135 protein-coding genes, 1 pseudogene and 2 riboswitches (1 of these 138 running past the window's edge) are annotated in these 111,502 nt (G+C 35.9%); of the genes and pseudogenes, 102 read left to right on the top strand and 34 right to left on the bottom strand.

Features of this window, described 5'->3' with window-relative positions; translation table 11 throughout:
• Positions 1-162: 162 nt before the first annotated feature.
• A complete protein-coding gene (locus ACVWY7_RS01000) occupies positions 163-792 on the top strand; it encodes an MBL fold metallo-hydrolase (protein ID WP_000871222.1) in 630 nt (209 codons plus the stop codon).
• Positions 793-801: 9 nt separating this feature from the next.
• Entirely contained in the window at positions 802-1,914 is a 1,113-nt protein-coding gene (locus tag ACVWY7_RS00995) for a class I SAM-dependent methyltransferase (protein WP_033681995.1), read from the top strand.
• Positions 1,915-2,058: 144 nt separating this feature from the next.
• On the opposite strand, the gene ACVWY7_RS00990 is transcribed toward ACVWY7_RS00995, so the two are convergent.
• From ACVWY7_RS00990 to metI, 4 genes are all read right to left on the bottom strand, one after another.
• Positions 2,059-2,349 (bottom strand): ArsR/SmtB family transcription factor, encoded by a 291-nt coding sequence (locus ACVWY7_RS00990; RefSeq protein WP_000894375.1) that lies wholly within the window; start codon positions 2,347-2,349, stop codon positions 2,059-2,061.
• A gap of 434 nt (positions 2,350-2,783) precedes the next feature.
• Positions 2,784-3,293 (bottom strand): cysteine hydrolase family protein, encoded by a 510-nt coding sequence (locus ACVWY7_RS00985; RefSeq protein ID WP_001090571.1) that lies wholly within the window; start codon positions 3,291-3,293, stop codon positions 2,784-2,786.
• 128 nt (positions 3,294-3,421) lie between these two features.
• A complete protein-coding gene (gene metC / locus ACVWY7_RS00980) occupies positions 3,422-4,585 on the bottom strand; it encodes a cystathionine beta-lyase (protein WP_000122283.1) in 1,164 nt (387 codons plus the stop codon).
• Positions 4,582-5,694: a cystathionine gamma-synthase/O-acetylhomoserine thiolyase gene (metI, locus tag ACVWY7_RS00975; RefSeq protein ID WP_000103891.1), complete on the bottom strand. Its 1,113-nt coding sequence runs from the start codon at positions 5,692-5,694 to the stop codon at positions 4,582-4,584. The genes metC and metI overlap by 4 nt, the downstream gene beginning before the upstream one ends.
• A 94-nt stretch (positions 5,695-5,788) precedes the next feature.
• A riboswitch (SAM riboswitch) is annotated at positions 5,789-5,898 on the bottom strand.
• A 202-nt stretch (positions 5,899-6,100) separates the two neighbouring features.
• Positions 6,101-6,210: riboswitch (SAM riboswitch) on the top strand.
• Between the two features lie 70 nt (positions 6,211-6,280).
• Between metI and ACVWY7_RS00970 the strand changes: the two genes are divergently transcribed.
• From ACVWY7_RS00970 to ACVWY7_RS00945, 6 genes are all read left to right on the top strand, one after another.
• Positions 6,281-8,113: a bifunctional homocysteine S-methyltransferase/methylenetetrahydrofolate reductase gene (locus ACVWY7_RS00970; protein ID WP_000770331.1), complete on the top strand. Its 1,833-nt coding sequence runs from the start codon at positions 6,281-6,283 to the stop codon at positions 8,111-8,113.
• Positions 8,113-11,511, top strand: a complete 3,399-nt coding sequence (gene metH / locus ACVWY7_RS00965) for a methionine synthase (protein ID WP_073525042.1) — start codon at positions 8,113-8,115, stop codon at positions 11,509-11,511. Before ACVWY7_RS00970 ends, metH begins: the two co-directional genes overlap by 1 nt.
• An 18-nt stretch (positions 11,512-11,529) precedes the next feature.
• Entirely contained in the window at positions 11,530-12,588 is a 1,059-nt protein-coding gene (gene murG, locus ACVWY7_RS00960) for an undecaprenyldiphospho-muramoylpentapeptide beta-N-acetylglucosaminyltransferase (protein ID WP_073525041.1), read from the top strand.
• A gap of 95 nt (positions 12,589-12,683) precedes the next feature.
• Positions 12,684-12,944, top strand: coding sequence for a DUF3966 domain-containing protein (locus tag ACVWY7_RS00955; protein ID WP_000817964.1), 261 nt, complete (start codon positions 12,684-12,686; stop codon positions 12,942-12,944).
• 95 nt (positions 12,945-13,039) lie between these two features.
• Positions 13,040-13,414, top strand: coding sequence for a nucleoside 2-deoxyribosyltransferase (locus ACVWY7_RS00950; protein ID WP_001012352.1), 375 nt, complete (start codon positions 13,040-13,042; stop codon positions 13,412-13,414).
• Positions 13,415-13,493: 79 nt separating this feature from the next.
• On the top strand, positions 13,494-13,982 hold the full coding sequence (locus tag ACVWY7_RS00945) for a hypothetical protein (protein ID WP_000764248.1): 489 nt from the start codon (positions 13,494-13,496) through the stop codon (positions 13,980-13,982).
• 36 nt (positions 13,983-14,018) lie between these two features.
• On the opposite strand, the gene ACVWY7_RS00940 is transcribed toward ACVWY7_RS00945, so the two are convergent.
• Positions 14,019-14,330 (bottom strand): hypothetical protein, encoded by a 312-nt coding sequence (locus ACVWY7_RS00940; RefSeq protein ID WP_001093243.1) that lies wholly within the window; start codon positions 14,328-14,330, stop codon positions 14,019-14,021.
• Positions 14,331-14,584: 254 nt separating this feature from the next.
• Between ACVWY7_RS00940 and ACVWY7_RS00935 the strand changes: the two genes are divergently transcribed.
• A complete protein-coding gene (locus tag ACVWY7_RS00935) occupies positions 14,585-14,800 on the top strand; it encodes a DUF3912 family protein (protein WP_001008320.1) in 216 nt (71 codons plus the stop codon).
• Between the two features lie 87 nt (positions 14,801-14,887).
• Positions 14,888-15,295: a hypothetical protein gene (locus ACVWY7_RS00930; protein WP_073525039.1), complete on the top strand. Its 408-nt coding sequence runs from the start codon at positions 14,888-14,890 to the stop codon at positions 15,293-15,295.
• Positions 15,296-15,470: 175 nt separating this feature from the next.
• On the opposite strand, the gene ACVWY7_RS00925 is transcribed toward ACVWY7_RS00930, so the two are convergent.
• From ACVWY7_RS00925 to ACVWY7_RS00915, 3 genes are all read right to left on the bottom strand, one after another.
• Positions 15,471-16,865, bottom strand: coding sequence for an L-cystine transporter (locus tag ACVWY7_RS00925; RefSeq protein WP_001094329.1), 1,395 nt, complete (start codon positions 16,863-16,865; stop codon positions 15,471-15,473).
• 107 nt (positions 16,866-16,972) lie between these two features.
• Entirely contained in the window at positions 16,973-17,215 is a 243-nt protein-coding gene (locus ACVWY7_RS00920) for a DUF2626 domain-containing protein (protein WP_000440711.1), read from the bottom strand.
• 125 nt (positions 17,216-17,340) lie between these two features.
• Complete coding sequence (locus ACVWY7_RS00915) at positions 17,341-18,036, bottom strand: helix-turn-helix transcriptional regulator (RefSeq protein WP_000434117.1); 696 nt, start codon at positions 18,034-18,036, stop codon at positions 17,341-17,343.
• A gap of 205 nt (positions 18,037-18,241) precedes the next feature.
• Between ACVWY7_RS00915 and comGA the strand changes: the two genes are divergently transcribed.
• The 10 genes from comGA (at position 18,242) to ACVWY7_RS00865 (ending at position 23,858) form a co-directional block, all read left to right on the top strand.
• On the top strand, positions 18,242-19,285 hold the full coding sequence (gene comGA / locus ACVWY7_RS00910) for a competence protein ComGA (protein ID WP_001013191.1): 1,044 nt from the start codon (positions 18,242-18,244) through the stop codon (positions 19,283-19,285).
• Positions 19,278-20,309, top strand: coding sequence for a comG operon protein ComGB (comGB, locus tag ACVWY7_RS00905; RefSeq protein ID WP_000471908.1), 1,032 nt, complete (start codon positions 19,278-19,280; stop codon positions 20,307-20,309). Before comGA ends, comGB begins: the two co-directional genes overlap by 8 nt.
• Positions 20,310-20,320: 11 nt before the next feature.
• On the top strand, positions 20,321-20,620 hold the full coding sequence (comGC, locus tag ACVWY7_RS00900) for a comG operon protein ComGC (RefSeq protein ID WP_001178696.1): 300 nt from the start codon (positions 20,321-20,323) through the stop codon (positions 20,618-20,620).
• Complete coding sequence (comGD, locus tag ACVWY7_RS00895; RefSeq protein WP_000810395.1) at positions 20,617-21,072, top strand: comG operon protein ComGD; 456 nt, start codon at positions 20,617-20,619, stop codon at positions 21,070-21,072. The genes comGC and comGD overlap by 4 nt, the downstream gene beginning before the upstream one ends.
• A complete protein-coding gene (gene comGE / locus ACVWY7_RS00890) occupies positions 21,065-21,367 on the top strand; it encodes a competence type IV pilus minor pilin ComGE (protein WP_139242328.1) in 303 nt (100 codons plus the stop codon). Before comGD ends, comGE begins: the two co-directional genes overlap by 8 nt.
• On the top strand, positions 21,337-21,807 hold the full coding sequence (gene comGF / locus ACVWY7_RS00885) for a competence type IV pilus minor pilin ComGF (RefSeq protein WP_000923094.1): 471 nt from the start codon (positions 21,337-21,339) through the stop codon (positions 21,805-21,807). Before comGE ends, comGF begins: the two co-directional genes overlap by 31 nt.
• Positions 21,804-22,175 (top strand): competence type IV pilus minor pilin ComGG, encoded by a 372-nt coding sequence (gene comGG / locus ACVWY7_RS00880; RefSeq protein WP_001231191.1) that lies wholly within the window; start codon positions 21,804-21,806, stop codon positions 22,173-22,175. Before comGF ends, comGG begins: the two co-directional genes overlap by 4 nt.
• 175 nt (positions 22,176-22,350) lie before the next feature.
• Positions 22,351-23,001 carry a 2OG-Fe(II) oxygenase gene (locus ACVWY7_RS00875; RefSeq protein WP_000183880.1) on the top strand — a complete coding sequence of 217 codons (651 nt, stop codon included), beginning with the start codon at positions 22,351-22,353 and terminating at the stop codon, positions 22,999-23,001.
• A 120-nt stretch (positions 23,002-23,121) separates the two neighbouring features.
• Positions 23,122-23,619: a shikimate kinase AroK gene (aroK, locus tag ACVWY7_RS00870; RefSeq protein WP_000836631.1), complete on the top strand. Its 498-nt coding sequence runs from the start codon at positions 23,122-23,124 to the stop codon at positions 23,617-23,619.
• Between the two features lie 38 nt (positions 23,620-23,657).
• Positions 23,658-23,858: a YqzE family protein gene (locus ACVWY7_RS00865; RefSeq protein ID WP_000106081.1), complete on the top strand. Its 201-nt coding sequence runs from the start codon at positions 23,658-23,660 to the stop codon at positions 23,856-23,858.
• Positions 23,859-23,925: 67 nt separating this feature from the next.
• On the opposite strand, the gene ACVWY7_RS00860 is transcribed toward ACVWY7_RS00865, so the two are convergent.
• Positions 23,926-24,558: a VC0807 family protein gene (locus tag ACVWY7_RS00860; RefSeq protein ID WP_001073109.1), complete on the bottom strand. Its 633-nt coding sequence runs from the start codon at positions 24,556-24,558 to the stop codon at positions 23,926-23,928.
• Between the two features lie 129 nt (positions 24,559-24,687).
• Positions 24,688-24,804 carry a hypothetical protein gene (locus ACVWY7_RS00855; protein WP_001987222.1) on the bottom strand — a complete coding sequence of 39 codons (117 nt, stop codon included), beginning with the start codon at positions 24,802-24,804 and terminating at the stop codon, positions 24,688-24,690.
• A 73-nt stretch (positions 24,805-24,877) separates the two neighbouring features.
• Here ACVWY7_RS00855 and ACVWY7_RS00850 point away from each other — a divergent pair, with 73 nt between their 5' ends.
• Entirely contained in the window at positions 24,878-25,105 is a 228-nt protein-coding gene (locus ACVWY7_RS00850; protein ID WP_000032702.1) for a hypothetical protein, read from the top strand.
• Positions 25,106-25,201: 96 nt separating this feature from the next.
• On the top strand, positions 25,202-25,333 hold the full coding sequence (locus tag ACVWY7_RS00845; RefSeq protein WP_000064669.1) for a hypothetical protein: 132 nt from the start codon (positions 25,202-25,204) through the stop codon (positions 25,331-25,333).
• Positions 25,334-25,368: 35 nt separating this feature from the next.
• Here ACVWY7_RS00845 and ACVWY7_RS00840 read toward each other — a convergent pair whose 3' ends face one another.
• Positions 25,369-26,163: a YqhG family protein gene (locus ACVWY7_RS00840; protein ID WP_001183960.1), complete on the bottom strand. Its 795-nt coding sequence runs from the start codon at positions 26,161-26,163 to the stop codon at positions 25,369-25,371.
• Positions 26,150-27,832, bottom strand: a complete 1,683-nt coding sequence (locus ACVWY7_RS00835) for a DEAD/DEAH box helicase (RefSeq protein WP_073525030.1) — start codon at positions 27,830-27,832, stop codon at positions 26,150-26,152. Before ACVWY7_RS00835 ends, ACVWY7_RS00840 begins: the two co-directional genes overlap by 14 nt.
• A 392-nt stretch (positions 27,833-28,224) precedes the next feature.
• Here ACVWY7_RS00835 and gcvT point away from each other — a divergent pair, with 392 nt between their 5' ends.
• From gcvT to ACVWY7_RS00775, 12 genes are all read left to right on the top strand, one after another.
• On the top strand, positions 28,225-29,325 hold the full coding sequence (gene gcvT / locus ACVWY7_RS00830; protein ID WP_000631771.1) for a glycine cleavage system aminomethyltransferase GcvT: 1,101 nt from the start codon (positions 28,225-28,227) through the stop codon (positions 29,323-29,325).
• A 20-nt stretch (positions 29,326-29,345) separates the two neighbouring features.
• Positions 29,346-30,689, top strand: coding sequence for an aminomethyl-transferring glycine dehydrogenase subunit 1 (gcvPA, locus tag ACVWY7_RS00825; RefSeq protein WP_000903233.1), 1,344 nt, complete (start codon positions 29,346-29,348; stop codon positions 30,687-30,689).
• Positions 30,686-32,161 (top strand): aminomethyl-transferring glycine dehydrogenase subunit 2, encoded by a 1,476-nt coding sequence (gcvPB, locus tag ACVWY7_RS00820; protein WP_000795700.1) that lies wholly within the window; start codon positions 30,686-30,688, stop codon positions 32,159-32,161. The genes gcvPA and gcvPB overlap by 4 nt, the downstream gene beginning before the upstream one ends.
• Positions 32,162-32,442: 281 nt before the next feature.
• Positions 32,443-32,646 (top strand): DUF3929 family protein, encoded by a 204-nt coding sequence (locus ACVWY7_RS00815; RefSeq protein ID WP_000262495.1) that lies wholly within the window; start codon positions 32,443-32,445, stop codon positions 32,644-32,646.
• 70 nt (positions 32,647-32,716) lie between these two features.
• Positions 32,717-32,908, top strand: coding sequence for a hypothetical protein (locus ACVWY7_RS00810; RefSeq protein ID WP_000535935.1), 192 nt, complete (start codon positions 32,717-32,719; stop codon positions 32,906-32,908).
• 118 nt (positions 32,909-33,026) lie between these two features.
• The gene (locus ACVWY7_RS00805) at positions 33,027-33,401 is read left to right on the top strand and encodes a GntR family transcriptional regulator (protein ID WP_048531120.1); all 375 of its coding nucleotides are present in this window, start codon (positions 33,027-33,029) and stop codon (positions 33,399-33,401) included.
• Between the two features lie 3 nt (positions 33,402-33,404).
• Complete coding sequence (locus ACVWY7_RS00800; protein ID WP_456523624.1) at positions 33,405-34,277, top strand: ABC transporter ATP-binding protein; 873 nt, start codon at positions 33,405-33,407, stop codon at positions 34,275-34,277.
• Entirely contained in the window at positions 34,258-34,926 is a 669-nt protein-coding gene (locus ACVWY7_RS00795; RefSeq protein WP_073525028.1) for an ABC-2 transporter permease, read from the top strand. Before ACVWY7_RS00800 ends, ACVWY7_RS00795 begins: the two co-directional genes overlap by 20 nt.
• A 14-nt stretch (positions 34,927-34,940) precedes the next feature.
• Positions 34,941-35,573, top strand: a complete 633-nt coding sequence (locus ACVWY7_RS00790; RefSeq protein WP_001186580.1) for an ABC-2 transporter permease — start codon at positions 34,941-34,943, stop codon at positions 35,571-35,573.
• A 69-nt stretch (positions 35,574-35,642) separates the two neighbouring features.
• Complete coding sequence (locus ACVWY7_RS00785; RefSeq protein WP_073525026.1) at positions 35,643-36,266, top strand: ABC-2 transporter permease; 624 nt, start codon at positions 35,643-35,645, stop codon at positions 36,264-36,266.
• Entirely contained in the window at positions 36,250-36,876 is a 627-nt protein-coding gene (locus tag ACVWY7_RS00780) for an ABC-2 transporter permease (protein ID WP_139242326.1), read from the top strand. Before ACVWY7_RS00785 ends, ACVWY7_RS00780 begins: the two co-directional genes overlap by 17 nt.
• A 248-nt stretch (positions 36,877-37,124) precedes the next feature.
• Positions 37,125-37,313 (top strand): hypothetical protein, encoded by a 189-nt coding sequence (locus ACVWY7_RS00775; RefSeq protein WP_073525023.1) that lies wholly within the window; start codon positions 37,125-37,127, stop codon positions 37,311-37,313.
• Positions 37,314-37,329: 16 nt separating this feature from the next.
• On the opposite strand, the gene ACVWY7_RS00770 is transcribed toward ACVWY7_RS00775, so the two are convergent.
• The 5 genes from ACVWY7_RS00770 to ACVWY7_RS00750 form a co-directional block, all read right to left on the bottom strand.
• The gene (locus ACVWY7_RS00770) at positions 37,330-37,587 is read right to left on the bottom strand and encodes a DUF3975 family protein (protein WP_144507664.1); all 258 of its coding nucleotides are present in this window, start codon (positions 37,585-37,587) and stop codon (positions 37,330-37,332) included.
• 15 nt (positions 37,588-37,602) lie between these two features.
• On the bottom strand, positions 37,603-37,917 hold the full coding sequence (locus ACVWY7_RS00765; RefSeq protein WP_000312621.1) for a DMT family transporter: 315 nt from the start codon (positions 37,915-37,917) through the stop codon (positions 37,603-37,605).
• 1 nt (position 37,918) lies between these two features.
• A complete protein-coding gene (locus ACVWY7_RS00760; RefSeq protein WP_000312339.1) occupies positions 37,919-38,251 on the bottom strand; it encodes a DMT family transporter in 333 nt (110 codons plus the stop codon).
• Between the two features lie 71 nt (positions 38,252-38,322).
• Complete coding sequence (locus ACVWY7_RS00755; RefSeq protein WP_003305469.1) at positions 38,323-38,904, bottom strand: TetR/AcrR family transcriptional regulator; 582 nt, start codon at positions 38,902-38,904, stop codon at positions 38,323-38,325.
• A gap of 96 nt (positions 38,905-39,000) precedes the next feature.
• A complete protein-coding gene (locus tag ACVWY7_RS00750; protein WP_144507662.1) occupies positions 39,001-39,978 on the bottom strand; it encodes a LacI family DNA-binding transcriptional regulator in 978 nt (325 codons plus the stop codon).
• Between the two features lie 316 nt (positions 39,979-40,294).
• Between ACVWY7_RS00750 and ACVWY7_RS00745 the strand changes: the two genes are divergently transcribed.
• Positions 40,295-40,831, top strand: coding sequence for a DNA polymerase III subunit delta (locus ACVWY7_RS00745; RefSeq protein WP_431174653.1), 537 nt, complete (start codon positions 40,295-40,297; stop codon positions 40,829-40,831).
• A gap of 40 nt (positions 40,832-40,871) precedes the next feature.
• Here the strand turns inward: ACVWY7_RS00745 and ACVWY7_RS00740 are convergent, their stop codons facing one another.
• Positions 40,872-41,255: a rhodanese-like domain-containing protein gene (locus ACVWY7_RS00740; protein WP_000108655.1), complete on the bottom strand. Its 384-nt coding sequence runs from the start codon at positions 41,253-41,255 to the stop codon at positions 40,872-40,874.
• Positions 41,256-41,425: 170 nt separating this feature from the next.
• Between ACVWY7_RS00740 and ACVWY7_RS00735 the strand changes: the two genes are divergently transcribed.
• Positions 41,426-42,262, top strand: coding sequence for a lipoate--protein ligase family protein (locus ACVWY7_RS00735; RefSeq protein WP_000514079.1), 837 nt, complete (start codon positions 41,426-41,428; stop codon positions 42,260-42,262).
• A gap of 28 nt (positions 42,263-42,290) precedes the next feature.
• Here ACVWY7_RS00735 and ACVWY7_RS00730 read toward each other — a convergent pair whose 3' ends face one another.
• From ACVWY7_RS00730 to ACVWY7_RS00720, 3 genes are all read right to left on the bottom strand, one after another.
• A complete protein-coding gene (locus ACVWY7_RS00730) occupies positions 42,291-43,139 on the bottom strand; it encodes a hypothetical protein (RefSeq protein ID WP_000111912.1) in 849 nt (282 codons plus the stop codon).
• Positions 43,140-43,340: 201 nt separating this feature from the next.
• A complete protein-coding gene (locus ACVWY7_RS00725) occupies positions 43,341-44,012 on the bottom strand; it encodes a DUF1129 domain-containing protein (RefSeq protein WP_033681876.1) in 672 nt (223 codons plus the stop codon).
• Between the two features lie 5 nt (positions 44,013-44,017).
• A complete protein-coding gene (locus ACVWY7_RS00720) occupies positions 44,018-44,335 on the bottom strand; it encodes a PadR family transcriptional regulator (protein WP_061884568.1) in 318 nt (105 codons plus the stop codon).
• Positions 44,336-44,491: 156 nt separating this feature from the next.
• Here ACVWY7_RS00720 and splB point away from each other — a divergent pair, with 156 nt between their 5' ends.
• The 3 genes from splB to ACVWY7_RS00705 all read left to right on the top strand — a co-directional run bounded on the left by splB (position 44,492) and on the right by ACVWY7_RS00705 (position 46,806).
• A complete protein-coding gene (gene splB / locus ACVWY7_RS00715) occupies positions 44,492-45,517 on the top strand; it encodes a spore photoproduct lyase (protein ID WP_000802122.1) in 1,026 nt (341 codons plus the stop codon).
• 144 nt (positions 45,518-45,661) lie between these two features.
• On the top strand, positions 45,662-46,090 hold the full coding sequence (gene mntR / locus ACVWY7_RS00710; protein WP_001143076.1) for a transcriptional regulator MntR: 429 nt from the start codon (positions 45,662-45,664) through the stop codon (positions 46,088-46,090).
• 53 nt (positions 46,091-46,143) lie between these two features.
• Positions 46,144-46,806 carry an HAD family hydrolase gene (locus tag ACVWY7_RS00705; protein WP_431174645.1) on the top strand — a complete coding sequence of 221 codons (663 nt, stop codon included), beginning with the start codon at positions 46,144-46,146 and terminating at the stop codon, positions 46,804-46,806.
• Here ACVWY7_RS00705 and ACVWY7_RS00700 read toward each other — a convergent pair.
• Both ACVWY7_RS00700 and ACVWY7_RS00695 read right to left on the bottom strand, forming a co-directional pair.
• Entirely contained in the window at positions 46,803-47,204 is a 402-nt protein-coding gene (locus ACVWY7_RS00700) for an SA1362 family protein (protein ID WP_431174646.1), read from the bottom strand. The genes ACVWY7_RS00705 and ACVWY7_RS00700 overlap by 4 nt on opposite strands.
• 79 nt (positions 47,205-47,283) lie before the next feature.
• Positions 47,284-48,204 (bottom strand): DUF1385 domain-containing protein, encoded by a 921-nt coding sequence (locus ACVWY7_RS00695; RefSeq protein WP_000807112.1) that lies wholly within the window; start codon positions 48,202-48,204, stop codon positions 47,284-47,286.
• Between the two features lie 244 nt (positions 48,205-48,448).
• Here ACVWY7_RS00695 and ACVWY7_RS00690 point away from each other — a divergent pair, with 244 nt between their 5' ends.
• The 4 genes from ACVWY7_RS00690 to efp are packed head-to-tail and all read left to right on the top strand — an operon-like array spanning position 48,449 to position 51,075.
• Positions 48,449-48,937, top strand: coding sequence for a YqhR family membrane protein (locus ACVWY7_RS00690; RefSeq protein WP_000076894.1), 489 nt, complete (start codon positions 48,449-48,451; stop codon positions 48,935-48,937).
• 52 nt (positions 48,938-48,989) lie between these two features.
• Positions 48,990-49,430, top strand: coding sequence for a type II 3-dehydroquinate dehydratase (gene aroQ / locus ACVWY7_RS00685; protein WP_000757082.1), 441 nt, complete (start codon positions 48,990-48,992; stop codon positions 49,428-49,430).
• Between the two features lie 4 nt (positions 49,431-49,434).
• Complete coding sequence (gene pepQ, locus ACVWY7_RS00680) at positions 49,435-50,496, top strand: Xaa-Pro dipeptidase (protein ID WP_000411046.1); 1,062 nt, start codon at positions 49,435-49,437, stop codon at positions 50,494-50,496.
• Positions 50,497-50,517: 21 nt separating this feature from the next.
• Positions 50,518-51,075, top strand: a complete 558-nt coding sequence (efp, locus tag ACVWY7_RS00675) for an elongation factor P (protein ID WP_000626507.1) — start codon at positions 50,518-50,520, stop codon at positions 51,073-51,075.
• A gap of 35 nt (positions 51,076-51,110) precedes the next feature.
• Here efp and ACVWY7_RS00670 read toward each other — a convergent pair whose 3' ends face one another.
• Positions 51,111-51,398, bottom strand: coding sequence for a hypothetical protein (locus tag ACVWY7_RS00670; protein WP_144507681.1), 288 nt, complete (start codon positions 51,396-51,398; stop codon positions 51,111-51,113).
• Entirely contained in the window at positions 51,389-51,973 is a 585-nt protein-coding gene (locus ACVWY7_RS00665; protein WP_144507660.1) for a GNAT family N-acetyltransferase, read from the bottom strand. The genes ACVWY7_RS00670 and ACVWY7_RS00665 overlap by 10 nt, the downstream gene beginning before the upstream one ends.
• 177 nt (positions 51,974-52,150) lie before the next feature.
• Here ACVWY7_RS00665 and ACVWY7_RS00660 point away from each other — a divergent pair, with 177 nt between their 5' ends.
• From ACVWY7_RS00660 to ACVWY7_RS00620, 9 genes are read left to right on the top strand one after another with little or no spacing between them, the layout of a single operon-like run.
• Positions 52,151-52,432, top strand: a complete 282-nt coding sequence (locus ACVWY7_RS00660; RefSeq protein WP_000816054.1) for a YqhV family protein — start codon at positions 52,151-52,153, stop codon at positions 52,430-52,432.
• 28 nt (positions 52,433-52,460) lie between these two features.
• Positions 52,461-53,387 (top strand): stage III sporulation protein AA, encoded by a 927-nt coding sequence (spoIIIAA, locus tag ACVWY7_RS00655; protein WP_000665899.1) that lies wholly within the window; start codon positions 52,461-52,463, stop codon positions 53,385-53,387.
• A complete protein-coding gene (gene spoIIIAB, locus ACVWY7_RS00650) occupies positions 53,381-53,896 on the top strand; it encodes a stage III sporulation protein SpoIIIAB (RefSeq protein ID WP_000238692.1) in 516 nt (171 codons plus the stop codon). The genes spoIIIAA and spoIIIAB overlap by 7 nt, the downstream gene beginning before the upstream one ends.
• 14 nt (positions 53,897-53,910) lie before the next feature.
• Positions 53,911-54,114: a stage III sporulation protein AC gene (spoIIIAC, locus tag ACVWY7_RS00645; protein WP_000020914.1), complete on the top strand. Its 204-nt coding sequence runs from the start codon at positions 53,911-53,913 to the stop codon at positions 54,112-54,114.
• 23 nt (positions 54,115-54,137) lie between these two features.
• Positions 54,138-54,521: a stage III sporulation protein AD gene (gene spoIIIAD, locus ACVWY7_RS00640; protein ID WP_077317075.1), complete on the top strand. Its 384-nt coding sequence runs from the start codon at positions 54,138-54,140 to the stop codon at positions 54,519-54,521.
• Between the two features lie 10 nt (positions 54,522-54,531).
• Complete coding sequence (gene spoIIIAE / locus ACVWY7_RS00635) at positions 54,532-55,704, top strand: stage III sporulation protein AE (protein ID WP_000943694.1); 1,173 nt, start codon at positions 54,532-54,534, stop codon at positions 55,702-55,704.
• Between the two features lie 12 nt (positions 55,705-55,716).
• The gene (gene spoIIIAF, locus ACVWY7_RS00630) at positions 55,717-56,349 is read left to right on the top strand and encodes a stage III sporulation protein AF (protein WP_001161052.1); all 633 of its coding nucleotides are present in this window, start codon (positions 55,717-55,719) and stop codon (positions 56,347-56,349) included.
• On the top strand, positions 56,339-57,001 hold the full coding sequence (gene spoIIIAG, locus ACVWY7_RS00625) for a stage III sporulation protein AG (protein ID WP_000368877.1): 663 nt from the start codon (positions 56,339-56,341) through the stop codon (positions 56,999-57,001). Before spoIIIAF ends, spoIIIAG begins: the two co-directional genes overlap by 11 nt.
• A gap of 15 nt (positions 57,002-57,016) precedes the next feature.
• Positions 57,017-57,688 carry a SpoIIIAH-like family protein gene (locus tag ACVWY7_RS00620; protein ID WP_000914722.1) on the top strand — a complete coding sequence of 224 codons (672 nt, stop codon included), beginning with the start codon at positions 57,017-57,019 and terminating at the stop codon, positions 57,686-57,688.
• 98 nt (positions 57,689-57,786) lie between these two features.
• Here the strand turns inward: ACVWY7_RS00620 and ACVWY7_RS00615 are convergent, their stop codons facing one another.
• A complete protein-coding gene (locus ACVWY7_RS00615; protein WP_002081027.1) occupies positions 57,787-57,975 on the bottom strand; it encodes a hypothetical protein in 189 nt (62 codons plus the stop codon).
• Positions 57,976-58,444: 469 nt separating this feature from the next.
• Between ACVWY7_RS00615 and accB the strand changes: the two genes are divergently transcribed.
• The 15 genes from accB to ACVWY7_RS00540 all read left to right on the top strand — a co-directional run bounded on the left by accB (position 58,445) and on the right by ACVWY7_RS00540 (position 74,796).
• On the top strand, positions 58,445-58,933 hold the full coding sequence (gene accB / locus ACVWY7_RS00610) for an acetyl-CoA carboxylase biotin carboxyl carrier protein (protein ID WP_000472870.1): 489 nt from the start codon (positions 58,445-58,447) through the stop codon (positions 58,931-58,933).
• Between the two features lie 16 nt (positions 58,934-58,949).
• Positions 58,950-60,302: an acetyl-CoA carboxylase biotin carboxylase subunit gene (accC, locus tag ACVWY7_RS00605; RefSeq protein WP_456523623.1), complete on the top strand. Its 1,353-nt coding sequence runs from the start codon at positions 58,950-58,952 to the stop codon at positions 60,300-60,302.
• A gap of 23 nt (positions 60,303-60,325) precedes the next feature.
• Positions 60,326-60,718, top strand: coding sequence for an Asp23/Gls24 family envelope stress response protein (locus tag ACVWY7_RS00600; protein ID WP_000807630.1), 393 nt, complete (start codon positions 60,326-60,328; stop codon positions 60,716-60,718).
• A 347-nt stretch (positions 60,719-61,065) separates the two neighbouring features.
• Positions 61,066-61,458, top strand: coding sequence for a N utilization substance protein NusB (gene nusB, locus ACVWY7_RS00595; protein WP_000830249.1), 393 nt, complete (start codon positions 61,066-61,068; stop codon positions 61,456-61,458).
• A 23-nt stretch (positions 61,459-61,481) separates the two neighbouring features.
• The gene (gene folD, locus ACVWY7_RS00590) at positions 61,482-62,342 is read left to right on the top strand and encodes a bifunctional methylenetetrahydrofolate dehydrogenase/methenyltetrahydrofolate cyclohydrolase FolD (protein WP_047956575.1); all 861 of its coding nucleotides are present in this window, start codon (positions 61,482-61,484) and stop codon (positions 62,340-62,342) included.
• Between the two features lie 26 nt (positions 62,343-62,368).
• The gene (gene xseA, locus ACVWY7_RS00585; protein ID WP_073525009.1) at positions 62,369-63,727 is read left to right on the top strand and encodes an exodeoxyribonuclease VII large subunit; all 1,359 of its coding nucleotides are present in this window, start codon (positions 62,369-62,371) and stop codon (positions 63,725-63,727) included.
• Positions 63,717-63,947, top strand: a complete 231-nt coding sequence (gene xseB, locus ACVWY7_RS00580; protein ID WP_000428423.1) for an exodeoxyribonuclease VII small subunit — start codon at positions 63,717-63,719, stop codon at positions 63,945-63,947. The genes xseA and xseB overlap by 11 nt, the downstream gene beginning before the upstream one ends.
• Entirely contained in the window at positions 63,947-64,837 is an 891-nt protein-coding gene (gene ispA, locus ACVWY7_RS00575; RefSeq protein ID WP_000150355.1) for a (2E,6E)-farnesyl diphosphate synthase, read from the top strand. The genes xseB and ispA overlap by 1 nt, the downstream gene beginning before the upstream one ends.
• A gap of 301 nt (positions 64,838-65,138) precedes the next feature.
• The gene (gene dxs, locus ACVWY7_RS00570; protein ID WP_073525008.1) at positions 65,139-67,031 is read left to right on the top strand and encodes a 1-deoxy-D-xylulose-5-phosphate synthase; all 1,893 of its coding nucleotides are present in this window, start codon (positions 65,139-65,141) and stop codon (positions 67,029-67,031) included.
• Between the two features lie 3 nt (positions 67,032-67,034).
• Positions 67,035-67,874 carry a TlyA family RNA methyltransferase gene (locus ACVWY7_RS00565; protein ID WP_001274745.1) on the top strand — a complete coding sequence of 280 codons (840 nt, stop codon included), beginning with the start codon at positions 67,035-67,037 and terminating at the stop codon, positions 67,872-67,874.
• A gap of 142 nt (positions 67,875-68,016) precedes the next feature.
• Entirely contained in the window at positions 68,017-68,466 is a 450-nt protein-coding gene (gene argR / locus ACVWY7_RS00560; RefSeq protein ID WP_001032581.1) for an arginine repressor ArgR, read from the top strand.
• Positions 68,467-68,733: 267 nt separating this feature from the next.
• The gene (gene recN / locus ACVWY7_RS00555; RefSeq protein ID WP_000947757.1) at positions 68,734-70,473 is read left to right on the top strand and encodes a DNA repair protein RecN; all 1,740 of its coding nucleotides are present in this window, start codon (positions 68,734-68,736) and stop codon (positions 70,471-70,473) included.
• Positions 70,474-70,591: 118 nt separating this feature from the next.
• Positions 70,592-71,890 carry a SpoIVB peptidase gene (spoIVB, locus tag ACVWY7_RS00550; RefSeq protein WP_073525006.1) on the top strand — a complete coding sequence of 433 codons (1,299 nt, stop codon included), beginning with the start codon at positions 70,592-70,594 and terminating at the stop codon, positions 71,888-71,890.
• A gap of 287 nt (positions 71,891-72,177) precedes the next feature.
• Positions 72,178-72,972: a sporulation transcription factor Spo0A gene (gene spo0A, locus ACVWY7_RS00545; RefSeq protein ID WP_003161566.1), complete on the top strand. Its 795-nt coding sequence runs from the start codon at positions 72,178-72,180 to the stop codon at positions 72,970-72,972.
• Between the two features lie 297 nt (positions 72,973-73,269).
• Positions 73,270-74,796: a glycosyltransferase family protein gene (locus ACVWY7_RS00540; RefSeq protein WP_105989417.1), complete on the top strand. Its 1,527-nt coding sequence runs from the start codon at positions 73,270-73,272 to the stop codon at positions 74,794-74,796.
• A gap of 167 nt (positions 74,797-74,963) precedes the next feature.
• Here ACVWY7_RS00540 and ACVWY7_RS00535 read toward each other — a convergent pair whose 3' ends face one another.
• A complete protein-coding gene (locus ACVWY7_RS00535) occupies positions 74,964-75,110 on the bottom strand; it encodes a YycC family protein (protein WP_001247671.1) in 147 nt (48 codons plus the stop codon).
• 50 nt (positions 75,111-75,160) lie between these two features.
• On the opposite strand from ACVWY7_RS00535, the gene ACVWY7_RS00530 reads away from it, so the two are divergent.
• Complete coding sequence (locus ACVWY7_RS00530; RefSeq protein ID WP_144507656.1) at positions 75,161-75,889, top strand: glycerophosphodiester phosphodiesterase; 729 nt, start codon at positions 75,161-75,163, stop codon at positions 75,887-75,889.
• Positions 75,890-75,938: 49 nt separating this feature from the next.
• On the opposite strand, the gene ACVWY7_RS00525 is transcribed toward ACVWY7_RS00530, so the two are convergent.
• The gene (locus ACVWY7_RS00525) at positions 75,939-76,172 is read right to left on the bottom strand and encodes a DUF2627 domain-containing protein (protein WP_001190187.1); all 234 of its coding nucleotides are present in this window, start codon (positions 76,170-76,172) and stop codon (positions 75,939-75,941) included.
• Positions 76,173-76,308: 136 nt separating this feature from the next.
• On the opposite strand from ACVWY7_RS00525, the gene ACVWY7_RS00520 reads away from it, so the two are divergent.
• The 18 genes from ACVWY7_RS00520 (at position 76,309) to ACVWY7_RS00435 (ending at position 94,214) form a co-directional block, all read left to right on the top strand.
• Positions 76,309-78,381 (top strand): sigma-54 interaction domain-containing protein, encoded by a 2,073-nt coding sequence (locus ACVWY7_RS00520; RefSeq protein ID WP_073525003.1) that lies wholly within the window; start codon positions 76,309-76,311, stop codon positions 78,379-78,381.
• A 195-nt stretch (positions 78,382-78,576) separates the two neighbouring features.
• Complete coding sequence (yqiS, locus tag ACVWY7_RS00515; RefSeq protein WP_000763076.1) at positions 78,577-79,476, top strand: phosphate butyryltransferase; 900 nt, start codon at positions 78,577-78,579, stop codon at positions 79,474-79,476.
• Positions 79,477-79,510: 34 nt separating this feature from the next.
• Entirely contained in the window at positions 79,511-80,611 is a 1,101-nt protein-coding gene (locus tag ACVWY7_RS00510; protein WP_001162675.1) for a leucine dehydrogenase, read from the top strand.
• An 87-nt stretch (positions 80,612-80,698) separates the two neighbouring features.
• Complete coding sequence (buk, locus tag ACVWY7_RS00505; protein ID WP_000115773.1) at positions 80,699-81,802, top strand: butyrate kinase; 1,104 nt, start codon at positions 80,699-80,701, stop codon at positions 81,800-81,802.
• Between the two features lie 4 nt (positions 81,803-81,806).
• Entirely contained in the window at positions 81,807-83,228 is a 1,422-nt protein-coding gene (lpdA, locus tag ACVWY7_RS00500; protein ID WP_001051291.1) for a dihydrolipoyl dehydrogenase, read from the top strand.
• A 27-nt stretch (positions 83,229-83,255) separates the two neighbouring features.
• Positions 83,256-84,257 (top strand): 3-methyl-2-oxobutanoate dehydrogenase subunit alpha, encoded by a 1,002-nt coding sequence (gene bfmBAA, locus ACVWY7_RS00495; RefSeq protein WP_000852555.1) that lies wholly within the window; start codon positions 83,256-83,258, stop codon positions 84,255-84,257.
• 13 nt (positions 84,258-84,270) lie between these two features.
• Entirely contained in the window at positions 84,271-85,254 is a 984-nt protein-coding gene (gene bfmBAB / locus ACVWY7_RS00490; RefSeq protein WP_000290076.1) for a 3-methyl-2-oxobutanoate dehydrogenase subunit beta, read from the top strand.
• 15 nt (positions 85,255-85,269) lie between these two features.
• Entirely contained in the window at positions 85,270-86,589 is a 1,320-nt protein-coding gene (locus ACVWY7_RS00485) for a dihydrolipoamide acetyltransferase family protein (protein ID WP_000257658.1), read from the top strand.
• 340 nt (positions 86,590-86,929) lie between these two features.
• On the top strand, positions 86,930-88,108 hold the full coding sequence (locus tag ACVWY7_RS00480) for an FtsW/RodA/SpoVE family cell cycle protein (protein ID WP_000831192.1): 1,179 nt from the start codon (positions 86,930-86,932) through the stop codon (positions 88,106-88,108).
• A gap of 166 nt (positions 88,109-88,274) precedes the next feature.
• Positions 88,275-88,739, top strand: coding sequence for an NUDIX hydrolase (locus ACVWY7_RS00475; protein WP_078984453.1), 465 nt, complete (start codon positions 88,275-88,277; stop codon positions 88,737-88,739).
• A 122-nt stretch (positions 88,740-88,861) separates the two neighbouring features.
• Positions 88,862-89,269, top strand: a complete 408-nt coding sequence (locus ACVWY7_RS00470) for a YjdF family protein (RefSeq protein WP_000366597.1) — start codon at positions 88,862-88,864, stop codon at positions 89,267-89,269.
• Between the two features lie 142 nt (positions 89,270-89,411).
• Entirely contained in the window at positions 89,412-89,825 is a 414-nt protein-coding gene (locus ACVWY7_RS00465; protein WP_002003484.1) for a BrxA/BrxB family bacilliredoxin, read from the top strand.
• 249 nt (positions 89,826-90,074) lie between these two features.
• Complete coding sequence (locus ACVWY7_RS00460) at positions 90,075-90,854, top strand: transporter substrate-binding domain-containing protein (RefSeq protein WP_456523622.1); 780 nt, start codon at positions 90,075-90,077, stop codon at positions 90,852-90,854.
• A 36-nt stretch (positions 90,855-90,890) separates the two neighbouring features.
• On the top strand, positions 90,891-91,550 hold the full coding sequence (locus tag ACVWY7_RS00455; RefSeq protein WP_001046917.1) for an amino acid ABC transporter permease: 660 nt from the start codon (positions 90,891-90,893) through the stop codon (positions 91,548-91,550).
• A complete protein-coding gene (locus ACVWY7_RS00450) occupies positions 91,543-92,265 on the top strand; it encodes an amino acid ABC transporter ATP-binding protein (protein WP_000590218.1) in 723 nt (240 codons plus the stop codon). The genes ACVWY7_RS00455 and ACVWY7_RS00450 overlap by 8 nt, the downstream gene beginning before the upstream one ends.
• 100 nt (positions 92,266-92,365) lie before the next feature.
• Positions 92,366-93,334, top strand: a complete 969-nt coding sequence (locus tag ACVWY7_RS00445) for an aromatic acid exporter family protein (protein ID WP_000472682.1) — start codon at positions 92,366-92,368, stop codon at positions 93,332-93,334.
• A 16-nt stretch (positions 93,335-93,350) separates the two neighbouring features.
• A complete protein-coding gene (locus ACVWY7_RS00440) occupies positions 93,351-93,911 on the top strand; it encodes a L,D-transpeptidase (protein WP_001146554.1) in 561 nt (186 codons plus the stop codon).
• Between the two features lie 66 nt (positions 93,912-93,977).
• Positions 93,978-94,214, top strand: a complete 237-nt coding sequence (locus tag ACVWY7_RS00435) for a DUF3894 domain-containing protein (protein ID WP_073525000.1) — start codon at positions 93,978-93,980, stop codon at positions 94,212-94,214.
• Between the two features lie 80 nt (positions 94,215-94,294).
• On the opposite strand, the gene prli42 is transcribed toward ACVWY7_RS00435, so the two are convergent.
• Positions 94,295-94,387, bottom strand: coding sequence for a stressosome-associated protein Prli42 (gene prli42, locus ACVWY7_RS00430; protein WP_000549038.1), 93 nt, complete (start codon positions 94,385-94,387; stop codon positions 94,295-94,297).
• A gap of 189 nt (positions 94,388-94,576) precedes the next feature.
• Here prli42 and ACVWY7_RS00425 point away from each other — a divergent pair, with 189 nt between their 5' ends.
• Together ACVWY7_RS00425 and ACVWY7_RS00420 are read left to right on the top strand one after the other, a co-directional pair.
• Positions 94,577-95,122 (top strand): GNAT family N-acetyltransferase, encoded by a 546-nt coding sequence (locus tag ACVWY7_RS00425; protein WP_033682613.1) that lies wholly within the window; start codon positions 94,577-94,579, stop codon positions 95,120-95,122.
• Positions 95,123-95,248: 126 nt separating this feature from the next.
• Positions 95,249-96,367 (top strand): tripeptidase T, encoded by a 1,119-nt coding sequence (locus ACVWY7_RS00420; RefSeq protein WP_000609811.1) that lies wholly within the window; start codon positions 95,249-95,251, stop codon positions 96,365-96,367.
• Positions 96,368-96,410: 43 nt separating this feature from the next.
• On the opposite strand, the gene ACVWY7_RS00415 is transcribed toward ACVWY7_RS00420, so the two are convergent.
• On the bottom strand, positions 96,411-96,611 hold the full coding sequence (locus tag ACVWY7_RS00415; RefSeq protein WP_073524998.1) for a hypothetical protein: 201 nt from the start codon (positions 96,609-96,611) through the stop codon (positions 96,411-96,413).
• A 144-nt stretch (positions 96,612-96,755) separates the two neighbouring features.
• Here ACVWY7_RS00415 and ACVWY7_RS00410 point away from each other — a divergent pair, with 144 nt between their 5' ends.
• Entirely contained in the window at positions 96,756-97,994 is a 1,239-nt protein-coding gene (locus ACVWY7_RS00410) for a DNA polymerase IV (protein WP_001208872.1), read from the top strand.
• Positions 97,995-98,036: 42 nt separating this feature from the next.
• Positions 98,037-98,186: pseudogene (locus ACVWY7_RS00405) on the top strand (DNA polymerase IV); the annotation flags it as partial.
• 32 nt (positions 98,187-98,218) lie between these two features.
• Here ACVWY7_RS00405 and ACVWY7_RS00400 read toward each other — a convergent pair.
• Positions 98,219-98,470 carry a DUF3932 family protein gene (locus tag ACVWY7_RS00400; protein WP_000656489.1) on the bottom strand — a complete coding sequence of 84 codons (252 nt, stop codon included), beginning with the start codon at positions 98,468-98,470 and terminating at the stop codon, positions 98,219-98,221.
• Between the two features lie 189 nt (positions 98,471-98,659).
• Here ACVWY7_RS00400 and rnz point away from each other — a divergent pair, with 189 nt between their 5' ends.
• The 3 genes from rnz (at position 98,660) to sdaAA (ending at position 101,883) form a co-directional block, all read left to right on the top strand.
• Positions 98,660-99,583, top strand: a complete 924-nt coding sequence (gene rnz / locus ACVWY7_RS00395; protein WP_000397448.1) for a ribonuclease Z — start codon at positions 98,660-98,662, stop codon at positions 99,581-99,583.
• A 743-nt stretch (positions 99,584-100,326) separates the two neighbouring features.
• On the top strand, positions 100,327-100,986 hold the full coding sequence (sdaAB, locus tag ACVWY7_RS00390) for an L-serine ammonia-lyase, iron-sulfur-dependent subunit beta (RefSeq protein ID WP_000877446.1): 660 nt from the start codon (positions 100,327-100,329) through the stop codon (positions 100,984-100,986).
• A gap of 18 nt (positions 100,987-101,004) precedes the next feature.
• Positions 101,005-101,883 carry an L-serine ammonia-lyase, iron-sulfur-dependent, subunit alpha gene (gene sdaAA, locus ACVWY7_RS00385; protein ID WP_000489462.1) on the top strand — a complete coding sequence of 293 codons (879 nt, stop codon included), beginning with the start codon at positions 101,005-101,007 and terminating at the stop codon, positions 101,881-101,883.
• Positions 101,884-101,933: 50 nt separating this feature from the next.
• On the opposite strand, the gene proI is transcribed toward sdaAA, so the two are convergent.
• The gene (gene proI, locus ACVWY7_RS00380) at positions 101,934-102,773 is read right to left on the bottom strand and encodes a pyrroline-5-carboxylate reductase ProI (protein ID WP_000027068.1); all 840 of its coding nucleotides are present in this window, start codon (positions 102,771-102,773) and stop codon (positions 101,934-101,936) included.
• A gap of 165 nt (positions 102,774-102,938) precedes the next feature.
• On the opposite strand from proI, the gene ACVWY7_RS00375 reads away from it, so the two are divergent.
• A complete protein-coding gene (locus ACVWY7_RS00375) occupies positions 102,939-103,892 on the top strand; it encodes an MBL fold metallo-hydrolase (RefSeq protein ID WP_000125125.1) in 954 nt (317 codons plus the stop codon).
• Between the two features lie 9 nt (positions 103,893-103,901).
• The gene (locus ACVWY7_RS00370) at positions 103,902-104,696 is read left to right on the top strand and encodes an SDR family NAD(P)-dependent oxidoreductase (protein WP_000147813.1); all 795 of its coding nucleotides are present in this window, start codon (positions 103,902-103,904) and stop codon (positions 104,694-104,696) included.
• A gap of 133 nt (positions 104,697-104,829) precedes the next feature.
• On the opposite strand, the gene ACVWY7_RS00365 is transcribed toward ACVWY7_RS00370, so the two are convergent.
• Positions 104,830-105,015 carry a YqzH family protein gene (locus ACVWY7_RS00365; RefSeq protein ID WP_062923504.1) on the bottom strand — a complete coding sequence of 62 codons (186 nt, stop codon included), beginning with the start codon at positions 105,013-105,015 and terminating at the stop codon, positions 104,830-104,832.
• Between the two features lie 223 nt (positions 105,016-105,238).
• Here ACVWY7_RS00365 and argC point away from each other — a divergent pair, with 223 nt between their 5' ends.
• The 7 genes from argC to ACVWY7_RS00330 all read left to right on the top strand — a co-directional run bounded on the left by argC (position 105,239) and on the right by ACVWY7_RS00330 (position 111,413).
• Positions 105,239-106,276 (top strand): N-acetyl-gamma-glutamyl-phosphate reductase, encoded by a 1,038-nt coding sequence (argC, locus tag ACVWY7_RS00360; RefSeq protein WP_105989990.1) that lies wholly within the window; start codon positions 105,239-105,241, stop codon positions 106,274-106,276.
• Positions 106,277-106,288: 12 nt separating this feature from the next.
• On the top strand, positions 106,289-107,512 hold the full coding sequence (gene argJ, locus ACVWY7_RS00355) for a bifunctional glutamate N-acetyltransferase/amino-acid acetyltransferase ArgJ (RefSeq protein ID WP_142395600.1): 1,224 nt from the start codon (positions 106,289-106,291) through the stop codon (positions 107,510-107,512).
• An 11-nt stretch (positions 107,513-107,523) separates the two neighbouring features.
• Entirely contained in the window at positions 107,524-108,291 is a 768-nt protein-coding gene (gene argB / locus ACVWY7_RS00350) for an acetylglutamate kinase (RefSeq protein WP_071736860.1), read from the top strand.
• Positions 108,288-109,448, top strand: coding sequence for an acetylornithine transaminase (gene argD / locus ACVWY7_RS00345; protein ID WP_105989988.1), 1,161 nt, complete (start codon positions 108,288-108,290; stop codon positions 109,446-109,448). Before argB ends, argD begins: the two co-directional genes overlap by 4 nt.
• Positions 109,449-109,460: 12 nt before the next feature.
• Positions 109,461-110,411, top strand: a complete 951-nt coding sequence (gene argF, locus ACVWY7_RS00340; RefSeq protein ID WP_105989987.1) for an ornithine carbamoyltransferase — start codon at positions 109,461-109,463, stop codon at positions 110,409-110,411.
• Between the two features lie 176 nt (positions 110,412-110,587).
• Complete coding sequence (locus ACVWY7_RS00335; protein ID WP_002037066.1) at positions 110,588-111,148, top strand: DUF2062 domain-containing protein; 561 nt, start codon at positions 110,588-110,590, stop codon at positions 111,146-111,148.
• A gap of 58 nt (positions 111,149-111,206) precedes the next feature.
• Entirely contained in the window at positions 111,207-111,413 is a 207-nt protein-coding gene (locus ACVWY7_RS00330; protein WP_000291958.1) for a hypothetical protein, read from the top strand.
• Positions 111,414-111,437: 24 nt separating this feature from the next.
• Here ACVWY7_RS00330 and ACVWY7_RS00325 read toward each other — a convergent pair whose 3' ends face one another.
• Positions 111,438-111,502, bottom strand: partial view of a MarR family winged helix-turn-helix transcriptional regulator gene (locus ACVWY7_RS00325; protein WP_000445822.1) — the 3' end only. Its footprint extends 382 nt past the window's final position; only the last 65 of its 447 coding nucleotides appear in the window; its start codon lies off the right edge, out of view; it ends in the stop codon at positions 111,438-111,440.

The following is a 111,502-nucleotide window of genomic DNA, read 5'->3' as shown; positions in this document are numbered from 1 at the left end:
CTCCTCTGTCTACCCATTCCTTAATATGAGTTTTTAGAAAATTTACTCTTTTATATTGTACATGTTTTAAAAATGATTGTCGAGATAGCATCCTTTCTTTTCCTAAGAGAAAAAAATGTTGTATCATTGAAAGTAAGTTTAATAATTGGAGGAGATTTTCATATGAAATGGATACAAATGCCGTTAGGCCCATTACAAACAAATGCTTATATTTTAAAGAATGATCAAAATGAGTGTGTCATCTTCGATCCTGGTCATGAAGGAGAGAAGCTCGTTACATATTTACAAGAAGAGCAATTAAAGCCACTGGCTGTTTTATTAACACATGCTCACTTTGATCATATTGGCGCTGTTGATGCGGTAAGAGAAGCTTTTCATATTCCTGTGTACGTACATAAAGAAGAAGAAGATTGGTTAGGTGATGCAACTGTAAATGGTTCTCAAATTTTTATGATGAATCGCAGCATGACAGCAAAACCAGCAGATCATATTATTGATGCAGAAGGTACATTAGCAATTGGTTCATTTAATTTTGAAATTTTTGAGACGCCAGGACATTCTCCAGGTAGTATTTCTTATTATTGTAAAGAGGCGAATGCTGTATTTTCTGGAGATGTATTGTTCCAAATGAGCATCGGAAGAACAGATTTACCTGGTGGAAGTTTTGCTGAATTGATTGGAAGTATTGAAGAGAAATTATTTGTATTACCTGATGAAACAGCGGTGCTATGTGGACATGGTCCAGAAACAAGCATTGGTTTTGAAAAAGAAAATAATCCATTTTTACAGTAAGGAGCTAGTATGGGGATGGAGCTCATTTTAAAAGAATGGATGGAAAAAGAAAAGGATTATTCAATTTCATACAGTACATATATGAAACTCGCATTATACGCAGAGGAACATGGATACTACATGAAAGAACGTGAAAAAATAGGAAGACAAGGGGATTTTTTTACAAGTAGCAACGTATCTTCTGCTTTTGCAAAAACCTTTGCTAAGTTTTTTGTTCGTCTTGTTGAAAATGGTGAAGTTGCTCCGAATATTTGTGAGATTGGTGGGGGAACAGGAAGGTTTGCCTATGATGTTTTACAAGAATGGAAGCAATTATCACCGAAAACCTTTATTAATTTAAACTATTCGATGATTGAAATGAGCCCTTTTCATAGAAAATTACAGCAGAAAAGTCTTTGTTCGTTTTCTAACGTGTCATACTATACGTCGCATAGTGAAATGGGAGAATCATTCGAAGGGATTCTTTTTTCAAATGAGTTATTTGATGCATTTCCTGTTGAAGTAATTGAGAAGAGAAATGGAATATTGTATGAAGTACGTGTTACGTACACAGAGGAAGGGAAACTTGCGGAAGTATGTAGGCCGGTACATAAAAGAATTGGTCGATACTTATTGAAATATAATATTCATCTTGCTGAAGGCCAGCGTTTTGAAGTACCGATTGCGATGGAAGAATTTATAAAAGAAATTGCGAAATGGTTTCAACGAGGTGTATGTATTACAGTTGATTATGGATATACAAAAGAAGAATGGATGCATCCTGCACATCAAGAAGGAAGTTTACGAGGATATTACGAGCATAAGTTAATTCGTAATCCTTTAGCGCATCCAGGTGAGATGGATCTTACTACTCATATTCATTGGGACGAATTGAAAGAGATGTTTAGTCTGCAAGGTATGAATACGGTATGGCATAAGAAACAATCTGAGTTTTTGTTAGCAGCAGGGATACTAGATCAGCTTACAGATCACCAAGATAGGAATCCTTTTTCTGAAACTCAAAAACAAAATCGTGCAGTTCGTTCTATGATTTTGAATGGAGGATTAGGGAGTGCATTTGATGTTGTTATACATACGAAACATATGCAACAGTTACACTTGGATCGGTATTTGAAAATATAAAAAAACAAGACACAGCATAGTTCTGTGTCTTGTTTTTTAATACGACTTATGTAGCATCATATATTTCCTCTCATGATATATATTTATATTAAAGATATGAGATAAAAAATATAAAATACGTCCTTTTTCTCTGTTTATGAGTCCCTAACCCAATAATACGCGAACGAGTTGAATAATTGTCTCGTTTTCTACTTTGTAATAAATTTCCAAACCTTTTCTTTCGCTTGAAACGATTTTAGCACTTTTTAACTTTGCTAAATGCTGTGAAATTGTAGATTGTGGCATGTTTAAGCCAGTGTACATTGTAGAAACGTTGCTTGGACCACGTTCAATTAATCCTTTTACAATACATAAGCGAACAGGATGAGCAAGTACTTTCAATAATTCTGCATTGCTTTCATATAGTTCTATTTCTTTTTGAAAGGTTTCTAACATGTTTTTTTCCACCTCCGTGTGAGCTGTTATACCATACTATACATACCAAAAAATTAAAGAAAAGAAAACAGTTGTTGCAGAAAAACATTCCTAAAGTAAAGAAATTGTAAGAAAAGAGACCCTGATGTAAATAAAGTAGATGATTTAGCACGGTTTTGTAAAATGACATTTTTAGGTGAAAATTTCGATGCATTTTAAAAATTGAAAGATATAGATATATTTGTAACACAATTTTATCATGATTTTCTTATTCTTTCAAATGAATATACAAAATTTTTAAAATAATATGAAAAAGGAATTGTGATGTTATATATAGAATATAAAACAGGTTAAAAAGAAAAGAAGCTGAATGTAATCAGCTTCTTTATGGTGAAAATGAAATGTTTGAATATAGCTGATAAATCTTAGAATTACCAAGATATTAGTTATGTATTCTAGATTTCATCTTTTATCAATTTTAAAAATCTGTTGTTCCATATATTTTCATAAAAATCAATTGTCTCTTTTGCGGACATAAATGGATTATTTAACGTAGACGTTGCTTTCTGTACCATGAAGTTTTCGTACCCTAGTCCATGGGCAAATTTAATCGTAGCATCCATGCAGTACTCTGTTTGGGCACCACAAAATTCAATACGCTGTACAGATAATTGGTCTAAAATTTCTATTAAGTTAGTTTTAAAAAACGAATTTGCATGTGTTTTTCTTATAAAAAAATCTTGTTCTTGAACATCTAGATCAGCATGAATAGCCCAAAGTTCTTTTTCGGGTACTAAATCATCATCACAATGTTGAACAAAAATGATTGGTTTATTTAATTTTCTGTATGAAGAAATTCTTTTATTTACTTTTGTAAGTAAGTTTTTTAAATCGAATAAATGTTCTTCGCTATAACATACTCCATTTTGTAAATCGATAACGATTAAAATATCACAAGTATTCATTATTTTTCCCCTTTTATCCCTTAATATATCAATAAATCCATTACCTTGAAATAGAAGATATACTTTTATTTTTTGTGAACTATGTAAAAAGAAGATATGAAAACTTAATTTCATATCTTCTGTTCATTCTATGCATTTACAGGTTCTTCTACATAAGAAAGGGCATTTTCAAAGTCGGATATTAAATCATCAACATTTTCAAGGCCGACGGATAAACGAAGTAATGAATTGGAAATACCTCTTTCATCACGAGCTTTTTGTGACAGTGCTGCATGTGACATTTTAGCCGGATAGGAAAGAATTGATTCGACAGCCCCTAAACTAACCGCAAAGACAGGTAATTTTACTTTTGATAAAAAGTGGCGGAGTGCATCTTCTGATTGTAAAGTGAAGGATAGGACAGCTCCGGCCGATGTTGCTTGAGATTGTTGAATATCAAATCCAAGATGTGTTTGTAAGCCAGGATAATAGACATTTTGAATTTTACTGTGCTCTTGTAAATACTGTGCAATTTTATTGGCATTCGCAGCTGAATGCTCAAGACGTACATGCAATGTTTTTAAACCGCGAAGTACGAGAGAGCAATCTTGAGGTCCTAAAATGGCGCCGAATGCATTTTGTAAAAATCCAAGTTTTTGAGCAAGTTCGGCATCTTTTACGACCGCTAATCCAGCAGTAACATCACTGTGACCAGCAATGAACTTTGTAGCGCTATGAAGAACGACATCTGCGCCGAGATCAAGTGGTTTCTGGAATAGTGGTGTCAAAAATGTATTATCAACAAAAGTAAGAGCGCCAATAGATTTTGCAAGTGTAGAAACAGCACGAATATCTGTTACTTTTAAAAGCGGGTTAGAAGGTGTTTCTACATAAAAGAGCTTTGTATTTTGTTTTATATTTTGCTTGATTTCTTCTAGATTGGTCATATCAACAAATGTATGTGATACACCGTAACGGGAGAGAACTTCAGTTATTATTCGATAAGTCCCTCCGTATACGTCTTCTGAAATGAGTACGTGATCACCTTGTGAAAGAAGGAGGAATGCAGTAGAAATCGCTGCAATTCCTGATGCGAAGGCAAACCCTTTTGTTCCGCCTTCTAATAAAGCGATAATATCTTCAAGCGCTTCGCGAGTTGGATTACCAGAGCGGCTATAGTCATATTTCCCGAACGTATCTACATCAAATTGGTGGAATGTTGATGTATTATAAATGGGAACGTTAACAGCTCCTGTTTGTGAGTCATGTTTATATTGGTTGTGTAGTAAGAGTGTATCTATAGAATAACTCATATTCTTACACCTTCTTTTACAAGTTTAATGGCTTGCTGTAAGTCTTGAATTAAATCGTTACTATTTTCAATGCCAACAGAAAATCGAAGAAGACGATTACATACACCGTTTGCTGTTCTGATTTCTTCAGGAATATCAGCGTGTGTTTGTGTTGCTGGATATGTCATTAAACTTTCAACACCACCAAGACTTTCGGCGAATGTAATTAAGGATAAAGATTGTAAGAATGGATTAATCCATGTTTCATCTTTAAGACGAAATGAGATCATGCCGCCTCTTCCAGGATAAAATACATCTGTCACCCCGTCCTCATCATTTAAATAAGCAACAACTGCTTTTGCATTTTCTTCATGTTGTCTCATGCGAAGCGCTAACGTTTTCATACCACGGATTAATAGCCATGAGTCAAATGGACTTAAGACCGCACCTGATGCATTATGATAATGGGCGATTTCCTCACAAAGTTCCTTTCCTTTTGCAACGACAAGTCCGCTTAGTACATCGTTATGTCCTCCTAAATATTTTGTTGCGCTATGAAGTACAATGTCAGCACCTTCTGTTAATGGCTGCTGTATATAAGGCGTGTAGAATGTATTGTCTACAATAAGAAGTAGTCCGTGTCTTTTTGCTACAGTTGCGACAGCGGCAATATCAGTAACTTGCATTAATGGATTTGTCGGGGTTTCTATGAAAATAGCTTTCGTTTCAGTTGTGATAGCTTGCTCAATTTGTTTAATAGATTGTGTATTTACGTATCTACATCGAACATTCCACTTTTTTTCGTGCTCAGAAAATAATCGATAAGTGCCCCCGTATAAATCTTCGGATACAATAAGTTCATCTCCGGAGCGGAATAGGGAAAGGACAAGGAGCACAGCTGCCATACCGGAACTACAGGCATAACCTTGTTCGCCGTATTCTAAGTCTGCGATTGCCTGTTCTAATAGGCCGCGAGTTGGATTTCCAGTTCGTGAATAGTCAAATCCAGTAGATTTACCAATTCCTTCGTGACGATAAGCAGTTGAAAAGTAAACAGGCGGATTAACAGTTCCTGTTGTAGTTTCACTCCGGTTTCCGATTTGCGCTAGTTTTGTTTCGATAGTTGACATGTGAAAATTCCTCCTTTTTAAATTGAAGCAGTAGTTGAATATAAAATAAAAAAAGCCTTCTAAGAAGAAGGCTTTCGGTTTGAATAGAGTCTTCTTCTCATCTGTCAAATCTTTCACAATTTGCTGGAATTAGCACCTTATTAACAAATGTTAATGGTTGCTGAGGCGTCATAGGGCCAGTCCCTCTACCTCTCTAGATAAGAATGTTCGTATGAAATTTTATTATGGTTTTAACTTTACAACAAAAGATAATTGAATTGCAACTTTATTTTAAATAATTTTTATTTTTCCGCAAGTGTCATTGACTTTTGCATTTGTGCGTGCTAAATTTATTAAAAAATTAACAAACATTGTTAAAAGGGGAACGCATTTCCTTTTAGCTACATAAATAAAATAATAAAGACAACTCTTATTGAGAGCGGTGGAGGGAAAGGCCCTGTGAAACCCGGCAACCTTCAAACGAAATGTTTGAAACGGTGCTAATACCTGCAAAACGAATGTTTTGCATAATAAGAGGAGGAACAATTATGTCCCCCTCTTCAAAGTGAAGAGGGGGTTTTTATATTGATAGAAATGAGGGAGATTTGTGAAATTACTAGATTTATTGTCAAAAGGAATTGTAATAGGTGATGGTGCGGTTGGAACATTATTACATTCACACGGTTTGCAAAGTAGTTTTGAAGAATTGAATATATCTGATCCAGATTTAATTATATCGATTCATAAGCAATATGTAGCTGCTGGGGCAGATGTAATTCAAACAAATACGTACGGAGCAAATGAAGCGAAATTACGTATGTATGGTTTAGAAAATCAAGTTACTGAAATTAATAGAGCCGCAGTAAAACTGGCGAAAGCATCTGTTACAGACAGAAATGCAATTTTAGGAACAATAGGTGGTATGAAACATATCGGAGCGGTTACGACAACTGATATGGAGCGAGAATTTATGTTGCTGGAACAAGCAAGTGCATTATTAGAAGAACAGGTTGATGGACTGTTATTAGAGACTTTTTATGATGAGTTTGAATTACTTCATGCTGTTCAGGTGTTACGAAAAGAAACGAATATTCCAATTGTAGCGCAATTAGCGTTACATGAGGCAGGTACGACTCAAAATGGAAATGATGTAAATGAAATATTAAAACAGCTTTTAGATTACGGTGCAAATGTTGTTGGATTGAACTGCCAACTAGGGCCACTTCATATGACGGAAGCTTTTAAAATGATATCGATTCCGAAAAATGGTTACTTGTCAGCGTATCCAAATGCAGGTCTCCCAAATTATGTGGAGGGACGTTATGTATACGAGGGGAGTCCAGCTTATTTCGAAGCGATGACACCGAAATTTATTGAGCAAGGTATTCGGTTATTGGGTGGTTGTTGTGGCACGACTCCAGAACATATTGAAAGTATGAAACGTGCGACTCTAAATGTTACACCTGTAATAGAAAAAGATACGATTCAAAGACCGAAAGTAGTTCATACACACGAGAAACGTTCAAAAGCTCATGTCACTTTAGCAGAGAAAGCAAAAAAACAAACGACAGTAGTAGTAGAATTAGATCCACCGAAAACGTTAGATACGCAGCGATTTTTTGAAGGCGCAAGAGCATTGAAAAGAGCTGGAGCAGATGCTATTACTCTAGCAGATAATTCATTAGCATCGCCTCGTATCTCAAATATGGCAATGGGAGCATTATTAACGAAGCACGATATTCCGGTATTGACGCATTTAACGTGTAGAGACCATAACGTCATCGGACTACAATCTCACTTGCTAGGCTTGTCAGCGTTAGGTATGGAAGAAGTATTAGCTTTAACTGGTGATCCAGCACGCGTTGGTGATTTTCCAGGTGCCACTTCTGTATATGATTTATCCTCTATTGAGCTCATTAAAATGATTAAAGAAATGAACGATGGGCGTTCTATTTTAGGGAAATCGATAGGTCCAGCAACAAGGTTTTCAGTAGGCGGCGCGTTTAATCCGCATGTAAGACATTTAAAAGCAGCGGTTAAGCGAATGGAACGGAAAATAGATGCTGGAGCGGAATATTTCTTAACGCAGCCGATTTATGACATTGCGTTAATCGAAGAAGTGTACGAAGCGACGAAGCATTTGGAACAACCTATTTTTATTGGAATTATGCCATTAATAAGTAAACGGAATGCAGATTTTCTTCATTTTGAGGTGCCAGGTATTACGCTACCGGAAGCCGTAAGGGAGAGGATGGATGGTCATGAAACGAAAGAGGCGGCAATTGAGGAAGGAATTCGTATTTCACAAGAGTTGATTGATGAGACGATGAAATATTTTAACGGTATTTATCTTATTACACCATTTCTAAAATATGAAATTACAGAACATCTTGTTAAATATGTGAGAGAAAAGCAAGAAGTGAAAGAAGGTATTAATTGATGAAATGTATAGAAGAAAAATTACAAAATAACATCTTACTATTAGATGGTGCAATGGGAACGATGATCCAGCAAGAGGACTTAACTGCGGAAGATTTCGGAGGGGAAGAGTATGAAGGTTGTAATGAGTATTTAGTAGAAACAAGACCAGATGTTATTTTAAAGATTCATAAAGCTTACATTGAAGCTGGAGCGGATATTATTGAAACGAATACATTTGGGGCGACAAATATTGTACTAAGTGATTATGAGTTATCTCATTTAGACGAAGAGCTAAATGAGAAGGCAGCGCGTTTAGCGAAGCAAGCAGTCAAAGAAAGTGGGAAGGAAGTATATGTTGCCGGAGCAATGGGACCGACAACGAAAGCGATTAGTGTTACTGGTGGTGTAACGTTTGAAGAATTAATTGAAGCTTATACACGGCAAGCAAGAGGATTGTTGAAAGGAGAAGTTGATGTATTACTAGTTGAGACGAGTCAAGATATGCGTAACGTGAAGGCTGCTTATATTGGAATTCAAGCAGCCTTTGACGAACTAAAAAAAATTGTACCTATCATGATTTCGGGAACGATTGAACCGATGGGAACGACTCTGGCTGGGCAAACAATTGAGGCTTTTTACTTATCGGTAGAACATATGAAGCCATTATCTGTTGGATTAAACTGTGCGACTGGTCCGGAGTTTATGAGAGATCATATTCGTTCACTATCTGATTTGTCGGAGTGTTACATTTCTTGTTATCCAAATGCAGGTCTTCCTGATGAAGATGGACATTATCATGAATCTCCATCTTCTCTCGCTGAAAAAGTGAAGCGATTTGCTGAAGAAGGATGGGTTAATATTATCGGTGGTTGTTGTGGCACAACACCAGAACATATAAAAGCAATGAAAGAAGCACTAGCATCCCTAAAGCCTCGTGAACATCATGAACGAGAAGGTCATGGAGTTAGTGGATTAGAGGCACTGCAATATGATGACTCTATGAGACCATTATTTGTTGGTGAAAGAACAAACGTTATTGGATCACGTAAATTTAAACGATTAGTAGCAGAAGGGAAATTTGAAGAGGCTGCTGAAGTCGCAAGAGCGCAAGTGAAGAAAAATGCTCATATTATTGATATTTGTATGGCAGACCCGGACCGGGATGAAATAGAAGATATGGAAAACTTCTTGGCAGAAGTTACGAAAGTGTTAAAAGTACCGATTATGATTGACTCAACAGATGAACATGTGATGGAGCGAGCTCTTACTTATATTCAAGGGAAAGCTGTTATTAATTCAATTAATTTAGAAGATGGAGAAGAACGATTTATAAAAGTGACGCCGCTTCTTCAGAAATATGGTGCCGCTATTGTTGTAGGAACAATTGATGAAGACGGTATGGCAGTAAGTGCAGAAAGAAAACTCGAAATTGCGAAAAGAAGTTATGAGTTATTGACGACGAAATATGGTATACGCCCGTCAGATATTATTTTTGATGCACTCGTGTTTCCTGTAGGGACAGGGGATGAAGAATATATTGGCTCGGCGGCAGCGACAATAGAAGGGATTCGTCTTATTAAAGAAGCATTGCCAGAATGTTTAACGATTTTAGGCGTAAGTAACATATCATTTGGTTTACCACCAGCTGGCCGCGAAGTATTAAATTCGGTCTTCTTATACCATGCAACGAAAGCAGGATTAGACTACGCGATTGTGAATACGGAAAAATTAGAGCGCTATGCGTCAATTCCTGATGAAGAAAAACGGCTTGCAGATGCATTACTTTTTGAAACGACGCAAGAGACGCTAGAAGAATTTACAAATTTTTATCGCGTGGCAAAAAAGAAAGATGTTGTTGTCCAAGAAACATTAACTCTTGATGAAAGGCTAGCTAATTACATTGTAGAAGGGACAAAACAAGGGTTACACGAAGATTTAAGCCTCGCGCTTACAGAAGGAAGAAAACCTTTGGATATTATTAATGGCCCACTTATGACAGGGATGGATGAGGTAGGACGATTATTTAATAATAATGAGCTAATCGTTGCTGAAGTATTGCAAAGTGCTGAAAGTATGAAAGCTGCTGTAAGTTATTTAGAGCCACATATGGAATCTAGCGATAGTGCAAAAAAAGGGAAAGTATTATTAGCAACTGTTAAAGGTGACGTACATGATATTGGGAAAAACCTCGTTGAAATTATTTTAGCGAATAACGGATATGAGATTATTAATTTAGGAATCAATGTTCGCTCGGATCGAATTGTTCAAGAAGTACAAGAAAAGAAGCCTGATATTATAGGTCTTTCTGGTTTATTAGTAAAATCGGCTCAACAAATGGTAACGACTGCAGAAGATTTAAAAGCTGCGGATATTGATATTCCAATTGTTGTAGGCGGAGCAGCGCTAACGAGAAAGTTTACAGATAATCGCATTTCGCCATCTTATAAAGGGCTCGTATGTTATGCAAGTGATGCGATGACGGGGCTGGATATTATTAATAAGCTTCAAAAAGAAGAAGAGCGTGAGAAGATGAAGCAGGATAAAAAAGAACGTCATCTTCATATCGTAACAAAAGAAGAGAAGAAAGTAGAAATTCCAGCAGTAATTGAGCCATTACCAAAATCAGAGGTTATGGTACCTGATTCAACGAAGCGAGTTGTATTACGAGATGTTCCCGCCCTTCATCTCGCACCATTTCTGAATAGACAAATGCTTCTTGGACATCACCTTGGATTAAAAGGAAGCGTGAAGAAGCTTTTGAAAGAGGGAGATAAAAGAGCACATGAATTAAATGATTTAATAGATGAATTATTGCAGGAAGGACAATCTTGGTTAAAACCGAAAGCGGTGTATCAATTTTTCCCAGCGCAAAGTGACGGACAAAACATTGTAATATATGATCCAGAAGATCATACGCGTGTTATAGAGCGTTTCACATTCCCAAGGCAAGGAAGGGCTCCATATCGTACTTTAGGTGATTATTTACGACCAATTGGAGATGAGATGGACTATGTTGCTTTCCTATCTGTTACGGTTGGAGAAGGCGTTCGGGACATTGCTGAAGAGTGGAAGGCGAAAGGTGATTATTTACGCAGTCATGCCATTCAATCGTTAGCGCTTGAACTAGCAGAAGGACTTGCTGAAAAAACACATATGCTTATTCGTGATCGCTGGGGTATTCCAGATTCACCAGAATTGACGATGGAAGAACGTTTCCGTACGAAATATAGAGGGATACGCGTGTCCTTCGGTTATCCAGCATGTCCAGAACTTGCGGATCAAGAAAAGTTATTTCGACTTATTCATCCAGAAGAAATAGGTATTTCATTAACGGAAGGGTTTATGATGGAACCAGAAGCATCTGTAACGGCTATGGTATTTTCTCACCCCGAGGCAAGATATTTTAGTGTATTATAGTCTAGAAGGGGGAGACGTATGAAAAAAATAGTCTTTACAGGTGGCGGTTCGGCAGGGCATGTAACACCTAATTTAGCCATTATTCCATATTTAAAGGAAGACAACTGGGACATTTCTTATATTGGTTCTCATCAAGGAATTGAGAAGACGATTATAGAAAAGGAAGATATTCCGTACTATAGTATTGCGAGTGGAAAGCTACGCCGTTATTTTGATTTAAAAAATATAAAAGATCCTTTTCTTGTGATGAAGGGTGTTATGGACGCGTATGTAAGGATTCGAAAACTAAAACCAGATGTGATTTTTTCAAAAGGTGGTTTCGTATCTGTACCAGTCGTAATAGGCGGGTGGCTAAATAGAGTACCAGTTTTATTACATGAGTCTGATATGACGCCAGGACTAGCAAACAAAATTGCGCTCCGTTTCGCTTCAAAAATATTTGTTACATTTGAAGAAGCTGCGAAACATTTACCGAAAGAAAAAGTAATTTATACAGGGTCTCCTGTACGTGAAGAAGTACTAAAGGGAAATCGTGAAAAAGCTTTAGCGTTTTTAGGTTTTTCACGTAAAAAGCCAGTTATTACAATTATGGGAGGAAGTTTGGGCGCAAAAAAAATTAACGAAACGGTTCGAGAAGCGTTACCAGAACTTCTGAAAAAATATCAAATTGTTCACCTTTGTGGAAAAGGTAATCTTGATGATAGTTTACAAAATAAAGAAGGATATAGACAATTTGAATATGTACACGGGGAACTGCCGGATATATTAGCGATAACAGATTTTGTTATTTCACGTGCGGGGTCCAACGCTATTTTTGAGTTTTTAACATTGCAAAAGCCGATGATTCTAATTCCGCTATCGAAATTTGCAAGTCGTGGAGACCAAATATTAAATGCAGAATCATTTGAAAGGCAAGGATATGCCTCTGTACTGTATGAAGAAGATGTGACTGTCAATTCTCTTATAAAGCATGTTGAAGAGTTATCTCATAATAATGAGGCATATAAAACCGCATTAAAAAAATATAATGGAAAAGAAGCGATTCAAACAATCATTCACCATATTTCAGAGGCATGATGAAACAATCATGCCTCTTTTAGTAGGATGAAAGATTCCAAGAAACGGTGTTTTTATGTTACAATAGCAAATGGTTAGTAGGGAAATTCCAATTAATGAAGCGTGAAAATACGAATGGATTAGGAGTGACTGTGTTGGAGCTAAGTCTCTATGAAAATACTGCACTTATTATATGCTTTGTGTTGTACGTTGGTAGTGTTATTGTTTATATTTCAAGGAAATTTTCGCAAGAAAGAGAGCTTGAAAAATCAGAGATAACAGCTGAACTAGAAATGTTAGCTGATGAAAGTTATAAAAAGCAAAAAATAAAAGAAGATCATGAAGCATCCCATCATTTAAACGCAAATAAGTTTTAAAGATGGGGATTTTTTTTGAAGTCGTTTTTTATCATAGCTATAACAAGTAACGCTAAAAAGGAGTTTCCCCATACATAATGAAGGAGTGTATATAAATGAATTTTTACATTGCTTCAGGATTCCAAAATAAACAAATTGTACGCTCTATAGCGAATGAACTGAAACATGCAGGATGGCACCATACATATGATTGGACCAAAAACGAAAGAGCAGTGAATCAAGAACAATTAAGAGAAATTGGTCAGGCAGAAAAGAATGCTATTAAAGAAGCGGATGTATTTTTACTTATATTAGATGGTGGAAATGGGAGCCATACAGAGTTTGGAATGGCGATTGCACTAGAGAAAAAGATATATGTATATCATGAAGGAAATCCGCTCCAAACAACGTTCTATCATTTGCCAGAAATAAATATTTTTGAAGGAGATGCAGCAGAATTTGCATCTTATGTTATGAATCATGTGAAATAATAATAACTACCTAAAAGGTTATAAAAGTGATCTTTTGGGTACAGTGATGATAAGAAACGTATATAAAGGAGTACATAATATGAAATTAGAAAATGGATGGGAAACGAGCTTTTTAGAAGTCGTACAAAAAAGTGAATTTAAGAAAGATGCGCAGCTTAGCCAATTACTTTTTGCAGATAGTGAAGAAGTAGAAGAGCTTGTTGATGATTATGGTTATGAAGAAATCATTGACCGCGAACATGATGATGAATTGGCTGATATTTTAGGAGAAGAACTTTTTAGTAAGATGGAACGACACGTATTCTTATCTTCACAGCCAGAAGAAAAACTTATTTCATTCGTAAATGGATTAGGTTTTCATGTGTTAGATTGGATCGTTCTTCTTGAAACAGAATTTGGCATTGATAGTGCCCACTTTACGTCGGACGCCGTGAAAATGTTAGAAAAGCGCTTTAAACAATTTCCATACATAGAAGATAAGACAATTTTTAATATGACATTTGGAGAAGCAATGGATGTATTAGAGTCCATTACAGGATTACAACTAAAGGAAAAGATGAACATATAATGTAAAAAAAGAACGTGATCACCTCACGTTCTTTTTTTACATTATAATAATTTTATCATCTAGTTTTGTTTGTCCGCTAAGAAGTGCGTTTAAATATTCCACTTTTCTTATGCAGGCTTGTATATGTCTTTCAACCTCTTGTAACTCTGCTTGATGATGCGTTTCAATAGGATGAATTTGTACGTTGAATTTTTCAAATTGACTACTATATGTTATTTCTGCATAGCCGCTCATAATATCGGTTTCGTTATGAAATAAAAATTGTTTCGTTTTGTCACAGAATGATACATTCTGAAAGCCATATACTTTTAATGCTTCAATTACTTTTTTTATCATTTTTGTATTCATTTTTTTTAACCCTCTTTACGAAGTTCTACTTATACATTATAACATAAAAAATTACATAGAAAGCGCTTCCAAGTGTATTTTATTATAAACTTTACGTTTCAATCACAAAAATGAAACAAAGAAAAAATAATTGTAAAGAAGGAAGGACTCTTTTATTGTTTCGTCATATATATAGAGAAATAGTGCAATGAAAGGAAATTTTCCGAGGTGGAGATTGTATTTCCAATTTGAGCGCAGTAAAAGAGGTGAAAATCTTGAACTTTGATATTGTAGGACAAAAAGCATATATAAAAGATGGAGCGCATCGGAACCGAATTGGAATTGTAAAGAAAAACGAGACAAAATTAGAATCGCAGTTTGCTATTGTAATTGGAGAACAAAGTATTGATGTAGAGCTCAAAGATATCGTGTTAGTTGGAGTAGATGTAGGACAATTTCATAAATGGTGCGAACAAAATGGTTATTTGTGAAAAGGACGGGCTGTGAGATAATGAAATATATTTGAGGAAAGAGAATATGTTATTGTATTCTCTTTTTCTATGTGTAAGGAGATGGAAATGAAGTATAAAGAACGGGATTTTACATTGGAGTTAAAAGAGAAGATTCAATGCATGGAGAAGGAAACAGAGAGAATATCATTTAAACTTTTTAAAGATTATTCACATTTGTACATAGAAAAAAACATGGAATTATTTATAGAACTCATCAGAGATAAAGAAGATCCTTTTGAAACAGGATATTCTTCATCCATTTCGATAGCTGTATTAGATGAAGAAGGAGAGATGATTGAATTTTATACAGTTCCTATCTGGGAATGTTGTAGTTATTTTTTAGGAGTACCGCTTCAAATAAGGTTTTGGGGAAGTAAGTTAAGTGGTGAACTTGTTGATGAATCTTATTGTGAGATAGAGGAGGAGTTAAAGGAGCGGTTGGAAGAATTTTTACAGTTTGCAGGTGAGGAATAATAGTTAATCTGTAGTTTATAATTAATAGTTATTAAAAAAATGAAAAACGGTGTAATTTCTTTATATCTATACATAGTGTTTGAAACAATATGTTATGCTTTATGTATAAAAGATAAAGAGGAAGATGAAAAGAACTAAAAAAGGACGCTAACAGTTTTTGTTAGCGTCCTTTTCATTATGAAGCAATTTCACCAGTTTTTGTATCATCTTGATTGTACGTATCTTGATCTAATTCACCAAGCCATTTGCTTGAAATAAGACCTGCTGTCATAGAACCACTTACGTTAAGAGCTGTACGACCCATATCGATTAATGGTTCAACTGAGATAACAAGAGCGACAATACCGATTGGTAAGTTCATAGTAGATAGTACGATTAACGCTGCGAATGTTGCACCGCCACCAACGCCGGCAACACCAAATGAGCTAATTGCAACGACAGCGATTAAAGTTAAAATAAATTGTGGTTGTAATGGATCAATTCCTACAGTTGGAGCGACCATCATTGCAAGCATTGCTGGATAAATACCTGCGCAACCGTTTTGCCCGATAGATACTCCAAATGAGGCTGCGAAGTTTGCAATCCCTTCAGAAATACCAAGTTTTTCTTTTTGAGCTTCAATATTTAATGGCATTGCACCAGCACTAGAGCGAGATGTGAATGCAAATGTTAATACAGGGAACACCTTTTTCAAATATTGAATTGGATTTAAACCAGATAGAGCAATTAATAATAAGTGGATAACGAACATTACGATAAGTGCCACGTAAGACGCTAACACGAAGTTACCAAGTTTTAAAATAGCATTTATATCGCTACCAGCAACTGTTTTTGCCATAAGAGCTAATACGCCGTATGGAGTAAGACGTAAAATTAATGTTACCATACGCATTACAATTGCATATACAGCATCAAGCATCTTCTTAAATAGCTCTGCTTGTTCTGGATATTTTCGTTTTACACCTATAAAGGCGATACCGATAAATGCTGCAAATATTACAACAGAAATTGTTGAAGTTGGACGAGCACCTGTTAAATCAAGAAATGGATTTGTAGGTAACAGCTCTAATAATTTATCTGGAATTGTTGTCTTCTCAATAGAAGTAAATCTTTCTTCAACTAGCTTCAGACGAGCAGATTCTGCATCACCTTGTTGCAAGCCTGTTGCGGATACATCAAATCCTGCACTTGCAGCGATACCGACAGCTGCAGCAATTCCTGTAGTAAGAATTAAAATTCCGATAATAAGACCACTAATTTTACCAAGATTTTTCGTTAACTGTAATTTTGTAAATGCTGAAATGATAGATACTAAAATAAGTGGCATAACGATCATTTGAAGTAATTTCACATAACCGCTACCAATTAAGCCAAACCAAGTATTTGATTCAATAATGACTTTAGAAGTAGGCTCATAAATAAATTGTAATATAAGACCGAAGATAATTCCGATTCCTAAAGCAGTAAATACACGTTTATTAAAAGATACATGCTTACGTTGCATATAATATAATACGCCAACTAAAATGAGCATGACTGCAACGTTAATTCCGACAAGCAGTGTATTCATGATGATTCCCCCTAATTCCAATCTGTTATATAGAATATAAATCAATAAAACCTATAAGTCAACTAGGTAATTCCGGAATTAAAAAAAAGATGGCAAAATGCCACCTTTTAATGTCCAGCCCCTGGGACATGTAAGAACGTCGTGTAGTATGTAAATCCTATGAAGAAAACAGTCAAATATGCCCCGAATACGTATATATACATACGCTCTGTTAATTTTAAATAGCTTAAAAGTACGAAGAATCCTGTTTGTCCTAAAAATAGTAGTGCAGTCGAATGCATATCCCCTACGTAAAACATAACCGAGAAAATTCCAGTCCAAAAGCCGAGAACGCGAAACATGCGCTCCATGCCATCTCCCTCCTTTTCTAAAAAAAGTAAACCTCACTTCATTATAGTTTATTTTTCTTACTATTGTAAATATTCGTTCATATAAAAAGAAGCCAATTATCATTGGCTTCTTTTTATATGAATAATTAAATTGTTAGTTTATAATTACAAGATTTACATCCATCTAGTAGACTATCATTTCGTGTTAATTCCGTGTTAGGGAATAGGATTTCAAAAATCCCTTTCATCATATCTCCGTGCATGTTACAAATTTCAGTTGGGTGATGAACAGCAACTTCTTTAAATGGACAATTGTGTACATCATAGAAAATTTTTGTTCCATCTGCACTTAATTCAAATGCAGGTGATAAGCCAGCTGTTGAAAAGGCTTCCTTTGCAATTTGAACTTTTTGCTCCACTGTTAAAGCATCTTCACTCACATTTAAGCGCTGCATATGTTGTTGCATTAATTCGGCTCCGAATTGTTTCCCTGTTTCGTATAGCGCTTTTTCACCAGCAGCTCCAAGGCTAAGTAAAGAATTAAACGCTATTCTTGCTAACAATTGATAGTCACGGAATGGAAATTGTAACTGGATAACATCATCAGATAATACATATAATCTGCTTGGTCTTCCGCCTTTTCCTGTTTTCTTTGTTTCCGATTTCAGCATATGAACATCTTCTAATTTAGATAAATGTAAACGTGCTACGTTTGGATGAATGTCAAACTCATCTGCAATTTCTTGTACAGTTACGTAACTATGTTTTTGAGAAATATATTTATAAATGTAATAACGAGTTGGGTCAGATAATACACCAGTAATTTTTAAAGCTTGTTCCATGAGGATCTCCACCTTTATCACTTTATCCAAGATAATAACATTATAATACAGATAAACATGAGTATAGGTAATTTCAGACAATAATTCAGAAATTGTTCATAATTTCACAAACATATTTTTCCTTTTTAATCTAGTGAAAATACAAAAATGCCGATTTTTCTTATGAATTTTTTCATGCTATATACATAGTGGGGAGGGAAAAATGATGAATGGAATTGAAAGCTTTGCGAATATGATTTTGAAAGAAGCGTGCAGGGTAAAAGCGTCGGACTTACATATTGTACCCCGGCAGAAGGATGTAGTGGTTCAGCTGCGTATAGGAAAAGATTTAATGACGAAATACTGTATTGAAAAGGAATTTGGAGAAAAACTTGTTTCACACTTTAAATTTTTAGCATCTATGGATATAGGGGAGAGGCGGAAGCCACAAAATGGTTCACTGTATTTACAAATGGATGGACAAGAAGTGTATTTGCGCCTTTCCACGCTTCCAACCGTATACCAAGAAAGTCTCGTTATTCGTCTTCATTTACAAGCATCTATTCAGCCGTTATCTCATCTTTCGTTATTTCCAAGTACAGCGAAGAAACTACTTTCTTTTTTACGTTATTCTCATGGATTACTCGTATTTACTGGACCGACTGGTTCAGGGAAGACAACAACAATGTATGCATTATTAGAGGTAATTAGAAAAAAGAAAACACGTCGCATCGTTACACTGGAAGATCCAGTTGAAAAAAGAAATGACGATGTATTACAAATTCAAATAAATGAAAAAGCAGGTATCACATATGAGGCTGGACTAAAGGCTATTTTGCGTCATGATCCAGATGTTATTTTAGTCGGTGAAATTCGTGATGAAGAAACAGCGAAAATTGCTATAAGAGCAAGTTTGACTGGCCATTTAGTAATGACGACATTGCATACGAATGATGCGAGAGGGGCGATACTTCGGTTCATGGATTTTGGCATAACGAGGCAAGAAATCGAACAATCTTTATTAGCTATAGCTGCACAGCGACTTGTCGAATTAAAGTGTCCGTTTTGCAAAAGAAAGTGCTCAACTTTATGCAAATCAATGAGGCAAGTAAGGCAAGCGAGTATTTATGAGTTGTTATATGGATATGAGTTAAAACAAGCGATTAAAGAAGCAAACGGGGAATGTGTCACATACAAGCACGAAACATTACAATCTTCGATACGAAAAGGATACGCTTTAGGTTTTTTAGAAGAAGATGTTTATGTTTAAGGAAATATGGAGTTTAAGTGATCAAGTCATATTACTGAAAAGATTAGGAGAACTATTAGAAAAAGGATACTCCCTTTTGCAGGCATTAGAATTTTTACGGTTTCAATTACCTTTAGAAAAGAAAGTACAATTGCAGCGCATGATTGATGGGTTGAAAGATGGGAAAAGTTTACATGACTCTTTTCATCAATTAAAGTTCCATCAGGAGATGTTAAGCTATTTATTTTATGCTGAGCAGCATGGTGATATTTCTTTTGCCTTGCAACAAGGGAGTGCACTTCTTTATAAAAAGGATAAGTATAGGAAAGATATGATAAAAATAATGCAGTATCCTATGTTTTTAGCGATTTTTTTAATAATCATGATTTTGATTTTTAACCGTATTTTATTACCACAGGTTGATATGGTATATAGTTCATTTGGTTCTACAGCACCGTTATTCACAGAACAAATATTAAGTACAATTAAGTTACTCCCCTACCTTATTATTAGTACTCTTTTTATCATTATGATTGTATGTGGTGTATATATAGTTTACTTTCGGAAACTCCCACATATGAAGCAGGTGAAAATTATACTTCGTATCCCCCTCGTAAAAACATTTCTTATTTTAAAGCATTCGCATTATTTCGCCACTCAATTGAGCGGTTTATTACACGGTGGATTATCAGTACTTGAGGCTCTAACAATAATGATGGAGCAAAAATATCATCCGTTCTTTCAATATGAAGCGGGTCGAATTGAACGCCAATTAATTGCGGGAGAACCGTTGCAATCTATTATTGCTAAAAGCGGATATTATGAGGAAGAACTTTCTTATATTATTACACATGGACAAGCAAACGGTAATTTGGCGATTGAATTAGGTGACTATAGCGATCTTATTATGGAAAAGATGGAGCAAAAAATAAAACGTATGTTGGTGATTATTCAACCGATTTTATTTACGTGTATTGGAGGAATAGTTGTTCTTATGTATTTAGCCATGATTATGCCAATGTTTCAAATGATGAATTCTATATAGGAGGCATTTACATGCAGAATGAGGAAGGGTTTACCCTTTTAGAAATGTTATTAGTTATGGTCGTCATAACTGTATTATTACTATTAATTATTCCTAATGTAGTTACGCAGCGTTCATCCGTCGAAGGAAAAGGATGTAAAGCCTATGTGAAATCTATAGAAGCGCAAGTACAAGTATACCAACTACAACATAATAAAATTCCTACACTAAAAGAGTTAAGTGATGAAAAATATATTACAGCTGATAAGTGTCCGAATGGTGAATCTATTCATATTTCCAATGATGGAACAGTAACAAGTGGGAAACTGTGAAGCAAAAAGGTTTTACACTTTTAGAAATGCTACTCGTTTTATTTGCAATTTCTGTACTAAGTATGGTCACGTATTTTAATGTACATTCATTATATGAAAAACAAAAAATCGAACAATTTTTAAGACAGTTTTCAAATGATATTTTGTATATGCAACAATTAGCGATAAACCGTCAAAAACACTATACATTACGATGGCATAAAGATAGACATATGTATTATATAGGGGAATCGAGTACGGATCTTTCTATCATTAAAAGAGAATATGATAGCGATATACAATTGGATTTGAATACTTTTCCAAATCCGATGACATATAATCCGAGTGGAAATATTAATAGAGGTGGCACGATTTTACTTTCGTATCGAAGTTATAAATATGAGATTGTATTCCAGCTTGGAAGAGGGAGATTTACGTATCGTGAAATGTCAAAAAGGGTCAGTGATGGCTGAAATGATTGTAGCATTAAGTACATTAATGATGGTGGTATCTTTACTACTTCCACAAATAGTATTGGTTATGCAAGAACGAAAAAACATACAACTTCGTTATAAGGCATTTGTATTATTAAAAAAAGAAGCAGCTTTATATATGTATGAGAATGAGGCAAAACAGCAGAAAGAAAAAGTCATAAACGGAAATGTATATTACACATATTGGGGAGGAAATGAAGTTTGCGTCATGTGGAAAGATGTGAAAGGCAGAATGATGGAACAATGCTTTTATGCAGGAGAAAAAATAAATTAGAAGCTGGGTTTACATTAATAGAAATGATCGTTTGTTTTTTTCTGTTATCACTGTTCTTTGTACTCTTCCCACGTTTACATTTTATCGGAATGGAAAATAAACAATTGAAAGGATTAAATGATTGGGAGTGGGATGTGTTTTTAGGGCAAGTACAATTAGAGTTTCGTGAAGTATCATTTGTAGAAAAAATAGTTCCTGAAAATAGAGAGAGTATGTTGCGCTTCCGTCTTCGCACTGGAGATGAAGTGACGTATGAAAAATTGAATAATCATCTTATAAGAAAAGTGAACATGCGTGGAAGAGAAGTTATATTACAAAATGTTGAAAGAGTTTCGTATGAAGTAACGCCTCATTTGCTCTTTATAAATGTGAAAGATAGGAGCGGGATAATATATGAAGGTGTAGCTATAAGGTATAGCGAAATGGAAATAAATATATGAGAAAACAAGATGGATTTACGATGCCAGGAACAATCATTTTTCTGGTATTATTAACTTCGTTCTTTGTATACGAAACGAATATGTTGCTTATAGATAAAAAATTTTATACTGAAATAGAGCAAAAGTTTGTACTGGAGGAACTACTAAATCGATCTATTACAAATATAAAAAAAGACTTAAAGGAAAAAGAAAAGGAAGATACTTTTTTCTTTCCATATGAAAAGGGGGAAGCAAGTGGAAATTACGTTTTTGAAAACGATGTTATTCTCGTTTCATTACAGTGTAAAATCAAGCAGGAAGTTTTCTATAAAGTAAGCTTTCGATATAGAAAAAAGGATGAGAAAATATTCGATTGGATAGAAGGATAGTATGTGAAATATACGGATAAAAAACCATGATTTCTCATTTGGAAATAGGCTGTTTTTTGAAAGAAAATGGATAAATAAAACAATTAAAAGTTTAAATTTTCTCAAAAAAGAGAAAGGTAGAAAGAATATGATATATTCATGCTATCCAATCATTATTTTTAGGGAGAATAGGGAAATGACAAACAATAATCAAATAGGTGAAAATAAGGAACAAACTATTTTTGATCATAAAGGAAATGTAATTATGACAGAAGATAGAGAAATACAAATTATTTCAAAATTCGAAGAACCTCTTATTGTCGTGTTAGGAAATGTATTAAGTGATGAAGAGTGCGATGAATTAATTGAATTGTCTAAAAATAAATTGGCACGTTCAAAAGTTGGTTCATCACGTGATGTAAATGATATTCGAACGAGTAGTGGTGCATTTTTGGACGATAATGAACTTACGGAGAAGATTGAAAAACGAATTTCATCTATCATGAATGTTCCTGCGTCGCATGGAGAAGGCTTACACATTTTAAATTATGAAGTGGATCAACAATATAAAGCGCACTATGATTATTTTGCGGAACATAGTAGATCCGCTGCTAATAATCGTATTAGTACGCTTGTTATGTACTTAAATGATGTCGAAGAAGGCGGAGAAACGTTCTTTCCGAAATTAAATCTTTCTGTGCACCCTAGAAAGGGAATGGCAGTATACTTTGAGTATTTCTATCAAGACCAATCATTAAACGAGCTTACGTTACACGGAGGGGCACCTGTAACGAAAGGCGAGAAATGGATTGCAACGCAGTGGGTGAGAAGAGGTACTTATAAGTAAAAGTGTGTATGTGACGTTTTGTTCTTCAATGCATAAGGAGAACAAAACGTTTTTTTATTAAATAAAGGAGCATCTTTCGTTATAATAACAAGTAATACATGACGATTGAGAGGAAAGAACATGAAATCTATATACATAACCGGTTATATGGGAGCTGGGAAAACAACAATTGGAAAAGCGTTAAGCAAAGAACTTCATATGGATGTTGTAGATACAGATCAAAAAATTGAAGAGAAGCAAGAGAAGGCAATTCTTGATATTTTTGCCGAAGAAGGTGAAATGGCTTTTCGAGAATATGAAAGTGAGATGTTACGTTCATTACCCGTTCGTAATGCAATTATTACAACTGGCGGCGGAATCATTGAGCGAGAGGAAAACCGAAAGTGGATGAAAGAAAATGGAATTGTCGTGTATTTATATTGCGATCCACATGTAATTGCAGAGAGGCTTCGTGAAGATACGACACGTCCACTATTTCAGAAGAAAGATATAGATGCATTTGTAACGAAATTTGAATCGCGCCGAGCTTATTATGAAGAGGCTCATATTCATATTGATACGACGAATAAGTCTGTAAAGCAAATTATGAATGAATTAAAAGAAAAGATTAATGAATAAAAAAGTGGACATACTAATCAAGTAGAGGTGATGATAATATGTCTACTAATGATTATGTTCGCTTTGTGACACAACAGTTTGTGTCGTATATGGATGCTCCTAAAGAAGATCGTAAACAAAAGAAAGAACAACGCCGTGCTGAAAAAGAGCCATTTATGAATAAGTGGTTTGGTGTTATGCCGCTAAGTGCTGCTTTGTTTTATCGAAACGTAAAAAATAAAAGAAAAAAATCAAGTTAATTCTTTCGTAATATGTGTAGCAAAATGAAAATCCCCTAGTAGCATCATACTACTAGGGGATTTTCATTTACTGCATAGACTCTTTTTCTTCTGTAACGGCATGTATTTTATTGTTCACCCATACAAATCCTATTCCGATACAAATGGAAATGCCCCACCCAACAGCGGTCATAATTGCTCTCATTTCACCATAGCCATCTACACCGAAAACAGAGATGAAATAAATTTTTAAGAAGCTTTTTAATATGAATTGAAGCCCGAAAAATAGTGTTAAATATTGTAGTGCTGGATAGATACGACTATCACGATACAGTTCACGACTTTTATCACGGTCATGCCCTTGCAGTGCTGCAATATCTGCTGCGAAATATAACATAAGTGGTTTTTTTATAAAAATTGTACATATAACGATAATGCCGAGTACGATGTGATAATATGCATCGTTCCACAACATTCGTTCAGCTGATCCAGATAATAAATCTACTGTCGTATTAGAAATGAGTGTAATTAAAATAAAGAACCCTGTTACGTTAAACTGTTTTTCTTTTTTAAAGGTATACAGTGTATAAATAATCCCCGGAACAGAGGAAAGTAACATCGCGTAATAAGGATCGATATAAGGTTTTGCAAATTTCCAAATGAGGAATGGAATTACGAGATAAAAGACAAGATCTAATATAGCTTTTTTATTTTGATTCATACAGAGCCTCCTTAAGTCATACATATATTTTATAATATAATTTCTGAAAATTGTATAAGGTTTAGTGAAAAAAGAAAAAGTATATGATTAGTAGATTGAAAAAAATTGCCCCTAGCGTAGTAAGTTTTTTTAGTATATAATAAAGGAAACGCTTTCATTTTTAATTTGTTCACAAAATGGACGGAAAATCACATATTTACTATCGATATGTTGCTTTATAATGAAACTAATTAAATATACATGCATACAATATTGTGAAATAAATAACATAAATAATCTATATAAATGTAAACGTTATCAAAAGAGAGAGGTGGAGACAATGAGTAAATTTTTCTTCAATCATAATCCAGCAACAGTAGAGGATGGAAGGCTTGTTAAATATGCTGAAATTATTTATGGAGAAGGTGGCCGTTCTGTATTAGAAAATTTAATGGTGAAGGCATCTATCAGATTGCGTGATCGTTATCCGAATAAATCTGACGAACAGATCTCGAACCTAGTAAATAAAGGCATCCATGATATGTTTCAAAAATATGTGAGTGAGTAAGAGTAGCCGATGGCTGCTCTTATTTTTTTGCATAAGGATGGTGCTTCTAGCTGAAAATAAGGATGTATTTTAAAGTGTGTAAAAGGAGGGGAAAAGATGAGCAATGGAATTGGTCGTTCAAAAGAAAATCTTCCAACTGATGCTAATCATGTGAGTGCAAAGGATCGTGCGTATCAAAAACGCATGGCAAAGCAAAAACAACAAGAGCGTAATGGCGATAGAGGATAACTCAAAAAAGCTCCTTCTAAAATAGAAGGGGCTTTTTACGATAGAAAATGATTCGCGGTAACATAAAAGAGTCCACCGTTAATAATTTGCACTGTAATACGGGGTTCATATTGTTCTTGCAGTGCTTGCTTTTCAATTTCATAGCTTTCGGGAAGTTCATCACTTTCTTCATAAAAACGATTTAAAAGATCTAAATCGTGATTCCAGCGTACTCTTGCTTCTTTCGCCCACGTATGGTCATCTTCTGCAATTATATTTTTTAAAGCATCCTCTATGCGTTGTAAACCACTTTGAGGTTTAATGATAGGTGAGAGCGTAAAACAAAAGTCAGGTATTTTTGGTGTAAGCTTAATTTTAGTTAATGTTTCATGAAAGTTTGCCATCATTGTTCCAGAAATGAGATGAATACCAATGGAGTGAAGAATGTCTTTTTTTCGATCACATTGGTAGGAAACTTTTATATTTATACCGAGCCACGGGTGGAGTGGGGTATGTGTTGCTCCATTATGCCGTACGTCCTCATATAAACGTATGTAAGATCCTAGTTCTTTTGTTGTCTGGAAAATTTGATGTAGACGCGGTGAACCGTAGTGAATAAGCTCGCCATCATTTTCTTCATTTTCTGGATCTGTAATAAGAGTAAGGCGCATCGGATTCGGTACGCCTCCTGTTTTCTCAAGATAGTGCCAATAAAAAGGACGGTTCATTAATAATTTATCCATCTCAATTGTTAATTGTACGTCTAATAAGTGAGGAGAACGCTCTAAAATTTCACAGTTATTCGCCTCAAAAAAATTGTATAAGTAATTATGAATTTCATGTTGCTGCATAGCCTTGCACCTCAGCTTCGTTTCGTTTCGCAAAGTCAATAATAGATGTTAGGTTTTCCATCTTAATTCGGATTTCTCCTTCGCTTTTTGATTGCGCAAATATTTCTTGAATGTGTGCATCGATATTTTTCATATTAATTCTCGTTAAAATTTCATCAAGTTCACCGATAACACGCTCAAATAAATTGATTTTTTCATATAACAGTTTCAAAATATGTTCTTCCACAGTGTGTTTTGTAGCTAAGTTATAAATATGAACATCATTCTTTTGACCAAGACGGTGAATACGTCCGATTCTTTGTTCCAGACGCATTGGATTCCATGGCAAATCATAATTGATCATATGGCTACAAAACTGTAAGTTAATCCCTTCACCACCAGCTTCAGTTGCAATTAATACTTGTGCGTGGTTTTGGAAAAGTTCTTTCATCCAATCTTTCTTCCCGCGTTTAAACCCGCCGCGGAATGGAACGGAAGAAATACCGTGTTGTTGTAAAAACCATTGTAAGTACATTTGTGACGCTCGATATTCTGTAAAGATGACGACTTTATCGTCAATTTCTTTTATAAGCTCAAGAGCTTTAGTCGCTTTTGAATTGAAAGGAATATGATTAATTTTGTCCATTAGTATATCGATATGCGGATCTTTTACGTAATGCTCATTTTCTTTCTGCCTTTTTTCTACATGTTTTTTTAATGAATAGTACACAGCCTCGCGACTACTACACGCTTCTCGTTTTAAAGTTAACGATGAGAAAGCGGATGTGAAGGCGTCTTGACCTCGCCAATTTTCGATATCATTATATAGAGCTTGTTCTTGCTCATTAAACTCAACAAAAATTGTACGTACATGTCTCTTTGGCCAATCAATTCCGGTATTATGCCGTCGATTTCGGACCATCACTTTATTAATAAGAGCTTTTAAATCTTCATCAGATTCGGCAGAACGATTTTTTGAAGCGTAATATTCTTCAAAGTTGGATTGATTGCCTAAATGTCCTGGTTTTAATAAAGAAACAAGGTTGAAAATTTCATCAATCTTATTTTGAACAGGAGTAGCGGTTAATAATAAACAAAATTTCTTTTTTAAACGCTGTGCAAATTCATAGTTTTTTGTTTTATTATTTTTAAGTTTATGTGCTTCATCGATAATAATAAGGTCATATTCTAAGTTCAAAACGATATCACGATGTGGTGAACGTTTTGCAGTATCAATCGATGATACAATCACATCGGCTTGTTCCCATGAATAGCTTTTCTTTTGGGCTACAGCTGGAATGAAAAACTTTGTATTTAATTCGTATGCCCATTGTGATACGAGAGAGGCTGGGACGAGTATAAGTACTTTTTTCACAAGGCCGCGGACCATATATTCTTTTAAAATAAGTCCAGCTTCAATTGTTTTCCCAAGTCCCACTTCATCTGCTAGAATCGCTTTACCATTCATTTGTTCAATGACATTCTGAGCGACTTCTAATTGATGAGGAAGTGGTGTGAAATGGGATAAATGTTTCGGTGCTTGTAATCCATCAAAAGTAGGAACAAGTAATGATTTTTCTGTTTCATAAGCTAAATGATATAAATCCCAGTTTGTCCAAGGACCATCTTCGTCAATTCTATTTAAAAAATTGTTTTGCCACGTTCGATCTATGGAAATATCGACATTCATTACGACTCTCCCACCTTTTATAAATTAAAGTAATATATGAAAAAATCTTTACTATATAAGCCTTGTAATAGGGCGCTATTACACTTACTGAAAGTTAAAGAATAAGCAAAGATAAAGGACTAAATCTTAAAAACTGTATGTAATAAGATTAAGCATGAAAAATTCTAAATTATTTTTTATGCTAGAATATTGATGAAATATAGCGAATAATGTTAGGATAATGGTGTGAAATGTGTGGAATCTTTCGTATTTTATCCAAGAAAGTGATTTTTTATTTACGCTTTCATAAAAAAATATAATGAGATTCCGTATATCCTATCTTTTTAGAATGAAAATGTTTAGAAATGAGTAACAACTTTTATTGATTTGTCAGAGCATAAGGGGGAGAGATCATGATTACATTACAACGTACACCGTTATTTGATGTATACGCGAAGTATGGTGGGAAAACAATCGACTTCGGTGGTTGGGAGTTACCAGTTCAATTTTCAAGCATTAAAGAAGAACATGAAGCTGTACGTACAGCGGCGGGTTTGTTCGATGTGTCTCATATGGGAGAAGTTGAGGTAAAAGGTGTAGATAGTTTAGCATTTTTACAACGTGTTGTTACAAATGACGTATCTACCTTAAAGGTAGGAGGCGCACAATATACAGCAATGTGCTACGAAAATGGTGGTACAGTAGATGATTTATTAATCTACAAACGTGGTGAAGAAGACTATTTATTAGTTATCAACGCATCAAATATCGAGAAAGATTACGAATGGTTAGCTAGCCATGTAATTGGCGATGCGACAGTAGTCAATGTTTCTAGCGAAGTTGCACAGCTTGCAATTCAAGGACCAAAAGCAGAAGGCATTTTACAAAAAGTTGTGTCAGAAGATTTAAAAGAAATTAAGTTCTTTAAATTTAAAAACGATATTCTTGTAGATGGAATTCCAGCACTTGTATCTCGTACAGGTTACACAGGTGAAGATGGATTTGAAATTTACTGTAAGAGTGAGGATGCTGCAAAACTTTGGGAGAAACTTCTTGAAGTTGGAGCAGAAGAAGGCTTAAAACCATGTGGCTTAGGTGCTCGTGATACACTTCGCTTCGAAGCAACATTACCACTTTACGGTCAAGAATTATCAAAAGATATTACACCGATTGAAGCTGGAATTGGCTTTGCGGTAAAACCAAATAAAGAAGCAGACTTCTTTGGAAAAGCAACGTTAAAAGAGCAAAAAGAAAACGGTGCACCTCGTAAATTAGTCGGCATAGAAGTAATTGAACGTGGAATTCCTCGTACGCATTACCCTGTATTTATCGGAGAAGAAAAAATCGGGGAAGTAACGAGTGGTACACAATCTCCAACGTTAAAGAAAAGCATTGGTTTAGCACTAATTGATGTAAAATACGCAGCAGTTGATACAGAAGTAGAAATTGAAATTCGTAATAAACGCGTCAAAGCAGTAGTTGTTCCAACACCATTTTATAAACGTTCAAAGTAACGGGGAGAGGGGTAGATTTCATGTTGCATCGTTATCTTCCAATGACAGAAGAAGACAAAAAAGAAATGTTACAAACGATCGGCGTTCAAACGATCGATGAGTTATTCTCTGATATTCCAGAGAGTGTTCGTTTTAAAGGGGATTTAAAAATTAAAGAAGCAAAATCAGAGCCAGAGCTTTTAAAAGAGTTATCTCAAATGGCTAGTAAAAATGCGAACTTAAAAGAATACGCTTCTTTCTTAGGAGCAGGCGTATACGATCATTATGCTCCAGTAATTGTAGATCATGTTATCTCTCGCTCAGAATTTTATACAGCTTACACGCCATATCAACCAGAAATTTCACAAGGGGAATTACAAGCAATCTTTGAATTCCAAACGATGATTTGTGAATTAACAGGAATGGATGTAGCAAACTCTTCTATGTACGACGGAGGTACAGCTTTAGCTGAAGCGGCAATGCTAGCGGCTGGCCATACTCGTAAAAAGAAAATTCTTGTATCTAGTGCAGTGCACCCGGAATCAAGAGCAGTACTTGAAACATATGCAAAAGGTCAACATCTTGAAGTTGTTGAAATTAATCATAAAGATGGTGTAACAGATTTAGATGTATTACAAAGTGAAGTAGATGATACAGTTGCTTGTGTAATCGTTCAATATCCAAACTTCTTCGGACAAGTTGAAAAATTAGCTGATATTGAAAAAATCGTTCATCAACAAAAATCATTATTTATCGTTTCTTCAAATCCATTATCATTAGGCGCATTAACACCACCAGGAAAATTTGGTGCTGATATTGTAATCGGTGATGCACAACCATTTGGTATTCCAACGCAGTTTGGTGGACCACACTGTGGTTACTTTGCAACAACGAAAGCATTTATGCGTAAAATTCCAGGACGTCTTGTTGGACAAACTGTAGATTCAGATGGGAAACGTGGGTTTGTATTAACGTTACAAGCACGTGAACAGCATATTCGTCGTGATAAAGCGACATCTAACATTTGTTCAAACCAAGCGTTAAATGCATTAGCAGCCTCTGTTGCAATGACGGCACTTGGTAAACAAGGTGTGAAAGAAATGGCACGTCAAAATATTTCTAAAGCACAATATGCAAAACGTCAATTTGAAGCGAAAGGCTTCACTGTAACATTTGCTGGTCCATTCTTCAATGAGTTCGTTGTAGATTGCAAGCGTCCAGTGAAAGAAGTAAACGATGTATTATTACAAAAGAATATTATCGGCGGTTACGATCTAGGCCGTGATTATAAAGAGCATGAGAACCATATGCTTGTAGCAGTAACTGAGCTTCGTACAAAAGAGGAAATTGACACACTTGTAAACGAAATGGGGGCTATCCAATGAAGAATCAAGACCAAGCACTTATCTTTGAAGTGAGTAAAGAAGGACGCATAGGATATAGCTTACCAAAATTAGATGTAGAAGAAGTGAAACTAGAAGATGTGTTTGAGAGCGATTATATTCGAGTAGAAGATGCAGAGCTACCAGAAGTATCTGAACTTGACATTATGCGCCACTATACAGCACTTTCAAACCGTAACCATGGCGTTGATTCTGGGTTCTATCCACTTGGATCTTGTACGATGAAATATAATCCGAAAATTAATGAGAGTGTAGCTCGTTTCGCAGGATTTGCAAATATTCATCCGTTGCAAGATGAGAAGACAGTACAAGGTGCAATGGAATTAATGTACGATTTACAAGAGCATTTAATTGAAATTACAGGTATGGATACCGTTACATTACAACCAGCAGCTGGTGCACACGGAGAATGGACAGGCTTAATGTTAATTCGTGCATACCATGAAGCAAATGGTGACTTTAACCGTACGAAAGTAATTGTTCCTGACTCTGCTCACGGAACGAATCCAGCATCTGCAACTGTAGCTGGTTTTGAAACAATTACAGTAAAATCAAATGAACATGGTCTTGTTGACTTAGAAGATTTAAAACGTGTTGTAAATGAAGAAACAGCAGCACTTATGTTAACAAATCCTAATACATTAGGTTTATTTGAAGAAAATATTTTAGAAATGGCAGAAATCGTCCATAATGCAGGCGGTAAATTATACTATGATGGTGCAAACTTAAATGCAGTATTAAGCCAAGCGCGCCCAGGAGATATGGGATTTGACGTTGTGCATTTAAACCTTCATAAAACATTTACAGGTCCTCACGGCGGCGGTGGCCCAGGTTCTGGTCCAGTAGGTGTGAAAGCTGATTTAATTCCGTACTTACCAAAACCAATTTTAGAGAAAACGGAAAATGGCTATCACTTTAACTATGATCGTCCAAAAGCAATTGGGCGCGTAAAACCATTCTATGGTAACTTCGGAATTAACGTTCGTGCATACACATACATTCGTTCTATGGGTCCAGATGGACTACGTGCAGTAACGGAGTATGCGGTATTAAATGCGAACTATATGATGAGAAGATTAGCACCATTCTATGATCTTCCATTCGATAGACATTGTAAGCATGAGTTTGTATTATCAGGTCGTCGTCAAAAGAAACTTGGTGTACGTACATTAGATATCGCAAAACGCCTGCTTGATTTCGGTTACCATCCACCAACAATTTACTTCCCGTTAAATGTGGAAGAATGTATTATGATTGAGCCGACAGAAACAGAATCAAAAGAAACTTTAGACGGTTTCATTGATAAGATGATTCAAATTGCTAAAGAAGTAGAAGAAAATCCAGAAGTTGTACAAGAAGCACCGCATACAACAGTCATTAAACGTTTAGATGAAACGATGGCTGCACGTAAACCAGTTTTACGTTATGCAAAGCCAGCTCCTGTACAAGTTTGATTAGAATAATAAAAGAAGAACTCGCTATATGCCGGTTCTTTTTTTGTATGGAGAAATAGTGAAGAAAATGTTAAAAAATTATATTTTTTGTTTCCTAATGGTGTAAAGGTGTAGTTTTATAGGTAGTTTTGTTGAAAAAGTCGGTTTGATAAAAGTATTTATTTTTGTTAGAATTTTATTGAAATTAAGAAGATGTGATGAGGCAAAGATTACTCATTTTTATGTATATGTGAAAAAACGAGCAAGACGGGGGTGAAAGTGTGGGATATCGATGTTATAGGATGGTATACCATTTAGAAAATGGAGAAACAATTAAAGATGTAAAAGAATTTTGTTACCGAGATCAAGGAAAAGTACTAGAAAGAGTAGCGCATCGTGTAATGGATAATAGAGAAGTGACGGCAATTGATAAGCAAGGAACGATCATTTCAATAGCATGTGAGGACATTGTAAAGGTGGAACTTGATTACATAACAGAAAGTTAACCTTGAGTCATATCGAATTATTCGATAAAATATACTGTTGAATGGTGAAGTGAGAAGAGAGGAGTTTATCATGGGTAGTACAAGACACTTTTATATGTTTATCTTAGCGTTTGTTCTTGTTGTGGCATTAACGATTTATTTAATTGTTGATAGCACTTGGTACAACACGGTTCATCCGGCATTCCTTCTATTTATGTATGTAGGAATTGCGGTAGTGAGTTTCGGAATGAGAGATGAGATGTTAGATCGCTTTGAAAAGTGATACATATACGAAAGACCAACAGGAAAATGTTGGTCTTTTTTTCTTGCCAAAAATAGGGTCGTGTGTATATACTGTATATATAAGGTATATACAGTATATACACACGATGGAGGAAAACATGAATATTATTATTTCGAATTCTTCCCAAGACCCTATTTATGTACAAATAAGAAAACAATTAAGCCAGCTTATTTTAAATGGTGGTTTAAAGGGTGGAGACCAATTACCGTCTATTCGTAGCTTAGCGAAAGAATTACAAATTAGTGTCATTACTACGAAGCGTGCGTACGAGGAGCTTGAAAAAGAAGGATATATAGAAACTGTTGCTGGGAAGGGGACTTATGTTTCTCGTAAAAATAATGAACTACTAAAAGAACAGCGAATTCGTCTATTGGAAAGTAAAGCGGAAGAGATTGTAAATGAAAGTAAAGCGTTGCAGCTTTCACTTGAAGATTTACAGCAGATGATAGCGTGTTTATATGAGGGGGAATAAAGGATGTTAGAGCTAAAAAACGTTTGTAAAAGTTATGAAGATTTTGCAGTGAAAAATATAAGTTTTACGTTACCACGCGGATATATTATGGGATTTGTCGGACCGAATGGGGCCGGGAAAAGTACGACAATCAAAATGATTATGAATTTAATTAAAAAAGATAGCGGCGAAATAAAAATTTTTGGTAAGGACAATAAGAAAGCCGAAAAGGAAATAAAACAAAATATCGGATTTGTATATGATGAAAACCATTATTACGAAGATTTAACGTGTGAACAAATGAAACGTATTATTGCACCGTTATATAAAAAGTGGGATGAAGAGCAGTATCAATCGTATATGTATAGATTGCAAGTTCCGAAGTATAAAAAAATTAAAGAACTATCAAAAGGGATGAAAATGAAATTTGCGATTGCCATCGCGCTCTCGCACCACGCAGAGTTTATCATCATGGATGAACCAACAGCAGGATTAGATCCAGTTGTTCGAAGTGAATTACTTGATATGTTGCAAGAAATTGTAATGGAAGATGAAGTATCTGTTTTATTCTCAACGCACATTACAACAGATTTAGAGCGCATCGCAGATTATGTTACGTTCATCAATGATGGAGAGATTATATTTACTGGTGAAAAAGAAGACTTAATGGAGAACTACGTAATCGTAAAAGGAAGTAATGATTTATTAGACCGAGAAGGAAAAGAACTATTTGTTGGATTACGAAAAAATAAGTTTGGTTTTGAAGGTTTAGCGAAGGATAAACAAACAATTATCGACTGGTTTGGAAATGAGGTTGTACTAGAAAAGCCTACATTAGATGATATTATCGTTTACACCGCGAAAGGGAGAAGTGCCTATGCGTCAGCTCGTATATAAAGATTTTTTCTTTTTTCGGGGGATATGGCCAGTGTATCTTATTATACCCTTTATATTCTTTTTATTTGAACCAGGTGAGGGAATGCTGTTTCCTATGAGTTGTCTATTTATAACCCTTTCCTCCGTTATGACGTTAATCTTTATGGATGAAAGAAATAAAAGTGACATTATTATAAATAGTTTACCAGTAAGTCGAAAGGATATCATTATTGCTAGATATATTTCCTGTGCAATATTTATTGTAGGTAGCATGATCTCTACTATGTTGATTGTTTTTCTTATAAGAGGTATCGCTTTTATCGGTGATATTGGTACATACCACCCTAATCTGTATATTGAGATTTCGTGGCATGAAGTAATAAAGGGAGCTGTTTATGCCATGTTTTTTGTTGTAATATTCTTTCCTAGTTATTATGTTACAAGGTCAAAGATAGCACGAAGTATAGTGTCAGGAGCATCAATGGCAGTTGGTGGAATGGCTTGGATATTCATAGGAGATGGATTAGATGAAACAACACCTTCATTCATTGAGTGGATTATGAATCCAGTGCATATTGGTGTATTTATAATTGGAGGAATTATATTAGCTAGTGTCTATATTGCTTCTATGTTTCTTACAATTAAAATTTATGGAGCGCGTGATTTATAGAGAGGGGAATTACCATGCAGCAATTGATTTTGAAGGAGTTTTTCTTACAAAGAAAAATGTTTCTTATCTATTTGATCTTACCAATATACGGAGCATTCCAAAACTCTATAGAACCATTTCAAATGGCGTATGTTTGTTTTGCTATATGTCTTTTGATGATTTCAATCTCTTTATCAAATGAAGAGAAAAATAGTACGGAAAAAATATTAGTAAGTCTACCTTTTACTAGAAAAGATATTGTCATTGCGAAATACATATCGACACTATTTTTTATGGCATTCAGCTTAATCATTACATTCGTATTCTTTATACTCCCTGTATTTGTATTAAAAGAAAATATAAATATTCCTTGGTATGCAGCATTTATAGCTATTTTCTTTTCTGTTCTGTATGCTGTTATGATACTTCCCATAAAATATAGTGAGGATAAGCGAACGGTTACTATGCTGGGATTAGTTATGCTTTTTCCTATAATAGGTTTACTAGGATTTATGTGCAATATATTTACGGATGAAAGGCTTATGTTAATGATTTTTCGAACTTCAGATATGCTATTAGTTATTAGTATTTTGAGTATAGGCGCGTGTGTAAGTTATTTAGCTTCAATGTTTATAGCTATTGTGAGTTTTAAAAAGAGAGAGCTTTAATACTTATGACTGGCCTTATATAAAAATGAATAATTGATGTTAAGGAATGAGTTTAGTGAGGTGTAATATATGATTAAGCAACTAGTTTTAAAAGACATGATGTTACAAAGAAAGTTGGGATTTACTTATCTTATATGTTTGTTTTTTCTCGCTATTGTTGATTTTCGCAGTGATAGTTTTCTGATGACATTTAGTATATTTATACCTGTTCTTGGAATGATGCTGTCAATGAATTATGAGAATAAAAATAAAAGTGAAACGCTAGTAAATAGTTTACCGCTTCAGCGTAAAGAAATTGTCATAGCAAAATACATATTTGCAAGTATTTTAGTTGCTTTAGGTGGAACCTTACCTTTTATTGTTAGCTTAATCCAATTACAAAATGAAAATACTACTGTATTTATGTTATGGGCAGCGATTCTTGGCGGAATAACGGGAGGGTTGGTTTATACTATGATCGTACTTCCGATTGAATTCTCAGTAGGATATAGCAGTGCCAAACAAATTGCTCCGTTCGCCGGACTTGCATTGGGGTATTTAAGTGGTCTGATTGTCAGTAACGTGTGGTTAGATGTAGAGAATACTTGGAGCACGAGTCTAGTCGTAAATGTTTGTTTTATAGCTGGACTCATTCTTTTGTATGTTATGTCCATGTTTTTCTCAATTCATTTGTACAATGAACGTGATCTGTGAGAGGAGGAAAATAGCGTTGAAACAATTAATTTTAAAAGACTTCATCATTCAATGGAAATTTTTAATTTGGTACATACTGTATCCTGTTTTCTTTTATATGGCCTTAACAGATACGGAAAATCTGTTCATAATTATGTCCGTAATTATTACAATTGGAGCAACAGTAAAAACATTTGAAGCAGATAGTAAAAATGAGAGTGAAGTCATAGTAAATAGTTTACCAATATTAAAAAAACAAATTGTGTATGCGAAATATATAGTAGCCATTATTATTCTTTTTATAAGCGTAACGGTCGGTTGTTTTACGATGGGAATGAAGAATGGGGTTAACCTATTTGAATTTATTGAAACGACAATGGTTGCTAGTATTAGCTTTATTTTAGCGTATTTAAGCTTTGTTCTACCAATATCCTTTTGGTTAGGGTATAAGAAAACTATTTTTATTACGATAGTAATATTCATGGCACCGCTAGTTGTTTTAGAAGCTTTGTTTCAAATCAACTTGGAACAAATTCAATTATATAGTAGCTTGTTATTCATTGGTTCAATATGTATGTTCATAGCATCTGTCTTCGTTTCAGTGAAATTGTATGAGAAGAGAGAATTTTAAAAGGTGCCCTATAAAAGGCACCTTCTTCAATAACGACAATAGGAAAGTAAAAGTTTATAAACAGAGAGGTTACTCGGTACAACATCTTTTGGAGTATGTAATATAAAGCTGAAAACGATAACGAGAATAAGAAAGAGGAAAAATAAAAATAGGATTTGCTTATGTATAGAATTTTGCATATTATTCACTCCTTTTTTAGGTAGTATGTCCAAAAGAAAGGAGTGTATGAAAAATTTTAGGAGGGGAGAATGATGAACAAAAGAAAATGGTTATATAGAATAGGGGTACTTTTCGTTTCAATCGGTCTCATATTAGCAAATTTCTATTCAGATATCCTATCACCATTTCCTAATTTGCATAAAGGGATTGGTATAAGTATTGTCATAGTTGGTCTTCTTTGTCTTATCACATCAAACTTCTACAGAAAGCCTGAATGAATATAAAAAAGGACAGTTACTCTTTTTCAGAAGTACTGTCCTTTTTAAATAACTTATTCCACAGCTTGGCGATACTCCATATAATGACGATTGAAATGGAGGCAATGATGGACCAAACGATTGATATCATTTCAAGTGTCATGTTAGGAAGGAATGTGAGAATGGATAATACTTTATGAAACAAACATTCTAGTATATGAAAACTGATTTGTAATAGAATGACGATACCAAGCGTAATCCATGCTAATATTTGCTTCCCTTTTTCTTTCCACATGACATTCACCTCACGTTAGCTTAATAGTTTTAAGCCAACAGCGCCGCATAGAATGCAGCTTAAGAAGGCAAGACGACGCCAATCCGCTGATTCGCGGAAAATAAGGATGCCTAGAAGTGCGCTTCCGGCAGTTCCAATTCCAGTCCAAATCGCGTAAGCAGTTCCCATCGGTAATGTGTCCATCGCAAGAGATAAGAAGAAGAAGCTTACGCCGAAGTTAGCGATTAAAATAACTTTTGGTGCCCAGCCTTTCTTTTCAGTGGCTACTTTCATAAAGAGTACACCAATAATTTCACAAATACCAGCTAGAATTAAAAATACCCAAGCCATTTTATGCGGCCTCCTTCGCTTCTTTTTCTTCTGTTACTCGTTTTAAACCAATTACGCCGAAGAAGATTAAGCCGATTAGTAAAACCTTTACAATAGAGAAAGGTTCCCCGAAGATGAAAATCTCTGTCAGAACGATCCCACCAGCTCCAATTCCTGTAAAGACTGCGTATACAGTGCCCACAGGTAAATCTTTATAAGCTCTAAATAATAAAACGAAACTAATTGTAATTAATAACGCAACGCCAGCCCATTCAAGTGGTGCCTCCGCTTTTTTAAGTCCAATGACCCAAAAGATTTCAATAATACCAGCTATGATTACATAAATCCATGCCATATGTCATTTCTCCTTCCTACCAGTCGTTAGGTAAAGGGCTTAAAAACGACGCATTGCAAAGGAGCAATCCGTCAGTTTGAAAGACCTCGCCAAAATACTTGCCAAGAGGCGTTTAAACGAGTCTCAAAGCGATTTAAACCTGCGAATAGTAGCTCAACCATAAGTCCGTCTAGTAAGCATAGGAAAGCTTCTAGAGCGTCTTTTACTTCAATGTTATGCAGTTCACTTTTCTCGTTTGCCTGTTTAAATATAGGGAATAAAAGTTTTCCAACGTTTTCAATGTGTGCATTTGCTTTTTCAATAATTTGTTCGCGAAATGCATCAGGTGGAAAATAAGAAGTTCGTAACCAAAACATTGATTCTTCACTTTCACCAAATCGTTTTGCGTAGCCCTTTAGTAACTGTAAGAGCAATTCTTCAGTAGACGCATTTGAAAAATTTTCGATATCGTCTGTGAAGCTTTGTAAATCTTTTTGAAGAGCGGATTCTAAGCATATAAAATATAGCTCTTCTTTTCCTTTAAAGTGTGCGTAAATCGATGGTTTTTTAATCCCAACTTCTTGAGCAATATTTGCTAATGAAGTTCCTTCGTAGCCGTAGCGTGCGAAATGAGAAAGTGCTACAGCTTTAATGCGGTTTGCTGTCATTTTCATCCCCTACCTACCGTTCGTTAGGTTCATTATATGCGAGTAAAAATATAAAGTCAATAGGTAAAGAGCTGAAAAAGAGCGCTATAGGTAACGCTCCTTTTAGACAGTATCTCGCTCAATTAAATGGAATGAAAGCTCTTTTGCGTTCCCGCTAATTTGCTCACTTTGCATTTGTTTATGGAATAAAGAAAACGCATGTGAGCCCATTGAGAGACCGGGATGTTCAATTGTTGAAATTTCTAACGCCTTTGAAATTTCATGATTATCAAATCCGAGGATAGCAAGGTCTTCGGGTACTCGAAGACCTTGTTTTCGAGCCTCTGTTAATAAACCTGCTGCAACTTGATCGTTCGCTGTAAAAATAGCGGTTGGACGATTTTTCATGTTTACAATACGATGGAGTAATTGTGCACCGTCTTGCATTGTATAGCATTGATGAAAAATCCATTCGGGATGTAACGTTTTGCCCTCCTTACGAAGTGTATCAGCAAACGCCTTTTCCCGCTCCATAGAATTTGCACTCGTTTTTCTTGCTAAACAAATTCCGATTTTTTCATGGCCTTTCTTGAGTAAATAGGCGGTGCCAAGACGGAATCCTTCATAATGATCTACGTAGACGGATGAAATGAGAGGGTGGTTCATCTTTTCGCATGAAATAATAGGAGCAAATTTTGCGAAAGGTTCAATTTGTTCCCATGAACTCGTTCGAGAGCAAATAATCATCCCGTCGAATTGTTTCATTTTCATCATTTCCAGAACACGAATTTCTTCAATACTATCGTAATTCGTTTGACATAAATTAATGTGATAGCCAGCTGCTAACGCTTCGTTACCGATTCCTTCAATAATGGTACTGAAGTATGGAAGGTTAATGAAAGGAAGCATAACACCGATCGTATATGTTTTTCCCTTTATTAAATGAATAGCATTTATATTTTTGGCATAGTTCAATTCTTCAACAGCATCTAGAACGCGCTTACGTTTTTCTTCTTTTACGTAAGGGTGATTATTCAGGACACGAGAAACAGTTGATATGGATACACCAGCGGTTTTTGCAATTTGTTTTATATTGGCCATATGTATCACCTCTCTCCTTATTATAAAGGGAAAATAATAAGAAAGAAAAAATCTTGACCTGAAAAGCTTTTCACAAACTATGTTATAACTATGACTTCTGTTATTCGCGTAACCTTTTTATTTGGGCGTGAGAATGATAGGGGTCTTTTTTGCGTTTATAAAAGAAGTTTTGTCAAAATGTGTGAGAATAACGTGGAAAGTTTTCAAAGGGGGAGTTTGTTAATGAGGCGAATATGAATAGCATATAAACACTTGGTTCATAAAGATAGCGGTATGAAAGGGCGGAAACAAATTGAAAAAAGGAATCATTTGTTTCGTGTTTTCTAGTCTAGTGCTAAGTTCATGTTCGTTTCAGCAAACGATGCAAGAAGAAAAGCAATTTGTGGGAACAACAGGGGGAGCTATGGATCGTGTTACGGATCCAATTCCGCTGAAGGAGCTTTCGAAATATTTTCCAGTGAAATTTAAAGTTCCGACGTTTTTACCGTATGACATTACGAGTGATGTGAAGGGAGAAGTCAGAACGATTGGAAAAAAGAACGCTGTCTTAATGATTAAATATAAACAGCAGGATCCAGGTAGAAATGAGTATATTGAGTTAAATGTTGCGAACTTTCCTTATAGTTTTCCAGATCTTGTGGAAGAGAAACGATTTCAAGAACAAATGAAATTGAATAATGGAGCATTCGCTTATTTTAAAAATAAGGATGACTCCGAGCGAGGAGACGAATTTGCTGCGCTTATATGGAAAGAGAAAGAACTTGAATATCAGCTCCTGTATCGTAATGCACAAGAAAATGATAAAGATGTGATTAAGAAAAATTTATTATACATTGCAAATAATATGGAATGAAAAAAACTAGCTGAATTATTCAGCTAGTTTTTGTATGTTATTATTTCTTTTTAATTTTTCCAGTCCACGTTTTAAATCCACCTTGTAATTGGTAGAAATCTTTGTAGCCTTGTTTCTTTAAGTATTGAGCCGCACGACCAGTACGGAATCCGCTTTGGCAGTATAAGTAAACTGGTTGATCTTTACGAAGTTCTTTATGACGAAGGCGAATTTGTGATAACGGAATGTTACGTGCGCCTAAAATATGCCCTGCAGTATATTCGTCTGCTTCGCGAATATCGATAAGCTGTGCTTTACGGTAGCCAGCGCGAAACTCTTCTTCTGAAAGTGTTGTAATTAATTTTTTCTGATAGAAATACATCCATACAGTGTAACCGATGAACGCTACGATTACGGCTAATAAAATAATCCAAGTTGTTGACACGATTCTATCGCTCCCTTTTTTCTTATCCTACTTTCAATATTATAATGCCCGTATGTATTTATGCAACAGATTCATTTGTATATAAGAAGAAATTTCGTATTCTTTCACAAATTTTGTCGAATTTGGTAGACTAGAGAATGTGAAAAATAATTGGTTATATGAGGTGCAGGATGGGAAAAGAAAAATGGTGTTATATTAACTCTGGTCAATGTTCACCGGCATTTAATATGGCGTTAGATGAATGTTTATTAAATTGGCAAAGTGAAAAGAAAATGCCACCAACCATTCGTTTTTACGAATGGGAAGTACCAACATTAACAGTCGGGTATTTCCAACGTGTTGAAAAAGATATTAATATGGATGTAGTTAACGAAAAGAAATATGGATTCGTTCGTCGTCAAACAGGCGGCAGGGGTGTACTACATGATAAAGAATTAACGTACAGTGTTATTGTGTCTGAAGATCATCCAAATATGCCAAAAACAGTTACAGAAGCGTATCGTGTTATTTCGCAAGGTTTATTAGATGGTTTTAAAGCATTAGGGTTAGAAGCGTATTATGCAGTTCCAAAAACAGAAGCAGATCGTGAAAATTTGAAAAATCCACGCTCAGGCGTATGTTTTGATGCACCGTCTTGGTATGAAATTGTAGTAGAAGGAAGAAAAATCGCAGGTAGTGCGCAAACACGTCAAAAAGGTGTTATTTTACAGCACGGGTCAATTCCATTAGAAATAGATTTAGATGAGTTATATGATCTGTTTTTATTCCCGAATGAACGTGTGAAAGAACGTATGAAGAGTATGTTCTCTTCTAAAGCGGTAGCAATTAATGAATTAACAGACCGTACGTTTACAATCGAGCAGTTAATTAAAGCGTTTGAGGTTGGGTTTGAAAAAGGATTAGATGTAGAGCTTGTTCCATATGAATTAACAGAAGAACAATTACATGAAGTGCAAACATTAGCAAAAGAAAAGTATGAAAGTAAAGAATGGAATTATAAAAAATAAGAGGTGGCAATTGCCGCCTCTTATTTTTTTATAGTAAATTAAGTACTTTTTCTACTTTGATTCCTTTATCTTGTAAAGAACGAAGGCGATTGACAACGTCCATAATTTCTTTGTCAAATGTAACGCTAATACCTTGGCTTTGTAGTTCTTCTTTTAAGCCTTCAATAGAATCATCTATGTCGATGCCAAGCTCGTAATCTTGACAAACTTCAATTGTCTTTTTCACGAGTTTCACATAATTTTCTTGTAGTTTTGAATTTGTTTCAGTCAAAGCAGGTTGCTTCGGTTTTGCAGGCGCAACCGGTGCTGTCTCTTGCTTTGTAACTGGAGTAGGTACTGCTTTTTTCATAGGTGCTGGAGTAGATAATTCCACAGCTGCTTCTACACTTACTGGCTTAGGTGTCGGTGCCGGAGTAGGCTTAGGTGTTGGTGCTGTGGCAGGTGTTTCCACACGTGTAACAGGCTTTGGAGCAGGTGTAACTGCTTTTGGAACTTCTACAACTACTTCTTTTTTCGGAGTAGCTTCTACAACTGTTTCTTCTTGTTCAGCAGCCTCTTTATTTTCTTTACTCCACATAACGCGTTCTATTTCTAGAGAAACATTATTTTTGTTCATCGCTGTTAATGTAACTTTACCAACTTCAGCGTTTCCAGTGAAATCAACAATTTTATAAATAACACTCTTGTTCCAATCCACGTTTCCGCTCAAAAATAATTCTTCGTTACATTTCGGCGTTAAGCCCTCGATTTTAATTTCTGCGTTTACACCGTTTTCACTATATACCATAATTAGCGAAGCATTTACATCTTCGTCTGCTAACATTAGTTCACGTACCATTTTGCCGGTGCGTACTTGCGTTTTCTTCTTAACTGACATCTAATTTCTCCTCTCAAAAATTCAGTAATAATAAAAAAATCGTATAACGAAAAATAATTGCTCACGAAGATTTATGATACCGATAATAAAAGCATCACGTCAACAATTAACTTTAATTATTTTGCATTTTTCTTATTTTCTTTATGAAATTTTTCAATTTGTAAAATTAGACAGAAGAAAAAACAGCCTTTTGAAGGGCTGTTAAAAATTTGATTTTTTATATAGGAATTTATATAAAGCATAAAATAGGATAGCGATTAAAGCATTTTGCCAAAAGGTTAGATGATAAATGAGATAAGGTTGTTTTTTAAAATAAATATTTAAGAATATAGCGGAACAAAACGGGGTAGCAAATGCGAATCCAAATAGAATTCTTTTTTTCCAATTCATTTTCTGATCAAAGGAGTACCGCTTTAATAAATATAAAATAAATAGTATACCTAGTATAATTATTGAAACAGACAAAGTAGTTCCAAGGATACTAAAAGGTGGACTTATTATTTCGGTGTTCTTTTCAAAAAAGAAAATGAAAAGAGAAGCAATGGTGTCTATTCCAAATTGTATAGCGAGAAGTAAGCTAATAACAAAGCCGATTAAAGAAGTTTTTTCTAACATTGTTTGAACTGGCAAAGCCGATATGAGTTCATCACAATAAGATTGTAAGTCATCACCAAAAATGTCATAAGCATTTTTATTTTCTGTTTGTGCTTCGATGAGATGGTCTAATATTTCTAGTAATAGTTCTTCTACTTGTTGCTCTGGCACGTTAGATAAACGAAGGTAAACTAACATATCGCTATAAGCAACTTCATTTTCAGGTGTTAGAAGTTCGCGTTTTTTGTTGTTCAATTTAATCATGTCTTGCGCATTCATCCTCATCACTCCCCCTGTAATAAATTGTTCACCGTAGTTGAAACCATTCCCCAGCTTTGTTTAAATTCTTTAAGCTGTTCTAATCCTTTATCAGTTACGTGATAATATTTTCTCTTTGGACCAAGTGAGGAGGCTTTTAATGTTCCTTCAATCAATTTTTCTTTTTGCATACGTAACAATAACGGATATATGCTTCCTTCGCTTACGAATGTAAATCCGTGTTTATTTAATTTTGTACTCAGTTCATATCCGTACACTTCTTCTTGTGAAATGATGTACAGGATACAACCTTCGAGTACACCTTTTAACATTTGGCTGTGCATGATTTCACCACCTTTTACTCAGGTAACTTGCTGTGCAAGGTAGCTGTTATCCAAATTATAACATTCAGTAACTTGCAACGCAAGTTACTGAAGTGGAAAACTTTAATGCGTGTTAATTTTTCATCGTTTCCCATACTAACGAGAGGAGGGAAGCATATGAAACCGTTTATGCCAAAACTTGTTTACTTTGAACCGAAGGCACTTGAATATCCACTTGGAAAAGAGCTGTATGAGAAGTTTACGAAGATGGGATTAGAAATTCGTGAAACGACATCCCATAATCAAATTCGAAATTTGCCGGGTGAAAATGATTTGCAAAAGTATCGTAATGCAAAAGCAACGCTTGTCGTTGGGGTGAGGAAGACATTAAAGTTTGATACGTCAAAACCGTCAGCTGAATATGCAATTCCGCTTGCAACAGGATGTATGGGACATTGTCATTATTGTTACTTGCAAACGACACTTGGGAGTAAGCCTTACGTTCGCGTGTATGTGAATCTTGATGAAATATTTGAGAAGGCACAGCAATATATGGATGAAAGAGCACCTGAAATAACAAGGTTTGAAGCTGCTTGTACATCAGATATCGTTGGGATTGATCATTTAACACATGCATTAAAGCGCGCGATCGAATTCATTGGAGAAAGTGAGCATGGGCGTTTACGTTTCGTTACGAAATATTCGCACGTTGATCATTTATTAGATGCAAAACATAACGGGAAAACTCGTTTCAGGTTTAGTATTAATTCACGTTATGTAATTAAAAATTTTGAACCAGGGACATCACCGTTTGAAGAAAGAATTGAAGCGGCTCGTAAAGTAGCAGGCGCGGGTTATCCACTTGGATTTATAGTGGCGCCGCTTTATATGCATGAAGGATGGGAAGAAGGATATCGTGAACTATTTGAGCGATTGTACAATGCATTAAACGATTTGTCGATACCGAATTTAACATTTGAATTAATTCAACATCGCTTTACAAAGCCAGCAAAAAAGGTTATTCAAGAGCGTTATCCGAATACGAAGCTTGAAATGGATGAAGAGAAGCGTAAATATAAATGGGGACGATATGGCATTGGAAAATACGTATATAAAAAAGATGATGCGGAAGTATTGGAAGAAACGATAAGAGGTTATATATATGAGTTTTTTCCTGATGCAGAAATACAATACTTTACTTAAGAGGAGTCTGTATGCAAATACAGATTCTTTTTTGTTTTATATATTTAGGCTTGTTTTCAACTTGTCACGTTATTCTTTCTGGTGTATCATTTTATTGATTGCTTCGTACGGAATGAGCAAAATGAAATTGGATGGAGGAAACCGATGCCTACCCCTAGTATGGAAGATTATATTGAACAAATTTATTTGTTGATTGATGAAAAGGGTTATGCCCGCGTATCTGATATTGCTGAAGCGCTTAGTGTACATCCATCCTCTGTAACAAAAATGGTGCAAAAATTAGACAAAGATGAATATCTAATTTATGAAAAATATAGAGGGCTTGTATTAACATCAAAAGGTAAAAAAATTGGAGAACGTCTCGTATATCGTCATGAATTGTTAGAGCAATTTATGCGTATTATCGGTGTGGATGAAAGTAAGATTTACAATGATGTAGAAGGAATTGAACATCATTTAAGCTGGGAAGCAATTGATCGTATTGGTGACTTAGTGCAATACTTTGAACAAGATGAGGTTCGAGTGGAAACACTTCGTGGCGTTCAAAAAGCAAATGAAGAGAAAAGTAATTAAGGGGAACGTACGTCGTTTCCTTTTTTATTTCAATCGAAAAGGATGGGAGAATGATGAAAGCAATTATTTTTGATTTTGATGGATTAATTGTGGATACAGAAACAATATGGTTTCACTCTTTCAGAGACGCCGTTCGTGAGTACGGTGGAGATTTACCTTTAGAGGAATTTGCAAAATGTATTGGAACGACAGACGATGTACTGTATGAATATTTAAATGAGCAATTAAAAGAGAAGTTTGATAAGTATGCATTAAAAGAAAAAGTGAAAATTTTACATAAAGAGAAAATGAAAATACCAGAAGCTCGTGACGGGGTAAAAGAATACTTACAAGAAGCGAAAGAAATGGGATTAAAAATCGCATTAGCTTCCAGTTCCTCTAGAGAATGGGTTATTCCTTTTTTGGAAGAACTACAAATTCGTGATTATTTTGAAGTCATTAAAACGAGAGAAGATGTTGAGAAGGTAAAACCAGATCCAGCACTTTACCGAGTAGCAATAGAAGATTTAGGGATAGATTCGTCTGAAGCCGTTGTATTTGAAGACTCGTTAAATGGATTGAAAGCAGCGATTGCAGCGGGATTAACGTGCGTTGTTGTACCGAATGATGTGACACGTAATTTACCATTTGAAAATCATCACCTTCGAATTGAAAGTATGAAAGATAAAAGTTTGAAAGAAGTAATGCAAAATATAAAGAAAGACCGTATCTCCTAAAAGGAAGCACGGTCTTTCTTTTTGTTTTTTTTACCTTCAATGACAGTTAAATGAGATTGTTTTCTTTTTCGCTTCAAAGAAGAAGGATTCCCTTTTTTTCCTTTGTCATTAGAAGTATTTGATTTAAAGAAAGAATTGCTTAGGGGTGCTACATTTTGTTTCCCATGTTTGCGGCTCGATTGTTTTGCAGCGCGCTTATATGAGCTTTGCGAATTTGCAGAACCACTAGAGTTTGTAAACATTTTGTAGAGTAAATAAAAGATACCAACGACAGCCAACATGATACAAATATTTCTTAACACACCCATTGGGTTTGTAATGACAGATGAAACAAGGCCGAATATTGCTAATCCGATAATAAGCACAAATATAGCGAAAGTAAACGAACGACCGTTCATAAGGAACACCTCCTAAAAACATATATTAAAATTAGTATATTAACGATGAGGAAAGGAGTTGAACACCATTTTTAAATAATTATTGTTTGTTTTCTAAACGTAATAATTCTTCAAACGATGCAATGGCTACTTCCACTTGATCATCTGTTGGTTCTTTCGTTGTTAATAGTTGTAGCCATAATCCGGGATATCCAAGTATGCGTAATACTGGAATATCGCGTAATCGATTCGTAAATTGTAACACTTCAAAAGAAATGCCGAGCACGACTGGAATTAATAAAATTCGGTTTACCACTCTGGCCCAAAGTGGATCTGTAGGGACAAGGAAATAAACAAACATTCCAATAATGACTGTAAATATAATGAAGCTACTGCCACAACGATAATGAAGGCGAGTTTGTTTTTGAACATTTTCTACAGTCAGTGAAAGGTTATTCTCATAGGCATTAATTACTTTATGCTCCGCACCATGGTACTGAAATACCCGCTTAATAAGTGGGGTTAAAGAAATAAAGTATATATAGCTCAATAATAGCATGAGCTTAATGACACTTTCGACAATGATTTGCCCTGTATGAGATGGGAAAATCGGTCTCGTTAATTCAGCTAGTAGTGCAGGAACTGCTGTGAAAATGACTTTACCGAATATGAAAGATAAAACGCCAACTGCTGCAACTCCTAATACCATCGTTAACTTCGATTGTTCTTCTTTTTTATTTGCAATTTGTTCGTCTTCTTCTGGGTGGACATCAAATCGTTCTGAAGCAAAGTTTAAATGTTTTGCCCCGTTCGCGCTTGCATCCACAATAGCGGCAATCCCTCGTAAAAATGGAATTTTTTTCAGGATAGATAATGCTTTATTACGAACGCGTGGTAATCGATAAAATTCAATCGATTTATCTTTACGACGAACCGCTGTAACAGTATATTCTCTACCGCCAAACATAACTCCTTCTATGACTGCTTGCCCGCCATATATTTGTTTTGACTCTTCTGCCATGTTAACACCAACCTGTATTTGTTTCTCTCTTATGTAGAAAAAGAGGCAATTGTCATACTGGGTTCTGTCATTTTGAAATAAGACAATCACCGAGTTTCCTTTATTTTATCGACAAATACAAGTAGATGACAAGGGAAAATGTTATGAGAGTCGGACATTTCTTATTCTTTTTATAGACAAATTTCGCAGTATTTAAACATGGTTCAAAATAGTTTCGGGCATACTATTGAGCGGAGGTGTCGATGTGAGTCAAGAACAATTAGGAACAAGGAATTTTGTGCAAATTGGTTTATTTGGTGGACTTTTTTGGGGAGGGATATGGTATTTCCTTCATATATTTTCATTTACAGAAGCGGGACCGAATTATTTACTATTACCATTTGCCTTTGGAAGCTGGAAAGAAGGGGTATGGGGTAATGTGTTAGGAATTGTTTGTATGGCACTACTTTCAATTTTAATTGCCTTTTTGTATAAAGCGTTTTTGGCAAAGTTTGAAGGGATTCTTCCAGGGATGATTTATGGTCTATTTTGGTGGGCGTTACTATTTTTCGGAGTAGGGTTAATAGCACCTGCTATTAAAAGTGCACTCCATTTACCGAAAGAAACAATTGTGACGACAATATGCATCTTTATATTGTATGGTGTGTTTATAGCATACTCTGTTTCCTACGCAGTAAATACAAATAAAGCTGAGCGAGAAGGGGAAGAGAAGACAAACTATTCAAATAAGTAACTCCTATGTTAAAATGTTATATAGATCTTTAATATTAAGGAGTTTTAAGCATATGAAAAAGGTACTCCTCGTAAACGGTCCTAACCTAAATCGCCTCGGTGTCAGGGAGGTAAATGTATATGGAAAGGGCACGCTAGCGACACTTGAAGCAGATATGAAGCAAGAAGCAGAAGCAATGGGAGTGGAGTTAGAATGTTTCCAATCGAATCATGAAGGTGCGATTATCGATCGTATTCATGAGGCGGAAGATATATATGAAGGGATCATTTTAAATCCTGGAGCATTTACGCATTATAGCTATGCGATTCGAGATGCAATTGCAAGCATTTCGATTCCTGTTATTGAAGTACATATTTCTAACATTCATCAGCGTGAGTCGTTCCGTCACGAATCTGTGACGGCAGCTGTTTGTGCGGGACAGATTGTTGGATTTGGTTTTTATGGCTATAAGTTAGCGTTATTTGCATTAATGGAGAAATTGAGGGAGGCATAAAGTAATGGAGAAAATCGAAAGATTAAGAAGTGCATTTGATGAGGCTGGTATTGACGGTATTTTGTTAACAAATGAACATAGTCGTAGATATATGGCTAACTTCACAGGAACAGCTGGTGTTGTACTGATTTCGAAAAAACGCGCCCAATTTATTACAGATTTCCGTTACGTAGAGCAGGCTAGTAAACAAGCGGTTGGATACGAGATTGTACAGCATGCAGGATTAATTATCGATGAAGTTGCAAAGCAAGTGAAAGAACTAGGAATTCAAAAGCTTGGCTTTGAGCAAGATACTCTTACATATAGTTCTTATTCAGCTCATAAAGAAGCGATCGATGCTGAATTTATCCCAACTTCTGGGCTTGTAGAAAAGTTACGCTTGATAAAGACTGATTCAGAGATTAAGATATTAAAGGAAGCTGCACAGATTGCAGATGCTGCCTTTGAACATATTCTATCATTCATTCGCCCGGGAGTATCTGAAATTGAAGTGTCAAATGAACTTGAATTTTTCATGAGAAAACAAGGAGCAACATCTTCTTCGTTTGATATTATCGTTGCTTCAGGTCTTCGTTCGGCATTACCGCACGGCGTGGCATCTGAAAAAGTGATAGAAACAGGAGATTTCGTTACATTAGACTTCGGCGCTTATTACAAAGGATATTGCTCTGATATTACTCGTACGATTGCAGTTGGTGAACCATCTGATAAATTGAAAGAAATTTATAATATCGTTTTAGAAGCACAATTACGTGGTGTGAACGGTATTAAAGCTGGTTTAACTGGCCGTGAAGCGGATGCGTTAACGCGTGATTACATAACGGAAAAAGGATACGGTGAATACTTCGGACATTCTACTGGTCATGGAATCGGTCTTGAAATCCATGAAGCACCAGGTTTAGCATTCCGTTCTGATACAGTACTTGAACCAGGTATGGCTGTAACAGTAGAGCCAGGTATTTATATTCCAGGTATTGGCGGCGTACGTATTGAAGATGATATCATTGTGACAAGTGAAGGTAATGAAGTAATTACGAAATCACCAAAAGAACTTATTATTTTGTAATACACAGGAGGATTTTTTTACATGATTTCAGTAAACGATTTTCGTACAGGTTTAACAATTGCAGTGGATAATGGCCTTTGGCAAGTACTTGATTTCCAACACGTAAAGCCAGGTAAAGGTGCTGCATTCGTTCGTTCTAAACTACGTAACCTTCGCACAGGTTCTGTTCAAGAGAAAACATTCCGTGCTGGTGAGAAAGTAGAAAAAGCACACATCGAAAACCGTCGTATGCAATACTTATACGCAAGCGGTGAGGCTCACGTATTTATGGATAACGGAACTTATGAGCAAATCGAACTTGGTGAAAAACAAATCGAGCGCGAGCTTAAATTCCTAAAAGAAAACATGGAAGTATCTATTATGACTTACCAAGGCGAAGTACTTGGTGTTGAACTTCCAAACACAGTTGAATTACAAGTTACAGAAACAGAGCCAGGTATTAAAGGTGACACTGCTTCTAACGTAACAAAACCAGCTACATTAGAAACTGGTCTTGTTGTACAAGTACCAATCTTTATTAACGAAGGCGAAATGCTTATCATCAACACTGGTGAAGGTAAATACGTTTCTCGTGCATAGTAAAAAAGCACTCGTGATCAGCACGAGTGCTTTTTTTATAGAAAATAGGGCAGATAATAAATAGTGGTTATTATAAAACTGAAAGCTGTAAGACTAGCTGCACCTGTTGTGCAAGGACCCCATGTCATTTGAAAAGGTTTTACTGTACCTGTTTTATATATAGTGTGATCAATGTTGTTATTTTGTCTTATATTTAAAGCAATGAGCCAAATCGCCCCGAATATCCCTAAACTACCAAGAAAAAAGGCCTCCATAAATGACCAGCCCACCAATAATGAAAAAAGATAAATAAGAGCCAATTCTACTACAATCGTTAAACTAATTTTTTAAAGCCTTCATATTTTTCCTCCTCACTCTGTAATCCTAACCAGTTTAAAAATTTTTCGCGTGACACGACGTGCAGAGAGCAAGGTGACCTTACTTCTTTCTCTAATGCAGCGTGTTCGTCTGGAAACTTATTTTCCACATGCAACGAAATATAAGGTAGTTTCTCTTGTGCTTTTAACGAGCGGATATTATTCGTTTTACCACCAGTAAATACGTATGTAAGTTGTAAGTCTAAAAAAGCAATTTTAAAAATTTCTTTTTTGGCAGCCTCATTATATCCTTTTCCCCAGTACGGATAGCCGAGCCAACTACCAATGTGAGATTGTTTCTTCTCATAATTAATATGTTTAAGTGTGGTGAGACCGATTATTTCGTTTTCTTCATTTACAATCATTCTCGATAAAGACCTCTTTTGGCGCTCTTCTTCTATTGCGAAAAGAAGGAATGCTTTCGTGTCTTCGATTTTTTCTACCTTTATTCCTAAAGCGTTTTTTACATGTGAATCACTGGATAGCCTAAAAATCACATTTGCATAGCGTAAGTCGAGTGGTACTAAGGTAACGTGTTGCATCGTCTATACCTCTTTTAAATTAAATACACCATAAAAGTAAGAATATTCAGATTTAATAAAGACGGTAGATAAAAATTATGTTTTTACTTCTGAAATAGACAACCTTTGCATATGGTTGTACAAATATATTCTTTTTGGAGTGCAGCACTAGTAACCGTTATGGGAGAAGGTGGGAGAATGAAACAGTGGCTAGCGGCAATGGAAACGTCCGTGCTTGTAATGGGGTTGCTTCGGTTGTTTTCAGGTAGCGCGGAAATATTCGCCGCTTTGCTCATGCTTTATGTGAATGATGCGAAGAAAGCATTGTTTATAAATGGTATGTTGGCGTTTGTTGGACCGACCGTATTAATTTTAACAATGACAATAGGTATAGCGAGTGTGGCAAGCGAGATTTCTTTTTTGAAACTCTTTTTTCTAGCGCTTGGAATTGGCTGCATTTTTATCGCGTTGTTGAAATAAGTAAGCCAGGTATAGTGGGGAGAAGCTGATGAAAGAAGTATTAGAAGTTTTACCGAAAACGATGAAGCAGTTAGTGGAAAGTTGTAAGTGGTGCGATGCTCTAGAGGAAATCCGTGTTCGAATTGGAAGACCGCTAGAGTGTATTGCTCATGGTGAAGTGTTTTTTTATGACTATATTGTTACAGCAGAGGACGCTATTTACTTATTGAATAAATTAAGTCAATTCTCAATTTATACGATGGAAGAGGAATTAAAGCGTGGATATGTGACGCTCCGAGGGGGGCATAGAATCGGCTTAGCAGGAAAAGTCATTACAGAAAAAAGCGCAGTGAAAATGATTCGAGATGTCTCTTCCTTTAATATTCGTATTGCTCGTCAAAAAATAGGAATTGCTGAACCGCTTTTACCCTATTTGTATGAATCACGATGGTTAAACACGATGGTAATTGGCCCGCCGCAAACGGGGAAAACAACACTTTTAAGAGATGTAGCGCGTTGTATGAGCCAAGGTGTAAGTGCTTCGGAAATTCCTTCGTGTAAAGTAGGGATCGTTGATGAACGGTCAGAAATTGCTGGCTGCGTGAAAGGCATCCCGCAGTATGACTTTGGCACACGAGTAGATGTGTTAGACGCATGTCCAAAAGCTGAAGGAATGATGATGATGATTCGTTCTATGAGCCCAGATATATTAATTGTGGATGAAATTGGTCGTAAAGAAGATAGTGAAGCAATTATGGAGGCAGTACATGCAGGGGTTCAGCTTTTTATAAGCGCACATGGATTTTCTTATGATGATGTTGTGAAACGCCCATCACTAAAGGCAGTGCTAGAGCTTGGCATTTTTGATAGGTTTGTGGAATTGTCAAAAGCAAGAGGGCCAGGGACAGTTATGCAAGTGAAAGATAAGAATGGAAAATCGGTATTACCTCATAGAAAGGCTGAGGGCGTATGGTAAAAATATTTGGTGCAGTGTTAATCGTTGCTGTCAGCACCTTTTTCGGGTTTTCATACGCTAAAAGATACAGTGAGAGGCCAAGGCAACTTAGATTATTAAAAGCGGCACTTCAATCATTAGAGGCAGAAATTATGTATGGGCATACCCCTTTGTCTGAAGCCGCTGAGCGATTAGTAAAACAAATGCCGAAGCCGTTAAATTGGATATTTCAAAGTTTCGCTAACAGGCTAGAAAGCGGAGAACAAACAGTAAGAGAAGCTTGGATAGATAGTTTGAAAGAAAATTGGAAGCTAACAGCATTTCAGCAAACTGAGTACGAGATTTTGCAGCAATTTGGTGAAACGCTCGGACAACATGATCGTGAATCGCAACAAAAACATATTCGCTTATGTATTACACATTTAGAGAGAGAAGAAGAAGAAGCGAAAGTATTACAAATGCAATATGAAAAGATGATTAAGAGCTTAGGAGTACTAGCGGGGCTACTTATCGTAATTTTACTGCTATAGGGGGGAGAAAGGCGATGTCCATTGATGTTGGATTAATATTTCAAATCGCCGGAATCGGCATTGTTTTAGCTTTCATTCATACCGTATTAAAAGAATTAAAGCGTGAGGATATTGCAAATTGGGTTATCCTTGTCGGTTTTGTCGTTATTTTATTTCATGTCGCATTTTTAATTAATACGCTATTCGACAAGATTAAAAGTGTCTTTCTCTTCCAGTAAAGGGGGCGGTTCGAATCGAAATTATACAAATTGTCGGATTAGGCCTCGTTGCTACATTTTTAGCAGCTGTATTAAATCAGCATAAATCTAGCATTACGTCATTATTTATTGTGTTCGTAGGTAGCGTAATGTTCCTTCTTTTAATCGATCAAATTCACGCTATTTTACAAATGATTGAGAGAGTAGCGAGTGAAGCGAAAGTTAGCAACGTATATGTAGAAACGTTGCTAAAAATTATTGGGATTGCTTATATCGCTGAGTTTGGAGCGCAAATTACAAAGGATGCAGGGCAAGGGGCAATCGCTTCGAAAATTGAATTAGCTGGAAAGATTTTAATTCTCGTTATGGCGATTCCTATTTTGACGGTTGTAATTGAAACTATTCTCGGATTTTTGCCGACGGGATAAGGGGGAGTGAATGTTGAGGGGGTTTGGAGCTAAGCTGCTATTTGCTTGCTTCCTTTTCTTTTCTTTACCGGTTGTTGTACAAGCTTCTCCTGTAGAAACAAACGTCGTTGATCAACAATTGGATAAGCTCGGAATTGAAGATGTGAAGCAATTTTGGGACGGGCTTGTTACAAAATATGGAGGTTACTTACCAGAGAGTCAAAAAGGTAGCTTTATGGAGTTTGTAAAAGGAGAAAAAGAAATCTCTATAAAAGAGTGGATGCTAGGTTTATTAAAGTACTTATTTCACGAACTTGTTGCAAATGGGAAACTACTTGGAACGCTCATTATGCTTACAATTTTTAGTGCATTGTTGCAATCGTTGCAATCTGCATTTTCAAAGAGTAGCGTAAGTAAAATTGCTGATGCGGTTGTATATATGGTACTTATTATTTTCGCTTTAAATAGTTTTTATGTCGTCATGACATATGCAAGAGAAACGATACAAACAATGGTAGATTTCATATTAGCACTACTGCCAATCTTGCTTGCACTTATAGCAACCGGGGGAGGGGTTGTATCTGTCGCATTTTTTCATCCGATTATCATCTTCTTAATGAACACAAGTGGGCTTCTAATGAATTATATTGTTCTACCACTTTTATTACTTGCAACGATATTAAGTATTGTAAGTACGATGAGTGATCAATATAAAGTAACGAAATTGTCCAAGCTTTTGCAAAACGTTAGCGTGGGGATTATCGGTATCTTTTTAACGATTTTTTTAGGGGTATTATCTGTACAAGGAACAGCGACAGCTGTTGCGGATGGAATCGCTGTGAAAACTGCTAAATTTGTAACAGGGAACTTTATTCCCGTAGTAGGAAGGATGTTTACAGAGGCGGCGGATACTGTTATTAGTGCGTCGGGATTATTAAAAAATACAGTCGGAATTATCGGACTCGTCATTTTATGCTTAATTGTCGCTTTTCCAGCGATTCAAATCTTTTGTATTGCGTTTATTTACAAGTTCGCAGCAGCAGTATTGCAACCAGTTGGCGGTGGAGCAATTATTCAATGTTTAGATATCATTGGACGGAGCATCATTTACGTATTTGCTTGCTTAGCTATCGTATCGTTTATGTTCTTTTTAAGTATCACAATTATTATTGCTGCGGGGAACATTACACTTATGATGCGGTAGGAGGTGAAGGGTATGCAATTTGTTACAGAGTGGATTAGAAATATTATCGTTTTTTTACTCTTAGCGACAATGCTTCATCTTATTCTTCCAAATTCCAATTTGCAAAAGTACGTTAAATTCGTTGTAAGTCTATTATTAGTTGTTTTAATTTTAACGCCCCTTTTTAAACTATTGCAAACAGATGTAAATGAAGTAATCGCAAATTTTAATGAAGAGAAGTACGTAGCAGAAGGGTCTGTAAAAAATTCAATAGATTCGAAGAAAAAAGAAATACAAGCTCTAACACGTGCATATAGTTTAGAAGAGATGGCTACCAAAATGAAAAAAGAAGTAGGAAAAGAGTTTGAGAAACAGTATGGTATGTCAGTCTCTGAAATACAAATAGTCGCAGCGGAAAGCACAGCGGAAGTAAAGTCAGCGAAAGATATTCAATCTGTTGTTGTGACGTTGAAAGAAAAAGAGCGTAGTAAAAATGATGCAATCGAAACAGTAAAACCAGTTGAAATTAATACAAAAGAACCACCGAAAAAAGTAGAGGAAACGAATGTAGAAATGAAAGACTTCTTTTCAAGCAGGTGGCAACTAGAGAATAAACAAATCCAAGTTCAAATGGAAGGGAGGACAGGTAGAGTAAATGGACAATAAAGATAAAAATTCGAAGTTCTCATTTTTTCGAAACTTATTGAATGGAGATGAAAAAGAAAGTAATGAGAAGGGAAAAAAGGTAACACCTAAGTTCTTACTTGTCCTACTCATACTTGGAATGTTGCTTATGTTTTCTAGTAGTTTCTTTTCAAGTAAAAAAGAAGAAGTACCTGTATTTAAAGAACAAAAAACTCAAAACCAAGAAAAAGACGTACCAACTTTTGGACAAAAAAATAATGATAATATGTCAAATGTAGAAAAATATGAAAAAGCGTATGAACAAGAATTAAAAGCAGCCTTAGAAGAGATAGCAGGAGTAAAAGATGTAACGATTAATGTAAATTTAGACTCATCAGAGGAAAAAATATTAGAAAAAAATACAGTGAAACGTTCACAAACAACAGGTGAAACAGATAAAACAGGCGGTAAGAGGAAAGTAGAAGACGAGTCTCTTGATGAAAAGACAGTCATTATACGTGAAGGGGATAAAGAAACTCCCGTTGTTTTACGAACAGAGAAACCGAAAGTGCGAGGTGTTCTTGTCGTAGCAAAGGGAGTGGATAATATACAAGTTAAAGCGATGGTAAAAGAAGCTGTCATACGGCTACTAGATGTACCAGCCCATCGCGTTTCAGTTTCACCGAAAAATTGATAGGGAGGAAATAACGTGTTAAAAAAACAAACGGTTTGGCTATTAACGATGTTAAGTTTAGTTGTTGTACTATCTGTGTATTACGTAACAACTCCAGACAAAATGAATACAGCATCGCCGGCAACAGGTGAAAAGATTGGACAAGAAAAACAAGGTACTGAAAAAGCAGTAACAAATGAAACGCCGATTAAAGAAACAACAAAAGAATCTTCAAACAAAGAAAATACAAGCAAGGAAACACCTAATAAAGAAACAAACAAAGAAACAGATAAAAAAGAGAGTGCTACAAAAGAAACAAGTAAAAAAGAAGCTAACGTAACAGTTCAATCAAGTGATGAAAATTTCACAGCATTACGTATGCAAATGGAAGATCAGCGAAGTGAACAAAAAGCAAGATTACAAGAAGTGATGAATTCAGCAAAATCTTCAGCAACAGAAAAGAGTAAAGCAAAAGATAATTTTGATGCAATTACTACAATGGAAACGAAACAAGAATTACTTGAGACGGTAATTAAATCTCAAGGTGGATATAAAGATGCCCTTGTAAGAGCCGATGGAACTGACATTAAAGTAACTGTAAAAGCAGCAAAACATTCACAAAAAGAAGCGAATAAAATTATACAACTTGTAAGAAGTGAAGGCGGATCAAAAGATGTAGGTGTAAAATTTGATCCACCAACAAAATAAAACGAATAATCCGTGGGGAATCCCTCCGCGGATTATTCGTTTTTAGTAATCGGATTGTTTGAAAATAGTTAGATCAAAATAATAATAGAAAAAAGCTATCATTTTCGATAGCTTTTTTCTGTTTCGTCTTTGTTTTTACTATGTTCAACTCGGAACGGAGAAATACGTTGTGAGTAAAAGATTAGCGGTTCATGGTAGTGATGATTACTTTTTCCGGATTTGACGTGGATGAAGAGAACGAATGCCCAGACCATTACGGCAGGTAAGAAGAGAATGAGCCATATCATATGTCCACACCTCGATACGATATATTTTCTACACTTTGAACATACTATTCTTATATGAAGGAATGATGAACGACGTGTAAACAAAAAAATAATATTTGGTAAAAATATGTTATTGACTATAGATGAGGTGACGAGTAAAGCGGTAATGGTAGGTTTACTTTATAGTATTTTGAAAAGTAAGGAATGTTTTTTTGGGAGTGGTCTTGCCAATTTTGTGTGAAACTTGGTATTATTACTAGGTAATAAATTTTTATTGGAATAATATTTTTACAGGAGTTTCGATTTATTATAAAGAAATATAAATTGGAATGTTTAAAAAATTTATCGTAAGATGGAAATAGTAACTATTTCTATTAGTAGATGAAATGCATTTTCTAATAGAGTACATCGTATTTTTACAGTCAATCTAGTTTTAATGACGAGAAAACTGTAAAAACGGGACAAACAAGAGTATGGGAGTGGATTTTACATGTTTAAAATTCAAGAAGTTCGTGAATTAATTAAATTAATTGATAGCTCTAATATTGATGAATTTGAATACAAAAAAGATGGTACGACAATCAAAATGAAAAAGCGTGGTAATGAAGTTGTTGCGGTGCAAGCACCGGTAGCAAAACAAGCCGTGCAACCAGTAGCACCTGTTGAAGTTGAAACAACAGTAGCGGCAGCGCAAGTAGAAGTGCCAAAACAAGAAGAGAAAAAAGCTGTTCAGAATGAAAACCTACATAAAATTACATCACCAATGGTAGGTACATTCTATTCTTCTTCTTCTCCTGATACACCTCCATATGTAAGTGTAGGAGATAGAGTATCGAAAGATTCTATCGTATGTATTGTCGAGGCTATGAAGTTATTTAACGAAATCGATGCAGATGTAGATGGCGAAATTGTTGAGATTCTTGTTAATAACGGACAACTTGTAGAGTATGGACAACCGCTATTTCTTGTAAAAGCGTAATAAGGGAGTCTTTGTGATGATAAAAAAAGTATTAATAGCCAATCGTGGGGAAATTGCTGTACGAATTATTCGTGCTTGTAAAGAAATGGATATTGAAACAGTCGCAATTTATTCAGAAGCAGATAAAGAGTCACTTCACGTACAAATTGCTGATGAGGCGTATTGTGTAGGACCAACGATCTCGAAAGAAAGCTATTTAAATTTGACGAACATTATTAGTGTTGCGAAGTTAACAGGCTGCGATGCTATTCATCCAGGATACGGATTTTTAGCTGAGAATGCAGATTTTGCAGAGTTATGCCGTGAATGTAACTTAATTTTTATCGGTCCAAGTCCAGAAGCTATTTCAAAGATGGGCACAAAAGACGTTGCTCGTGATACAATGAAAGAAGCAGGGGTTCCGATTGTACCAGGTTCACAAGGAATTATTAAAAATACCGAAGAAGCGATTGAACTTGCTAATCAAATTGGATATCCAGTTATTATTAAAGCGACTGCAGGTGGCGGCGGAAAAGGTATTCGTGTTGCGCGCCATGAAGAAGAGCTTGTAAAAGGAATTCAAATTACACAGCAAGAAGCTAGTACCGCTTTTGGGAACCCTGGTGTATACTTAGAAAAGTACGTTGAAGATTTCCGCCATGTTGAGATTCAAATAATGGCAGATATACACGGAAATGCCATTCATTTAGGAGAGCGTGATTGTACAATTCAACGCCGCTTGCAAAAACTACTAGAAGAAAGTCCATCACCAGCACTTGATGAAAATGTGCGTAAACAGATGGGTGAGGCGGCAGTTAAAGCGGCGGTAGCGGTTGATTATACAGGTGCTGGTACGGTTGAGTTTATTTATGAATATAAAACGAAAAGCTTTTATTTCATGGAGATGAATACGAGAATTCAAGTTGAGCATCCAGTTACTGAAATGGTAACAGGGGTGGACTTAATTAAAGAACAAATTCTTGTTGCTTCTGGAGAAAAGTTATCGTTACAGCAAGAAGAAGTACAATTTAATGGTTGGGCAATTGAATGCCGAATTAATGCGGAAAACCCTGCCAAAAAATTTATGCCATCTCCAGGTAAAGTAGAAATGTACTTGCCACCAGGCGGATTTGGTATTCGCGTCGATTCAGCTGTATATCCAGGATATTCAATCCCACCTTTCTATGATTCGATGGTTGCTAAATTAATTGTTCACGGAAAAACACGTGAAGAGGCAATTGCAAAAATGAAGCGTGCACTCAGTGAGTTTGTCGTTGAAGGCGTACATACAACAATCCCGTTCCATTTGCAATTGTTAGATCATCCTGATTTTGTAAAAGGTGAGTTTAATACGAAATTTTTGGAAGAGCATGAACTTGTGACGCAGTGATACATTAAAGGAGGTTTTTTTTCATGGCTGAACATATGTTAGATATGGGTCAAGATACAACTCTTGGTAAAGTAGAAATTGCACCAGAAGTAATTGAAGTAATCGCAGGTATTGCAGCTGCTGAGGTAGAAGGTGTAGCGGCAATGCGTGGTAATTTTGCTACAGATGTTGTTGAGAAGTTAGGTAAGAAAAATCATGGTAAAGGTGTAAAGGTTGAATTAGCAAACGAAGATATTATCGTTGACCTTTATGTTGTGATGTATTTTGGCGTAGCAATTCCAGTTGTTGCACAAAAGATTCAAGACAACATTCGCCAAGCGCTCTTTACAATGACAGGGCTTGAGCCAAAAGAAGTGAATGTTCACATCGTTGGCGTAACATTCGAAACACAAAAAACAGAAATCGAACCAGTGTAAGAATGAAAAAGATGCCTAGTAACATAGGCATCTTTTTTATCGTTTCATTTCTTCACAAATTAAAACCCTCTAATTGTTATACTATTTCAAAAAAAAAGAAATTGGAAAGAAAATGTTTCGTTTTACCAAAAAACGTACATTGTGATAAGATATGGAACTTGAAGTTAATCTTTTTATTATTTTTCAGCCTTGTAACCCGTGTGTGAAACGATAAATTGTGTTATTATCATTGTATTATAAGGTTGGAAAATCAATGAAAACTGTAAGAGTAAGTGAATTGACGGCTTATAAATTATAATAATATAACAAATCATAAGGAAAGACTTGAAGCATAAAGGAGAGTTACAATGAAACGTAGGACGGCTAGAGAAAGAGCGATGCAAGCATTATACCAAATGGATATTACAGGTGAGTTAGAACCGAAAGTAGCGGTGGAAAACACGCTAGATGAAGGTGAAGAAACAAATGAGTTTCTAGAATCACTTGTAGTAGGTTTTGTAGAAAATAAAGAAGTAATTGATGAAGCGATTCGTCAAAACTTAAAAAAATGGAAGCTTGAGCGTATTAGTATTGTTGATCGCAGTATTTTACGTGTAGCTGTGTATGAAATGAAATACATGGAAGAAATTCCACACAACGTAACAATTAACGAGGCAATTGAAATTGCTAAAACATTTGGGGATGAGGAATCTCGTCGTTTTATTAACGGCGTTTTATCTAATATAAAAGATACACTGTAATTTCTTTAAGGGGGAATCTTAAAATGGTAGCAGTAATCATCAAAGGAAATGAAGTTGCGGAGAAAAAACGAGCACAATTAAAAGAAGAAGTTGTGAAGTTGAAAGAGCAAGGGATTGTACCAGGATTAGCAGTTATTTTAGTTGGAGAAGATCCAGCATCTCGTTCTTATGTAAAAGGAAAAGAAAAGGGCTGTGAACAAGTAGGAATCTATTCAGAGCTAATTGAATTTCCTGAAACAATTACGGAGGAGCGTTTGCTTGCTGAAATCGATCGCTTAAATGGCGATGACCGCATTAATGGCATATTAGTGCAATTACCTTTACCAAAACATATTGAAGAAAAAGCTATCATTGAAAGAATTTCACCAGAAAAAGATGTAGATGGATTTCACCCAATCAGCGTTGGGCGTATGATGACGGGACAAGATACATTCCTTCCATGTACACCGCATGGTATTGTAGAGTTAGTAAAAGAAACAAATCTTGATATCTCAGGAAAACATGTTGTAGTAATTGGAAGAAGTAATATTGTCGGCAAGCCAGTGGGACAATTGTTCTTAAATGAAAATGCAACTGTCACATACTGTCATTCTAAGACGCAAAATATGAAAGAGTTAACGAAGTTAGCTGATATTTTAATCGTAGCAGTAGGACGACCTAAAATGGTAACAGCTGATTATATGAAAGAAGGAGCAGTTGTAATCGACGTTGGTGTAAACCGTTTAGAAACAGGAAAACTTTGTGGTGATGTTGACTTTGACAACGTGTTAGATGTTGCAGGTTACATTACACCTGTACCAAAGGGTGTTGGTCCAATGACAATCACGATGCTTCTTCATAATACTGTTGAATCGGCTAAGCGTGCAGGTGTCGTTTGTAAATAATTTGAGTCGGCTATGAGGAGAGAGAAATGGAGAAACAATATTTAACCGTTACAGCGTTAACACGCTATATAAAAACAAAAATAGAATATGATCCGCATTTACAGTCTGTTTGGTTAAAAGGTGAAATTTCCAATTTTAAAAATCATAGCCGTGGCCACATGTATTTTACATTGAAAGATGAAAATGCAAGAATCGCAGCGGTTATGTTTGCGGGTCATAATCGTAGTATTAAATTCAGACCTGAAAATGGGATGAAGGTACTCGTGAAGGGGAAAATCTCTGTTTACGAGGCGAGTGGTTCTTATCAAATTTATATTCAAGACATGCAACCTGACGGAATCGGAAACCTACATTTAGCTTACGAACAATTAAAGGTTCGTTTAGAGGAAGAAGGATTGTTTTCTCAAGTTTATAAAAAAACAATCCCTCCTTATGCGAAAACAATAGGTGTGATTACGTCACCAACAGGAGCAGCGATTCGTGATATTATAACAACGATTAAACGTCGTTATCCAATTGGAAATGTTATTGTGTTTCCAGTACTTGTACAGGGGGAGTCAGCAGCTCCCTCAATTGTACAAGCGATTCGTACAGCGAATGAAATGGAAGAGATAGATGTCCTAATCGTTGGGCGCGGCGGAGGTTCTATTGAAGAATTGTGGGCGTTTAACGAAGAAATGGTTGCAAGAGCTATTTTCAAGAGTGAAATCCCTATTATTTCAGCAGTAGGCCATGAAACAGACTTTACAATTGCGGATTTTGTTGCCGATTTAAGAGCGCCAACGCCAACTGCAGCGGCTGAGCTGGCAGCGCCTAATATTATAGAGTTACAAGAAAAGGTATTACAAAGAACTTTAAGATTGCAAAGAGCAATGAGAGAGTTAGTACATAAAAAAGAAGAAAAACTACAAGTATTGCAAAAATCTTATGCGTTCCGTTATCCAAGACAAGTATATGAGCAAAAAGAAGAGCAATTGGATAGAGCGTTAGAACAGCTTGTGTTAGCGAAAGAGCGCTATATTGATAAAAAGGTAAATCAGTTAAAACAGCTTTCATTTTATTTAGAGAAGCACCACCCATCTCAAAAAATTATGCAAACGAAGGTAGCAGTTGAAACATTACAAAAGCAATTGCAACGTGAAATGCAAACATTACTCCAAACGAAAGAATTTGCCTTTGTAAGAGCTGCTCAAAAACTTGAAGCGCTAAGTCCGCTTAAAGTAATGATGAGAGGGTACGGGCTTGTATATGATGAAGAGAAGCAAGTGTTAAAAAGTGTGAAAGATGTCAGCCTTGGAGATGCTGTTTCAGTTCAATTACAAGATGGAATACTAGATTGTAGCGTATCAGGCATAGAGGAGCGTGAATTGAATAATGGAAAATAAATTAAGCTTTGAAGAGGCAATTTCGCAACTTGAGCATCTCGTTTCTAAGCTAGAGCAAGGTGACGTACCTTTAGAGGAAGCAATTTCTTATTTTAAAGAGGGTATGGAATTATCTAAGCTTTGTGATGAGAAGTTGAAGAACGTACAAGAACAAATGGCAGTTATTCTTGGGGAAGATGGAGAGCTTGAACCGTTTACTGCTTTAGGAGATGAAGCATAGTGACAATTGCTTTTGATACTTTTTTAAAAGAAAGTAAAACTTTCGTAGAAGAGAAGCTTGTAAGCTATGCAAATGAATTACAATGTCCAAATGTACTTCGTGAAGCGATGGCATATTCTTTGGAAGCGGGTGGAAAGCGTCTCCGCCCGTTACTTTTATTTGCAACATTACAAGCGTTTGATAAAGAAAGAAATCTTGGAGTAGGTGCAGCTTGTGCTCTTGAAATGATACATACATACTCGTTAGTTCATGATGATTTACCTTGTATGGATGATGATGATTTAAGAAGAGGAAAGCCCACAAATCATAAAGTATTTGGTGAAGCGATGGCAGTTTTAGCAGGTGATGGTTTGTTAACGTATGCTTTTCAAGTTATTATGGCATATGGACAAAAGGAAATCTCTGCTGAGAAAAAAGTAAGACTTGTACTTGAGCTTGCAAAAGCGGCAGGGCCAGAGGGAATGGTTGGCGGACAAGTGGCAGATATGGAAGCGGAAGGGAAACAGCTTACGATTGATGAGCTAGAGTATATTCATAAGCATAAGACTGGGAAACTACTTGAATTCGCTGTACTTGCAGGATCGATACTTTCTGATGCCACAGAAGAACAGGAAGAAAAATTACTTGAGTTTGCAAAATATATCGGCTTAGCTTTCCAAATTCGAGATGATATTTTAGATGTGGAAGGAACCGAAGAAGAGATTGGAAAACCGATTGGTAGTGATGTTTCCAACGAAAAGAGCACATATACGACGTTGTTTACTGTAGATAGAGCAAAGGATATTTTAGATGAAACGATTGCAAAAGCAAAAGATGCTATTGGTTCCTTGCAATTACAAGATGAATATTTATTATCTATTTGCGATTTGATTGCAAAACGTAATAACTAATATAACAGCGTTTTCATTTGTTGAGTCATTCATCATTTTATGATATAAATGTAGGAAAAGGTTTTTCTTTTCTTGTTATTGGCAAAAATATATGTAGATTACATTGCCGTTATCACTTCGTGTTAGCGGCTATTTTTTTCATCGCCTAAAGAAATATGGTTTATAATAGGATTAAGGCGCAATAGACTGGTTAATAGCAGGACAAGGTGAAAAATAAAAAAGAGAATTTCTTGTTTTGTGTAAATGTTTTTTATAATATTTGACATGTTGACAGATTATGAAATGAAAGTGAGTGATCCATGTGGATCTAACGCAAATTCAAAACCCTAGTTTTTTGAAAGATATGTCTATCAGTGAACTAGAGGGATTGAGTGAGGATATTCGTAAGTTTTTAATTGAAGAGCTCTCTCAAACAGGTGGACATATTGCACCTAATTTAGGTGTAGTAGAACTCACAATTGCTCTGCATAAATTATTTGATAGTCCGAAAGATAAATTTTTATGGGACGTAGGACATCAATCCTATGTACATAAAATTTTAACTGGACGTGCAAAAGAATTCGGCACATTAAGGCAATATCAAGGTCTATGTGGTTTCCCAAAACGTTGCGAGAGTGAGCACGATGTATGGGAAACTGGCCATAGCTCGACATCATTATCTGCTGCAATGGGAATGGCTCTAGCACGTGATTTAAAGAAAACGAAAGAATATGTTATACCAATCATTGGTGATGGTGCTTTAACAGGCGGAATGGCTTTAGAGGCATTGAACCATATTGGACATGAAAAAACAGACATGATTGTTATTTTGAATGATAATGAAATGTCAATTGCGCCAAACGTTGGTGCGCTTCATAATGTGCTTGGGCGTCTACGTACCGCAGGAAAATACCATTGGGTAAAAGACGAACTAGAGTATATATTGAAGAAAATCCCAGCAGTTGGCGGGAAAGTTGCTGCGACAGCAGAGAAAATAAAAGATAGTCTTAAATATTTATTAGTATCCGGTGTCTTTTTCGAAGAGTTAGGCTTTACATATTTAGGTCCAGTTGATGGGCATGACTATGAAAAGTTATTCGAAACGTTGCAATATGCAAAGAAAACAAAAGGCCCAGTGCTTGTTCATGTTATTACGAAAAAAGGAAAAGGTTACAAACCAGCCGAGAGTGATGTTATTGGCACTTGGCATGGGACAGGACCTTATAAAATTGAATCAGGTGACTTCGTTAAACCGAAAGAAGTTGCACCAGCATGGAGTGCTGTCGTTAGTGAAACAGTACTTAAGCTAGCAAGAACGGACGAGCGTATCGTAGCAATTACACCTGCAATGCCTGTTGGATCAAAACTTGAGAAATTCCAAAAAGAATTCCCAGATCGTATGATTGATGTAGGTATTGCAGAACAGCATGCTACAACAATGGCAGCGGGTATGGCAACGCAAGGTATGAAGCCATTCTTAGCAATTTATTCAACATTTTTACAAAGAGCATATGACCAAGTTGTTCATGATATATGCCGCCAAAATTTAAATGTTTTCATTGGGATCGATCGCTCTGGTTTAGTAGGAGCAGATGGTGAAACGCATCAAGGTGTATTTGACATCTCATTCTTACGCCACTTGCCGAATATGGTAATTATGATGGCAAAAGATGAAAATGAAGGGCAACATTTAGTATATACGGCGATGCAATATGAAGATGGACCAATCGCATTACGATATGCGCGCGGTAATGGACTTGGCGTTCATATGGATGAAGAATTAAAGGCGATTCCAATTGGTTCATGGGAAACGTTAAAAGAAGGTACACAAGCAGCTATTTTAACATTTGGTACGACAATACCAATGGCAATGGAAGCGGCTGAGCGTCTTGAAAAGGCTGGAGTTTCAGTGAAAGTAGTGAACGCTCGCTTTATTAAACCGATGGATGAAGCATATTTACATGATCTCTTAGGAAAGAATATACCGATTTTAACGATTGAAGAAGCTTGTTTAATCGGTGGTTTTGGAACAGGAGTAGTTGAATTTGCGTCTGAGAACGGGTACCATAGTGCGTTAGTTGAACGAATGGGTATTCCAGATCGTTTCATAGAGCATGGTAGTGTAACAAAATTATTAGAAGAAATTGGTTTAACGACAGATGCTGTTGTAGACCGTATTCATACAATGATTCCATCAAAACAAAAAAGGGCGTAACAAATGAGTGCAAAAAAAGAAAGAGTAGATGTACTATTAGTAGAGCGAGGACTTATAGAAACACGTGAGAAAGCAAAACGCGCCATTATGGCGGGACTTGTATATGCGAATGAGATGAGACTGGATAAGCCAGGAGAGAAAATCCCACAAGATACAGAGATTACGGTGAAGGGGCAAGTTATGCCCTATGTAAGCCGTGGTGGTTATAAACTTGAAAAGGCATTAGAGACATTTCATCTTGATTTACAAGATAAAGTTATGATAGATATTGGTTCATCAACTGGTGGCTTTACCGATTGTGCGCTTCAAAATGGAGCGAAATTATCTTATGCATTAGATGTAGGGTATAATCAACTTGCGTGGAAATTGCGTCAAGATGAGCGTGTTGTCGTAATGGAACGAACAAACTTCCGTTACGTAACACCAGCAGACTTAGAACGTGGTTTACCGCAATTTGCTAGTATCGATGTTTCATTTATATCATTAAAGCTTATATTACCAGTGTTAAAAACAATGCTTATGCCGAATGGGGATGTAGCAGCGTTAATTAAACCGCAGTTTGAAGCTGGAAGAGAGCAAGTTGGTAAAAAGGGTATCGTTCGTGATCGAAAAGTACATGAGGCTGTCGTAGAAATGATTGTCGACTTTTCTATAAAAGAAGGATACGATGTAGAAGGTTTAACATTCTCACCAATTACGGGCGGGGATGGTAACATTGAATTTTTAATTCATCTGAAATGGCATGGTGAACGTGAGAATGGCGAAAATCATTCTCCAGTTTCTGTTGAGCAAGTAGTCACAGAGGCCCATGATGTCCTAAAACAAAAAGGGAAAGGGGAATAACATATGTTGTTCCTCTTTTTGTTGTAATTGTATAATGATTGTAAAAACAATTGTGTACAAGTAACGAATTATAAGTTAACATAAATAAGTGAAGTATACCAATGTTTAAACTATGGTAAGAGATAGTGTGAGGTGCAAATGTATGAATAAAGGTCAGCGCCATATTAAAATCAGGGAAATTATTGCGAACAAAGAAATTGAAACACAAGATGAATTAGTTGATATTTTACGTAATGAGGGATTTAATGTAACGCAAGCAACAGTATCGCGCGATATTAAAGAATTGCACTTAGTGAAAGTGCCATTACATGATGGTCGCTATAAATATAGTTTGCCAGCAGATCAACGATTTAACCCGTTACAAAAATTAAAACGTAATCTAGTGGATTCATTTGTAAAATTAGACACGGCAGGACATATGCTTGTGCTAAAAACATTGCCTGGTAACGCTCATTCACTTGGAGCACTTATTGATCATTTAGAGTGGGATGAGATCATCGGAACCATTTGTGGTGATGACACTTGCTTAATTATTTGCCGTACACCTGAAGATACAGGTGTTGTCTCTGATCGTTTCTTAAATATGCTGTAACAAAAAAATCTTGTTTGCTTTCCTCTGTAAAGTGGAAAGTGAACAGGATATTTTTATTGATTAAAAACGTCAATTCTTAATTGTAATATAATATTTTCTTTGAATAAAATTAGAAAATAGGTGGATTGACCCGTAAAACAAATGTTTGGTACAATGGAGCGGTTAGAAAAGTAATTTATACATACAAACATATAGTATGACTATTTGAATAAAGAACTGAGAAAAGCCCTTAATAGGGGATTAGTTTATAACGAGGTGAATGGGGCATTGTTATCGGAATTATCGATTAGAAACTTTGCTATTATTGAGGCATTAAATATTTCTTTTCAAAAAGGATTAACGGTTTTAAGTGGTGAAACAGGGGCCGGAAAATCGATTATTATTGATGCGATTAGTTTACTTGTAGGTGGCCGTGGTTCGGCAGAATTTGTTCGATACGGAACAGAAAAAGCTGAGATAGAGGGGCTATTTTATGTAGAAGATGATAAGCATCCATGTATTGAAAAGGCAGAAGAGTTGGATATAGAAATAGAAGACGGCATGATTATTTTAAAGCGTGATATCGCTGCAAACGGAAAAAGCGTATGTCGTGTAAATGGAAAACTAGTTACCCTGAGTGTATTAAAAGAAATTGGAAAAACACTTGTTGATATTCATGGGCAGCACGAAACGCAAGACTTAATGAATGAAGAACGTCATCTATTTATGCTCGATCATTTTGATGGAGAGCGTATCGTTAAACAATTGGATATATACCAAAACGTATACGCTGACTATGAGAAGTTAAAAAAACAATTGAAATCGTTAAGTGAAAATGAACAACAAATGGCGCATCGCTTAGATTTAATTCAATTCCAGCATGAAGAAATCCGTAAGGCGGATTTAAAGATGGATGAAGAAAATAACTTAACTGAAGAACGATTGCAAATTTCTAATTTCGAAAAGATTTATAAAGCATTAGGTGACGCATATCGCTCGTTAAGTGCTGATGGACAAGGGTTAGATAATGTAAGAAGTGCAATGGGACAAATGGAGAGTATTACACATTTAGACGAAGTGTACCAAGAAAATCATGATTCAATTGCAAATAGCTATTACCTATTAGAAGAAGTTGCATATCAACTAAGAGAAAAACTCGATATGATGGAATATGACCCAAATCGTTTAGACGAAATTGAAACGCGTTTAAATGAAATTCGTATGCTAAAGAGAAAATATGGAAATACTGTAGAAGAGATATTAGCGTATGCTGATAAAATTGAACAAGAGATTTTTACGATTGAAAATAAAGACGTTCATATTGAAACGACGAAGAAACAGTTGAAGGAATTAGAAAGTGTTATTCTGAAAGAAGCAACGTTGTTAAGTAATATGCGTCATGAACTTGCAGAGCATCTTACAAATGCCATTCATCAGGAATTAAAAGAATTGTATATGGAAAAAACAAAATTTGAAGTGAGAATCATAAAGCGAGAAGGAAATGCGGAAGAGCCTCTCGTGGAGGGAGCACCGGTAAGGCTTACAGCGGACGGTTATGATCATGTGGAATTTTATATTTCAACCAATCCAGGTGAGCCGCTAAAACCACTTTCAAAGGTCGCTTCTGGTGGAGAGTTGTCCCGTATTATTTTAGCTTTAAAAAGTATTTTTTCTAAGCATCAAGGTGTTGCATCTGTTATTTTTGATGAAGTGGATACTGGTGTAAGTGGCCGGGTCGCACAGGCTATTGCGGAAAAAATTTATCGAGTATCAGTAAACTCACAAGTACTTTGTATTACGCACTTACCTCAAGTAGCTTCAATGGCGGATTCGCATTTATTTATCCGAAAACAAGTAGCGAATGATCGAACAATTACATCCGTTACCGTTTTAACTATGGAGGATAAAGTAACAGAAATAGCTCGAATGATTTCTGGTGTGGAAATTACAGATTTAACGACAGAACATGCGAAAGAATTACTTACGCAAGCGCATCATTTTAAACAGACAGCAGAGGCTATCCAGTAATGGATAGCTTTTTTTCTCAAATGATGATTTCTTAATTCTTCCGGTTATAAATAAAGCATTGCAAGGAGAGATTAAAAAGTGAAGCCAAGAGGCTGAATGTGGGGTAGGAGCGAGGAGAGTGAACAAATTGAAATTAGAAAGATTTCGCAAGATAATAGGTATTTGTCTCCTTGTTTCTTTAGTTTTTATTGGGTGTTTTAAACCGCTTCGGACGTTTATTTCATCCCCGAAACAACTTGTTGTTTTTGAAGGACAACAATCAGAAATAGCTTCATTACCAGTGTTTAAAGCTTCATCTACAGATCGTCATGTGTTTACAGTAAGTTCAAATGAACCAAAACAAGGACTTATGGTAAATTCTCATCAAAATGGTGAAGCAGATATGGTGTTTCAGCTTGCTGGTTTTCCGGTGAAAAAAGTAAATGTGAGAGTATTAAAAGATTTCAAAGTTATTCCAGGTGGACAATCAATCGGTGTAAAGTTAAACACAAAAGGGGTACTTGTTGTAGGCCATCATTTAATTCAAACTGAAAAAGGGAAAGTATCTCCTGGTGAAACAGCGGGTGTGCAAATTGGAGATATGATTACTGAAATTAATGGTAAAACAATTGAAAGAATGAGTGATGTAGCACCATTTATTCATAATAGTGGGGAAACAGGCGAACCGCTTAATCTCGTTTTGTTAAGAGATGGAAAGCATATTCGCACTAAGTTAACACCACAAAAAGACAGTGGAGAATCTTCTTATCGCATTGGTTTATATATTCGTGATTCGGCAGCTGGAATCGGAACAATGACATTTGTTCATCCTGATTCTATGAAATATGGTGCGCTTGGTCATGTCATTTCTGATAACGATACGAAAAAACCGATTCAAGTCGAAGATGGACAAATTATGCGTTCGACAGTTACATCAATTGAAAGAGGTAGTCACGGAAATCCAGGAGAGAAATTAGCGAGGTTCTCACCAGATCGTGAAGTGATTGGCAATATTACAATAAATAGTCCATTCGGTATTTTTGGCAAATTGAATACAAATATGACAAATGGCGTAATGGATAAAGCAATGCCTATTGCACTATCTCATCAAGTAAAAGAGGGGCCGGCAAAAATATTAACGGTTATTGATCAAGATAAAGTGGAAGCGTTTGATATTGAAGTTGTTAGTACAGTACCGCAAAAGTTTCCGGCAACAAAAGGCATGGTAATAAAAGTAACAGACAAACGTTTATTAGCGAAAACGGGTGGTATCGTACAAGGGATGAGCGGAAGTCCAATTGTACAAAACGGGAAAGTAATTGGTGCTGTTACACATGTATTTGTAAATGATCCGACATCAGGATATGGTGTTCATATTGAATGGATGTTACATGAAGCTGGAATTAACATTTATGATCAAGAAAGAAAAGCGAGCTAATTAATAATTAGCTCGCTTTTCTATTGAAAAATTCGTTGAAATTTTGTAAAAGCTCCGCAAGAGGTGTTTTTTGTTGTAAAATAAAAGGAAAGGGTTGAACGTTTCGTTGTATTTCTATGATGGAATGTGTTGCGAAAGGGAATAAATGAACGATAAACATATTTTTTTGTGATTTTATCGGAAAGTAACAAACTTTAAAAGGGAATTTTCACACAATTGTCGAACAATTCATGTAGCCTAGAAGGATACACATGTCGGAGAATCGATTCGGTAAGGGAGGAAAAGCTGTGGAGAAAATTAAAGTATGTCTTGTGGATGATAATAAAGAATTAGTATCAATGCTAGAGAGTTATGTAGCTGCTCAAGATGATATGGAAGTAATCGGTACTGCTTATAATGGTCAAGAGTGTTTAAATTTATTAAAAGATAAGCAGCCGGATGTACTCGTATTGGATATTATTATGCCACATTTAGATGGTTTAGCTGTACTAGAGAAAATGCGACATATTGAAAGGTTAAGACAGCCTAGCGTAATTATGTTGACAGCATTTGGACAAGAAGATGTGACGAAAAAAGCAGTTGACTTAGGTGCTTCATATTTCATATTAAAACCATTTGATATGGAAAATTTAACGAGTCATATTCGTCAAGTGAGCGGTAAGGCGAACGCTACTATTAAACGTCCACTGCCATCTTTCCGATCAGCAACAACAGTAGATGGAAAACCGAAAAATTTAGACGCGAGCATTACGAGTATCATTCATGAAATTGGTGTGCCTGCTCATATTAAAGGGTACATGTACTTAAGGGAAGCAATTTCTATGGTGTACAATGACATCGAATTACTTGGATCTATTACGAAAGTATTGTATCCAGACATCGCGAAGAAATATAATACAACAGCAAGCCGCGTTGAGCGTGCAATCCGTCACGCAATTGAAGTAGCATGGAGTCGTGGGAATATTGATTCTATTTCGTCCTTATTCGGTTATACAGTATCCATGTCAAAAGCAAAACCTACGAACTCCGAGTTTATTGCAATGGTTGCGGATAAGCTTAGACTTGAACATAAGGCTAGCTGAGAATAGAAGAAGTAAGGGATTTAAGTTTTCATAAAGCTTAATCATTCTTGAAATTTATACTTGATAGTACATTTAAAACTAAAGAACTTTTTATGTAAAGACCAATGAATGTTAGAATTCATTGGTCTTTTTATTTACTTCGATTTAAGGATGTGAAGGAACACATATGTATATAGAAAAATGCAGTGAACATAAGGATATGTACAGAAAATACGAAGGTTTGACATCATAATATCTATAACGTATCATTGATTTGGAAAAATAGAGAAATAGAGAGAGAAATAGGAGAATGGAAGAATGACTGTAAGAAAAATAGTGAATCGAGCTTACCCAATCATTGTTAAGGGATTGTTTTTATGTATATTTTCAATGATAGTAAGTAAATTTTTTATCCCGAAAATAATTTTGATGAGTGGTGAATTTCCTTATCCGACTGAGGAGTATACTACAAGAAAAGTTGGTATTGTTATAGCGGCGACGTTGCTTTTATTTGCGCTCTTCTTTATGTATTACAAATGGGTTATTAATACAATGAAAAGAACGTACACAAATATTATGATTACTTTAGGTATCATCATCATTTTGACGATGGAAATAATGATTACCTCTATAGCATTTAACCCTGTTGTGGGGGATTATGCCATCCTTAAACAAGGAATTGTCTCTGTATTTAATGGAGATAATCAATTTTTAGAAATGGGACAGCTTCTATTCTATCCATATAATACACATATTGTATTATTAGGAGGGTATTTTGCTAAATTGATAGGAAGCGTAGATGTAGCGATAAAAATATTACCAATAGCGTGTATAACAGGTAGTATTATTTTAAATGTATTAATTGTAAGAAAAATGACGAACTTTAAAGTTGCTCACATATCGATCGTGTTATCTGTGCTAAATATTTTTATATATTGGCAGGCACCAGTTTTTTCTACGCATACATTAGTAATATTTTTTATTTCAGCAACGATGTATACATATTTGTGCTTAAAAACGGCGGAAACAAAAAGAATGAAGATTACTTTATGGATTTTATTAGGGATTTTTGCAGCTTGTACTTATATTATAAGACCGACAGCATTAGCCGTAGCGTTAGCAATTTTAATTGAAAATATTTTTAAGTTTCGTAAGGAATATTCTGTAAAGGTGTTAAGTAGTGTTTTATTTTGTTTAATTCTTATTGTAAGTTTTAAAGGTATAACGACAAAGCTAAATCTCAGTACCGACAATGAAATTGAAAAAATTCCATTTACTCACTGGGTGAAAATGGGTCTGAACAAAGATACGTATGGTGTATGGAATCAGGCAGATTCAGTTTATATTGATGATGAAAACATGAAGAATACAAAGGATTTGGATGAACATAATAAAAAAGTTATAGTTCAGCGTTTTAATGAACTTGGTATAATGGGTTATGTGCAACATTTAAATGAAAAAATAACTAGAGAATGGGTATCAAGTCAGTTCTCTATGTATCGTATTGGAGAATGGTTTGAGCAGAAAAATGACACGGTAACGCATTACGTATCGAACTATAGTACAACAAATTATAAAATCATTACTATATATTCGTATGTTATCAAGTTATTCGTATATATAGCTGTCATGGCGGCTATTATTCTTTATAAAAAGAAAGATGAAAATGAATCGGAAGTTATACGAATTACGATAATGAGTACATTAGGGGTATTTGCTTTCTTGTTACTATGGGAAACAGCTCCTCATTATACGTATGAGGCATTTGCATTTATGAATATTCCAGCTTCTTTAGGTTTGTATAAATTGTTTATGATTTTTAACAAAGAAAAGCAAAATGTATAATTTGAGTGATCCCCTTCTTTTATTAAAAGAGGGGATCTTTTAATTGACTATACATGTTTTGAAGCGAGGGTTAAATTGAATCACGGTATATCCGATGAGGGATTTTAGCAAGGAAGTCATCCGTGATATAATAGAAAATATAAAAAGTCCTGCGAAACAGGACTGTATTATTCTTCGTCTTTATTTTGTTTTTCTAATTCAACTAACTTTTGAATTAAAATGTGCTGCGGCATATGCATAAGTTGTTCAAGTGGAACACCTAATGCTTTTGATAGGCGGACTGCAGTGTCTGGAGAAATTTGTAATGGTCTCATAGAAGTACCTCCTTTTTCGTATAGTATAGCATAAGATTGGGGGAGTGAGGATGACTCTTATATTTGCACATCGTGGTGCAGCGGGAACGTACCCAGAAAATACGATGATTTCATTTGAAGCAGCTGAATCTTTTAAGGCAGATGGAATTGAGCTGGATGTTCAATTAACGAAAGACGGAAAGGTTGTCGTCATTCATGATGAAACAGTGAATCGGACAACGAATGGAAAAGGTGCGGTTCGAAATTATGTATATGAGGATTTATGTAAATTAGATGCGAGTTATAAATTTGGTGATAAAGTAGGATTTTGTAAAATACCTCTTTTAGAAGAGGTGTTAAAATGGATTGAAAAAACAGAGTTGCTACTTAATATTGAACTTAAAAATAATAAAATTCCATACAGAGGTTTAGAGGAAGAAGTTATAACGCTTGTACGGAAATTTAATCTAGAGGATCGTGTTATATTTTCTGCATTTAATCATTACAGTATGAAAAGGTGTCATATGATGGCTCCTGATATTCAAACAGCGATTTTATATCGTGAAGGCCTGCATAGCCCGTGGGCATATGCAAAAAAGATGGGAGCTACTGCAGTGCATCCGAATTATCGTTATCTTCAAGATGCCATTGCTGAATTAACGATGGAAAGTGATGTAGAAGTTCGGCCCTATACAATTAATGAAGAAACACTTATGCGTAAATATTTTGATATGAATATATCGGCGATTATTACTGATTATCCTGAAATGGCAAGAACGTTATTGCCAATAAAAAAATGAGACCGTTACAAGCGGTCTCATTTTTTTATTTATAAATAGTAGGACTTTCCTATCTTCTAAAGCGAGCTTGTACTTTATTTCGTTTACGGTCTCGGTGTAAGACGAAACCGCCAAAAATATAAAACCCGAGCGCGAAGCAAAGAGCGCCAATTAAAAATTGTAACCAAAGTATGGAGAGTGGAGGAAATAGAATCCCGAATACAGTATCTCTCATTAATTTAATACCAAACACAGCTAATGAAATGGGGATGAGTGCTAATAATAGAGCAAGGTAACGCTGCATATAAATGCTCCTTTTCAGATTATTTTGTTTATTTTAATGATGTTATATGAAAAGGGGGTTTGTCAAGAGGGGGCTGAACGAGTAAGATAAGGGTGTGAAAAATTTTGCAGGGATACTTCGAGAGGAAGTGTAATATATGAAACAAAAAGTTTTAATTGTTGGTGCAGGTGAAGGTGGCAGTACACTGCTGAATCTGTTGCAAAGTTCGAATATATTTCAAATTATAGGGATTATTGATATAAATCCGGTAGCAAAAGGATTGCAAATGGCTAAGGAATATGGAATTACGATTGGAGAGAGTGTAACGCCGTTTCTTTCTATGCATATTGATGTAATGTTTGATATGACAGGTGATGATAATTTACATAAAGAGTTACTAAAGAAAAAGCATAAAGATACTCTTCTTATACCGGGTGATATTGCAAAAATTGTTACGAGATTAGCGCATGAAAAGGAAGATTTAATTGGAAAGTTAGAAGAACAGACGCAGCAAGGGGATTTAATTTTAAATTCTACGCATGACGGTATGATTGTCATTGATCGAGAGGGACAAGTTCGTCTATTTAATAAAAGTGCAGAGCGTATTATCGGGTATAAAAAAGAAGATGCGATAGGGAAATATATTTTAGAAGTTATTCCGACTAGTAAGTTGCTTCGTATTATACGTACGAAACAAATAGAAGTGAATTATGAACTGACGCTGGAGAATGAAAAGAAAATTATTACAACCCGTATTCCGATATTAAAAGAGGGAGGAGAGGTACAAGGGGCATTTGCAATTTTTAAAGATATAACAGAAGTTGTAGATCTTGCGGAAGAAGTTACAGATTTAAAGGAGATTCAAACGTTACTTGAGGCGATTATTAACTCGTCTGAGGAAGCGATTTCGGTCGTGGATGAAAAAGGAAGAGGATTAGTAATTAACCCTGCGTATACGAAATTAACAGGCTTAACAGAAGAGGACATTATTGGGAAGCCGGCTACAACTGATATTGTAGAAGGTGAAAGTATGCATATGAAAGTACTTCGAACACGTAGAGCGGTACGAGGTATACATATGAAAATTGGACAAAAAAAGCGAGATGTAATTGTAAACGTAGCACCAGTCATTGTGGATGGAATATTGAAAGGGAGCGTCGGTGTAATTCGCGACGTATCAGAAATTCAAAAATTAACAAATGAATTGAATAGAGCAAGACAAATTATTCGAACGTTAGAAGCGAAATATTCATTTGATGACATTGTCGGAAATTCAGATGAAACAACGGCTGCTATTGAACAGGCAAAACTTGGGGCGAATACACCAGCAACAGTGTTGTTACGCGGGGAGTCTGGGACAGGTAAAGAATTGTTTGCGCATGCTATCCATAATGGAAGTAATCGAAAGTATAATAAGTTTGTTCGTGTAAACTGTGCGGCTATTTCGGAGACGTTGTTAGAAAGTGAATTGTTCGGTTATGAGGAAGGTGCATTTTCTGGCGCGAAAAGAGGCGGAAAACGTGGATTCTTTGAAGAAGCGAATAACGGCAGTATCTTTTTAGATGAAATAGGGGAACTATCTGCCAATACGCAAGCGAAACTCCTTCGCGTTTTGCAAGAGAAAGAAATTGTAAAAGTTGGTGGAACGAAAGCAATCCCTATTAATGTCAGAGTAATTGCAGCGACGCACGTAAATTTAGAAAAAGCCATTTTAGAAGGAGAGTTTAGGGAGGATTTATATTATCGATTAAATAAAATTCCAATTCAAATTCCATCTCTTCGTCAGCGAAAAGGGGATATACCGGCAATCGCAGACAGATTAATTCAAAAAATTAATCAGGATTATGGTCGAAATATAGAGGGGCTCACTGATTCGGCTATTTCATATTTACAATCATATGAATGGCCAGGGAATGTGAGGGAACTTGAAAATATTTTAGGGAGAGCTATTATCTTTATGAATTATAACGAGACCTATATTGATGTACAACATTTACCGCCATTACATAACGAAGAGCAGGTGGAGTCAAAGCAAGCTCATTTATTACCTGAGTTAGAAGAAAAGCCACTTGAGCATTTAGTGACGGAGTTTGAAGGGAATATCATTCATGAATATTTAGAGAGGTTTGATGGAAATAAAACAAAAACAGCCAGAGCGTTAGGAATTTCGGTTCGAAATTTATATTACAAGCTAGAAAAATATGAGTGTGCAAAAAATAGCATGCAATAAATTGCGTACCGTGCAATTTATTGCATGGTATACAAAAACTGACAAAATAAGACAGAATCTTTTGTTATTTTCCAAAGTATTGATTTTACTGTGTTTTGAATGCGTTTTCATTATTGGTAAGACCACTTTTAAAAGTTGGCACGGTATTTGCTTAATAAAAAGACGAGGGACGACGGAAAGGGTTGATTACAAAATATGAAGTTAGAACACTTAATTGATCAAGCGGCAGGACAGCCTAAAAAAACTGTGGCTGTAGCAGTAGCTGAAGATCATGAAGTAATTGAAGCTGTAGCGAAAGCAATTACATTACAGCTAGCTCAATTTCGTCTATATGGAAATCAAGAAAAAATAATGGGGATGCTACAAGAACATAGTTTACAAACTTCAGAACATATTGAAGTGATTGCAGCACAGTCAAGTGCTGAGGCTGCAGAACTTTCTGTTAAAGCTGTAAGAAATGGCGAAGCAGATGTGCTTATGAAGGGGAACATCCCAACAGCAAATATTTTGAAAGCTGTATTAAATAAAGAGTGGGGACTTCGTAAAGGTAGCGTACTTTCACACGTTGCAACATTTGAAGTTCCAAACTACAATCGTCTCATTTTTGTTACAGATGCAGCGATGAACATTGCACCTGATGTAACACAAAAAGCTGCTATTATACAAAATACTGTAGAAGTTGCCCGGGCAATAGGAATTGATTTGCCAAAGGTAGCACCAATTGCAGCGGTAGAGGTTGTGAATCCTGCGATGCAAGCGACAATTGATGCAGCGATGTTAACTCAAATGAATCGCCGCGGACAAATTAAAAATTGTGTCGTTGATGGACCACTTGCTTTAGATAATGCAGTATCACAAATTGCAGCAGAACATAAAGGCATAGTAAGTGATGTAGCAGGTAAGGCAGACATTTTACTCGTCCCAACAATTGAAGCTGGAAATGTGCTATATAAATCACTCGTATACTTTGCGGATGCAAAAGTAGGAGCAATGATTGCTGGCGCAAAAGCACCGATTGTTTTAACATCTCGTGCTGATTCAGCAGAAACAAAAGTATATTCATTAGCATTGGCAGTTGCCACTGCTTCAAAATAAACCAAATAGGGTAAAACATTAGGGGGAAACGACAATGGCATTAGAAATCTTCGAATACTTAGAAAAATATGATTATGAGCAAGTAGTATTTTGTCAAGATAAAGAATCAGGTTTAAAAGCAATCATTGCAATTCATGATACAACACTTGGACCTGCTCTTGGTGGAACAAGAATGTGGACATATGATTCTGAAGAAGCGGCGATTGAAGATGCATTGCGTCTTGCAAAAGGGATGACATACAAAAACGCAGCAGCTGGTTTAAACTTAGGTGGTGCGAAAACAGTAATTATCGGTGATCCACGTAAAGATAAGAGCGAAGCGATGTTCCGTGCATTAGGTCGTTATATTCAAGGACTAAACGGACGTTACATTACAGCTGAAGATGTTGGTACAACAGTAGATGATATGGATATTATCCACGAAGAAACTGACTTTGTAACAGGTATTTCACCATCATTCGGTTCTTCTGGTAACCCATCTCCAGTAACTGCATACGGTGTTTATCGTGGTATGAAAGCTGCTGCGAAAGAGGCTTTCGGTACTGATAACTTAGAAGGAAAAGTAATTGCTGTTCAAGGCGTTGGTAACGTAGCATACCACCTATGCAAACATTTACACGCCGAAGGAGCAAAACTAATTGTTACTGATATTAATAAAGAAGCTGTACAACGTGCAGTAGAAGAATTCGGTGCAACAGCAGTTGAGCCAAATGAAATTTACGGTGTTGAATGTGATATTTACGCACCATGTGCATTAGGCGCAACAGTTAATGACGAAACTATTCCACAACTTAAAGCAAAAGTAATTGCAGGTTCTGCAAATAACCAATTAAAAGAAGATCGTCACGGCGACATCATTCATGAAATGGGTATTGTATACGCACCAGACTATGTAATTAATGCAGGTGGCGTAATTAACGTAGCAGACGAGTTATATGGATACAATAGAGAACGTGCATTAAAACGCGTAGAATCAATTTATGACACAATTGCAAAAGTAATCGAAATTTCAAAACGCGATGGCATTGCAACTTATGTAGCAGCTGATCGTCTAGCTGAAGAGCGCATTGCAAGCTTGAAAAACTCTCGTAGCACATACTTACGCAACGGTCACGACATTATTAGCCGTCGCTAATCATTCATATATTATTTTTACAAAAGGTGTGGTTACCTCTTATGAGGTTTCCACCTCCTTTTGAATTTATTAGTGGAGGTAGCAACAGTGTCTGTAAATCGAATTCTTGTTATTAATCCGGGTAGTACATCCACAAAAATTGGTGTTTTTGATAATGAAAGACCTGTTTTAGAAGAAACTATTCGTCATGATGAAGAACAGATTGGAAAATATAAGCGAATTATCGACCAATATGAGTTTCGTAAAGAAACGATCTTAGAAGTTCTACATTCTCACGGTATTAACATTTCAAAATTAAACGCAGTTTGTGGACGCGGGGGATTACTTCGTCCAATCGAAGGCGGAACATACACAGTAAACGATGCGATGTTAGAAGATTTAAAAAATGGTTTTAGTGGTCATCACGCTTCAAACCTTGGGGGCATTTTAGCATATGAAATAGCTTCTGGATTAAATATTCCGGCATTCATTGTAGATCCTGTCGTTGTAGATGAAATGGAGCCGATTGCTCGTATAAGTGGTATTGCTGGTATGGAACGTAAAAGTATTTTCCATGCATTAAATCAAAAAGCAGTTGCTCGTAAAGTAGCTGAAGAATTAAACCACAAATATGAGGATTTAAATTTATTAGTTACACATATGGGCGGCGGTATTACAGTTGGTGCTCATAAAAAAGGAAAAGTTATCGATGTGAATAATGGCTTAAACGGAGAAGGACCATTTAGCCCAGAGCGTGCTGGTACAGTACCAGTAGGACAACTAGTTGAAATGTGCTTCTCTGGTGAGTATTACCGAGATGAAATGGTTAAAAAACTTGTCGGACAAGGTGGACTTGTAAGTCTTATCGGTACAAATGATGCGATTAAAGTAGAACAAATGGTTGAAAAAGGTGATCCTGAAGCAACTCTTATTTATAAGGCAATGGCATATCAAGTTGCAAAAGAGATTGGCGGAGCTAGCGCTGTACTTCACGGGAAAATCGATGCAATTGTATTAACTGGTGGACTTGCTTATAGTAAAATTCTTGTTGATGAAATAAAAGAACGAGTAGACTGGATTGCAGATGTTATCGTACATCCAGGAGAAGATGAATTACAAGCATTAGCAGAAGGGGCACTTCGTGTACTACGTGAAGAAGAAGCTCCAAAAGAATATATTGTACGTGAAAAAGAAACGGTAGCTAGGGGTTGAGATAATGGCAAAAGAATATGATTTAGTCATCGTTGGCGGCGGTACTGGTGGATATGTTGCTGCAATTCGTGCATCACAACTAGGTTTAAAAACTGCACTTGTTGAAAAAGAAAATCTTGGTGGTACTTGTTTACACAAAGGATGTATTCCTAGTAAAGCCCTTTTACGTAGTGCGGAAGTATACGCAACTGCTAAAAAAAGCGAAGAGTTCGGGGTTATTGCAAGTAATGTAGAACTAAACTTTGCGAAAGTACAAGAGCGTAAAGAGAAGATTGTAACGCAACTTCATAAAGGTGTTCAGCACTTAATGAAACAAGGTAAAATTGATGTGTTTGAAGGTATTGGCCGTATTCTTGGCCCATCTATTTTCTCTCCGATGCCAGGGACAATTTCAGTTGAACTTGCAAGTGGAGAAGAGAATGAAATGTTAATTCCAAAAAATGTACTTATTGCAACAGGTTCTCGTCCGAATTCATTACCAGGTTTAGAATTAGACGGAGAGTATGTAATGTCTTCCGATCATGCCCTAAAAATGGAAACGCTTCCTAGTTCGATTATTATCGTTGGTGGCGGTGTAATTGGTATTGAGTGGGCATCTATGCTTGCTGACTTCGGTGTAGAAGTTACAGTATTAGAGTATGCGAAAACGATACTACCATTAGAAGATCAAGACGTTTCAAAAGAAATGCAACGTCTATTCAAGAAAAAAGGTATTAAAGTGGTAACTGGTGCAAAAGTATTACCAGAAACATTGGTAAAAGATAATGGAGTAACAATTCAAGCTGAACATAACGGTGAGAATAAAGAATTTAAAGCAGAAAAAATGCTTGTATCGGTAGGACGACAAGCCAATACGCAAAATATTGGTTTAGAGAATACGGATATCGTTGTGGAAAAAGGATACATTCAAACAAATGAGTTTTATCAAACGAAAGAATCTCATATTTACGCAATCGGTGATGTAATCGGTGGTTTACAGCTTGCTCACGTTGCTTCTCATGAAGGAATTGTTGCAGTAGAACATATTGCTGGTAAAGAAGTTACACCAATTGATTATTCTATGGTATCAAAATGCGTATATAGCAGTCCGGAAGTTGCTTCTGTCGGTTTAACAGAACAAGAAGCGAAAGAAAAAGGCTATAAGTTAAAAGTAGGTAAGTTTTCATTCCGTGCAATCGGGAAAGCACTTGTATACGGCGAATCAGATGGTTTCGTAAAACTTGTAGTTGATGAAGAAACAAATGACATTCTCGGTGTTCATATGATTGGACCACATGTAACAGATATGATTTCTGAAGCGGGTCTTGCAAGAGTACTTGATGCAACACCTTGGGAAGTAGCACATACAATTCATCCGCATCCATCATTATCTGAGGCGATTGGTGAAGCAGCATTAGCTGTAGATGGAAAAGCGTTACACGCATAAAAATGTGGATTTAGGAGGTTATGAAAAATGGCAGAAGTAAAAGAAAAGCGCCATGAAGAGCTTGGCTTAAGTGATGAGCAAGTATTAGAAATGTTCCGTACGATGTTACTTGCACGTAAAATCGACGAACGTATGTGGTTATTAAACCGTGCTGGTAAAATTCCATTCGTAATTTCTTGTCAAGGACAAGAGGCAGCACAAGTTGGAGCAGCATTTGCTCTTGATAGAGAGAAAGATTATGCATTACCATACTACCGTGATATGGGTGTTGTACTAGCGTTTGGTATGACAGCGAAAGAACTGATGCTATCTGGTTTCGCGAAAGCTGGAGATCCAAACTCTGGTGGTCGTCAAATGCCTGGTCACTTCGGTCAAAAGAAAAATCGTATTGTGACAGGTTCATCTCCAGTAACAACGCAAGTACCACATGCAGTTGGTATTGCATTAGCTGGAAAAATGGAAAAGAAAGATTTAGTAACGTTTGTTACATTCGGTGAAGGTTCTTCTAACCAAGGTGATTTCCATGAAGGTGCAAACTTTGCTGGCGTACACAAGTTACCTGTTATTTTCATGTGTGAAAATAATAAATACGCAATCTCTATTCCAGTTGAAAAACAATTAGCATGTAAAAATGTATCAGACCGTGCAATTGGATACGGTATGCCTGGATATACAGTAGACGGAAACGATCCGCTTGCGGTATATAAAGCTGTAAAAGAAGCAGCAGACCGTGGCCGCCGTGGTGAAGGACCAACTTTAATTGAAACAGTTTCATATCGTTTAACAGCACATTCAAGTGACGATGATGATCGTGTTTATCGTGATAAAGAAGAAGTAGAAGAAGCGAAGAAAAATGATTCAATTGTAACATTTGCTGCTTATTTAAAAGAGGTTGGCGTGTTAACTGAGGAGTCTGAAAAACAAATGTTAGACGAAATTATGCATATCGTAAACGAAGCAACAGAATATGCAGAAAATGCTCCGTATGCAGCACCTGAAGATGCATTGAAGCACGTATACGCAGAATAGGGGGGAACGTTTCATGGCTGTAATGTCTTATATTGATGCTATTACATTAGCAATGCGCGAGGAAATGGAACGCGATGAGAAAGTATTTGTTTTAGGTGAAGATGTTGGTAAAAAAGGTGGCGTATTTAAAGCGACACACGGATTATATGATCAATTTGGTGAAGATCGTGCGCTAGATACACCACTTGCAGAATCTGCAATCGCTGGGGTCGCAATTGGTGCAGCAATGTATGGAATGCGTCCAATCGCTGAAATGCAGTTTGCGGATTTCATCATGCCAGCAGTAAACCAAATTGTTTCTGAGGCAGCAAAAATTCGTTACCGTTCTAATAATGATTGGACTTGTCCAATTACAGTTCGTGCGCCATTTGGCGGCGGTGTTCACGGAGCGTTGTATCATTCACAATCTGTAGAAGCGATGTTTGCAAACCAACCTGGTTTAAAAATCGTTATCCCTTCTACACCATATGATGCAAAAGGCTTACTAAAAGCTGCAATTCGTGATGAAGATCCAGTATTATTCTTTGAGCATAAACGTGCATATCGCTTAATTAAAGGTGAAGTGCCAGAAGATGATTACGTATTACCAATCGGAAAAGCGGATGTAAAACGTGAAGGTGATGATATTACTGTTATCACATACGGATTATGTGTTCATTTTGCTCTTCAAGCAGCTGAAAAGTTAGCACAAGATGGCATCTCTGCACACATTCTTGATTTACGTACTGTATATCCATTAGATAAAGAAGCAATCATTGAAGCAGCTTCTAAAACAGGTAAAGTTCTTCTTGTAACAGAAGATAATAAAGAAGGAAGTATTATGAGTGAAGTGGCAGCAATTATTGCTGAAAACTGTCTGTTTGATTTAGATGCACCAATCGCACGTCTTGCGGGTCCAGACGTTCCAGCAATGCCATATGCACCAACAATGGAAAAATTCTTTATGGTAAATCCAGATAAAGTTGAAAAAGCAATGCGTGAACTTGCGGAATTTTAATCGGGGGGACTATACATGGCTGTAGAAAATATTACAATGCCTCAGCTCGGGGAGAGCGTTACAGAGGGTACAATTAGTAAATGGCTCGTTAATGTTGGCGATCACGTAAACAAATATGATCCGCTTGCAGAAGTAATGACTGATAAAGTAAATGCTGAAGTACCATCTTCTTTCACTGGTATTGTGAAAGAGTTGATCGCTGGTGAAGGTGATACGTTAGCTGTAGGTGAAGTAGTTTGTGTGATTCAAGTAGAAGGCGCAGATGAAGTAGCAGCAACAGCTGTTGAGGAAAAAACAAAAGAAGAACCAAAGGCAGAAGTAGCTACGCCTGAAAAAGCACCGAAAGCAAAACAACCAACTGATGGAAAACCTCGTTTTTCACCAGCTGTGTTAAAACTTGCAGGTGAACATAACGTTGATTTAGATCTAGTAGAAGGTACGGGAGCAAACGGCCGTATCACTCGTAAAGATATTTTAAAGCTAGTGGAATCAGGAAATATTCCGCAAGCAGGTGCGGTGAAGAAAGAGGAAGCGGTAGCGGCAGTAGTAGAAGCGCGTCCAGAAGCACCAAAAGCAGCGCCAGTAGCCCAAAAAGTAGAAGCTGCGAAACCAGTTTCTGTACCAACAATGCCTGGCGATATCGAAATTCCAGTAACAGGTGTACGTAAAGCAATCGCAGCGAACATGTTACGTAGTAAACACGAAGCGCCACACGCTTGGATGATGATTGAAGTAGATGTGACAAACCTTGTGTCATACCGTAATTCAATTAAAGGTGATTTCAAAAAACGCGAAGGCTTTAACTTAACGTTCTTTGCTTTCTTCGTAAAAGCAGTAGCACAAGCGTTAAAAGAGTACCCTCAAATTAATTCAATGTGGGCTGGCGATAAAATCGTTCAGAAGAAAGATATTAACCTTTCTATCGCTGTTGCGACAGAGGACGAACTATTTGTACCAGTAATTAAACACGCGGACGAGAAGACAATTAAAGGTATCGCTCGTGAAATTACAGAACTTGCAGGAAAAGTACGTACGAAATCGTTAAAAGCGGACGAAATGCAAGGCGGAACATTTACAATTAATAACACAGGATCATTCGGTTCTGTTCAATCTATGGGTATTATTAATTACCCACAAGCGGCTATTTTACAAGTTGAATCAATTGTAAAACGCCCAGTAATTATGGAAAATGGTATGTTCGGGGCTCGCGACATGGTTAACTTATGTTTATCACTCGATCACCGTGTACTAGATGGTTTAATTTGTGGTAAGTTCTTAGGACGTGTAAAAGAAATTTTAGAAAATACGTCAGAAAATAATACATCTGTATATTAATAAAAAGCTCGCTTATGCGAGCTTTTTATCATCTTATTTCTTCATCTACATCCTACTATATGTATAATACCTTTCCCAGTAATCTTACAATGAACGATTATGTATTAGGAATTTATGAAAATACATTGCTGATATATGGTATATGGATATAAAATAAGAAAAGAATAATTTTTTTGGCAAATCTTACTGACGAAACTGTAGTATAATATATTGTATTGTATGAAAAAGAGAGTTATTCTATATAAGTGTTTTATAGATAATGTGTAATCAGTCGTCAAAACATGAAGAATGTTGACTCCTGGTTTTTTATTTTGCTGTAACAATGTTTCAGGAGGATGTCATGAAAAGAAGTACCGAGTTTCTAAAAAGTTTAGATGTAAAATTAATATTAATTTTGTTTGCATTATGTGTCACGAGTATAGCTGCTATATATAGCAGTCAGCAAACTGGCCAATATGGAGAGGCAAACTTTGCGATGAAACAGGGTTTGAACTACATAATTGGGGTTGTATTGTTATTGCTTGTTGCAAGCATTGACTTAGACCAACTACAAAAATTGTCTTGGCCACTTTATATCGCTGGATTTGCTTCGCTTATTCTTTTAAAAATACTACCGGTTTCCACTTTCACACCTGAAAAATTAGGTGCAAAAAGATGGTTTGTATTTCCATTAGTTGGACAAATTCAACCATCTGAGTTTTTCAAAATTTCATTGCTTCTCGTAGTAGCAAGCATAGCAGTGAAACATAATGCGCAGTATATGGCAAGGACATTCCAAACGGACTTAAAATTAGTAGGTAAAATTGTGCTAGTATCCCTCCCGCCTATGGCCGTTGTATATAGCCAACCGGATACAGGGATGGTGTTCTTATATGCTGCTGCAATTGCATGTATTTTATTTATGTCAGGTATTCAGAAGAAATTGATAGCGTTATGTACAGTTATTCCAGTCACCATATTATCTACCTTAATATTTATTTACGTAAGGTATGAGGATTTCTTCTTTAATAAGTTAGTTACATTACTAAAACCTCACCAACAATCACGTATTTTAGGTTGGTTAGATCCATTTGAACATACAGATCAAGGTTATCAAACGCAGCAATCGATTTTAGCTGTAGGTAGTGGCGGTATGGAAGGGAAAGGATTTGGCGAAGGGAACGTCTATATCCCTGAGAAGCATACTGACTTTATTTTCGCTACAATTGCCGAAGAAGGTGGATTTATCGTAGCAGCGTTAGTTGTATTCTTGTTCCTATTACTACTATATAGAACAATTATTATCGGTTATTCCGCTGATAATTTATTCGGTACATTATTATGTGCTGGGTCAATTGGGATATTAACGGTTCAAATATTCCAAAACATCGGTATGATCGTTGGATTAATGCCTGTAAAAGGTATTGCATTACCTTTCTTATCATATGGGGGAAGTTCCTTGTTCTCGAATATGATTATGATGGGTCTCATATTATCGGTACGAAAAACGTATAAAAAGTATATGTTTTCCGTTAAGTAAAAAAAGCTGATTCGTTTCTAAACGAATCAGCTTTTTACATATATGTTAGCTACAGTAGATGAAGCACATAAAATAAATATTTTGTTAAAAAAATGAAAAATATACGCATTTTGTCGTTTCATACATATGATACAATAGTGTGGACAACGAAAAAGGAGGCGATACGATGGGATATGTAGAAGAATTGCGAAAAATAGTTGGTCATCGCCCTTTAATTTTAGTTGGTGCTGTTGTACTCGTTATAAATGAACATGGATATGTTTTATTACAGCAAAGAACAGAGCCGTACGGAAAATGGGGGCTGCCAGGCGGGCTCATGGAGCTTGGTGAATCACCAGAAGAAACAGCTTGCCGTGAAGTATACGAAGAGACGGGAATAGAAGTGAAGAACCTACAATTAATAAATGTGTTTTCTGGAGCGAATTATTTTACAAAATTAGCAAACGGTGATGAATTTCAATCTGTAACGACCGCTTATTATACGGATGAATACGCAGGGGATTTTGTTATGAACAAAGAAGAAGCGGTTCAGCTTACATTCTTCCCACTAACAGAACTACCTGACTATATTGTAGGATCGCATAAAAAAATGATTGCTGAATATATGAAGATTATGGAAAAAAAGATATAATAATAGTGAAAGAAATACAAAAACACAGTACTGGTTGGTAGTCCAGACGCATGATTTCATGTCAGTAACCTTCCCCCTCCGGGATGTCCCGTATTTCTAATTTTTTAAAGGAGGGGCTGTCAATGGATTTGACAGTATATCACGATGGTCAATTTTTTGTAGGAATTATTACATGTAAAGAAAAAGGGAAGTTGTATGGAGCAAGGTATATCTTTGGAACGGAACCTTCAGATGAAGAAGTGCTTATCTTTGTGAACGGTTCAATGTTAGCGTATTTTCAGCATTTTGCAAAATGTGGCGTGGAAGTGCAAGAAAAACAGCGTCCAAAAAATATAAAGCGTATCATACGACAAGCAGCAAAAGAAGTAAATGTAAACCGCTTTACTAAGGCGCAAGAGGCAATTAGCTTATCTTATGAACTGCATAAACAAGAAAAGAAAGTGCAATCTAAGGAGAAGCGAGAGACTGAAAAACAAAGAAGACGTTTAATCAAAGTACAAAAAGCAAAGCAAAAACATCGTGGTCATTAAGAAAAGGTGTTAGAGCAGGGCTCTAACACCTTTTCTATATCCAAATACAAGTAAACTTACTTGTATTTCATAAACATTAACTGGTAAGATACAAATAGGTAGTTTTAGAGGAGGGAAAAGATTGATTAATTTTAACTTTTTTATGAATGATGTTGTCCGCCAAGCGCGTGAAGAGATTGTCTCTGCTGGATATACAGAATTGACGACGCCAGAAGCAGTAGAAGAAGCGTTTAAAAGAAATGGAACAACACTTGTAATGGTAAACTCTGTATGTGGTTGTGCAGGTGGCATTGCTCGTCCTGCTGCTGCGCATTCTGTACATTATGATAAACGTCCTAACCACCTTGTAACGGTGTTTGCAGGACAAGATAAAGAAGCAACAGCAAAAGCTCGTGAATATTTCGAAGGGTATCCACCTTCTTCTCCATCATTTGCTTTATTAAAAGATGGAAAAATTGTAACGATGGTAGAACGTCATGAAATTGAAGGTCATGAACCGATGCAAGTTATTGCAAAACTACAATCGTATTTCGAAGAGAATTGCGAAGAACTATAAATAATTGAAAAGGCGCTACGCTCACAATTAAGTGGGGGTAGCGCCTTTTTTATTTAGTATTCAAAATGATAAGATATACATTGATTACTCTTTTTATGCAATCTTTTATGCATTCAAAACACTGTTTTTCATGATTTTTCATTTATTTTTATTTTATATATTGCATAAAAATAAAAGTGCTGATACAATACAAACATCGAATAAATATTCTATTAAACTTTTAAATATACATCATTAGGGGGAAGAAAGATGAAGAAGTTATTATCAATATCGTTTGCACTTATTTTAATTGTAAGTATATTCAGTGCTTGTAGTAATGGGGAAGAAAAGGCTACTGGAAAAAATGAAAAAGTACTTGTTATGGGGACTTCAGCAGATTATAAACCATATGAATACGTAGAAGCTTCAAAAAGTGATGAAATTATCGGCTTTGATGTTGATGTTGCTAAATATATCGGAAAAGAACTTGGTTATGAAGTGAAAGTGAAAGATATGGATTTTGGTGGTTTATTAGCATCTCTTAGCTCAGGAAAAGTTGATTTCGTAATGGCAGGTATGACGCCAACTGCAGAGCGTAAAAATAATGTTGATTTCACAGATATTTATTTTGTTGCGAAAAACATGGTTGTTTCTAAAAAGGACTCTAACATTAAATCTGTAGAGGATTTAAAAGGGAAAAAAGTAGGGATACAAACAGGATCTATTCAAGAAGAGAAAGCAGCAGAATTTAAAAAACAAGTAGATTTCAAAGTTGAGGGACGTGACCGTATACCAGAAATCGTACAAGAAATTAAAGCTGGTCGTTTTGATGCTGCAATTATAGAAGACACAGTTGCTAAAAATTATGTAGAGAAAATGAAAGATTTACAAGGAATTGAAATTAAAGAAGCTCCAGAAGAAGTTGGAGCAGCAATTGCCCTTCCGAAAAACAGTGATAAAACAGCAGAATTTAATAAAGTAATTAAAAAAATGCAAGAAAATGGAGAAATGGATAAATTAGTGAAGAAATGGTTTGGCAGCGAAAAATAAGCTGCCTTTCACTTTTCTGTGAGGGGAATGAAAAGAATGAACTTAGATTTTTCGGCGATTACGCCTTCGATACCGTATATATTAAAAGGTCTAGAAGTTACTTTGAAAATTGTAGCAGTATCAGCTTTAGCAGGGTTTATTTTAGGAACGCTATTAGCGCTTTGTAAAATTGCTAGAATACGAGCATTAAATATAGCGGCAGATCTTTATACATCAATTTTCCGTGGTACACCACTTGTATTGCAATTAATGATTATTTATTTCGGTGTCCCGCAAATAATTGGTTATGAAATACCAGCATTTTTAGCAGCTGTACTTGCATTTAGCTTAAATTCAGGTGCATATATGTCAGAAGTAATCCGTGCTGGCATTCAAGCGGTTGATAAAGGACAAACAGAAGCGGCGATGGCTTTAGGAATTCCATACGGAAAAATGATGCGAAATATCATTTTTCCTCAAGCTTTAAAAAATATATTACCGGCACTTGTGAACGAGTTTGCGACACTTACGAAAGAATCGGCTGTAGTAACAGTAATAGGCGCGACGGATTTAATGCGCCGTGCTTACATCGTAGGCGGGGAGACTTTTAAATACCTTGAACCATTACTTTTTGTTGGACTCATTTATTATATGCTAGTCATTATTCTTACATTAGTCGGGAAAGCAATTGAAGGGAGAATGAAGAAAAGTGATTAAAATTGAAAACCTTCATAAATCATTTGGAAAAAACGAAGTATTGAAAGGAATTACAACAACGATTGAAAAAGGGGAAGTAGTAGCAATTATTGGACCGTCTGGATCAGGGAAATCAACATTTTTACGTTGTATGAATGTGTTAGAAGCACCGACAAATGGTCACATTTGGATTGGAACGGAAGAAGTAACGAATCCAAAAACGAATATTATGCATGTTCGTGAAAATGTCGGAATGGTATTTCAGCATTTCCACCTATTTCCTCATATGACTGTATTAGAAAACATTACGTATGCTCCTATTAATGTAAAAGGAGTAACGAAACAAGAAGCTGAAAAGAAAGCCGAAAAACTGTTAGAAAAGGTCGGCTTATTAGATAAAAAAGATACGTATCCGAATCGTCTTTCAGGAGGACAAAAGCAACGTGTAGCAATTGCAAGAGCGTTAGCAATGGAACCAGAAGTAATGCTATTTGATGAACCGACATCTGCACTAGATCCAGAGATGGTAAAAGAAGTGTTAGAAGTTATGAAATCATTAGTTACGACAGGAATGACAATGGCAATTGTTACACACGAAATGGGATTTGCAAAAGAAGTGGCAGATCGTGTTCTCTTTTTAGATGGTGGAAAGCTTGTAGAAGATAGTGCGCCAGCAGAATTTTTTGCAGCACCGAAAAGTGAGCGTGCGCAACAATTTTTACAAAAAATATTGTAATATGTAAAGGTTACGTGAATAATAAGTAGAAAAGGATGACATTGTGTCATCCTTTTTTTATACTAACTGTAAATACGTTTATACATATAGGAGCAATGATATGTTCAAAATTGGATACCGTACAGTAAAAACAGCAATAGGGACAGGCGCAGCCGTTTTTATTGCCCAGTTATTAGGGTTAGAATTTTATAGTTCAGCGGGTATTTTAGTTATATTATGTGTACAAAATACGAAACGTAAATCACTTCAAGTATCATTACATCGTTTTTTAGCTTGTGTATTATCAATGGTGTTCGCGTTTTGTATATTTGAAACAATTGGATATACACCACTAGCAATTAGTGTATTATTACTTACATTTATTCCGACTGCAGTTATGCTCAAAATTCAAGAAGGTATTGTCACGAGCTCAGTTATTGTGATGCATCTGTATTCCTTGAAACAAATTACATGGCTTATTGTTGGGAATGAAATTGCGATATTAACGATAGGGATTAGTGTTGCATTATTAGTGAACATGTATATGCCAAGTAGTGAAAATAAGCTAAAAGAGTATCAGGATAAAATAGAAAGTAATTTTAAAACGATTTTGTTTGAAATGGTTGTATATTTACGAAATCGAGAAAGTAGTTGGAGCGGGGCAGAACTTATTGAAACTGAAAATATGCTAAATGAGGCTAGAGATTTATCATTTAAGAAACTTGAGAATGCATTTATGCGAGAAGATGATTATTACTATCGCTATTTCAATATGCGCATGCAACAATTCGAAATTTTAGAGCGAATGATTCCGTTAGCAGCTTCTTTATCGTGGACATATGAACAAGCTGATATGATTGCGGATGTGGTTGAAAACATTGGAAATGCTATTAGCCCTCAGAGTACCGGAGTTATTTCTTTAAGACAGCTTCAAGAAATGAGAGAATTATTTAGAGATATGCCATTGCCGGCTACACGTGAAGAATTTGAAATACGTGCGAAACTTGTTCAACTTGTGTATGAAATGGAGCAATATTTACTCATTAAAAGTCGTTTTAAGGGAAAGGATAATATAAAAGAACTTATATAGAAGGTAGGAATTGTTTATGCCGTATCTTCTCTCTTTCATATTATTTCTTTCTTTATCGCCTATTTGGCCTCTTGGTGATAACCCGCGCGCAGGAGATCCTTTCATAATTGTAAATAAAGCGACAAATAAATTAGCTTATATTGACGATGGGAAAATTCAGAAGGTTTTTCCAGTAGCGACAGGGAAAACAAATGAATTAACTCCAGAGGGAACTTTTGATATTGTAATGAAAGCGAAGGATCCATATTATATTGCGAAAAATATTCCAGGTGGATCACCGAAAAATCCACTTGGATCTAGGTGGATGGGGTTTAATGCTAGAGGAACGGATGGAAGTAAATATGGAATACATGGAACAAACCAACCTAGTTCAATTGGAAAGTATATTTCACAAGGGTGTATAAGAATGAAGAAAAACGATGTGGAATATTTATTTGATCGCATTCCAATTGGAACGAAAGTATGGATTGTGAAATCGAAAAAATCATTTCAGCAATTGGCAAAAGAAAAAGGAGCCGTTGCATATGAAAAAGCCAACGAAAAGGTTGGCTTTTTCATATGGAATAAGTTGTCTTGACATGTGTACATAACCATGCGTTAATGAGAGTATAGAAAGATAAAATTAGATAAAGGGGTTGCTCATATGTACTTGAATCCAAAGCTTTCGTATATGCAGTTTTTTATGGGATTTCTATTTATTATTACATTCATATTGGCAACTTTTAATATATGTTCTTATGTTGTAGCAATTGTATGTATGGCATTACTCAATCTTACTTTTGTTATTGGTGCATTTCAGCAGAAACAATATACAAGTTTTGTAATAGCACTTGTAATGTCATTTTCCTTTAGTATTGTAGCGATTGTGCTTTACACATAACAAAATAAACCATCTCGATTTCGAGATGGTTTATTTTGTTATGTGTAAAAAGTAAAAAAAGGACGAACAGATCGTCCTTTTTACCAAAACATACTCGCGCCAGCAAGTAATGTTGTTACAAGCATAGAAATTAGCATTACATAAATCATAACTTTTTGAGCTTTTTTATGCATCGTTAAACCTCCTTGCAAATCAGTACAATATCATTGTAACGAGAAATGATATTGTGGACAAGGGGAGAGAAATGACAAAATTCGAGAAGTGTGTGTAAAGTATAACAGGAAATTTGTATGTACGTAGAGAATATATAAGAAGGATAGATTGTAAGTTTTTTGTTATGCAAGCTGAAGAATGGAGATACGATGATGAAAATATATGAAACAGATCGTTTACATTTAAGGGAAATTGATGAGTCGTATGCTGAAAAAGTTCTTCAATATTACGACAGAAATCGTGAATTTTTAAAAGCTTGGGAAGAGTATAGACCAGAGGATTTTTTTACATTAGATTATCAAAAGAAAAAGTTACAAAAGGATAGAAAAGAGTTCGCAGAAGGTAAAATCATCAGATTATGGATTTTTAAAAAGGGTGATGATACGAAAATAATTGGATGTATTTCCTTTAATTTAATCGTTCGCGGAATTTATCAATCTTGTGTACTCAGTTATAAATTAGATAAAGAGGAGTTAAACAAAGGTTATACGACAGAAGCACTTAGAAAAGCTATTCAAGTTGCTTTTGAGGAATTTCATTTACATCGTATAGAAGCACCGATTATGCCACGGAACTTAGCATCTATACAAGTAGTGACGAAGATAGGCTTTCAATATGAGGGCGTGTCTAGGAAGATGTTAATGGTTAATGGAGTGTGGGAAGATCATATGCGCTGGGTATTGTTAAATGAGTAATAGAAAGCAGATGGTTATCTAGACATATAAACCGTCTGTTTTTGTCTTGTATTTCGAAACTTTTGCGAAATTCTGTTATAATTAATAGTGTTACATACATAATGGTAGTGCAGGAGGCGCAGTCTTATGATTAATCAAGAACGTTTAGTAAATGAATTTATGGAATTAGTACAAGTGGATTCTGAAACGAAATTTGAAGCAGAAATTTGCAAAGTATTAACAAAGAAATTTACAGATTTAGGTGTAGAAGTATTTGAAGATGACACAATGGCTGTAACTGGTCATGGTGCAGGTAACTTAATTTGTACATTACCAGCAACAAAAGATGGTGTTGATACAATTTACTTTACTTCTCATATGGATACAGTAGTTCCTGGTAATGGAATTAAGCCTTCTATTAAAGATGGATATATCGTATCAGATGGTACTACGATTTTAGGTGCGGATGATAAAGCGGGATTAGCATCAATGTTTGAAGCAATCCGTGTTTTAAAAGAGAAAAATATTCCTCATGGCACAATTGAATTTATTATTACAGTTGGAGAAGAATCTGGCCTTGTTGGTGCAAAAGCATTAGATCGTGAGCGCATTACAGCGAAATATGGTTACGCGTTAGATAGCGATGGGAAAGTTGGCGAAATCGTTGTTGCAGCTCCAACACAAGCGAAAGTGAACGCGATTATTCGCGGGAAAACAGCTCATGCAGGTGTAGCACCGGAAAAAGGCGTATCTGCAATTACGATCGCAGCGAAAGCAATTGCGAAGATGCCACTTGGTCGTATTGATTCTGAAACAACTGCAAATATTGGACGTTTTGAAGGTGGTACACAAACGAATATCGTTTGCGATCATGTACAAATCTTTGCAGAAGCGCGTTCTTTAATCAATGAAAAAATGGAAGTACAAGTTGCGAAAATGAAAGAAGCATTTGAAACAACTGCAAAAGAAATGGGCGGCCAAGCAGATGTTGAAGTAAAGGTTATGTACCCAGGATTTAAATTTGCTGATGGCGATCACGTTGTAGAAGTTGCAAAACGCGCAGCTGAAAAAATTGGTCGTACACCTTCTCTTCACCAAAGTGGTGGCGGAAGTGATGCAAACGTAATTGCTGGACACGGAATTCCAACAGTTAACTTAGCAGTTGGTTATGAAGAAATTCATACAACAAACGAAAAGATTCCTGTTGAAGAATTAGCGAAAACAGCAGAATTAGTTGTTGCAATCATAGAGGAAGTAGCGAAATAATATAACAAAAAAGCGTGTAAATCAATTGTGATTTACACGCTTTTTACTTTGATTCGATTGCTTTTACAAGGCGGATAAGCCAATACAAGAAAATCCATGGCAGTATGTAAGTTGTTACTACATGGACTAGACGAGGAAAGAAACCAGCTATGTTTATATCAAATATAGGAAGAAGTAAATAATTGATTGTGACGATTAGTATAATTACGAGAAACGTATAATTGAGTTTATCAGTTGATTTCATAATAATCACCCTTAATTACAAAAATATCCACTTCATTTAAATTATAGCAATAAATAGGATAGAAAAGAACAAGTAATGATTATAATTATTGTGCAAAATTTGCTATAATAAAAGAACGAACGTTCTGATTAGGGAGTGAGTACTATGCGAGAAATGTATCCGAAAAATGGTCGTGTTATTTTGCATGTAGATATGAATTGTTTTTTCGCATCTGTTGAAATTGCTCACGACTCATCATTACAAGGAAAGCCGTTAGCGGTTGCTGGAAATGAAAAAGAAAGAAAAGGAATTATCATAACATGTAGTTATGAGGCGAGAGAATATGGAATACGTACGACGATGCCTCTTTGGGAAGCGAAAAGGTTATGTCCGCAATTAGTTGTAAGGCGCCCTAATTTTACATTATATCGCGAAGCTTCATTTCAAATGTTTCAAATTCTTTCCCGTTTTACGGAAAAAATACAACCAGTCTCTATAGATGAGGGGTATTTAGATATTACAGACTGTTACGCACTTGGTTCACCTCTTGAAATAGCAAAGATGATCCAGCAGGCGTTATTAACAGAATTGCAGCTTCCGTGTAGCATCGGGATTGCTCCGAACCTTTTCCTAGCAAAAACAGCTTCTGATATGAAAAAGCCTCTCGGTATTACCGTGCTCCGAAAACGAGATATTCCAGAAATGATTTGGCCACTTCCGGTTGGAGCGATGCATGGAATTGGAGAAAAAACAGCTGAGAAATTAAATGATATTCATATACAAACCATTGAGCAGTTAGCAAAAGGAAACGAACATATCATTCGCGCTAAAATTGGAAAGCATGGTGTTGATTTACAAAGGCGGGCAAAAGGTATGGATGATAGGGAAGTTGATCCGAGTCAAATGGGTCAACATAAAAGTGTTGGTAACTCGATGACTTTTTCAAAGGATATGGATGAAGAGAAAGAATTACTTGATATGTTACAAAGGCTATCAAAATCAGTGAGTAAAAGATTACAAAAGCGAACTCTTGTCAGCTATAATATTCAAATTATGATTAAATATCATGATAGGCGGACAGTAACGAGGAGTAAGCAATTGAAAAATGCCATTTGGGAAGAACGAGATATTTTTCAAGCAGCCTCTCGTTTATGGAAGCAACATTGGGACGGTGATTCCGTTCGTTTATTAGGTGTTACAGCTACTGAAATAGAGTGGAAGACTGAATCGGTGAAACAATTAGATTTGTTTTCATTTGAAGAAGATGCGAAAGAAGAGCCGCTACTTGCTGTCATTGATCAAATTAATGATAAGTATGGAATGCCGCTTTTACAACGAGGTAGTCAATTATTACGTAAGCAAGAAAAGTCTTTTCAGCAAAAATTAGAAAATAAGTTTATGTAGAAGGTGTCATGAAGCTGTACATATCATGACACTTTTTATTTTTATAAAAAACAAATTGTCGTTTTTGCACTACAAGCAAAACAATTATGTAATAATAACTCAAGTAAAAAGATAATTTTAGATGAATTTGATTTAAGTATGTATACAAATTTTTTGACGGAATATGCCGATTTGCTAAATAAGTATAAATAAAAAGCACTGTAACCAGTGCTTTTTACGATAGATTAAGAGATTGTATGATTTTCAAAAATAACAATCTCTGAGTTATTTGCTGTTGAAACGCGTTGTGCGTAATATGTGAAAGCTGAAGAAATATATGTTGGTAACGAATCATTTGCATGTGTTGTTGTATATTCATGGATTAATTCTTTCAAAGTCGTCCATTCTAATTGTGCTGGGTGATCAGACACGAAAGAACTTACCCAGCGATCAAATGAAGATGAAAAATCAGTTTGTAAACGAAATGCTTCTTTCATAATAAAACGCTCCCTTAACATGTAGTATAATCATTTTAACATAAAACACGAACAATTTCTAAGTTTTTTGAGTATAATGTTCGTGATATATAGTTGTCTAGATGATTGGTTATGTAAATTCGATTTGCCATTTGAAATAACATTCCGTAAGATGAAAGATAGATTATATAAAGAGCTGGAGGAAAGAAAGTGGAATTTGTATTTTTAGGAACTGGTGCAGGTGTTCCTTCAAAAGGAAGGAATGTTTCTGCAATTGCTTTGCAATTGTTAGAAGAACGAGGACAGACTTGGTTATTTGATTGTGGTGAAGCGACGCAACATCAAATATTACATACATCAGTACGTCCACGCCGCATTGAAAAAATATTTATTACGCATTTACATGGTGATCATATTTTTGGTTTGCCTGGTTTATTAGGAAGCCGTTCATTCCAAGGAGGGACTACACCTTTAACAGTGTATGGACCAAAAGGAATTAAACAGTTTATTGAAGTTGCATTATCAGTAAGCACGACACATGTAAAATACCCGCTTGAAATTGTTGAGATAACAGAAGAAGGTACTGTGTTTGAAGATAATGAATTTCATGTGGAAACGAAAAGATTGTCACACGGTATTGAATGTTTTGGGTATCGTATTATAGAGAAAGATATACAAGGCGCCCTTTTAGTCGATAATTTGCTGGAGATGGGTGTGAAACCAGGCCCACTCTTTAAACGTTTAAAAGATGGAGAAGTGGTTGAATTGGAAAATGGTACGATATTAAACGGAAAAGATTTTATCGGCCCACCTCAAAAGGGAAGAGTTATTACCATTTTAGGTGATACGAGATATTGTGAAGCGAGTAGAGAGCTAGCACAAGACGCTGACGTACTTGTTCATGAAGCAACTTTTGCGGCAGAAGATGAACAACAAGCATATGATTATTTTCATTCCACATCTAAGCAAGCTGCAAGTATTGCACTTCAGGCAAATGCAAAACGATTAATATTGACTCATATTAGTTCTCGTTATCAAGGAGATACATATAAGGAATTATTGAAAGAGGCAAGAGAGCTATTTTCTAATACAGAAATAGCTACAGATTTAAAATCATTTCCAGTGGACAGATAATAATGTTGTGAAAAAATGGTGACGAAAGGTTGCCATTTTTTTATTTCTAAAAAAAAATAAAAATAAAACTGTTATCATTTTATGCTTATATAGGATGAAACAGAAAATTTTAATGATGTAAAGATATAAGATGAAACTACATAGTATCGAGTATTTAGAAAAACTGTTATATAAGTCAGACGACATATGAGTAGTACAAATAGCAAAAATGGATTGTTATTCAGAACTTTTAAAATTCATTAAAAGTAAGCGTTTTATTAAAAACAAGCTATAATGAGGACAGATTATAATTTACTGTAGGCTACATGTGTTTGAGACGTTTATCATAACAAGTGAAGTTGAATAAATTGTGAGAGAGCAACATGGAATTTATAATAGGAAGAACATTACTATTATTCGTATGAAGTCTTTTTCACTTTTTAGCTTTAAGGCATCAAAAGGTATGAAAGCAATGGGAGCTTCATTTGTTTATGCTATGCTTGTAAGGGGTTCTGTGTTAAACTTTGGATTGCTACAAGACTTTACTGTAGACTATCTCAAATTATTTTTAAATGAAGGTAATGCTAAGTTTCTTATTTCATATGATAACTGGTATTATTTCAGGATATATTGCTTCACTGTTATTTAAAAACAATCCAATTCGTACAGCGGGACAAATTCGTAGTACAACTGGAAAAGCAACCAATCCGGTAGCTTAATAGAATAGTAAAAAATTTTTTCATAGAGGTTTAGGGGGAGTTATAATGAAGTATCGCTCAGTATTTGATATTATTGGTCCAGTTATGATTGGTCCATCAAGTTCACATACAGCAGGTGCAGCAAGAATGGGGCAAGTTGCTCGCCAGCTGTTTCGTCATGAACCAGAAAGAGTAAGCATTTCATTATATGGATCATTTGCAAAGACGTATCGTGGGCATGGTACAGATGTAGCGTTAATAGGTGGGATATTAGGATTTGAAACAGATGACTTACGTATTCCAGAGGCGCTAGAGATAGCAAAAGAGCGCGAAATTGAAGTGGAATTCATTGAAGAAGATGCAAATGCACCTCACCCAAATACAGCGAGAATTCGTTTGTATAAAGGTGAAGAAGAAATTGAAGTTGTTGCTTGCTCAATTGGTGGCGGTAAAATTGAAGTTGTAGAATTAAACGGATTCGATCTTCAATTATCAGGCACGAGTCCAGCACTACTTATTGTAAATAACGATCGCTTCGGTGCTATTGCAGCAGTAGCCTCAATCCTTGCGAAACACGAGATTAACATTAGTACAATGAGTGTTTCTCGTAAAGAAAAAGGAAGAAGAGCACTAATGGTCATCGAAACAGATGAAATATTAGCAGATGAAGTAATTGAAGAAATAAAAGCGCAACAAAATATTTGTCAAGTAACTATTATGGAATAATTGCAGGGGGGACACACCATGTTTCGGAACGCAGCGGAACTAGTGGCGCAAGCTAAAGAACAAAATGTAAAAATCGCAGAAATTATGATTCAATGTGAAATGGAAACAAGAAGTATTTCACGTGAAGAAGTAATCGCTGGTATGGAAAAGAACTTAGTCGTGATGGAGCAAGCAGTAGAACGTGGTATTCGCGGTGTGAAATCACCAACTGGTTTAACTGGCGGAGATGCTGTAAAAGTTCAGGCGTATATGAAGAGCGGAAAAGGCTTATCTGGAGATACGATTTTGGACGCGGTGAGTAAAGCTGTTGCAACAAATGAAGTAAACGCAGCGATGGGAATTATTTGTGCAACACCAACAGCAGGGTCTGCTGGAACAGTGCCAGGTGTACTATTTGCACTAAGAGAAAAGTTGCAGCCTACACGTGAAGAAATGATTGAATTTTTATTTACAGCAGGAGCTTTCGGTATGGTTGTTGCAAATAATGCTTGTATTTCTGGTGCAGCGGGAGGATGCCAAGCTGAAGTTGGTTCAGCAAGTGGAATGGCGGCCGCGGCTGCAGTTGAAATGGCTGGTGGAACACAAGACCAAGCAGCTACAGCGATGGCAATTTCATTAAAGAACATGCTTGGTTTAGTATGCGATCCGGTGGCAGGACTTGTAGAAGTACCTTGCGTAAAACGTAATGCAGCAGGAGCTGCAAATGCGATGATTTCAGCTGATTTAGCATTAGCTGGTGTAACGAGTACCATTCCATGTGATGAAGTAATTGAGGCAATGTTTAGAATCGGACAAACGATGCCAGTAGCACTTCGTGAAACAGCAGAAGGTGGACTTGCAGCAACACCGACTGGTCGTCGTCTACAAGAAGAGATTTTTGGGAAGACGAATAACTAAAAGTATACGTTTATAAAAGATGGAGCTCAAGTAAGATTAAGCTCCATCTTTTATTTTTCTTTTGTTAGTTGTTCTAATGTTTTCCCGAGGTTATGCGATCGTTGTGCTGCTTGTGTAATACAAGAAATAAGTGCTTGTTGAAATTTATGTTCTTGTAATACTTCAATGCCCGCTTCGGTCGTTCCACCAGGAGAAGTAATTTCCTTTCGCAAAATAGAAGGGTGTTTTTCACTTGCTTTTAGCATTTCAGCAGCACCAATCATCGTCTGAAGAATAAGTGACTTTGCAACATCTTCTTTTAAACCGATTTTTTTTGCGGCTGCTTCCATCGCCTCTACTACGTAATAAATATAAGCAGGCCCACTTCCAGATAATGCAGTGACAGCATGCATATCTTCTTCCTCTACAACAGAGACGAGGCCGATCGTTTCAAATAAAGCTATGGCAGTCTGAATATGTTCCGCTGTTGCCTGCTTTGAAGGTGAGATAGCAGTAGCTGATTTTAAAATAGCTGCGGATGTATTTGGCATTGCCCGAATAATCGGAACGTCTTTTTGAAGTAAGTTTCTAATCGAGTGAGTAGAAACACCCGCTAATAACGAAATAATAAGTACGTTATGATGTATATATTCTTTAAAAGGAATAAGTGCTTCTGCAACATCCTTAGGTTTCATAGCTAGAAAAAGAATATTTGTATCAGTAAGTAGTTCTTTTTTATTATGCGTACCTTTGACGCCATATTTTTGATGTAGCTCCTGTAACCTTGTCTCGTTAGAACGATTACTTACGGTAATTTGTTCGCCTTTCACAACATTTGCATGTAACAAGCCACCAATAATAGCTTCAGCAATAGAGCCTGCACCGAGAAAGGAAATATGTTGAATAGACATGATGTTCCTCCTTTAAATTTGGTTAGAAATTCTTATAAATGTACATACATTCGTTTTTTAATAGGAAACACCTCTTTTTATCTGAAAATAATGACAAATATATGTATAAGTTGTAAACTGAAGAAGTATTCATTTTTGAACCGGAAAGAGACAGGGGGGCTAAGCATGACGGCGATTCACCGAATGGAGATTCCTGTGCCATTTGCAGTTGAAACTGTAAATGTGTTTTTAGTTGAGGGGGAGACATTAACATTAATTGATACAGGGACGAATACAGAAGAGGCAAGAAATGCGTTAGAAAGTCAATTAGGTGCATTAGGATATACGATAGAAGATATTAAAACAGTAGTCATTACGCATCATCATGCGGATCATTGTGGACTTTTAAATATATTTTCTGAGAAAACGAACATTATTGGACACCCTTGGAATGAGCCATGGATTACGCAAGACCCAGAATTTTTAAAGCGGTATCATGAGTTTTTTAGAGAGACAGCTTTGCAATTTGGTGTTCCAGCAGCATTTTTGAAAGATGAGGCGTTATTAACGACAAGAACACTGAAATATTCTTGTAATAGATCGTTAACGCATACTGTGCGAGAGGGAGATCGTATTGATTCCTTACCTGGGTTTACAGTAATTGAAACACCAGGTCATGCTTCCACTCATATTTCATTATATAGAGAATCTGATGGAATATTAATTGGCGGAGATGCTCTCATTAGTCATATTTCTTCGAATCCAATATTAGAACCACCATATGAAGGACAAACAGAAAGGGCACGCCCGTTATTACAATATAATCAAACGTTAAAGCGTTTAAGTGAAATGAATATTTCGCGCATTTTATCAGGACATGGAGAAGATGTTCTCAATGTGAAACAACTTATTGAAACGAGATTACAAAAGCAAGAAACACGTGCGTTTAAAGTGCTTGAGTTATTAAAGGAAAAACCAATGACAGCATTTGAAGTATGTGTAAAACTATTTCCGGTATTATATAAGGAACAATTGCCACTTACTATTTCAGAAACGGTTGGACAATTAGACTTTTTAGCATATAATCAACAAGTGATGATTGATGAATCTTCGCAACAATTGATTTATTATGCAAAGTAGGTGACAGCAATGACGGGACGTTTACAAAATAAAGTAATCGTCATTACGGGTGCTTCTAGTGGAATTGGAGAGCAAGTTGCAATGCAAGTTGCAGGGCAAGGGGCGACTCCAGTATTAATAGCTAGAACAGAAGAGAAACTAAAAGCGTTAGCAGAAAAAATTAAAGAAACGTATAATACGCCTTGCTATTATTATGTATTAGATGTAAGTGAAGAGACGGAAGTACAATCTGTTTTTTCAAAGGTATTACAAGAAGTGGGACGTATTGATATATTAGTAAACAATGCGGGATTTGGTATTTTTAAAACGTTTGAAGATGCGTCAATGGATGAAGTGAAAGATATGTTCCAAGTAAATGTATTTGGATTAGTAGCTTGTACGAAAGCAGTACTACCTTATATGGTGAAAAGGGACGAAGGGCATATTATTAATATTGCTTCACTTGCTGGGAAAATTGCAACGCCGAAATCGAGTGCATATGCAGCGACGAAACATGCCGTATTAGGGTTTACGAATAGTTTACGCATGGAGTTGTCTAGTACGAATGTTTTCGTAACAGCAATTAATCCAGGTCCGATAGATACGAACTTTTTTGAAATAGCTGATCAATCCGGTACATATGTAAAAAATATGGGACGATACATGTTGAAACCAACATATGTAGCAGGGCAAATTGTAAAATCGATGCAAACGAAAAAGCGTGAAGTAAACTTACCGAAATGGATGGGCATAGGTCCGAAACTGTATGCTTTATTCCCAGGTTTATTTGAGCGTGTTGCAGGTAAATCATTAAGTAAGAAATAGGAGGTTTCCATATGGAAACCTCCTATTTTTTTATCCCGCTTTAATGGGCAGTAACACCCCCACCTCAAAATTCAGCGAAAGCAAAGAAGTTAGGTGGGGGATGAAGAAAACCCCCACTGATTAAAGTTTCACTTTATTTTCCAGTCACATAATCGTAAACAATATCCTCAATTGCCTCGTATACATCAATTTTAGTATTGGAATGAATAATCGTTTGAATATGTTTAATAAGCATTTCCTGATCCTCATTTGAAATAGGATTACATTGGTATTGCTGAAAACTTTTTATAATCATTTTCTCAATTAATTTTTCATTCATGTTTTCCCCGCCTGTATGTACATATGTATTGTTTTATTGTACTTGAAGTGAAATGAAAAAACTACTATGCACTATTTGTGTATAAAAATTCGGTTGTGCATATTGTTTTTCTAGTAAAATTAAGTTTTTTAAGTTTATAAAATTTATAAATATTTAATTGACTCTATAAATATACAATATTATAATCATACTTAATTTAAAGAATCAATATGAGGAGGAGCATATGAAAGTCGCGATTATTGGAGCAACTGGGTATGGAGGTATTGAGTTAATTCGGTTATTAGAGCAACATCCATATTTTTCGATAGCATCTCTCCATTCTTTTTCACAAGTTGGCGAGTGTATAACAAATGTATATCCGCATTTTCAAAATGTTCTTGTTCATACGTTACAAGAAATTGATGTGGAGGAAATAGGGAAGGAAGCAGAAATTGTATTTTTAGCAACCCCAGCAGGAGTATCAGCAGAGCTAACTCCAAAATTATTAGCAGTAGGTTTAAAAGTAATTGATTTATCTGGAGACTTTCGTATGAAAGATCCTTTCATATATGAACAGTGGTATAAAAGGGCAGCTGCAAAAGAAGGAGTTCTTAGGGAAGCTGTATATGGGTTAAGTGAATGGAAAAGGTCCGAAATTCAAAAGGCAAATTTAATTGCAAACCCGGGATGTTTTGCTACAGCCGCATTATTAGCGGTGTTGCCGTTAGTTCGTAGCGGCATAATTGAAGAAGATTCAATTATTATTGATGCGAAATCAGGAGTATCTGGAGCAGGTAAAACGCCAACAACGATGACTCACTTTCCTGAGTTATACGACAACTTGCGTATTTATAAAGTAAATGAGCATCAACACATTCCTGAGATTGAGCAAATGCTCGCGGAGTGGAATAGAGAAACGAAGCCAATCACGTTTAGTACACATTTAATACCGATATCACGTGGGATTATGGTTACACTGTATGCGAAAGTAAAGCGAGAAATGGAAATAGAGCAACTTCAACAATTATATGAAGAAGCGTATGAACAATCGGCTTTTATTCGAATTCGCATGCAAGGAGAGTTTCCAAGTCCGAAAGAAGTGAGAGGCTCAAATTATTGTGATATGGGGATAGCTTACGATGAAAGAACAGGAAGAGTGACAGTCGTTTCTGTTATAGACAATATGATGAAAGGTGCGGCTGGGCAAGCAATTCAAAATGCAAATATAGTAGCGGGACTAGAAGAAACAATAGGTTTACAACATATGCCGCTTTATTTATAAGGGGGGGACATGATGATAAAAATAGCGTCTATTACAAAAGTAGAAAATGGTTCGATTGTAACGCCAAAAGGTTTCTCGGCCATTGGTACTACAATTGGTCTGAAAAAGGAGAAAAAGGATTTAGGGGCAATCGTTTGTGATGTACCGGCATCATGTGCTGCTGTTTATACAACAAATCAAATACAAGCAGCCCCGTTGCAAGTGACGAAGGATAGTATAACGACTGAGGGAAAACTACAAGCTATTATCGTTAATAGTGGAAATGCAAATGCTTGTACAGGAATGAAAGGGTTGCAAGATGCTTACGAGATGCGTGCATTAGGGGCGGAACATTTTGGATTGAAAGAAAAGTATGTTGCAGTAGCTTCAACAGGTGTAATTGGTGTTCCGCTGCCGATGGATATAATCCGAAAGGGAATTGTAACTCTTATACCGGCGAAGGAAGAAAATGGAGCTCATTCTTTTTCTGAAGCAATTTTAACGACGGATCTTATAACGAAAGAAACTTGCTATGAAATGAGTATTGATGGGAAGAAAGTGATGATTGCTGGTGTTGCAAAAGGTTCAGGGATGATTCATCCAAATATGGCAACGATGCTAAGTTTTATTACGACAGACGCTCATATAGAGCATGACGTATTGCAAACAGCATTATCACAAATAACGAATCATACATTTAATCAAATTACGGTGGATGGAGATACTTCTACGAATGATATGGTCATCGCTATGGCAAGTGGATTATCAGAAACGAAACCAATCAATATGGAACATGCAGATTGGGAAACTTTCGTATTTGCTTTACAGAAGGTATGTGAAGATTTAGCCAAAAAAATTGCACAAGATGGTGAAGGCGCTACGAAGTTAATAGAAGTAAATGTGCTAGGAGCGAAAGCTAGTGAAGAGGCAAAAAAAATTGCAAAGCAAATAGTCGGTTCGAGTCTTGTGAAAACAGCAATACATGGTGAAGACCCAAATTGGGGGCGAATTATTAGCAGTATTGGACAAAGTGAAGTAGCAATTAATCCAAATACAATTGATATTACTCTTCAATCTATCGTTGTGCTGAAAAATAGTGAACCGCAAATGTTTTCTGAAGAGGAAATGAAAAAGAGATTACAAGAACATGAAATTATCATTGATGTGTATTTACATTTAGGAGAAGAGACCGGATCAGCTTGGGGCTGTGACTTAAGCTATGAATATGTGAAAATAAACGCGTGTTATCGTACATAAGGAGAGGGAAGATGAGCGATTATATTGTAGTGAAATGCGGCGGTAGTATGTTGAATCAATTAAATGATGTGTTTTTTGATTGTATAAAGAAATTGCAACAGAAGTATAACGTAGTGATTGTTCATGGTGGCGGCCCAGAAATTGATGCTAAATTAAAAGATTGTAACATCAACGTAGAAAAAAGAGATGGATTACGGGTAACACCAAAAGAAGTTATGGATGTTGTTCAAATGGTGCTATGTGGAAGTACGAATAAAAAATTCGTAATGAATTTACAAAAGCATAATTTACTTGCGGTAGGTTGTTCAGGGTGTGACGGCAAATTACTTCAAGTTCAACCTGTCAGCGAGGAGATTGGATATGTGGGAGAAGTAAGCTATGTAGAAACAGCCCTACTAAAAGGATTAATAAATATGAATTATATTCCTGTTATTGCTCCAATCGGGATCCATGATAATGAGATTTATAACATAAATGCGGATACCGCCGCAGCTGGGATTGCGGCCGCACTATCCGCAAAAGAACTCATTTTGATTACGGATGTAGATGGGATATTACATGAAGGGAAACTGGTAAAGAAAACAGATGAGTCTGAAATTGCAACTTTTATAGAAAAAGGAGTTATTACAGGTGGGATGATTCCGAAAGTACAGGCAGCACTAGCGTCATTAAAAATGGGAGTGCAAAAGATAAGTATCGTAAATGGTACAAAAGATTTTACTGAAGATACAGGGGAATGTATTGGAACGACGGTAACGAGGGGAGTGAGTATCGTATGATAAGTCATCTTTTTCAAACGTATGGGAGAAGAACTGTTGAGTTTGTAAAGGGGAATGGAATGAAAGTCATTGATAACAACGGTAAACAATATTTAGATTTCACATCAGGGATTGGTGTATGTAATTTAGGGCATTGCCATCCTACTGTTATGAAAGCGGTACAAGAGCAACTTAATGATATATGGCATATATCTAATTTGTTTACAAATAGCTTACAAGAAGAAGTCGCGTCATTATTAACAGAAAATATAGCATTAGATTATGTGTTCTTCTGTAATAGCGGGGCAGAGGCGAATGAAGCAGCTTTGAAGCTAGCCCGTAAGCATACTGGAAAATCTCTCGTCGTAACGTGTGAGCAGTCTTTTCACGGTAGAACATTCGGAACGATGAGTGCGACGGGGCAAAATAAAGTGAAAGAAGGATTTGGTCCGCTCCTTCCGTCTTTTTTACATACTCCATTTAACGATATAAAGGCGCTCAAGGAAGTAATGAATGAAGAAGTTGCGGCAGTAATGATAGAAGTTGTTCAAGGAGAGGGAGGAGTCATACCTGCCGATCTATCTTTTTTGAAAGAGATTGAAGTATTATGTAAGAAGTTTGGTTCCTTATTTATTATAGACGAAGTACAAACAGGGATCGGAAGAACAGGTACATTATTTGCTTACGAACAAATGGGAATAGATCCTCATATCGTTACTACCGCTAAGGCGCTTGGAAATGGGATTCCTGTCGGAGCAATGATTGGCCGGAAAGAACTCGGAACGTCGTTCACTGCAGGATCGCACGGTTCAACGTTTGGCGGAAATTATGTTGCAATGGCTGCAGCGAAAGAAGTATTACAAGTAAGTAAAAGACTATCGTTTTTAAAAGAAGTACAAGAAAAGGGCGAGTACGTATTACAGAAGTTGCAAGAGGAATTACAACATGTCGAATGTATTCAAAATATACGTGGTAAGGGCCTTATGGTTGGAATTGAATGTACGCATGAAGTTGCAAGTTTTATAGAGCAACTAGAAAAAGAGGGACTACTCGTATTACAAGCAGGGCCTAATGTGATAAGGCTATTACCGCCGCTCATTGTAACGAATGAAGAGTTAGAACAGGCAGTATATATGATAAAAAAAGTAGTTTGTACAAAAAATGTATCAATTATATAAGGGGGAAATTTCATGTCAACTGTACAAGTACCGAAATTAAATACGAAAGATCTTTTAACACTAGAAGAATTAACGCAAGAAGAAATCATTTCTTTAATTGAGTTCGCTATATATTTAAAAAAGAATAAGCAGGAGCCTTTATTACAAGGAAAGATATTAGGGCTTATCTTTGATAAACATTCAACTCGTACTCGCGTATCTTTTGAAGCAGGAATGGTACAGCTCGGAGGACATGGAATGTTTTTAAATGGAAAAGAGATGCAAATGGGGAGAGGAGAGACAGTTGCAGATACTGCGAAAGTATTATCTCATTATATTGACGGGATCATGATACGTACATTCTCACATGCTAATGTAGAAGAGCTTGCAAAAGAATCGAGCATACCTGTAATTAACGGTTTAACGGACGATCATCATCCTTGTCAAGCATTGGCAGACTTAATGACAATATATGAAGAAACAAATACATTCAAAGGAATAAAATTGGCTTACGTAGGTGACGGAAATAATGTATGTCATTCATTGTTGTTAGCGAGTGCGAAAGTCGGAATGCATATGACTGTTGCAACGCCTGTAGGGTATGAACCGAATGAAGAGATTGTAAAAAAAGCGTTAGCGATTGCCAAGGAAACAGGAGCTGAAATTGAGATTTTGCATAACCCTGAATTAGCGGTGAATGAAGCAGATTTCATTTATACTGACGTTTGGATGAGCATGGGGCAAGAGGGAGAAGAAGAGAAATATACTTTATTCCAACCATATCAAATTAATAACGAACTTGTTAAGCATGCGAAACAAACATATCATTTCTTACACTGTTTACCTGCCCATCGTGAAGAGGAAGTAACAGGCGAGATTATAGATGGACCACAGTCTATTGTTTTTGAGCAAGCTGGTAATCGATTGCATGCGCAAAAAGCATTATTAGTAAGTTTATTTAAAAATGTAGAAGAGCTTTCCTAAAGGATGTACACCCCAGTTGCTAGATACGAATAACAACTGGGGTGTATTTTTTTATATTGAAATGTCATATGTATATTTAGTTAACCATTTCGATATCATCTATAATAAAAGAGAAAATGAAATTTGTTTTTCGGAGTGTGTAAGGGCATACTAGGTATAAAAATATAGTTAAAGAGATGATGAGAGTGAAAACAACTAAGAAAACATATTCGTTTTTTCAGCGGATGTGGAGAATGTTAAAGTTTCAATATTATAAGTTACTTCGATCACCAGAAGGAGCAAAGAAAGTATCGTTAGGTTTTGCAATTGGTTTTGGTTTAGAAATGTTGGTTATATATACGGCATCGCTCGTATATGTAATATTTTATCCAATCGTCAGGTTAGTAAAGGGATCTTTTCCTGCTGCGGTTATTGGCAATATTATTGGAAAAATATCGTTTCTCCCAGTAGTTTTATTTCCACTTGCGTATGCGCTTGGGAAAATGATTTATCCATTTCATGTACAAAAAATATATCATGAACCATTTACGATATCAGACTTGTTTTCAAGTCACATTTTTACGATATTAAAGAGCTTATTACAGAGTGAAGTGTATGTATTAATTGGAATGACGATTTTCGGAGTTGTGTTTGGTGTAGTTTCATATTTTGTTGTGCATTATTTATATGAAAAGAACCGTAAGTTACGCCTGAAGAATAGAAAGAAACGAGTGAGAGAACCACTCGTGCAAATATAAAGAGTGTCACACTCATTTTCTCCTTTGAATATGTTTAAGAAAAAGGGGGAGAGAATGAATGTATTATTATTACGTACCGCAAGTATATCCATATGTAAATTATTATCCGGTTTATGATACGAGTAGGCAATATGAATTATATCGACAACAACAAGTACCGCAACTACTGCAAATACCATCACAACAACCTACGCAAGATCAAAAACCATATTTAACGACATGGCCATATTCAAATGTATATTATGGTAATTATTACGAATCATAAAGCTGCTTCTATTTAGAAGCAGCTTTATACATTTGTTTTCAAAATTAAATTTTGAATAGTTTGAAGAGAGTGGATGAGCTTTTCACGCT

The organism is Bacillus sp. TE9106W (genome assembly GCF_054062215.1).
Note: the sequence above shows the minus strand (reverse complement) of the source record. Positions and strands in the feature narration are given on the sequence as shown.

Excerpts from the sequence above, each read along its gene's own strand:
- ACVWY7_RS00445 (WP_000472682.1), top strand. The coding sequence starts at position 92,366 with ATGTTCAAAATTGGATACCGTACAGTAAAAACAGCAATAGGGACAGGC.
- ACVWY7_RS00785 (WP_073525026.1), top strand. The coding sequence starts at position 35,643 with ATGATTAAGCAACTAGTTTTAAAAGACATGATGTTACAAAGAAAGTTG.
- ACVWY7_RS00755 (WP_003305469.1), bottom strand. The coding sequence starts at position 38,904 with ATGAAAATGACAGCAAACCGCATTAAAGCTGTAGCACTTTCTCATTTC.
- spoIIIAG (WP_000368877.1), top strand. The coding sequence starts at position 56,339 with ATGGACAATAAAGATAAAAATTCGAAGTTCTCATTTTTTCGAAACTTA.
- prli42 (WP_000549038.1), bottom strand. The coding sequence starts at position 94,387 with ATGCATAAAAAAGCTCAAAAAGTTATGATTTATGTAATGCTAATTTCT.
- gcvPB (WP_000795700.1), top strand. The coding sequence starts at position 30,686 with ATGAAGAATCAAGACCAAGCACTTATCTTTGAAGTGAGTAAAGAAGGA.
- ACVWY7_RS00335 (WP_002037066.1), top strand. The coding sequence starts at position 110,588 with ATGATGAGAGTGAAAACAACTAAGAAAACATATTCGTTTTTTCAGCGG.
- sdaAB (WP_000877446.1), top strand. The coding sequence starts at position 100,327 with ATGAAGTATCGCTCAGTATTTGATATTATTGGTCCAGTTATGATTGGT.
- ACVWY7_RS00365 (WP_062923504.1), bottom strand. The coding sequence starts at position 105,015 with ATGAATGAAAAATTAATTGAGAAAATGATTATAAAAAGTTTTCAGCAA.
- ACVWY7_RS00930 (WP_073525039.1), top strand. The coding sequence starts at position 14,888 with ATGAAGTATAAAGAACGGGATTTTACATTGGAGTTAAAAGAGAAGATT.
- ACVWY7_RS00520 (WP_073525003.1), top strand. The coding sequence starts at position 76,309 with ATGAAACAAAAAGTTTTAATTGTTGGTGCAGGTGAAGGTGGCAGTACA.
- ACVWY7_RS00460 (WP_456523622.1), top strand. The coding sequence starts at position 90,075 with ATGAAGAAGTTATTATCAATATCGTTTGCACTTATTTTAATTGTAAGT.
- bfmBAB (WP_000290076.1), top strand. The coding sequence starts at position 84,271 with ATGGCTGTAATGTCTTATATTGATGCTATTACATTAGCAATGCGCGAG.
- gcvPA (WP_000903233.1), top strand. The coding sequence starts at position 29,346 with ATGTTGCATCGTTATCTTCCAATGACAGAAGAAGACAAAAAAGAAATG.
- spoIIIAB (WP_000238692.1), top strand. The coding sequence starts at position 53,381 with ATGGTAAAAATATTTGGTGCAGTGTTAATCGTTGCTGTCAGCACCTTT.
- ACVWY7_RS00480 (WP_000831192.1), top strand. The coding sequence starts at position 86,930 with ATGAAAAGAAGTACCGAGTTTCTAAAAAGTTTAGATGTAAAATTAATA.
- mntR (WP_001143076.1), top strand. The coding sequence starts at position 45,662 with ATGCCTACCCCTAGTATGGAAGATTATATTGAACAAATTTATTTGTTG.
- ACVWY7_RS00875 (WP_000183880.1), top strand. The coding sequence starts at position 22,351 with ATGACAAACAATAATCAAATAGGTGAAAATAAGGAACAAACTATTTTT.
- ACVWY7_RS00530 (WP_144507656.1), top strand. The coding sequence starts at position 75,161 with ATGACTCTTATATTTGCACATCGTGGTGCAGCGGGAACGTACCCAGAA.
- comGA (WP_001013191.1), top strand. The coding sequence starts at position 18,242 with ATGAATGGAATTGAAAGCTTTGCGAATATGATTTTGAAAGAAGCGTGC.
- ACVWY7_RS00600 (WP_000807630.1), top strand. The coding sequence starts at position 60,326 with ATGGCTGAACATATGTTAGATATGGGTCAAGATACAACTCTTGGTAAA.
- argJ (WP_142395600.1), top strand. The coding sequence starts at position 106,289 with ATGATAAAAATAGCGTCTATTACAAAAGTAGAAAATGGTTCGATTGTA.
- ACVWY7_RS00435 (WP_073525000.1), top strand. The coding sequence starts at position 93,978 with ATGTACTTGAATCCAAAGCTTTCGTATATGCAGTTTTTTATGGGATTT.
- ACVWY7_RS00725 (WP_033681876.1), bottom strand. The coding sequence starts at position 44,012 with ATGAATGCGCAAGACATGATTAAATTGAACAACAAAAAACGCGAACTT.
- folD (WP_047956575.1), top strand. The coding sequence starts at position 61,482 with ATGGTAGCAGTAATCATCAAAGGAAATGAAGTTGCGGAGAAAAAACGA.
- lpdA (WP_001051291.1), top strand. The coding sequence starts at position 81,807 with ATGGCAAAAGAATATGATTTAGTCATCGTTGGCGGCGGTACTGGTGGA.
- ACVWY7_RS00565 (WP_001274745.1), top strand. The coding sequence starts at position 67,035 with ATGAGTGCAAAAAAAGAAAGAGTAGATGTACTATTAGTAGAGCGAGGA.
- metI (WP_000103891.1), bottom strand. The coding sequence starts at position 5,694 with ATGTCAACTATCGAAACAAAACTAGCGCAAATCGGAAACCGGAGTGAA.
- ACVWY7_RS00370 (WP_000147813.1), top strand. The coding sequence starts at position 103,902 with ATGACGGGACGTTTACAAAATAAAGTAATCGTCATTACGGGTGCTTCT.
- pepQ (WP_000411046.1), top strand. The coding sequence starts at position 49,435 with ATGGAGAAAATCGAAAGATTAAGAAGTGCATTTGATGAGGCTGGTATT.
- bfmBAA (WP_000852555.1), top strand. The coding sequence starts at position 83,256 with ATGGCAGAAGTAAAAGAAAAGCGCCATGAAGAGCTTGGCTTAAGTGAT.
- ACVWY7_RS00775 (WP_073525023.1), top strand. The coding sequence starts at position 37,125 with ATGATGAACAAAAGAAAATGGTTATATAGAATAGGGGTACTTTTCGTT.
- ACVWY7_RS00510 (WP_001162675.1), top strand. The coding sequence starts at position 79,511 with ATGGCATTAGAAATCTTCGAATACTTAGAAAAATATGATTATGAGCAA.
- metC (WP_000122283.1), bottom strand. The coding sequence starts at position 4,585 with ATGAGTTATTCTATAGATACACTCTTACTACACAACCAATATAAACAT.
- ACVWY7_RS00805 (WP_048531120.1), top strand. The coding sequence starts at position 33,027 with ATGAATATTATTATTTCGAATTCTTCCCAAGACCCTATTTATGTACAA.
- ACVWY7_RS00485 (WP_000257658.1), top strand. The coding sequence starts at position 85,270 with ATGGCTGTAGAAAATATTACAATGCCTCAGCTCGGGGAGAGCGTTACA.
- ACVWY7_RS00525 (WP_001190187.1), bottom strand. The coding sequence starts at position 76,172 with ATGCAGCGTTACCTTGCTCTATTATTAGCACTCATCCCCATTTCATTA.
- ACVWY7_RS00760 (WP_000312339.1), bottom strand. The coding sequence starts at position 38,251 with ATGGCATGGATTTATGTAATCATAGCTGGTATTATTGAAATCTTTTGG.
- ACVWY7_RS00705 (WP_431174645.1), top strand. The coding sequence starts at position 46,144 with ATGAAAGCAATTATTTTTGATTTTGATGGATTAATTGTGGATACAGAA.
- argF (WP_105989987.1), top strand. The coding sequence starts at position 109,461 with ATGTCAACTGTACAAGTACCGAAATTAAATACGAAAGATCTTTTAACA.
- ACVWY7_RS00465 (WP_002003484.1), top strand. The coding sequence starts at position 89,412 with ATGAATGATGTTGTCCGCCAAGCGCGTGAAGAGATTGTCTCTGCTGGA.
- ACVWY7_RS00985 (WP_001090571.1), bottom strand. The coding sequence starts at position 3,293 with ATGAATACTTGTGATATTTTAATCGTTATCGATTTACAAAATGGAGTA.
- ACVWY7_RS00780 (WP_139242326.1), top strand. The coding sequence starts at position 36,250 with ATGAACGTGATCTGTGAGAGGAGGAAAATAGCGTTGAAACAATTAATT.
- ACVWY7_RS01000 (WP_000871222.1), top strand. The coding sequence starts at position 163 with ATGAAATGGATACAAATGCCGTTAGGCCCATTACAAACAAATGCTTAT.
- gcvT (WP_000631771.1), top strand. The coding sequence starts at position 28,225 with ATGATTACATTACAACGTACACCGTTATTTGATGTATACGCGAAGTAT.
- ACVWY7_RS00990 (WP_000894375.1), bottom strand. The coding sequence starts at position 2,349 with ATGTTAGAAACCTTTCAAAAAGAAATAGAACTATATGAAAGCAATGCA.
- argB (WP_071736860.1), top strand. The coding sequence starts at position 107,524 with ATGAGCGATTATATTGTAGTGAAATGCGGCGGTAGTATGTTGAATCAA.
- spoIIIAA (WP_000665899.1), top strand. The coding sequence starts at position 52,461 with ATGAAAGAAGTATTAGAAGTTTTACCGAAAACGATGAAGCAGTTAGTG.
- efp (WP_000626507.1), top strand. The coding sequence starts at position 50,518 with ATGATTTCAGTAAACGATTTTCGTACAGGTTTAACAATTGCAGTGGAT.
- ACVWY7_RS00845 (WP_000064669.1), top strand. The coding sequence starts at position 25,202 with ATGAGCAATGGAATTGGTCGTTCAAAAGAAAATCTTCCAACTGATGCT.
- ACVWY7_RS00995 (WP_033681995.1), top strand. The coding sequence starts at position 802 with ATGGGGATGGAGCTCATTTTAAAAGAATGGATGGAAAAAGAAAAGGAT.
- xseB (WP_000428423.1), top strand. The coding sequence starts at position 63,717 with ATGGAAAATAAATTAAGCTTTGAAGAGGCAATTTCGCAACTTGAGCAT.
- ACVWY7_RS00915 (WP_000434117.1), bottom strand. The coding sequence starts at position 18,036 with ATGGAACAAGCTTTAAAAATTACTGGTGTATTATCTGACCCAACTCGT.
- comGC (WP_001178696.1), top strand. The coding sequence starts at position 20,321 with ATGCAGAATGAGGAAGGGTTTACCCTTTTAGAAATGTTATTAGTTATG.
- ACVWY7_RS00735 (WP_000514079.1), top strand. The coding sequence starts at position 41,426 with ATGGGAAAAGAAAAATGGTGTTATATTAACTCTGGTCAATGTTCACCG.
- ACVWY7_RS00440 (WP_001146554.1), top strand. The coding sequence starts at position 93,351 with ATGCCGTATCTTCTCTCTTTCATATTATTTCTTTCTTTATCGCCTATT.
- ACVWY7_RS00410 (WP_001208872.1), top strand. The coding sequence starts at position 96,756 with ATGCGAGAAATGTATCCGAAAAATGGTCGTGTTATTTTGCATGTAGAT.
- yqiS (WP_000763076.1), top strand. The coding sequence starts at position 78,577 with ATGAAGTTAGAACACTTAATTGATCAAGCGGCAGGACAGCCTAAAAAA.
- ACVWY7_RS00535 (WP_001247671.1), bottom strand. The coding sequence starts at position 75,110 with ATGAGACCATTACAAATTTCTCCAGACACTGCAGTCCGCCTATCAAAA.
- ACVWY7_RS00400 (WP_000656489.1), bottom strand. The coding sequence starts at position 98,470 with ATGAAAGAAGCATTTCGTTTACAAACTGATTTTTCATCTTCATTTGAT.
- ACVWY7_RS00855 (WP_001987222.1), bottom strand. The coding sequence starts at position 24,804 with ATGCATGTATATTTAATTAGTTTCATTATAAAGCAACATATCGATAGT.
- aroK (WP_000836631.1), top strand. The coding sequence starts at position 23,122 with ATGAAATCTATATACATAACCGGTTATATGGGAGCTGGGAAAACAACA.
- ACVWY7_RS00955 (WP_000817964.1), top strand. The coding sequence starts at position 12,684 with ATGAAGCGTGAAAATACGAATGGATTAGGAGTGACTGTGTTGGAGCTA.
- aroQ (WP_000757082.1), top strand. The coding sequence starts at position 48,990 with ATGAAAAAGGTACTCCTCGTAAACGGTCCTAACCTAAATCGCCTCGGT.
- ACVWY7_RS00695 (WP_000807112.1), bottom strand. The coding sequence starts at position 48,204 with ATGGCAGAAGAGTCAAAACAAATATATGGCGGGCAAGCAGTCATAGAA.
- ACVWY7_RS00750 (WP_144507662.1), bottom strand. The coding sequence starts at position 39,978 with ATGGCCAATATAAAACAAATTGCAAAAACCGCTGGTGTATCCATATCA.
- ACVWY7_RS00790 (WP_001186580.1), top strand. The coding sequence starts at position 34,941 with ATGCAGCAATTGATTTTGAAGGAGTTTTTCTTACAAAGAAAAATGTTT.
- comGF (WP_000923094.1), top strand. The coding sequence starts at position 21,337 with ATGCTTTTATGCAGGAGAAAAAATAAATTAGAAGCTGGGTTTACATTA.
- ACVWY7_RS00815 (WP_000262495.1), top strand. The coding sequence starts at position 32,443 with ATGGTATACCATTTAGAAAATGGAGAAACAATTAAAGATGTAAAAGAA.
- ACVWY7_RS00665 (WP_144507660.1), bottom strand. The coding sequence starts at position 51,973 with ATGCAACACGTTACCTTAGTACCACTCGACTTACGCTATGCAAATGTG.
- argR (WP_001032581.1), top strand. The coding sequence starts at position 68,017 with ATGAATAAAGGTCAGCGCCATATTAAAATCAGGGAAATTATTGCGAAC.
- argD (WP_105989988.1), top strand. The coding sequence starts at position 108,288 with ATGATAAGTCATCTTTTTCAAACGTATGGGAGAAGAACTGTTGAGTTT.
- ACVWY7_RS00420 (WP_000609811.1), top strand. The coding sequence starts at position 95,249 with ATGATTAATCAAGAACGTTTAGTAAATGAATTTATGGAATTAGTACAA.
- proI (WP_000027068.1), bottom strand. The coding sequence starts at position 102,773 with ATGTCTATTCAACATATTTCCTTTCTCGGTGCAGGCTCTATTGCTGAA.
- ACVWY7_RS00770 (WP_144507664.1), bottom strand. The coding sequence starts at position 37,587 with ATGTGGAAAGAAAAAGGGAAGCAAATATTAGCATGGATTACGCTTGGT.
- ACVWY7_RS00540 (WP_105989417.1), top strand. The coding sequence starts at position 73,270 with ATGACTGTAAGAAAAATAGTGAATCGAGCTTACCCAATCATTGTTAAG.
- ACVWY7_RS00840 (WP_001183960.1), bottom strand. The coding sequence starts at position 26,163 with ATGCAGCAACATGAAATTCATAATTACTTATACAATTTTTTTGAGGCG.
- ACVWY7_RS00700 (WP_431174646.1), bottom strand. The coding sequence starts at position 47,204 with ATGAACGGTCGTTCGTTTACTTTCGCTATATTTGTGCTTATTATCGGA.
- ACVWY7_RS00800 (WP_456523624.1), top strand. The coding sequence starts at position 33,405 with ATGTTAGAGCTAAAAAACGTTTGTAAAAGTTATGAAGATTTTGCAGTG.
- ACVWY7_RS00940 (WP_001093243.1), bottom strand. The coding sequence starts at position 14,330 with ATGAATACAAAAATGATAAAAAAAGTAATTGAAGCATTAAAAGTATAT.
- ACVWY7_RS00950 (WP_001012352.1), top strand. The coding sequence starts at position 13,040 with ATGAATTTTTACATTGCTTCAGGATTCCAAAATAAACAAATTGTACGC.
- ACVWY7_RS00925 (WP_001094329.1), bottom strand. The coding sequence starts at position 16,865 with ATGAATACACTGCTTGTCGGAATTAACGTTGCAGTCATGCTCATTTTA.
- ACVWY7_RS00920 (WP_000440711.1), bottom strand. The coding sequence starts at position 17,215 with ATGGAGCGCATGTTTCGCGTTCTCGGCTTTTGGACTGGAATTTTCTCG.
- ACVWY7_RS00850 (WP_000032702.1), top strand. The coding sequence starts at position 24,878 with ATGAGTAAATTTTTCTTCAATCATAATCCAGCAACAGTAGAGGATGGA.
- murG (WP_073525041.1), top strand. The coding sequence starts at position 11,530 with ATGAAAAAAATAGTCTTTACAGGTGGCGGTTCGGCAGGGCATGTAACA.
- ACVWY7_RS00375 (WP_000125125.1), top strand. The coding sequence starts at position 102,939 with ATGACGGCGATTCACCGAATGGAGATTCCTGTGCCATTTGCAGTTGAA.
- ACVWY7_RS00470 (WP_000366597.1), top strand. The coding sequence starts at position 88,862 with ATGGATTTGACAGTATATCACGATGGTCAATTTTTTGTAGGAATTATT.
- ACVWY7_RS00945 (WP_000764248.1), top strand. The coding sequence starts at position 13,494 with ATGAAATTAGAAAATGGATGGGAAACGAGCTTTTTAGAAGTCGTACAA.
- ACVWY7_RS00425 (WP_033682613.1), top strand. The coding sequence starts at position 94,577 with ATGATGAAAATATATGAAACAGATCGTTTACATTTAAGGGAAATTGAT.
- sdaAA (WP_000489462.1), top strand. The coding sequence starts at position 101,005 with ATGTTTCGGAACGCAGCGGAACTAGTGGCGCAAGCTAAAGAACAAAAT.
- ACVWY7_RS00720 (WP_061884568.1), bottom strand. The coding sequence starts at position 44,335 with ATGCACAGCCAAATGTTAAAAGGTGTACTCGAAGGTTGTATCCTGTAC.
- comGE (WP_139242328.1), top strand. The coding sequence starts at position 21,065 with ATGGCTGAAATGATTGTAGCATTAAGTACATTAATGATGGTGGTATCT.
- accC (WP_456523623.1), top strand. The coding sequence starts at position 58,950 with ATGATAAAAAAAGTATTAATAGCCAATCGTGGGGAAATTGCTGTACGA.
- ACVWY7_RS00475 (WP_078984453.1), top strand. The coding sequence starts at position 88,275 with ATGGGATATGTAGAAGAATTGCGAAAAATAGTTGGTCATCGCCCTTTA.
- comGB (WP_000471908.1), top strand. The coding sequence starts at position 19,278 with ATGTTTAAGGAAATATGGAGTTTAAGTGATCAAGTCATATTACTGAAA.
- ACVWY7_RS00455 (WP_001046917.1), top strand. The coding sequence starts at position 90,891 with ATGAACTTAGATTTTTCGGCGATTACGCCTTCGATACCGTATATATTA.
- ACVWY7_RS00765 (WP_000312621.1), bottom strand. The coding sequence starts at position 37,917 with ATGGCTTGGGTATTTTTAATTCTAGCTGGTATTTGTGAAATTATTGGT.
- ACVWY7_RS00835 (WP_073525030.1), bottom strand. The coding sequence starts at position 27,832 with ATGAATGTCGATATTTCCATAGATCGAACGTGGCAAAACAATTTTTTA.
- argC (WP_105989990.1), top strand. The coding sequence starts at position 105,239 with ATGAAAGTCGCGATTATTGGAGCAACTGGGTATGGAGGTATTGAGTTA.
- ACVWY7_RS00795 (WP_073525028.1), top strand. The coding sequence starts at position 34,258 with ATGCGTCAGCTCGTATATAAAGATTTTTTCTTTTTTCGGGGGATATGG.
- ACVWY7_RS00615 (WP_002081027.1), bottom strand. The coding sequence starts at position 57,975 with ATGATATGGCTCATTCTCTTCTTACCTGCCGTAATGGTCTGGGCATTC.
- spoIIIAE (WP_000943694.1), top strand. The coding sequence starts at position 54,532 with ATGTTGAGGGGGTTTGGAGCTAAGCTGCTATTTGCTTGCTTCCTTTTC.
- accB (WP_000472870.1), top strand. The coding sequence starts at position 58,445 with ATGTTTAAAATTCAAGAAGTTCGTGAATTAATTAAATTAATTGATAGC.
- xseA (WP_073525009.1), top strand. The coding sequence starts at position 62,369 with ATGGAGAAACAATATTTAACCGTTACAGCGTTAACACGCTATATAAAA.
- ACVWY7_RS00810 (WP_000535935.1), top strand. The coding sequence starts at position 32,717 with ATGGGTAGTACAAGACACTTTTATATGTTTATCTTAGCGTTTGTTCTT.
- ACVWY7_RS00730 (WP_000111912.1), bottom strand. The coding sequence starts at position 43,139 with ATGTCAGTTAAGAAGAAAACGCAAGTACGCACCGGCAAAATGGTACGT.
- splB (WP_000802122.1), top strand. The coding sequence starts at position 44,492 with ATGAAACCGTTTATGCCAAAACTTGTTTACTTTGAACCGAAGGCACTT.
- nusB (WP_000830249.1), top strand. The coding sequence starts at position 61,066 with ATGAAACGTAGGACGGCTAGAGAAAGAGCGATGCAAGCATTATACCAA.
- ACVWY7_RS00330 (WP_000291958.1), top strand. The coding sequence starts at position 111,207 with ATGTATTATTATTACGTACCGCAAGTATATCCATATGTAAATTATTAT.
- ACVWY7_RS00660 (WP_000816054.1), top strand. The coding sequence starts at position 52,151 with ATGAAACAGTGGCTAGCGGCAATGGAAACGTCCGTGCTTGTAATGGGG.
- spoIIIAF (WP_001161052.1), top strand. The coding sequence starts at position 55,717 with ATGCAATTTGTTACAGAGTGGATTAGAAATATTATCGTTTTTTTACTC.
- metH (WP_073525042.1), top strand. The coding sequence starts at position 8,113 with ATGAAATGTATAGAAGAAAAATTACAAAATAACATCTTACTATTAGAT.
- ACVWY7_RS00860 (WP_001073109.1), bottom strand. The coding sequence starts at position 24,558 with ATGAATCAAAATAAAAAAGCTATATTAGATCTTGTCTTTTATCTCGTA.
- comGG (WP_001231191.1), top strand. The coding sequence starts at position 21,804 with ATGAGAAAACAAGATGGATTTACGATGCCAGGAACAATCATTTTTCTG.
- ACVWY7_RS00865 (WP_000106081.1), top strand. The coding sequence starts at position 23,658 with ATGTCTACTAATGATTATGTTCGCTTTGTGACACAACAGTTTGTGTCG.
- spoIIIAC (WP_000020914.1), top strand. The coding sequence starts at position 53,911 with ATGTCCATTGATGTTGGATTAATATTTCAAATCGCCGGAATCGGCATT.
- ACVWY7_RS00415 (WP_073524998.1), bottom strand. The coding sequence starts at position 96,611 with ATGAAATCAACTGATAAACTCAATTATACGTTTCTCGTAATTATACTA.